Raw genomic sequence first — 115,343 nt, forward strand, 5'->3', positions numbered from 1 at the left:
CGGGGAGCCAAGCCCGAAATCTCAAAAAGCATGCGAGCCGATGAACAGCCAGACCCAGATCCAGAACAGCCGTTTGCCGGGCCAAGGAAAGCCGCTGATCCGTGCATTGACCGGTCAGGCGCAAACCGTACCCCCGCTATGGTTGATGCGACAGGCGGGCCGTTATTTGCCCGAGTACCGCGAACTACGACAGCAAGCGGGTGGGTTTCTGGATCTGGTTTACAATCCAGCCTTCGCGGCAGAGGTCACGATCCAGCCCATTCGCCGGTTCGGCATGGATGCCGCGATTTTGTTTTCCGATATTCTGGTCATTCCCCAAGCGCTGGGTCAGCATCTGGAATTTCGTGAGGGGGACGGGCCGCGCCTGAATCCGATCCGGTCTGCGGCGGAAATGGCTCCGCTGTCCTTTGCCAATTTTGAAAAAACCCTGTCCCCGATTTACGAAACCATTCGCACCGTCCGCGCGCAATTGAACACCGAAGGATTTTCGGACACCGCGCTGATCGGCTTTGCGGGCGCGCCGTGGACGATTGCGTGCTACATGGTCGATGGTGGCGGGTCGCGCGATTTTGCCGAAACGAAAAAATGGGCCTATGGCGATCCGGACGGATTTGGCCGCTTGATTGATTTGATTACCGAAGCCACCGCCGCGTATCTGATCCAGCAGATTGATCATGGCGCGGAAGCGGTGCAATTGTTCGACAGTTGGGCCGGTGCGTGTGATGAGGGTTTGTTCCGTCGGTATTGCATTCAGCCCGCAAAAACCATTGTGAACTTGATCCGGGCATCGCACCCGGACGTTCCAATCATTGGCTTTCCGCGGCAAGCGGGACGATTGGCGCTGGATTACGTTCAGGGCACGGGCGTGAACGCCATTGGCATTGATCAAATGATCCCGACGCGCTGGGCCGCGCAAAGTTTGCAGCCACTGGCGTGCGTGCAGGGCAATCTGGACCCGGTCTGTTTGCTGACTGGCGGGGATGCGATGCGCGACAATGTGCAATCCATTCTGGACAATCTGGCGGGCGGTCCGTTCGTGTTCAATCTGGGTCACGGCATCATCAAGGAAACACCGCCGGATCATGTGGCGCAATTGGTCGCGATGGTGCGTGAATATTCAACAGACAAAACGTAAAGATCATGACACAGGAAAAAATCGCCGTTGTTTTGTTCAATCTGGGCGGGCCGGACAAGGCGGAATCCATTCGCCCGTTCCTGCTGAATTTCTTCATGGATAAAAACATTATCCGTGCGCCATTGCCGATCCGCGCATTGGTCGCCCGCGCCATTGCGAACAAGCGCACAAAGAACGAGGCCGGAACGTCGTATGGCTTTATGGGCGGGCGTTCGCCGCTGCTGGAGAACACGCAAAAACAGGCCGACGCCTTGCAAAAGTACCTGCAAAATACGCAGGGCGCGAAAGCGTGGAAATGCTTTATCGCCATGCGCTATTGGCATCCGATGAGCGATGAGACCGCCCGCGCCGTGGCTGCGTATAATCCGGACCGAATCGTTCTGGTGCCGCTGTACCCGCAATTTTCGACCACCACGACATGGTCGTCTCTGCAACAATGGCGCAAGGCGGCCGATGCGATTGGGCTGGATAAACCGGAAAGCCTGCTGTGTTGTTATCCGACGGAAGACGGGTTTGTGCAGGCGTCGGCCAAACATGTGCGCGCAACCTATGATGCGGCGATTGCCGCCGGGCACACGCCCCGTATTTTGTTTTCCGCGCACGGCCTGCCGGAAAAAGTGGTGAAGGACGGCGATCCGTATCAATGGCAATGCGAACAAACCGCCGCCGCGATTGTGCGGGCCGCCGGGTTGGACAATGCCGATTGGATGTCGTGTTACCAAAGCCGCGTGGGCCCGTTAAAATGGATTGGCCCATCAACGGATGAAGCGTTGGAACAAGCGGGCCGCGATAAAATCGGCGTGATTGTATATCCGCACGCCTTTGTCAGCGAACACGTGGAAACATTGGTTGAAATCGAAATCGAATATCGTCACAAGGCGGATGAATTGGGTCTGCCGTATTTTGGGCGCGTGAATACGGTTATGGACGCACCGGATTTTATCGCCGGACTGGCCAAGCAGATTGATCTGCGCCTAAACGGCGAAAAAATCGCCGCGCACGACAATCAACCATCCATCTGCCCGGCGGAATTTTCGCAATGCTGCCAGCGTCGCGGGCAGGATCTCGTCAACCGTAAACATCAACAGAAAGCCGCATAAATGGCCTCTTTCCTGCTGACCTATTACCTTTGGATCAAAGCGCTGCATATCATCGCGATCATCGCGTGGATGGCGGGAATGTTATATCTGCCGCGCCTGTACGTCTATCACGCCGACGCGCCCAAGGGATCGGACAAGAGCGAAACGTTCAAGGTGATGGAGCGTCGCTTGCTGCGCTTTATCATGAATCCGGCGATGATTGCGTCACTGGTCTTTGGCGTTCTGATGATCTGGGCCAATCCGGATCTGATGAAACAGGGATGGATGCACGCCAAGCTGGGCTTGATTGTTTTGATGTTCGGCCTGCACGGCGTATTTTCAAAATGGCGCAAAGTGTTTGAGCGTGATGAAAACACCCGTTCCGCGAAATTTTATAAAATCTGGAACGAGGCCCCGACCCTTTTGATGATCATCATTGTGATTATGGCGGTGGCAGAACCGTTCTAAAGGGGACGCTCTAAACGATCCGTTTAATGAATGCGCAAAACCGGGGTGAGTTCATCCCGGTTTTTGTTTGTGGCGCAAAGGGCGGCGCGGATTTCATTGACGCCATAATGAACAACGCTGCGATCATCCTTGGGCGCGCTGGCCAGATCCCAGATATGTGCATAAAGATCCGCCGCACCGGCATAGGTTTTGGTGGCCGGCAGTTGCAGCAACAATTGCGGATCGTTGTCCAGCATGAAGCGGGCGGCATCCTGAAACGTTTCGCTTAAAGGGTCGTGATGGCCGGGGTCGGTATTGTCGACCACCAGCCCGCGGTCATTCGCCACCTCCTGCAACAGCACCAGCAGGGCGGGCAGGGTGCGGGCGCGAATGGTCAGGGCGGCGGCCTCGATGATCAGGTCCCGGGGGTTGTTGCGCACGCTGGCGTAATCATTCATGCCGTGCAGGATGCGGAATATGGCGTGGCGCAGCGGACGGCCGGTTTTGTCCATGGCATTGCCCGGCGTCGCCGTCAGGGCATAGCGCCCGGCAGGGTCAATATCATGACGCAGGGACAGGGCATCCGTTCCGGCGAGGACGGCCAGCACGCGCGCGAAATCCAACGCCAGCATGCCAAAGGCCTGGGCGTCCGGGGTCGGCGGAGAAGAGGGCGTGTCCATCGTAACCATGATCAGAATACTCCTTGAAAATATTATGGGAACTATGGCGATGCGGGCCCGGCCTGTCAACAAAAACCACCGGAAAAAGGCCGGAACGCGGGCGTGGGGTGATGGGGGCGGCATAAAAACTTGACGCACCTGCCCCTTTTGGGTATAAAAGCCCTGTCTTTGACGACTATATCCCACACATTACCGGTTTTTTTGGAACGCCCGCCACGACGAACAGCCTTGGGCCGCCCGCGGTAAAACCTGTGACAGAGCACCGCGGCCGCAGACAAGACGGGCCGTTTGGATGGCGGACGGGATCAAGACAAAATTAACAACCCCATGGAATAATTGAGGAACGGCAGCTCGAAAGCGCCATCAGGATCAAAACAGGCCCACATCATTCAGCGCGGCCACCCATCCCCCAGACTTTCCTTTCAGAGATTTTTTCAGCTTAACCAAGCCAACAAGGTGAATATTGCATGAACCTGCAAGAACTGAAAACACGGTCCCCGGCCGAATTGCTCGCGTTTGCGGAGGAGTTGGGTCTCGATAACTGCAACACCATGCGCAAACAGGACATGATGTTTGCCATTTTGAAACAGCTGGCCGAGGAAGGGGTGCCCATCGCCGGGGCGGGGGTTTTGGAAGTGCTGCAGGACGGGTTCGGGTTCCTGCGTTCCCCGGAAGAAAACTATTTGCCGGGCCCGGACGATATTTACGTTTCCCCCTCGCAAGTGCGCCGTTTTGGCCTGCGGACCGGGGATATTGTTGAGGGCGAAATTCGCGCCCCGAAAGATTCCGAACGCTACTTCGCCCTTCTCAAGGTCGGCTCGATCAACGGAGAAGCCCCGGAAAAGATCCGCCACCGCATCAACTTCGACAACCTGACCCCGCTGTATCCGGAACGCAAAATCAAGCTGGAGCTGGCGGACCCGACGAAAAAGGGCATGTCCCAGCGTGTGATCGAACTGGTCAGCCCGCTGGGCTTCGGCCAGCGGGCGTTGATCGTCGCTCCGCCGCGGACCGGTAAAACCGTTTTGATGCAGGACATCGCCCATTCCATTGCCACCAACCACCCGGATGCGTATTTGATCGTTCTGTTGATCGACGAACGCCCGGAAGAAGTGACGGACATGGCCCGGAGCGTACGCGGCGAGGTTATTTCCTCCACCTTCGACGAACCGGCGGCCCGCCACGTTCAGGTGGCCGAAATGGTCATGGAAAAGGCCAAGCGCCTGGTTGAACATAAACGTGACGTGATCATTCTGCTGGACTCCATCACCCGCCTGGCCCGGGCGTACAACACCGTTGTGCCATCATCCGGTAAAGTTTTGACCGGTGGTGTGGACGCCAACGCCCTGCAGCGTCCGAAACGCTTCTTCGGTGCGGCCCGTAACATTGAACAGGGCGGTTCGTTGACCATTATCGCCACGGCCCTGATCGAAACCGGGTCCCGTATGGACGAGGTTATTTTCGAAGAATTCAAAGGCACCGGTAACAGCGAAATCGTTCTGGACCGCAAGATTTCCGACAAGCGCGTCTTCCCGGCCATCGACATTCAGAAATCCGGTACACGGAAAGAAGAATTGCTGGTCGACAAGGCGACATTGTCCAAAATGTGGGTTCTGCGCCGTATCCTCAACCCGATGGGCACCACCGATGCGGTGGAGTTCCTGATCGACAAGATGCGCGACACGAAATCAAACGACGATTTCTTCCAGGCGATGAACCAGTAGAAATTTTTTCATGCAGACCAATTGTGAAAACGCCCCGGCATATTCGGGGCGTTTTTTTGTCCGCGTGTTTTGTGCTGTACGGTAAGTGCGGGCGCCGGGCCGCACATTAGGATGACACACTCTTGCCACAGGGCGGGTTAGATAAAATTATCCATTGTTTTTAATAAGTTACCAATCAATTTCGAAACGAAAGACATGGACGGGAAAGCGTTATAAGCCTTAGGATTAAAGAAGGTAGCGTATCTTTTCTTTCATCGCACAGGGTCGTTTTTTGCGCGGACTGGTTTCAGTCCGATGCGATCGGCTGTGCCTTTTTCAATGGTGGGTATCATGTCTGTCATTCTTTCCCGTGGGCGTATCATGCCCAAAAAAAACACATCCAAAAGAACAGCCCTGGCCGCGTTGGCGGCTGTCATGATCTTGGCCCCGGTTACGCCGGCGCGGGCCTTTGAAACCAGTTCCCCGACCAACACGGAAGCGGCGGCGATTGTGCCTTTTTCCCTGAAGTTGCCGTTGCCGGAGGCGGATGGGTGCCTGCCCTTATTGCACAAATCGACGGGCGAAAACCCGGCCTATGCCATGGATCAAACGCGTCGGATTCAGGGCGAATCCGCATCGGTTTCGATTGTTCTGGGCGTGCGTTTTGCGCTGGGCCCGGATATCAAGCGCCATCCGTCGCGCCGCGATGATGCGGATGATGATGTGGCCTTTGGCGCGTGGGCGGTGCGCGATGATGGCGTCGGCAATTCCCAGGCGCTGGCCATGTCGGAATATCGCCGTTGCCGCGCACAGCTGCAGGATGATCGGTATTGAGGGCCGGATCTGTTAAACGGGCCCACCCAGTGTGGCGGTGATTTTGGCTTTTAATGTTGCGTGTTCATCCCGCAGGGTGACAAGCGCCTGTTTGTGGTCTTTGTGGCGGCGATATGCGCCGGGCAGGCCACAGAACGCGGCCAGCATCAAAAACCCCACAAACCACGTCGTCGGATCGCGTACGATGCGATCTTTTGCCCGCACCTGGTCCCGCACAGGATCATAATCGTTCAGGCATCTCAGGGCCGCGTCACCGTCCAACAGCGTTGTTTTTTCGGCGGATGTGGTGTTGCGCTCCACGCAAGCCTTGTCCCTGGCGGTCAAAATGATGTGTTTTTGCAGGGTGTTATACGCGGCATAATCGCGGGCGCTGGCGGTAAAAGCGGCGGCAAACGTGCCGTTGGCATTCTGGGTGTTTTCGTGCGCGGCTTTTTCGATGGTTCCCTTTATGCTCATGGCAAGGGCGAAGGGCAGGATCGCCGTGATGAAGGCAAACCGTTGAAAATCGTCGCGCAGGGCGCTGCGACGATTCAGTTCAGTGCGCAATTCCCGCATCCGTGCATAATCAGCGCGCAGGCCGTCAATGCTCGTGTGTTCTGCGGATGGTGTCTCGATCGGCGTATCGGGCATTGTGCGGCTTTCTATCGGCGGGGAACAATTGGCTTTGGCTTAAAAATCTCGACGGGCAGGTCGAGCATATCGGCTTTTTCCTTCATATTGCTCTGATAGGCGGCCTCGCCATTCTTTACCAGCGCGCGCGTTTTTTGTTGTTTCACAAACAGCGCCACAGCCGCGAAGGCCAGCACCAGCGTCATGCCGCCAAAGGCGGGAACGGCGGGTGTTTCGGTCTCCGCGTCCTTCGCCGCATTATACACAAACAGCGTGTTGGCACATGCGGCACCCGTAACAACCCCCGCGATGGGGGTCATGCGGCTATAAAGGGCGAGTGCGCGCACCCGCGTTTCATGCTGGCGGATTTGCGCATTCAGCGTATCCAGCCGATCCATCGCGGCGGAGAAATCAATGTTTGTGTCTGGGCCGGTGTCGCGGTCGTTTTGCATGGTCTATTCCGGTTTGGGGTACAGTTTGCGGACCAGCATTTCGCGTTCCGCAATCACATCCACCAGCGCGGCGGATTGTTTTTGAATGGCCCTGTTTTGCAGGAATGCGCGCTTGGCCAGAACCCCCGTCGCCAGCGCAAAAACCAGCGCCAGGCCCGCCAGATCGCCCGGGGCGTCGTGCCGATCGGACAGGCTGGTCGCGCCATATAATCCACCGCAGGCCAGTGTGCTGAGGCCCGTGGCCCCGGCGGTCACGCTGGTCAGGTGATGGCGCTGCAGAAGGCTTCTGTGGTTTTCCAGCTGCGCGTTTAGCGTGGACAGGCGGTCGTGATCGGTGCTGGTCATTTAAAAATCCTGATGCGTGTGGGCCTTGATGCGGGCGTGCAGAATGCGGTGACGATCCACGTTGGCGTGATGCGTGGGCATGGCGGTGTCGACTTCTTGTCGCAGGGTTTTGGCCTTGCGCAGTAAAACGGTTGCGCACAGCGCGAAGACGAGGCTGATCGACCCCGTGACAGCCACAAACCCATCTTTGGTGTCGTTGGCGGTCAGGTTGGTGTGAACCGTTTCGCTGTAAAAAGGGGCGGCCCCGGCTGCGGCGGTGAGGGCGCAGACTGCGCCCGCAACAATTCCGTTGGTTTTGCATTCAAAACGGCGGCGTTCCAGTTGCGCAAGCGTTGTAAACCCTTTGCGCAGGGATTTGATTTCGGCCAGATCGCGCTGCAAATCCTGCATCGCGGCGGCGTGTGCCGGGTTGGTATAGGCGGGTGGTCCCTGTTCCATGGTCTCTGTTCTCTTGCTTTTGATGATGTGCGAGACGGCCCGTACCCTAGGGCTGGAGGGTGCGGGCCGTCAAGGGAAAGGGTTATATTAGAAAACCCTATAATTCCGGCTTGGGCAACGCCTTCTGGCGGAGCAGGCCGGGCAGGGGTTCGCCATCATACAGCGGATTGTTGCGGATGGCCTTGCAAGCCGCGTGATGGGGGCGAATGCGGTTCCAGAAAATACCAACGCCTTTGTAGAGCGCCAGGCTCGACCCGAAAATGCACAGCAGCCAGGCGGTGCTCAGATCCTTGCCGTCTAGTGTGTCCAGCGACGGATTGCGCGGCGGTTGTTCTGTGCGCGGTTTGGCATAGTGGTGATAAGGTTTTTTCGCCATGGCTTAATCCAGTTTCGGGGCGTTGTTGTTTTGAGCATCGCGTTGTGCGATGAGGGCGGCCAGGTCTTTTTTGCTGTCCTTCCGCATCATTCCAATGAGGGCTGTTGCGAGAGCGGCAGCAACAAACAAAAGCCCGGATTCCGCGTAATGCGGCCCCGGTTCCGCACCCTGTTTCTGAACATTCGCAGGGGGTGTGGTCAGCGTTTCATAGGCGCTGTATAACGCCGCGCCCAGCAAGCTGGTCGGTAGGGTGATTGATACAATGTTCGCGGTAACCATGGCCTTTTTCTCACCGGCGATCCGTGACTCCAGTGTGCGCAAATCCTCTTCATCCGTGGGCGGAAGCGTGACGATGATGTTGTCATCGTTCCATGTTGGGATGGTTTTTTCATCGGTTTGAACCTGCGCCACATGATCCGCAAAAGCGGTGCGCGGGCGCGGCGGCGGTGTACGTGAATCAGCAACCATGGCGTTTAATCCTTGTCGAGTTTCAGGGCGAGCTGTTTGATTTTGAACGGGCCGGGCAATGGCTGGGCGTCATATTCCAGGTTGTTGACGATCAGATCGCGTTGTGGCGTTGCGTGGTATCGACGCGGCGCTTCCGGGTTGCTCATGTCTTTGCCCTATAAATTCTTATGAAAATAAGAGGGCACTCTAGGGCTGGTGGCCCCCATGAGTCAATAATTTTTCATAATATTACATTTGTATGGATTTTTCTTTTTAAATCAACGGTTAATCACGTTGACCCAATCCGGGGTTCCAGTGCCCAGGGCCACGGTTAAGCCCAGAATAACGGCCAGAGCGGCAAAGGTGCAGCCCCAGGCGGCGAGCCCGGTCTTGCCGGCGCGGGGCATGAATTTTTTGCGTTTGTCCGGTGGGATCATGGGGCGGACCAGATCGAGGATGCGGGCGCGGGTGACAAAGCGGGCCGCATGGGTCAGGCCATAGCCGAACAATCCCGCCCACGCGCAATCGACCACGGCCGAGACGAACAAGGGGGCGGGGACCGGAGGCATCGCGGCCCAGAAGGTTCCGCGCCAGCCCCCCATAAACCACAGCGCGTAAAACCCGCCCGTGAGGGCCGTGCCCGCCGTCAGCGTCATGATGCGTGACAAACGCGTCAGGCGGGCCAGCCCCTGTCCGGACAGAGTGATCAGCCGTTCAATCGCATCATGGTCAATTCCGGCGGTGTAGCGTTTGCGCACCATCGCGAAGGCCTTTTTCGGCGGCAACGTGGCGGCCGCGAGCAGGGATGTGGCGATGATTTTTGTGCGGGCGGATTCGTGCAGGTTGTTTTTGACGCTGAACCCGTTTGCGGCCTGCAACAGACGCTCGACGCCCGGTGTGATCAGCCGTTCAAGGAAGGGCGGGAAATGCAGCAATTCGCCGTTAAATCCCAGCATCTGCCCCGACAAAATTTCATCGCCCAGCTTGAAGCGGATCAGGCCCCACGGCAGGCGGGCGTGATAGGGGATGATGACCTCGCCCCGGATATGCTCGGCGGTGCGCAGTTCTTTCTGCCAGGCTTGTTGTTCGTTCCCCTGCAGCACAAACAATTCGGCGTGCCCGTCAGAGACCAACGTGGGGCCGTATTCATCAATCATCGGCGGCAGAGCGACGGGCAGGTCATACAGGTCATAGGCAAATTTGGTCAGGGCATCAAAGCTGACAAAGGCAATATCGCTGATGCGGCCAGACGCGTTGCATTGGGCGCATCCGACGCGGCCTGTGCCGGTGCAGGGGCGGCATTTCATCTGCCCTGTCTGGTGGCAGGCCTCGCACCCGATGACGCGCTTGCCGTGGCAGCGGTTGCAGGGCATCGGCTGGTTTGTGTTTTGATTGCGAATGGTGCCGTTGCCGTGACAGGCCGGGCAATTCAGCGTGCGTTGCCCGCGACAGCGATGGCACGGCAAACGCCCGTCCCCGTTGCACGGACCGCACGCCAGCTTGCCGGTTCCGCTGCAGGGATTGCAGCTGTTATGATGCACAAAACTTTTGTTCAGGCGGTCGAGTTTGATGACCAGATTATTGACGGCAAACCCCTTGTCCGCGCGTTTTTCCAACACGTCGGTGGCGTAATTCACGATGACACTGTTCTTTGTGGTTTTTTCCACCTCGGTTTGAATCCGCATATGAAGATCAGCGGTGGAGCCCACCACTTCGGCATTGCCCTGTTTTCCGGGCACGGATTTGTGCGCGATCTGGTGACGGATTTCGAACAAAGTGCGGGCGTCAAAATTGATGATCGCCCCGTCAAACCCTTCGAGCATGACGTCATCAGCCTTGGCCCCGTTGCCGTGGACCAGCGCCTTCATCCGCTTGGTGGCCAGGGCCAGCAAATGCGCATCCACCGGGTCGATCTGCAACGGCTCGCCTTCTGGTCCGATCATCAGGTCCAGCGTCGCTTGGGTAAAAAGCGGGCGTCCCGTTTGTGGATCAACAGGGCCGGTGTAGGCAGAGGGGTCGTCGGGCGGTAATCCGGTCATGCGGATGGCTTACGCCGCTGCCGATTTCTTCAATGCTTTTTGCAGGAAATCGCGCGTGCGACCATTGGCCAGATCGGCGGACGGGCCGTCGAAATGTTCGCCATTGATGCGGGCAAAGGCATGGTTCACCCCCGGATAGGAATGAATGGTAATCGCCGGGTTGGATGACAAGGTGGATTTGATTTTCGCTTGTGCATCCTTGCTGACGAATTTGTCCTCTTCGGCAATGTGCATCAAAAGCGGGGTTTTAATGGCTTTGCCTTCGGCCAGCATGTCATCCAGCCCAACGCCGTAATAGGATACGGACACATCCACTTTGCTGCGCGCGGCCATCAGGTAGGCCAGCTTGCCGCCGAGGCAATACCCGACGCATCCAACGGACCCCGTGGAATGGGCGTGACCGCGCATGGTGTGCAGCGTGGCGCGCAAATCCTCAACACCCATATCGACATCGAAACGGTTATACAGGTCAAACGCCTTTTTCCATTCCGCTTCGGTTTTATCGGTGATATCGACGCCCGGTTCCAGCCGCCAGAACAGGTCCGGGCACACGGCCAGATAACCCATTTCCGCCATCGCGTCGCAATGGGCGCGCATATCGGCATTCACGCCGAAAATCTCTTGAATCATAATGACGACCGGGGCCGGGGTCACGGCCGGGGTGGCGATATAGGCGGTAAAGGACTGACCGTCTTTGGTCGGAATGGTGATGGTGGACATGGTGGGGCCTCTATTGAAAATGTTTGATTGAAAAACAACACACCCCAAGACGATACAGTGAGATTCATTGGGGGAAAAGGCGGGAATCGGGAAAAGTTTGCGCCCTCTGGGGTGGGGTGTTATGACATCCCCCATTCATAATTGAAAAATATAGAACAGGAGCGTTTTATGAAGGATTCCGCCCCCAAAACAGAGATTGAGCAGTTAAAAGACGCCGTCGCACAGGGCAAAAAGCGGTGCGGACGCCTGCTGGGGTTGAGCTTTGCTTTGGCGGTCGCCGGGACGGCCGGGGTTGTGTATTACGAGCAGGCCCTCGATACGATGCAGGATGCCAATCACACCCTGAAAAAAGATCTGAGCAAAGCCAACCAGACATCGCTTGATGCTTTGGACAAAGCCATCGAGGCCATGACGGAGAATATCCATCTGCACCGCGATCTGGCCAAGAGGGATGAGGCAAGCCACGTCGGACAATTGGTTGTGCACGCTGACGCAATGGCCAAAGCGTCGATGGCCCTGTGCGAAAAAGAAGGGGCCAAGCGCCGCGTCTTGGAGGACGTATACCACGATACAGCCCGCTTTGTTGAAGGTCTGGGCGGCTATACTCATCGGCAGATCGTGCCCGTGGCAGAGACATTGTCGCTGGTGCAGACGCTGCAGGAGCATAATATCCGTGTTGTGGAACGCAACCTGCGCTCGACTGTGAACCCGGTGATGGCGCAATGGTTCAACAGTTCGTCTTATGGCCAGGTTCTGGTGGTGGATGACTTGTTGTTCAGTGATGGGCAGCGTGCCGTGCGGGCCCTGGTCAATGATGTGCTGACCGGGCGCACCACGGTGCCGTCGGGGCACGTTCTGGCGCTGGTCGCAGAAGACCAAGAGGATTATAAAGCCTATCCGGACGGGTACAAACTGCATCGCGTGAGCGCTTCTATTGGGGCGGATAAAGCCATCGTGACCAGTGATGATCTGCCGCCTTATCGCATCAAGATTGCCGCACACCCATGCCCGCAATAACCGTTGCAAAAATAACCAGCCACCTGCGCGAGATGCGGGATTGTCTGTTCTGGGTGATGGGCCGTGACGCGCAGGGCGGGTTGCGCGCGCGTGCAGTTTGTGCGGAGAGTTTGGCCCTGTACCGCAAACCGGCCTTCATTCGCGCAACGCTGATCGGGGCGGCTGGTGGGGCGATTATGGGGATGTTTGTGGGTTTTAAGCACACTTATTGGGACCATTGGGGGGCTGGTTTCAGGGCTGATCTGCATGCCGTTGCGGCCAGAACGATGGCGCGGCAACAGGCCCCGCACACACCGGCAGAACAACAGCCCGTGGCGCGGCCAGCGTTGACGGATGGTGTGGATCAGACAATCAAAACCGTTCGCGACAATATGCAGACCGCCTGGGCCCAGACGCATTTTGCGCGGGCGGCGGGATATGGGGCGATGTCGGCGGCGTTTATGGCGGTTTTAATGGTCCCGGTCGCGGTGACATACCGTGGACACCGTGCGGATCGCGGGCCACAGCCATAAGCAAAAACGGCCTTCCCTTTGCCGGTTTAATGACTATCCTGTCAAAGCGGTTCCATCGGGGCCGCTTTGATTGTTTTTGAAAGGATACGGCCATGAAAGTCGAGTTGGAGATTGAGTGCACGCCGGAAGAAGCCCGCGCGTTTTTTGGGTTGCCCAACATTGCGCCGATGCAGGACCGCATGATGAAGGAAATGGAAGACCGTATCCTTGAAAACATCCGCAATCTGGACCCGGAAACATTGGTCAATACATGGATGCCGATGACGATCAACAGCTGGAACGAGATGCAGAAAATGTTCTGGTCCCAGATGGGGCAATCCATGCCGAACATGCCCGGCATGCCGGGGTTCGGGACACAATCTGGCAGTGCCGCCGCCGATGAGGCCAAGGCGAAAAAGCCCGCCAAAGACAAATAAGAACCTGCCATGACTGCGTCGCATACCGATACGATTTACGCATTGGCCACACCCCCGGGGCGGGGTGGGGTGGCGGTTGTGCGTGTATCGGGTGCGGGCGCGCACAAATCCGCTGCCGTCATTGCGGGTGCAAAACCATTGATCCCACGCATGACGACCCTGCGCCTTCTGCGTGATCCGCAGCAGGGTGCAGTGATTGATCATGCGATGGTGATTGGGTTTTCAGGCCCCGTCAGTTTCACCGGTGAAGATGTGGTGGAATACCATCTGCATGGTGGGCCCGCCGTTGTGCGGGCGATGTTGGGCGCACTAAAAAACCAACCCGGGCACCGCATGGCGGAGCCGGGTGAATTTACCCGTCGCGCCTTTGAAAACGGCAAGATGGATTTAACCGCGGCCGAAGCTGTGGCCGATTTGATCCATGCCGAAACGCAGTTACAGGCGCAGCAAGCGTTGCGCCAGATGGATGGGGCGCTCTCCAGCCTGTATGAGGGCTGGCGCGATCAATTAAAACGGGCCTTGGCGCATCTGGAGGCCGATCTGGATTTCCCGGATGAAGATTTGCCCGATGGTGTGGCGGAACAAGTAACGCCCGTCATTCTTGATTTGATTGAGGATGTGCAGGCGCATTTGAATGATAACCGCCGCGGCGAACGCCTGCGCGATGGCATTCATATCGCCGTGATTGGTGCGCCCAATGCGGGCAAATCATCGCTGGTCAATGCGCTGGCCAAACGCGATGTGGCCATTGTATCGGATCAGGCCGGCACCACCCGTGATGTGATTGAGGTGCATCTGGATCTCAACGGCTATCCGGTTATTCTGGCCGACACGGCGGGCCTGCGCCCCGATCAGATCGGCACAAGTGGCGCCGATGCGATTGAGGGCGAGGGCATTCGCCGCGCCCTGCAACGGGCCGAAAGTGCGGATATTCGTATGCTGGTGTTCGATGCCACGGATGACACGCTGGATCACCACACGCTGGGCCTGGTCGATGAAAATTGCATCATCGTGGCGAACAAGGCAGACACGGAAGGTTCGCGCCCCGTTGATATCACGGGCTATACGGCGATCGACGTATCCGCCCGCACAGGCCAGGGCATGGATGGATTGATCAACGCCATGATTGAGCGGCTGGAGCAGGTGGTGGGTCGCCGTGAGGCCCCGTCACTAACCCGCGCCCGTCACCGCGATGCGCTGGAACAATGCCGCGGCCATTTGACACGGGCGCTGGCTGCACCTCTGCCAGAATTGATGGCAGAGGATGTGCGGCTGGCCTTACGCGCGCTGGGCCGCATCACGGGACGCGTTGATGTCGAGGATTTGCTCGACGTCATTTTCCGCGATTTTTGTATCGGGAAATAAAAAGGCATCAAAGGTTGAGCCGCGCGGCAGGATGTTTTACCCTTGGGCCTTCCCCATCGTAACGCCTGAATGAAATCAACCCATGTTTGAAAAACTTTTCGCGCTGATTCAGCATTATCAATCTTTATTGGACCCCGCTTCACCATGGTCGTGGGTGATTGGACTGTCTGTTTTGGTGCTGGTCGCCACCATAGCCAATTTTGTCGTGAAAAGAGTTCTGGTGGGTGCTGTCACGCATTTGTTGCGTTACACGCCGATTGGACAGGATGAAAAATCCTTACATGACGGTGTTGTGCCGCGACTGGCGAATGTTGTCCCCGCGCTTGTGATTATTGGGGGTATTCATCTTGTTCCCGGTCTGCCTGATCTGCTGGTCAGGGTGGTTTACAACGTGTCGTCCGCGTTCATCATTCTGACGGTTGCGCGGGCCATCAGTGCCGCGTTGAACACCGTCAATGCACTGTACCAGCGTAGATCGATATCCGCCGTCCACCCGATTAAGGGGTATATTCAGGTTATAAAGATTGCCCTGTTTGCCGTTGCGGCGATCCTGATGATCGCGGCGTTGATTGATAAATCGCCTGTCATTCTGTTGTCGGGACTTGGGGCGATGGCCGCAGTTTTGATGCTGGTCTTTCAGGATACGTTGTTGTCGCTGGTGGCAAGCGTTCAGATTTCATCAAGCGATATGGTGCGCGTGGGCGACTGGATCGAAATGCCGCAACTGAATGCCGATGGCGATGTGATTGACATCGCCTTGCATACGGTAAAGGTGCAGAATTGGGACAAGACCATTACCACATTGCCCACACGGCGATTGATTAGCGATCCGTTCAAAAATTGGCGCGGAATGCAAGAATCTGGCGGACGGCGAATTAAACGGGCCATCTATCTGGATCAGTCCAGTATTCATTTTCTGGATTCGGATGCTGTGGACCGACTGGGTAAATTCAGGAGCCTGAAGGATTACCTATCCCGCAAGGACCGTGAACTGGAGGAGTGGAACGGTGCGATCGGCGAACGCGGCGAAGATCCGGTGAATGCGCGCCGCTTGACGAATATTGGAACCTTCCGCGCGTATGTTGAACATTATTTGCGCGCCCACCCACGTGTTCATCAGGGCATGACCATTCTGGTGCGTCAGCTGGCACCCGGGGCCGAGGGTTTACCGCTTGAGATGTATTGCTTCACCAACACCGTTGCATGGGCGGAGTATGAATCAATCCAGTCGGATATTTTCGACCATCTTTACGCAATCTTGCCGCTGTTTGGTCTGCGTGCTTTTCAAAACCCGGCTGGATACGACATGCAATTGCTGGCGTCGCGTTAGTGTATTTACGGCTTCGGACTGGTCTGAAAGCAATAGGCGGGCACGTTCTGTTCCCGCATAAAGCGCAAGAAATCCTGCGCCACGTCGCCTGCGCAATTCTTTGATGTCATTTCATAGACCAGCGTGTCTTTGTCCAGCGTGGTGGTGGGTGTGGATTCATCGGGGCCGCTGACCACCGCATTGAAAATGGTGTCCAGGCTGGGGGTGGCTGTGAGCACGGCGGCATAAAGCGCCATGGCCGCTGCATGGCCCGCCATATGGGACGGACCGTGATTTTTGACGAAGAGTTTATTGTTCTCGCGAAACTCATGATGGGCGCGGCCCGCGCGATAAGTCACATAACCACATGTGGCGGCCAGGCTGGCGGTTACGCCGGCGGCGGCGAAGGCCAGCACGGGTGTTATACCACCCAACATGCCCAGCATCAGGGAAAGGGCCCCGCCATTGATCACGATGGGCGTAATGGCAAAGGCCGACGCTACACCAACGACCATCAGGGCACCGCTGGTCACGCCCATCGAGAATGAGGCTAGCGCGTTGCTGTTTAAAAAATCGCGGGTTTTTTTGATCAGGGTCATTGGTTTTTTCTCTCTTGAAAAACTACGGAACAAATTTCGGCAGGCAGATGAAAGCGGTTTTTTGATCCGCCATAAAACGCTCAAGCTCTTTCGCGCTTTCGCTGTCACAATCTTTCGACTCCAGCACATAGACCAAATGATCCGACGGGCCAGAAACATCGGTTTTATCGGTGTTTGTGTGATCGTCTTGCGGCGCGGCCTGTTGCGTATTGCGGGGCGCGTCAATCTGCGTAGCGATGTTTTTTTGCACGACCGTGTTGAACGCGGCTGTGATCGGTGCCGGGATCATGTGGGGTGCGGCGTGCGTTAATCCGAGCGCGAGGGCGGTCGGGGCCAGAACAGCGCCCACCATTTTGGTCACGCCATAACCTGGTACAGCGTTATATGCGGCGGCGGCGCGTTTGCAGGTATATTGCCCCAACGCGAGCGACCCGCATGTTGTGGCCGCCACGGCGGCAAAGGTGCCGAAGAATGCGAGGGAGGATTGTGTGGCCAGATGCACACCAATCGACGCCCAGATCCCGATTGCGCCGCCGACAAAGGCAAAGATCACCAGCGGAACGCCAGCGGCCATCAGCAAACCGGCCTTGGCCCCTTTGATCAGGGCTTGGCCATCGCGTGTCGTGGGCTGAGTGTGCTGAGGTGCGTTCTGGGGCATATTCTGGGGCATGGGGCCTGTCCAAAAATTAAAAATGACAGCCGGGGTTATAGGCGCAGGGTGCGACCCTGTCCAGAAAAATATTCCCATAATTCTTGACGCTGGGATTGCGCGGGGGGTATAAGCGGGGGACTTGGAACGCGACCGAAAGGGGTCTTCGATGATTTTTGTTTTACACCGCTTGTTCATCCGCAAGGGATTCGAAGGCTATAGCGCGGCCCATCATTACAGCGACGTGGCAATTGGCGCCGCCGCGGCCACCACGCTGGCGATCAAGGCGCTGGGCGAGGGGGATGTGGTTTCGGCCCAAACCGCTTTTGAAACGGCGGCCTATCTGGGGGCGGCGGTTGGCGCGGCGACCGCGTGGCGCACGGCCCTGATCAGTGAACAGGGCAAGGTGCGGGCTGGTCGTTTTGGGGTTAAGTTTCTGGCCGGCTCTGTGCTGGCCGTGGCCATGGCGTCGGGGATGAGTGCGTTGGCCGAAGGGGTGGGCGCAGGGCACAAGCAACAGGCGCGCCTGTTGGCGCAATGGGACATGGTGCAGACCAAGCAGCCGAACCCGTTGCATGTCTGCGCCCCTCGGGTCAGTGGGCCGGAGCGTGTCTTTTCGGTCTTGAAATGCGACACAACCCCGTTTCCCCGGACATGGGCGCTTTAAGCGGTTTCGCATCAGCAAAAACTGGAATTTTATCCACAGGCGGGATATAAGCGCGCGATGGACACCAAGATCATGAAAACCTCATTCGATGTCATTGTTGTGGGTGGCGGGCATGCGGGCTGTGAAGCCGCGGCGGCCGCTGCGCGTATGGGGGCCGATACGGCCCTGGTCACACACCGCGCCGATACGATCGGGGTGATGTCGTGCAACCCGGCCATCGGGGGGCTGGGCAAGGGACATCTGGTCCGCGAGATTGACGCGCTGGACGGTGTCATGGGTCGCGTGATCGACCAATCGGGAATCCAGTTCCGGGTTTTGAACGCGTCCAAGGGCCCCGCCGTGCGCGGCCCCCGAGCACAGGCCGACCGTAAACTCTACCGCGAAGCGATGCAGGCCTTGCTGGCCGACTATCCCAATCTGACGATTATTGAAGGCGGGGCGGATGATTTGATCCTCGACCCCGTATCTGGCGCGGTTGCGGGCCTGAAAACCCTTTCTGGTCAAGAGCTTAAGGCGAAATCCGTGGTGTTGACCACGGGTACGTTCCTGCGCGGGTTGATCCACCGGGGCGAGGAACGCATTCCAGCGGGCCGTGTGGGTGAAGCCCCGGCCGTTGGGTTGGCCCAGACATTGGAGAAGCTCGGCTTCCCGTTGGGCCGTTTGAAAACCGGAACCCCGGCGCGGCTGGATGGGTCCACCATCAACTGGTCCATTCTGGAGCCCCAGCACGGCGACACCCCGCCGGTGCCGTTCTCATTTATGACGGATGAAATCCGGGTGCCACAGGTGCCGTGTTATATCACCCATACCACGCAGGCGACGCACGATATCATTCGCGCGAACCTGCACCGCGCCCCGATGTATTCCGGCGCGATCAAGGGCACAGGTCCGCGCTATTGCCCGTCGATTGAAGACAAGGTCGTCCGCTTCGCCGACAAGGAACGCCACCAGATCTTCCTCGAGCCGGAAGGGTTGGACGACAACACCATCTATCCGAACGGCATCTCCAACGCCCTGCCGATTGAAGTGCAGGACCAGCTCCTCCGTACCATCCCGGGGCTGGAGAATGTCGTGGTCAAGGAATGGGCCTACGCCATTGAGTATGATTATTGCGACCCGCGCGATCTGGGCCCGACGCTGGAATCCAAGCGTCTGAGTGGCCTGTTCCTGGCCGGGCAGATCAATGGCACCACCGGGTATGAAGAGGCCGGGGCCCAAGGGTTGATGGCCGGGGTCAATGCCGCACTGAAAGCCGAAGGGCAGGGCCGGACCTTTATTCTCGACCGGGCTGAGGCCTATATCGGGGTTCTGATTGACGACCTGATTAGCCGTGGTGCGCCGGAGCCATATCGTATGTTTACCAGCCGGGCGGAATACCGCCTGACCCTGCGCGCCGACAACGCGGACCAGCGCCTGACCGACCGCGGTCTGGAGATTGGCTGTGTGTCTGTTTCACGTGAAACACACTGGGCGGCGAAGAAGGCGGCTTTGGAATCTGGCCGGGCTTTGGCGCAGGAGCTGCGGGCATCCCCAAATGTTCTGGCTGAAAAGGGTTTGCGTGTGAACATGGATGGGCAGGTGCGTTCGGCCTATGACCTGCTGCGCTATCCGGATATTGACTGGGCCACGCTGTGCCGTGTTTGGCCGGAACTCTGCGCCATCAGCCCGGCTGTGGCCGAGCAGATTGGAATTGATGCCCTCTATGCCGGATATATGGACCGGCAGGAAACCGACATCGCCGCCTTCCGCAAGGATGAGGCGTTGGTTTTGCCTGTGGATCTGGATTACACGGCCATCGGCTCTCTCTCCACAGAAATCCGGCTGAAGCTGCAACAGGCCCGCCCCGTCACGCTGGGCGCTGCGGCTCGCATTCCGGGCGTAACCCCGGCGGCGGTTGTGGCTCTGCTCCGCTTTGTGAAGCGTGGCGGGAAACGCCCGGATGACGCACCGGATGACCGCGATGTCGCTTAATCTCCTGACCATCCCTGCTGTTTCACGTGAAACAGAGGAGAAGCTTTCCCATTACCGCGCCCTGCTGGAAAAATGGCAGGCGGCGATCAATCTGGTCAGTCCGTCCACGCTGCGCGAGGCGGATACCCGGCATTTCAAGGATTCCTTGCAAGTTCTGCCGCTGGTTCCGGCTGCGGCTCAGACGCTCTATGATCTGGGCAGCGGGGCAGGGTTCCCGGGCTTGGTTTTGGCCATTGCCCGTCCGGACCTGAGTGTAACGCTGGTGGAATCGGACCAGAAGAAATGTTCCTTCCTCTCGACCGTTTCACGTGAAACAAAAGCCGGGGCGATCATCGCCAATGAGCGGATTGAGCTGGCCACGGCCAACCGCCCAGCCCCGGATGTGATTACGGCCCGCGCTCTGGCGGCTTTGCCTGCTTTGTTGGCTTTGGTGGCTCCGTGGGTGGTGGCTAATCCGGCCATTACCTTGATCTTCCCCAAGGGTGCCCGCGCCGAGGAAGAAGTGGCCGAAGCCCGCAAAAACTGGGACTTTGATCTGGTGGAGCACCAAAGCGCCACCGATCCGGCGGCGCGTATTCTGGTGCTGACCGCGATCCGGGCAAGGGTTTGATTTGTCATCCCGACAGAGCCTTGCGATAGCGAGGCGGCGAGGGATCTCCTCTTGGTGAAGGTGGGATCCCTCACATACGTTCGGGATGACAGGATTTCGCGTTCTTTGATAAAAATTTCTTGCCAAAAAGTTTGACGATCATCGACTCGTTCGTGCATGATCGGCGCGCTAAAGAACGCCAATTGAACCCCCTTTGAGGAACGTATCAATGACTGAACAGGCTGTTTCGACCCCGAAAATTCCCCGCATCATGGCGGTTGCCAACCAAAAGGGCGGCGTGGGCAAGACCACGACGGCGGTCAATCTGGCCACGGCGATGTGCGCGGTGGGCAAGACGGTGCTGCTGGTTGATCTGGATTCGCAGGGCAATGCCTCTACGGGTCTGGGGATCAAGCGGGTTGATATCCGCCATTCCAGCTATGACGTTCTGTTCGGCGAAGTCGCGGTCGAAGATGCGATCATGCAGACCAAGGTTCCGAACCTGTCCATCGTTCCGTCCTCCATCCATTTGTCCGGGGCGGAGATTGAACTGGTGGATGTTGAGCGCCGCGAATATTGCCTGCGCGATGCGCTGCGCCAGCCACTGCCGTTTGACTATATTATTATTGACTGCGCCCCGTCGCTCAGCCTGCTGACCCTGAATGCGCTGGTCGCGACCGATACGGTTGTGGTTCCGCTGCAATGTGAATTTTATGCGCTGGAAGGTTTGAGCCATCTGGTCAAAACCATCGAACGTGTGCGCAAGGCCTTTAACCCGACGCTGGATATTCATGGCGTTGTGCTGACCATGTATGACCGCCGCAACAACCTGTCCAGCATGGTTGAAAATGATGTGCGTGAATTCTTCGGTGACAAGGTTTACCGCACCGTGATCCCGCGCAACGTTCGTGTGTCCGAGGCCCCGTCCTTTGGCCTGCCGGCGATTGTCTATGATATGAAAAGTCCGGGTGCGACGGCCTATATCCATCTGGCCAGCGAAGTGCTGAAGCGTGAACGTACATTGATGCGCGAAGCGGCCGCCAACGAACAGCAACTTATTGAAAATAAATCGCAAAACACAGAAGTGAAAGGGGCTGCATGATGAGTACAGCACGTCGTGGTCTGGGCCGGGGTCTCTCCGCTCTGTTTGATGATGAAGAATTGGTTGGCCCGTCTGGTGCGTCTGCATCGGCTGCGCCGTCTGCCGCTCCGGCGGCCCCGGCATCGGGCGTGTCCACTGGGCGCGTGACGTTATCCGTGACGCAATTGATCCCGGGTCCGACACAGCCGCGGAATGTTTTTGATGACGCGACGCTGAAGGAACTGGCTGAATCCATTTCCGCGCATGGCGTGTTGCAACCGTTGTTGGTGCGCCCGTCGAAGGTGAAAGCCGGGTCCTATGAAATCATCTGTGGTGAACGCCGCTGGCGCGCATCGCAGAAGGCGGGCCTGCATGACGTGCCGGTGATTATCCGCGATCTGGATGATACGCAGGCGATGGAAATTGCCCTGATCGAAAACATCCAGCGTGAATCGCTGAGTGTTCTGGATGAGGCCGAAGCCTATATCCGCCTGATGAACGAATTTGGTCACACGCAGGAAAAGCTGGCCGGTGTTGTCGGCAAAAGCCGCAGCCACATCGCCAACACGATCCGCCTGATGGGTCTGCCGGAAAATGTTCGCAAGCTGATCGCCAAGGACATGTTGACCGCCGGCCATGCCCGCGCCCTGATCACCGCCGCCGATCCGGAAGGCTTGGCCCGCGTGGTGGTGGAGAAGGGTCTGTCGGTTCGTGAAACCGAACGTCTGGCCGCATCCGCCGAAGGCAAAACCGGAAGTGCAAAAGCCAAAGCGGCGAAGCCGGTGAAGGACGTCGACACGCGTGCTTTGGAACAAGACATCACCGAACGCCTCGGCATGAAAATGTCGATCGATCTGAAAAGCGCGACCAAGGGCACGGTGAAGATCAAGTTTGATGACCTGGATCAGCTGGATATCATTGTGCAAAAACTGGTCGCTGCCGGTGGACGCATTTAAAAAACACCAATAACCACGGGGGTTTTTGCGCGCCCGTGGAATTCAAAAATTTGTGCAAGAAGGGTGCAGCATAAAATCTGCGCCCTTCTTTTTTGGCCCGTTATTATTGGGTTTTTGAGTGTTTCGCCGCGCAAAAGACCCGTAAATCATCGTTTTTGAGGGGTTTTCCACAACCATTATTCTAAATAATACAAATAATATCAGTGCGTTACACTTTTTCCTGTGCATCGCACAAGAATGGGAGTAGAGGATTGCCCAGTTCTGAAAAAAACAGGATCCCTCTCAAATGGTACTGAATATTACATCTGCGTTAGCCTTGTTTGTCCTGATTGCGATTTCGACCGTGATCTTCTTCGCCTCCAAGCGGATCAAAATTCCTTATACGGTGTTGCTGGTCGCGGTGGGCGTGTTGCTGGTTCCCATTGTGAACCTGCCTTATCTCAACTCTGTGTTCGGCTTTTTGGGCGATATGGTCCTCACGCCCGAACTGCTCTTCTTCATCTTCCTGCCGGTTCTGATTTTTGAATCCGGCTTCAACATGAATATGCGCCGCATGCTGGACAGCGCGTGGGCGATTTCATTGCTGGCCGTGGTCGGGATGGTGATTTCCACGATTACGGTTGCGACCTTGTTGTACTTTGCCCTGCCGCTGGTGGGGATTGAAATTCCATTCATGCTGGCGCTGGTGTTTGGCGCGGTGATTTCGCCGACCGATCCGGTGGCTGTGCTGGCCATCTTCAAGGAATGTCACGTGCCGCGTCGTCTGGGGCTGGTGTTCGAAGGCGAAAGCCTGCTGAATGATGGGACGGCGGTGGCGCTGTTTATGGTGTTGCTGGGTGTGGCCACAACGGGCTTCCACGGCAGCGAAACAATCATACACGGCACGTTCGAATTCATCAGCATGATGGTTCTGGGTGTGGGGCTGGGGCTGGTGATGGCCGCCATCTTTACCCGGGCTTTGCGCTATACAAAGAAAAATGAATTTGTGACTGTGACGCTGATCCTGATTTCCGCGCATCTGGTGTTTATCACCTGTGAACTGATCAACCACAGCGGCGTGGTCCATATCTCGTCGATTATCGCGACGACGGTGGCTGCGTTGTTTATGGGGAACTATTCCCGCAACACGCTGCACCCCGAAGTGGATGAGTATCTGGGTAAGCTGATCGAACACATGGCCTTCGTTGTGAATTCGCTGGTGTTCCTGATGGCGGGCCTGTTGTTCGCCAGTTCGGGTGTGGCGCTGGCGGAATTGTGGTTGCCGATTATTGTCACCGTGCTGGTGGTGGCGTTCTCGCGGATTGTGGCGGTTTATGCCATCACAACCCCGCTGAACCTGAGCAAGGTCGAGGCCCCGATTCCGGCCGCCTGGGAAAAATTGCTGGCCTGGGGCAGTTTGCGCGGGGCGTTGTCGATCATTATCGTCACGCTGATCCCGGCGGATTTCACGGTCCCGGGCTGGGCCTTGCCCTATACGCCGCAGGAATTCCTGTTGGCCCTGACCATCGGATGCATTCTGGCGACCTTGTTTATCAAGGCCCCGCTGATCGTGCCGATCATGAAAAAGCTGAAGGTCACGGATGAAAACCCGCTGAAAAAAGCGCACGAAGCCGATCTGGGGATCTATTACCTTCAGACCGAACGCGCGCGCCTGGTGAAACACTATGAAAAGGGCTTCGTCCGTCCCGAGCACTTCGATGCGATGATGCAGCGGCTGGAGCAAAAACTGGCCGAAGCCGAAGCCCTGCGGGCGGATCTGGTGAAGGCCCATGGCCGCATCATTTTCGACCAGTCCCTGCATCTGGCGATGGTTCACGTTGAAAAAACGGCGTTGAAAAACCTGTTCATCAACGAAGAGGTGAGCGAGCAGACCTATCGCCGCCTGTACAGCAAATTGTGCCTGCAACAGGAAAAGATCGAACAGGCCCGCCACGATGAAATCGATCCGCGCGCCTATACCGACCGCAAGGACGTGTTCGACAAGCTGGTGGCGCTGGTGAATATGCCGTTTGACCGCAATCGCGGCCTGATCACCCCGGCCCAGCGTCTGGAATATTACCGCGCCCAGATGATCATGGCCCGCAAGGCGGTTCAGACCATCGAATGCATGCAGACCGAACATGGCAACCCGGTGTTCCTGCCGGAATCCTATGATCAGGTTCTGGCCCTGTACCGCCAATACAAAAAACGCTCCGGCGAAAAGGCGGATAACATGGTCGCGGAATACAAGGATGAATTGCTGCCCTATTTGCACAAGCTGGCGGAGCGGTCCTTGTTCGCCTCGGGCGGCCGGGCGCTGGACTACCTGCATGACAAGGGTTTGGTGGACGAACATGTCATGCATGATCTGCGCGCGCATTTCTCTGTCTAAGGCATTGATTGCAAATCAAAGAAAAGGGCGCGGGGTTTTCCGCGCCCTTTTTGTTTGCACGGACATTCGGCGGTTGCGCGGGCCGTGTTGGAAAAGCCCTTGACTCTTTTTGTACCGACTGGTATATCTATATATAGATAGAATAAAACGAGGCCAACAAATGTCCGATATGCGCGAACAAGTATTAAGAGTAGCCGGGGAGCTGACGCAGGCGCGTGGTTTCAACGGGTTCAGCTATATCGATTTATCGGACGCCGTTGGCATAAAAACCTCCAGCATCCATTATTATTTCAAGAAGAAGGATGATCTGGCTGTGGCCCTGATCGAGCGCCAGCGCAAGATCGTTGGTGAAAAACTGGCGGCGATTGATGTGGTACAAATGTCGCCACAAGCGTCATTGCAGGCTTTGGGTGACTTATTCAAAAGCTTCATCACCGGACGGCAGGATAATTTCTGCCTGTGCGGCATGCTGGCCGCAGAATTTGCGGCCATGAATGATGCGGCCCGTGCGGCCCTAAAGGCCTATTTCGATGATATGCGCGGCTGGCTGGCCGGGCAATTTGTGCGGCTGGATCCATCCATTCCATCCGATCAGGCGCAGGCCAAAGCGCTGTGCTTTATCGGTGCGCTGGAAGGGGTGTTGCTGATCGCGCGGCTGGAGAATAACCCGGCCCTGATTGATCAGGCGATTGCCCCTTTTCTACACCCCTAGACGTCATCCCGGCGAAGGCCGGGATCCATAGGATAGATTGTATGGACACCGGCCTGCGCCGGTGTGACGAAAAAGAAGAGATTACAAAGTTTCGGGCAGATAGAAAGTGATGATGACCACGCATTTTTTCTCCCTCCCTGAATATCTATCTTTATATAGATAGAATTTGAAGATGACTGTGCATTGAAACCCAAAACCCAAAGGAGACGATCATGACCATTCAACTCATCAATCCCGATACCGCCACGGGCAATGTTGCAACATTACTGGCGGGGGCCAAGGCCAAGCTGGGCATGGTGCCCAACATGTTCCGCGTCATCGCCAATGCCCCGAAAGTGCTGGAGGGGTATTTCGCCTTCTCTGGCATCGTTGGCAACACGCTGAACGGCAAGGCCCGCGAACAATTGGCCATCGCCTTGGCCAGCAGCAATGATTGCGGCTATTGCCTGAGCGCCCACACGGCCCTGGGCCGCATGGCCGGTGTTGGCGCGGATGACCTGCGCTCGGCCCAAAGCGGCACGGTGTCCGACCCGAAAACCCAGGCGATGATTGACTTCGCGCTGGAGGTCAACCGCACCCATGGCGAAAATATGCAGTCCGGCGTCGCCGCCGCCCGTGACGCGGGCTTAAGCGATGAAGAATTGCTGGAAATCATCGCCAATGTTGCGCTGAACATCTTCACCAACGCGGTGAACGGCGTGGCGGAAACAGAGATCGATTTCCCGAAGGTGGAAATCATCAAAAAAGCCGCATAAAATCGGCATTTTAACGTCGTACAGAGCGCGTGAAAAGACCACATTCACGCGCTCTGTCGCATCCACCTGAAACTCCCTCTCCCTGCGGGAGAGGGGAGGGGTGGGATTATTTGTGGTTTGAATTTGGGGCGGGGTTTTGCTGCACTTTATTGTGCGGGCTTGTGCCCGGTTCCGCCAACCGCCCCAGACGGTCGAGATAGGCGCGCATACTGGGTCGTGTGCCCGCGGCCATTTCCAGCAGGATTAGCGGGCGGAAGCGTCCGGCCTGGGCGAAGACACGATCTTCGATGAAATTGGCGTAGGGGCGCAAATAATCGGCCAATGTTGCAACATTTTGATCCAGATCCGGCGTGTCCCGCGCCAGCGCATCATGCAGAGCCGACGCCGCAATCGCACCCGTCTGATAGGCCCAGAAATAACCCATCTGGCGGTCAAACCAATGGCTTTCCGCCACCATGAAATCATCGGGATCATGCGACTGGCCGGTGAATTGCTGCATCGTTTCGGCCCAGAAGGTGGGCAGGTCGGCGACCTTCATCTCCCCATCAAGGATTTTGCGTTCGGCCAGCACGCGCCAAACCATGTTCGGCGGCAAGGCTAGCTCGCTGGTGCCCCAATTCATGTCGTGCGGATCGGGGCGCGTGGCCAGAGCGTGCAAATTTTCGGGTGTCCATTCCGGCCCGTCCATCTGCAAAATGCTGCGGATCAAAGGCGCAGCAATATCGAAGAACCGCTTCTTATACCCCGCTTGCTCAAAGAACATCGCGGCGGCTTCGTGGGTGTTGTACCCGTTCACACGCCCCACGGGTTGCGATTTCACGGCATCGGGCAGGCGGTTCAGCGCCAGCAGATACAGCAAATGCCCGCATTCATGCATGGCGTTGCTCAGGCCCCGGATGACATCATCCTCATAACATTCAATCGCCAGTTTGATGCGGTTGGGCGTGCCCCAGCAAAACCCGTTGGGCAGGGTGGTAAAATCAATCTCGATATCATGGTGGTCCAGCTGATTTTGGTCCCATCCCCCCGCATCCAGAAACGCGTTCAGGACATGACGGAATAATTTTTGCTGCAGCTCTTCCGCAACATCGGGCAGGGGCAAAGGTGGCGGGGCATCGCGCAATTTCTGCGCCAAACCCTGTAAATTATGGGGGTAACGCGTTTTGGCCGATTCAATGGCGCGGTCAATATCGCTGTTGCGGGTGTGCGGATTCCATTCATCCAGCAACACCTCCGACACCGCCACGCCCAGCCGCCGGGCGGGCTCCGTCGCCAATTGGCGGCGTAAGGAGAAAATGTTTTCAAGGATCGGTTGCTGTGCCTGCCACGCGGCGCGGGCACCGTCGCGTTCGGACACTTCAAACGTCTCCAACCACTGGGATTCCGAGTGTTTTAACGCATCTTCCAGCGCATCAATCAATTCCGGATGGGTCAGGCCGGATGATAAATCATGCAGCCGCCGCATTTCCTGTAAATTCGCCTGATCCCAGTCGGGCAAAGCCTGTGCGATGGTATCCGCGTGATCCAGCAATGTGTCGACATGGTACCGGTCACTGTTCAACAGGCGGAACTGGTTATGCCGCCGCCCCTTAATGTCGGCGACGATGGAATCCAGCGCCTCGTTTGATGCCAGCCACTTCTCGGCCTGTAGAATATCAATCTGGTCGGACTCGCTCTGCCACGCCCCGAAAATACGGCGCAGGCGGTCATAGGCCTGCAAGGCTTCTTCTGTCGTTGGGGGCGTGTTGGTCAACGCCAGTGTCGTCCGTTCCGGCTCTACCCCGAACAGGCGCAAAACATTCTCCGCCACGCGCCGCCACACAGCCCGCAGGAAAAAGATCGTTCGTGGTGTTTCACCCTCAGGACGCATGGGTTTTGATCACTCCATCAGCGCCTGATTGTCTTTGAAAACATTGAAAAAATGGATAATAGTGGTCCGGCGTATGGCGCAGCGGCTTGTATGGCGCGCGCCTGTTATGATTTACCCTGCATTATCAACGAGATAGCGATGAGCAAATACAATATCCGCGACACCGAAGCCAAATGGCGCAAAACCTGGGAAGACCGTGCGTCCTTCGCCAGCGCGGAGGATAAGGGCCAAAAGAAATACTACGTCCTGGAAATGTTCCCGTATCCGTCGGGGCGGATTCACATGGGGCACGTGCGGAATTACACGTTGGGCGACGTTGTGGCGCGCTATCGCAAGGCACAGGGTTTTAACGTCATTCACCCGATGGGGTGGGATGCGTTCGGTCTGCCGGCGGAAAACGCGGCAATGGAACGTGGCGAACATCCGGGTACATGGACCTACGCGAATATTGCGGTGATGCGCGACCAGCTGAAATCCATGGGCCTGTCGATTGATTGGAGCCGGGAGGTCGCGACCTGCCACCCGGGGTATTACAAACACGAACAGAAGATGTTCCTGGAGTTCTATCGCAAGGGCTTGGCCTATCGCAAAGAAAGCTGGGTCAACTGGGACCCGGTCGACAACACCGTTCTGGCCAACGAACAGGTGGTGGATGGCAAGGGCTGGCGCACCGGGGCCCCGGTGGAACGCCGTAAATTGTCGCAATGGTTCCTGAAAATCACTGATTACGCGGAAGATTTGCTGCAGGGGATCCAGACACTGGATCGCTGGCCGGAGAAGGTTCGGATTATGCAGGAAAACTGGATCGGCAAGTCCCAAGGCCTGCAATTCAAATTCGATCTGGTCGGGTCCGATCAACAGATCGAGGTATACACAACCCGTCCGGACACGCTGTTCGGTGCGTCGTTCGTGGGTTTGTCCCCGAACCACCCGATGGCGGCGCAACTGGCCGGATCGCACCCGGACTATGAATCCTTCATGGCCAAGGTGCAGCAAGGCGGCACGTCCGAAGCGGCGATTGAACAGGGTGATAAATTCGGTCTGGACACTGGCGCGAAGGTCAAACACCCGTTGATTCCGGGCGTGGAATTGCCGGTCTATCTGGCTAACTTCATCCTGATGGATTACGGCACGGGGGCCATTTTCGGCTGCCCGGCGCATGACCAACGTGACTTTGACTTCGCAACAAAATACGGCTTGTCGATTACGCGTGTCATCAGCGGAGAGGGCGATTTGCCCTATACGGGCGATGGCGTTTTGGTCAATTCCGACTTCCTGAATGGCATGAGCGTGGATGCAGCAAAATCCGAAGTGATCAAGCGCATGGAGGCCGATAAACGCGGCTTTGGCACCACGCAATATCGTTTGCGCGACTGGGGTATTTCACGCCAGCGTTATTGGGGCTGCCCGATCCCGATGATCCATTGCGGGGATTGCGGCATCGTTCCGGTACCGGATGCCCAGCTGCCTGTCACCCTGCCGGATGATGTGACGTTTGATAAGCCGGGCAACCCGCTGGCGCACCATCCGACATGGAAAAATTGTGCATGCCCGTCCTGTGGCAAACCCGCCCAGCGCGAAACCGACACGTTCGACACGTTCTTTGAATCCAGCTGGTATTTCGCGCGTTATTGCGACCCGCGCAATGAAAACGAAGCGTTTTCGCGTGAAAAAGCGGGCTACTGGCTGCCTGTCGATCAATATATCGGCGGGGTGGAACATGCCGTGCTGCACCTTCTTTATTCCCGTTTCTTCACCCGTGCGTTGAAGGATTGTGGGTATCTGGATGTGGCTGAACCCTTCGCGGGCCTGTTTACGCAAGGCATGGTGACCCATGCCACGTACAAGGATGCGGACGGCAAATGGATGTTGCCCGATGATGCGGTCGAAGACGGCAAAGGCGGGTTTAAACACGCCAAAACCGGCGCGCCCGTGACACAAGGCCGCATTGAAAAAATGTCGAAATCCAAGAAAAACGTGGTCGATCCGGAAGTGATTTTGGGCACCTATGGTGCCGATGCGGCCCGTTTGTTCATCCTGTCGGATTCCCCGCCTGAGCGCGATCTGGAATGGACCGATGCCGGGGTGGAAGGGTCATGGCGCTTCGTCAACCGTGTTCACCGTATGGTGGATGAATTGCTGGCCACACTGCCGGCTGCAAAAACGGCCGCGCCATCGGCGTTCAGTGATGCGGCGACGGAATTGCGCCGCGCATCCCACGGCGTTATGGCCGGGGTGGCGACGGATATTGAGGCCTTCCACCTGAACAAGGCGGTGGCGCGTATTCGTGAATTGTCCAACACGATTGGGTCGTTCAAGGCCAATGATGCCGCCGACCACTGGGCTCTGCGCGAAGCGGTGGAAACATTGATTCAATGTATGAACCCGATGATGCCGCATCTGGCCGAAGAATTGTGGGCGGCGCTGGGGCATACCACCTTGCTGGTGGACACGCCGTGGCCAAAGGCCGATCCGGTTTTGCTGCAATCCGACACCGTGACCATCGCGGTGCAGGTGAATGGCAAAATGCGGGCGACCATTACGTTGCCGAAAGACGCGGACAAGGCCCATGCCGAACAAACCGCGCTGAACGACGCCAACGTGCAAAAAGCGCTGGAGGGTAAAGATGTCCGCAAAATCATCATCGTCCCGAACCGGATCGTCAATGTGGTGGTCGGTTAAGACGGGTGCTCTGATCGGGCTTCTGGCCCTGTTCTGTCCTCCGGCGATGGCTGGCGGGCTGGAACAGGGGCGGTGGTCCACGCCTGTGGGTGGTGATCTGGTGCAGGTGTATCAGGTCCCCCCGCGGCAAAGCACATCCTTTGCCCTGAACCGCACGCATTACGATGTGGCGGAACAAATGTTCATTCTGGATATGGCGGAACTTCCTGCCCATGTGAACGAAGCCGCCCCGCCCAAGCCCGAAGATTTGCGCCACATGGCGTTTTTGCTGCGCCTTGTGACGCAGCAAAGCCAATGGCTGACGACCGAGCAGGGGCGCGATTTGTTCAACGCCGATGTCTTGCCGTTGCCCCCTTTTGGGGCGGCGTTTGCCCTGTCGCTGGAGGATCTGCGCGCGGGCACGGCGTCCCCCGTGGAACAACCCTATGGTGCCCTGGGTCTGGTGCCCGTGTTGCAGGAAACGCAGGGCAAACAAATGCGCCTGTGGCCACCGGGAATGGCGGATCAAACGGGTGGCACCATCGGGTTTGATGTGCGTGATGATGCGGGAACTGTGCTGGCCTCATTCCGCGCGGAATTTATCAATCAACCGCTGACCTATCGCGGGGTGTGGTCGCCGGATGGGCGCTGGGTGTTCCTGCCTTTGCCGCAGCGGGCCAAAACGGAATGGGTGGCGGCCATGGGGGCCTTTGCCACGCGGGATATTCTGGTGCTGGGGCCGTTTGAAACCACGCGGTCGCGCGAGGCCATTCGCATCGAACTGCGCGATCGTGCGGCGAAGGATGGGCGCGCCTCCCGCGCGGCGGATTTTGCGGCGGGCAAGATGACGGCGGATGAGTTTTTTGGCCCCGCGCTGAATGATGCGCGGGCGCGGGTGCAACGTTGCGCCGATCTGCGTGATGCGGTCGGCCCGATTTATGCGCTGAGCATCAAAAAGGCAAAAGATGCCCGCCCGCTTTACCCGCCTGGGGATGGGGATCGCCTGCCCGTGGGGCAATTATTCACCATGACGCTGGATGCGGAAAAAGTGCGGGGCAAGGTGGTTGTGGCGGGTCTGGACCCGGCGGCGGCCCCGGCCATTGCGGCCTTTGCCGCGGATCAGGGCTGGACGAACGATGTCCAAACCGTCATGGTTCACATCACGGACGGGGTTTTGACATTGAAATGCCCGTAAGGGGTTTGTGGTCGGAATGACAGGAATAGGGGAATAAAACGTGCGCTTGTTTGGATTGATGCTGGTTTCTGTTTTGGTCGCATTGAGCGTGTCTGCCTGCGGGTTCCGGCCCATGTATGGCACGGCGGCGATCCCGTCAGGCGCGCGCGTGGCCCTGAATGATGTGGCGATCAGCAATATCCCCGACCGTTCCGGCCAGCAATTGCGCAACGCGTTGATCGACCGGTTTTATGCCGAAGGCCGCCCGGCCGATGCACGCTATCGCCTTGATATTGCACCGATTCAGGAAATAAAAACCGAACTGGATGTGACCAAAAGCGCCGATACGACGCGGGCCCAACTTCGCCTGCGCACCACGATGGTGCTGGTCGACGGGCTCACGGGCCAGCCTGTGTTGGAGCGCGCGTTGTCAACGATCACCAGCTACAACGTTCTGGGCAGCCAGTTCTCGACCCGCGTGACCGAACAAAACGCCCGTGATAACGGCCTCAAAGATCTGTCCCGTCAGATTGAACAGGCCGTGGTCTTGTACATGAACCGCACCCCGCAGCAAAAAACGCCGTATGAAGCACAGGCGGTTGAAGGTGTGCGGTATAAGATTTTGCCTTAGACCCTTTTCGCTTTAACTGGGGTGCGTTCCCCCTCCCAGAGGGAGGGGGTTAGGGGGAGGGGTTCGGAATGTGAGCTTCTTTAATCAGTATCTTACCCCCTCACCCCAACCCTCTCCCCATGGGAGAGGGGGTGTTTAGAGCGCATTTGGAACGACGGGAAAACCTTGACCCAACCCGCTGCTTCCGACAGGATCGGCCCATGAAACTCACCTTTCGCCAGATTGAACCCTTTGTGAAATCCCCGGACCCTGCGGCCCGGGTGGTGTTGGTGTTTGGCCCGGACGAAGGGTTGATGAAGGAGCGTGCCGCCCTGATCGGTAAAACGGTCGTGGCGGATTTGAATGATCCGTTCAATGTTGCGGTGTTGAATGCGGATTCTCTGGGGTCTGACCCCGCGCGCCTGAATGACGAGGCGCGCGCCATTTCCATGATGGGCGGCAACCGCCTGATCCGGATTGAAAGCGGGGCGGACAGCCTGACCCCGTTGATTAAAGAATACCTGGCCGATCCATCACCCACGGCTTTGGTGGTGATTGAGGGGGGTGATCTTTCGACCCGCTCATCCCTGCGCAAGCTGGTGGAATCTGCAAAAAATGCGGCGGCGTTGCCGTGCTATGTGGCCGAGGCGCGCGATGTGTCCGGCTTGATCCGCGAAATGCTGCAGGATGCGGGCTTGCGCATTGATAACGATGCCAGTGCATGGCTGGCGCAGCAATTGACGGGTGACCGCTTGCTGGCGCGGGCCGAAATTGAAAAATTGATCACCTACATGATCTCCGCCCCCGATAAATCCGTGCATCTGGACGATGTAATCGCCTGTTGCGGACAGGGCGGGGCAAAATCGCTGGATGATTTGATTTTTGCGACCTTGGGCGGGGATACCGAAGCCGCCTTGCGCACCTTTCGTCAATTGCTGGATGAGGGCACGGCGATCATTGCCATGCTGCGGTCCCTGCAAAACCATGTCCGCCGCCTGCATCTGGCCCGTGTGGCCATGGATCAGGGTGCCAATGCGAAGGAGGCGATGGACAGCCTCAATCCCAAAATCTTCTTCAAGTGGGAAGATTCCTTCCGCGGCCAGTTGATGCGGTTTAGCACGGCGCGGCTAGATACGATTATGCAGCGTTTGATGCGGCTGGAAGCGGACTGCAAGCAAACCGGAACCCCGGATGAATTGGTCACCGCGCAAGCCCTTCTGTCCATCAGCGCGGCGGCCAGACGGTAATCCCCGCTATTTTCTTTAGGCAGCATCCCCGCGAAAGCGGGGATCCATGGCATTTATCCGTTCGCTTCCATGGATCCCCGTTTTCACGGGGATGCCAGTGGAGGGGGCGGGGCCAACAACAAAAAAGCCCCACCATCACGGCGGGGCTTTTCCTTTATTCTCCGATCATCCCTTCATCGGATCATCCGTTCATCCCCTTAATCCTTTGCCAAGTGCTCAACGCGCATTTGACGGGCGCGGGTCAGGATGGCGTCTTCAACCTGGCGGCCGGTTTCAATGCTGGCCGGGGCATCGCGCCACTCATTGCCCTTGCGCACCTGCCGGAACACTTTCACCTGAATGCCGTCGGAACGCAGCTGGCGGTCCAGAATAAAGACGTTCAGCTTGATACGCTCGCCCGGTGTTTCCGCCGGGGTGTACCAGTCGGTCAGGATCACGCCGCCAAACGGATCGGCGCTGGCCAGCGGCATAAAGGACACGGTGTCCAACGCGGCGCGCCACAGATAGCTGTTGACGGTCACGCCATCGGCCCCGGTCGTGTCGGCTTTCTTCTTGCCCAGCAGGCTGATGCCGCCATCGCCAAAGATGCTTTGGCTGTCGCTATAGATATCGTTCTGGTCCACTTTGGTGTTGCGGTCCATCCCCGTCGGGTATTTGGCCTCACCCTTCGGTACGGAAGAGCAGGCGGATACGGCCGCAACGGCCATCAAGGACAGGGTTAAAACCAGAAAACGCGATGTCATGCGGGGAAACCTCTTTATATATAAGAACGTGCCTGATGATTTAGCATGCGGGGCAGCAACCCTCAAGCGTGGGGTTGGTTGATGGTGTTTCTTCTCCCGTTGTCACCTTTTGTCATTCCCGCGAAAGCGGGAATCCATTGTGAGCATCCCCAAAATCCCATGGATTCCCGCTTTCGCGGGAATGACGATGATGGGTGCTTTGTTTTATCACATTGAAAAACAATAATAATTTTTCAATGTGGCAAAAACGCCACACTCAAACCCCGAAATGTGGCTTCTGTGCACTTCTGTCGTTGAAAACCTGACCCTCTGGTGACATCCTTATGCCCATACGTGCCGTCCGGCATGGGGATCAGTGCGAATTGATAACCTTGAATCCGAACGGATGCGATTTTTTGTGAAACTGGAGGAACTATCCAAATGAAAAATATCCTGATGATGACCGTTGCTGTTGGTGCACTGGCTTTCGCTGCTGCTCCTGCAATGGCACAAGACGGCGGCGTTGATCTGAGCATCGCTGGCCACATGAAAGGCTACGTAACCTGGAACGACCAAGATGAAGCTGCTGGCCAACCGGACGCTCGCTCGGTTGACATCCTGCGTGAAACCGAAATTCACTTCACCGGCGAAACCACGCTGGACAACGGCCTGACCGTTGGTTTCCACACGGAACTGGAAGATGACCTGGGTGATGGCTTTGCTACGGAAGAAAGCTATGCTTACTTCGCTGGCAACTGGGGCCGCGTAAACTTCGGTGCTGAAGATGGCGCTGGCTACTTGCTGCAAGTTGCTGCTCCGTCCGCTGACTCGAACGTTGACGGTATCCGTCAGTACATCAGCGCGTTCAACACGACCGTTGCTGGCGTTGCTGCTGGTGCAACCGGCGCCCTGGATTATGACATGGCTCCGACCGCAGCTGCTGACAAAATCACCTACATTTCCCCGAACTTCAATGGCTTCCAAGCTGGTGTGTCTTACACGCCGGACGTAGAAGATGTTGCTGGTACGGCTCTGGGTTCCCGCTCCTTGGGCGTGTCCACGGATGACGTGAACGATGCTCTGGGCCAAGCCTATGAAGCCGCTGTTCGTTACGAAGGTAACTTCGACGCGTTCCGTCTGGCCGTTGGCGCTGGCTATGCTCAAGTTGAAGTTGAGCAAGAAACCGCCGCTTCTGACGACGTTCAAACCTGGAACGTTGGTGCAAACGTTGGCTTCGGCGCGTTTAACGTTGGTGCAGTATACTTCGACGGCGAAAACACCGCCGGCACGAAAGATGCTGACACAGACGGTTTCGTTGTTGGTGTTGACTACACGACCGGCCCGTTCGTTATCGGCGCTTCCTACTACAACGCTGACGACATCGACGGTGTTGCTAACGTAGACGCTGAGCGTTATTCCGGTGGCGTAACCTATAACTACGGCCCGGGCATGTCCTTCCGTGGTTCCGTACACCACGTACAATATGACCAAGTTGGTGGCGACGTAGACGGTACGTCCCTGCTGCTGGGTACGCAAATCAACTTCTAATCTTCGGATTGGATGATGAATTGGGAAGGGGGGCCTCACGGCCTCCCTTCTTTTTTGTTGTGATCACGGGGTTGTCCTTGATGATCGGCATTTAAAGATCCTCACCCCAACCCTCTCCCAAAGGGAGAGGGCCCGCCCCTTCCTTTTGTCATCCCGAACGCATGTGAGGGATCTCCCCTTCGAGGAAGAGGAGATCCCTCGTCGCGCGCTTTTGCTTCGCTACAGCGCGGCTCTGTCGGGATGACAAGGGGTGGGAATGGTGTCAATAAACCCTTCAGCCAATACGAAAAACACACCTGTATATCAAAGGGATAGGAGGCTTTCATGGACTGGACAGAGGGGGGCACGGATGGCATCCTTATGCCTTAAACGAATCAGTCTTTCTTTACTTCGGGGACCACTTAACATCATGAAAAAAATTCTTCTCTCCGCTTTGGTTGCGGGTTCAACATTCGCCGCGGTACCGTCCGCGATGGCGCAGGACAATGCCATTGATCTGGGCATTGGCGGTTTTATGCGCGGCTATGTGGCTGTCCATGATCAGGATGATATGCCGGGCAACGAATCCCGCACCTTCGACATCCTGCGCGATACCGAAGTGCATTTTAAAGGCAAAACCACACTGGATAATGGCCTGACCGTCGGGTTCCACACGGAAATCCGTAACGATCTGGGTGATGGTTCTGCGGTTGATGAATCCTACGTCTATTTCTCCGGCGATTGGGGTCGCATCAATTTTGGTGCTGAAGATGGTGGCGCTTATTTGCTGCAAGTTGCGGCTCCGGCAGCGGATTCCAACATTGACGGTGTTCGCCAATATCTCAACCCGATCAACTATGACACGTTGACGAACGGTGCGTTGGGAACCGGGTTCCAGATTGATTACGCCACCAACTCCTCGGGTAAATCGGACAAGATCACCTATACCACGCCGAAATTCTCTGGTTTGCAGGTCGCAGCGTCCTACACACCGGATGTTAGCGGAACGTCCCGTTCCCTCGGCGTTGCTGAAGATGACGAGCTGGATGATCGTGGCTCTGCCTATGAAATCGGTGCGCGTTATGAACGCGAAATCGGTGATTTCAACATCCTGCTGGGTGCTGGTTATGTGACCGTCGATGTCGAACAGAAATCGGCAGCCAGTGATGATCTGAAATCCTGGAACGCGGCGGCTGTTCTGGGCTGGAAAAACTTCCAATTCGGTGCTGTCTATTTCGATGAAGAAAACGTCGACACCGACGCCAACGAAAACCATGACGGGTTCGTCATCGGTGCCGATTACACCATGGGCCTGTGGGTTCTGGGTGCATCCTACCTGAACGGCACGTATGAAGAACTGGCTGCGAATGAGGGTGATACCGAACGTTACAGCCTCGGTCTGACCTATAACTACGGCCCGGGCATGTCCTTCCGCGGTTCTGTTCACCATGTTGAACACGAATTTGGCGGCGCCATCGGCGATCGCGACGCCACCAGCTTGTTGCTGGGGACGCAAATCAACTTCTGATCTTCGGGTTGGATAAGGAATTGAAAAGGGGGCTACAAAGCCCCCTTTTTTTGTTCAATATCAAATTGTTAGACTATTCCATAGTCAAAAACTTGATAAATCATGATACATCAAGATATAATGGGGGGAGCCAAGGAAAAGGAAAATTGTACCATGACCCAAACCCGTGAAAAATTTGCAACGCAGGTGGATGCCGTCTTGCTGGCGGATGTGCGTGATCTGGCCCGGGCCGAGGGGCGGCAGTTGCAGGCGCTGGTGGATGAGGCTTTGGCTGATTTGATTGAAAAACATCGGAATGCCAAAGCGCGTCCCCATGTCATGGCGGCCTATATGGGCTCGCATGCTCCCTATGCCGGGCTTTATAAAAAGCTGGCTGAATAATCATGGCTGATTATTTGACGGTTGCCGACGTGATGGCGATTCACGCGGATCAAATTCTGCGTTATGGCGGTGGCGAAGGTATTCGCGATCCGGGATTGCTTGAAGCGGCGCTGTTTCGTCCACAAACCGGATATTATGCCGACATCGTCGCCGAAGCGGCGGCGTTGTGGGAGAGTCTGTCTCAAAACCACCCGTTTATTGACGGCAACAAGCGAACGGCGTTCGCTTGTACATACACGTTTCTGGTGATCAATGGTTATCGGATGACGGCCAACGGTGATGACATTTATGCCTTTATGATTGACCTTTACCAACGGGCGGATTTTTCACTCAACCATCTGGATTCATGGTTACGCAAGAACACAGCGGCCATAGATTAGTGCAATTAGTGCATGGAAACAATTAGAGTCGTCCAAACCCGCATTGAAACCGCCGCCCGTGCCAGTGGGCGCGATGGGGTGTCTGTGCAGTTGGTTGCGGTCAGTAAAAACCAGCCGGATGATAAGATTGATGCGGCTTTGCGCGCGGGCCTGCGCGTGTTCGGTGAAAACCGGGTACAGGAGGCGCAGAAGCGGTGGGGCCGCCACCATGCGGAGGGGCGACGCGCGCTTTATCCGGATATGTCCCTGCATCTGATCGGTCCCCTGCAAACGAACAAGGTGCGTGATGCGGTGGCGTTGTTTGATGTCATCGAAACGGTGGACCGCCCTAAACTGGCCCAAGCGCTGGCAACGGAAATGCAGGCGCAAAAACGGTCATTACCCTGTTTTATTCAGGTGAATACAGGCGATGAAGCGCAAAAATCCGGGTGTTCTGTAGCGGATGTGCCGGATTTGTTGCAATTCTGTCGTGATCTGGGCCTGAATGTCACCGGATTGATGTGTATTCCCCCCGTTGACGTCGATCCGGCACCGCATTTTCAGCTTTTGCGCGATCTGTCCGGGCGCTGTGGCCTGTCCAATCTCAGCATGGGGATGTCAGCTGATTTTGAAACCGCCATCGCCTATGGGGCCACGCATGTGCGTGTGGGATCGGCGTTGTTCGGGGCGCGGTGAGTTTTCTAACCACGGATCAACACAAAGTGGGCTTACTCGTTAAATTTCCACACTTGTCGCTTCACGGCATGGCCTGCCGCAGGGGCGATATCGCCCAGCGATGCGGCGCTCTCATACTGTTGGGTCGCATGAAAGGCGAGCAGGGTTTCCGGTGTTGGCGGTGTCAGCGGGGCGGTTGCGGCCTGATCCAGCTGGGCCAGCGATGTCTGGCTGGCGGATTGTGTTGGCGTTGATGGTGGTGGGTTTGCAATCGGTTCATCTTTCAATGCGGCCATGGCGTGTTCGTCAATCGTGGCCCCGGTTTCTTCGGCGACGATCACATTCACCAGACCGGCGGCGGCCCCCACGGCCCCGCCAAACAAGGCCCCGCCGAAAATGCGGCCAGAGGGGCGGATTGTGTCGCCGGTGATTTCGCGATAGGCCGTGCCGACCAGCGGAATATGCTGCAGCGGGTTGATGATGTCGATCAGGTCGCCAAAGCCAAACGGTTCCTCGCCCTGCAGCGCGGGGTTGATGCTGTGATCAGATTGATAGGCCAGCGCACCATCGACGCGGGGGTCCATCGGTCCGGCTCCGGTCAGGGTGGCCAGTGTTTCTTCCTGCGCCGTTTGGGGCATGCCCCAGACCGGAATGGACCCGGCCATGCGATCATTGCCCTGATCCATGCGAAAGACGGGGCGAGGCTTTGCCGCGGCGTAGGAACCTGAAGAAACGGCCACGCCCGCTTGTCCCCGCGGGGAGGAGGCCGCAGGTGCAAGGGGCGTGGCAATCGTGTCAGGCACCATCATGGGGAGAAACTTTTTCCAGTTCGTTCAGTCATCACCCCATGATTTTGCAAGTCCTGTGCCGCAGGTGTGAAGTGGTAACATATTGTTATAAAAAGATAATCTTTTGGACAGGGTGGGTCAAACAGGGGGTGGCTGTCCAATTTTGCCCGGCGTTTTGTTCCGCCCCGGTTTCTGGCATGATACGGGCATGACCCAGAATATTTCATCACCCATGCCGCCATCTTCGACTCCGCTCTCCGTCCGTGTGCCACCATCCCTGCCGGCGCGTGTGGGGGATGTTCTGGTGCGTGCGGCGGCCCGTTATGGTGTGAGCGTAACGGTGACGACCATGCCCGCTGATATCGACCTGAGCGATATGCTGGACGGGTCGCGGCGTGTGCGGTTGGGGTTGGTGCTGGATATGATCCGGCGGCACAGCGTTACGGGGCCCGCCCCGGCCATTCTGGGCATGTTTGAATTTTTGTCCGCCGATCTGGCGCTGCGGGGTGCGGATGGGATTGTGACGCGCCTGACCGAGAAGGAGCGTGATCTTCTGTCGGTCTTACTGGCCGCGCGCGGTGCGGCGGTGGCGCGGGATGTCTTGCTGGACCGGGTCTGGGGCTTTGCGCCGGGTGTGGAAACCCACACGCTGGAAACGCATATTTATCGCCTGCGGCAAAAACTGGAAACCGACCCGGCTGCCCCGGTGATCCTGACGACCGATGGGGATGGGTATCGGTTGATTGTGGGGTAAGTCCTTTTGGTGTTCGCTTGCGCGGGAATGCTAAAAAAGCTGTTTTTACGGTGTTAAAATCAAATCCACCGCCGCGCGCAGGCTTTGCAGGAAGGTGTCCGCTTTCTTGATGGTCAGGGTGCCGACGCCACGTCCGGCCAGTGTTTCCAGATCGCTCATCAACCGTTGAATTGTTCGGATTTCATCCGGGCTCAGCTCCACCTTTGGACCGGTTGGGGTTGGTGGCGGCGGCGGGGCCGTATCGCTGATGGAGATGGAAGGGCTGCCCTGTCGCGCTGTGTTTTGATAGGCGTGTGCCGCCATCGATGCCTGTTGCGCCACTTGTGTGGGTGGGGGCGCATCCGGCGCCGGGGTGGCCGGCATGGCGGCGGGGGTCGTCTGTGGCGGTGTTGGAACCGCCGTGCCCGCCTGAATCAATAAATCGCGCAGAAAAACATACAGTGCCGATACGGACACATGCGCATCATCACCAAATGAAAACTCATCGCTTTCATCTTTGTGCTCGTCTTTCTTTTTCCCGTGCCCGCGATCGTCGTCATGGCGGATGCCCAGCCATGAATCGGCATGCTCGGTCGTGCGGAATGTGGTGCGGAAAACACCGTCCAGTTTTGAATCCATCGCGCCAAAAAGCCTTAAAAAATCATCGTTATAACAGATTTATTATAACGTGTTTTGGGCGCGCGCGTCATTATTCCTTGCTGAACAGCAACATCAGCTCGCGTTCACGGCTGCTGACATAGCCGGGGGAGACATCTTCCCACAGGAGGATGTCCTCCTCGTCTTCTTTCCACAGGGCCAGAACCACGGGGCTGGCCACCATCGGAAACAGGGGAACGCCGGACACTTCCATTGGGGCCTTGCCGTCGGCTTCCTTGGCGAAGGCGACAATCTCCGCGCGGATCAGGCGTTTATCGTTACTGGTGCGGATGCGCATCAGACTTTTGATCCGGTCATATTTCGCATCATCCAGCGGGAATGTCATGGTCGGCTTGACCCCCGTCACAATCACAGCCAGCCATAAATCACCGACATTGAACGGAAAATAAAGCGGGTCGGCCATCGCGGGCAGGGTGAGAACCATGCGGCGGGGCTTGGCGGGCGTTTTGCCATCGGCTTCGCTGGCTTCGAAAAGTTGCAATGTGGCGGGGCTTTTGATCGTCAGCGGTGTGCGTTCGACATAGAAATTCAAAAACCCCTGCTGCAGGCGCAGCGTTCCCTGCTGAACAATTTCATTGCGCTGGCTGGGCTTTGCGTTTTTATAGGCTTCGGTCGGTGTGATCCAGGTGCGGAAATCCGGCAGTGTGTCGGTCAGGCGATAAAACGCAAACGCGGCCTTTTCGCTTTCGCTGTAGGCGCGCATCAAATCGTCCTGCGCATGGGCGGTGCGATGGGGCGTGGCCAACGCCAGCAACACCATGACAAAAGAAAGAAAGCGCAAGGCAGATACGAACATCAACGGGATTTCCAAAACCGGATCCGGAACCGGACCGGGGCAGGGTGTGGTGGGACAGTGTCTATCCCATGATGCTATAATCTCTTTTATAATCTCTGAATACAACTGGGATATGTATGATTATGGCGAAAAAACCGCCCCCGCCCCCCGCGTCCGAAACCCCGGGGCAAACTGGGGAAAAACATAAGAAAAACCCCAAAGAAAACAGGGGTTTGAGTGATGAGGATCAAGGGCTGTGGGCCTATGTCCTGCGCGATGTTTTACCTCTGCCCGGAAAGCGCGCAAAACCGGCCGCACCGGCGGCTGATCATACGCCTGCACACGGGGTGTCTTCTCCCCAGACCACCGTCGGTCCGAGTCCGGCCCCTGCGTTATCTCCGCCCGCGGTCAGGACGGATTTGTCCCCCGGGTCGGGGTTGGATCGCCGGAATGCCAATCGTTTGCGCAAAGGGCAGATGGTGATTGAAGGGCGGCTGGATTTGCATGGCTTGCGGCAGGCCGAGGCGCAGGCGCGCCTGACGCAGTTTTTACTGTCGGCGCATGCGGCGGGGAAACGCTGCGTGCTGGTGATTACCGGCAAGGGCAATTCGAAAATGCAGGCGGATACGGACGATGGCCGGCCCGGCTGGATGCGCAATGAACCGGGTGTCCTGCGCCAGAATTTGCCCGCATGGCTGCGGCAGGACCCGTTGCGCGCCATTGTGCTGGAGATGAGTGCGGCGACGCCGCGCGATGGCGGCTCGGGGGCGTTTTATATCCTGTTGCGCCGGGACAGGGGGTAGAGCGTTCAAGGCTCCACTGAAGTCACGGTGACCATGCGTTCCAGCGCGCGTGAAATGGTGTCGGTGGTGACACCATCCCCGGCACGTTCCAGCGTCAGCGTGCCCGTGTACGGCCCGGGCATCAAGGTGCCGCGCACTTTACGGCCGACATAGTAAAATTGCCGGGCGCGGGTTTTATCCTGTGTGATGGCGCGGCTGGCGAAAACGCGGCCCAGCGGATCGGTGATGGTCATGTGGATCACATCCCCCTCACGCACCCCGTAAATCCCGACCCAGAAGGACAAGGCAGGGGCATCGGCCCGCACGGTGGCGGCCCCGGTCGCATCAATGCGTAAACCGTCCAGAACCGGTTCCCCCGGCGTAAATCCACCCGCATACAGGGCGACAGGTTCATAGGGCAGGGTTAATCCCATCAACCACAAAGGCTGGGGCGTGCCGCCGCATCCTCCGTCGATGGCTTCACCGCTGAACGGGTCGATGATTGTGCCGCCTTTAAACAGGCTGAAATGCAAATGCGGAAATTCCGCTGCGCCGGATTGCCCAATCTCGCCAATCCGTTCACCCGCGCGCACGGGCTGGTTCGGCTTGACCGTAATGCTGCCCTTTTTCATGTGGCAGGAAATGCTCTGCCAGCCATTGCCGTGATCGATCAATACGCCATTGCCGCATCCAAGATTAGAGGACAGCATGGTTTGAATTTGTTCGCCCGTGGGTTGCTGGTCTTCTTGCCCATCGCGCACGCGCACGACGCGGCCATTGGCGGCGGCGACGACGCCGACACCAATATCCATGGCGACGCGGTCACGAATGGCGAAATCGGTGCCGTCATGCCCGTCATAGGTGCGCGGGCCGCAGGTGTAATCACGGGCGCTGTCCTTTTCGGTGTCGGTGTCGATGTAATTGACAACCCAGCAATCGGTCCCCAGCGCGCAGGCCGCCGGCATCATCAATTGCGGCGGGCCGGACGGTGTGGGGGTTGGGGTTTGCGCCTTGGATGGGGTTTGCACCATTGTGGGACCCGGAATCTTTTCTTCGATGGCCGGTTCCTGTTCGGCGGGCAGGGATGTCTGCGCCCAGACAGGCGCGCCAAAACAGCACGAAAGGGTGAGAACAGCGATAAGAAGCTTAAAAGCCATGATCCATCAGGTTCGGATTGAGTTTGCGAATAATCGCCACATGCTGGGCCAGCGGCGCAGGCATGGTATCAGCCTTCAGGGCGTCAAGGCCACGCAAAATCTGCGGGCGGTGACGATTGATCCGGTCCTGCGCCGGACCCATCCCTTCAGAAAGATAGGTTGGATTCATAAGCTGGTAATGGCGCGCGATCAGCGCACTGGCCATGGCTTCTTTTGTGCGGGAATTGAGCGCGCGCGCCAGCAGGGGGCCCACGCCACTGTGCAACAACGCCATTTTTTGCGCATCGTAAAAAGCGCGTGTCAATGCGGACCAGCCATATGTGCTTGTGTAGGGCCACGTGGCGTTCACGAACAAGGCAGTGGCACTGGGCATCCGGTCCACGCCATCATTGATTGACAAGAGCAACCGCGCCGCCATCGCCTGCTCGTGCAAATGCAGTTCCAGATGCTCAAGACGTTTCATCAGATCGCCAGGATTGCTGCGCGTGTAATAGGTCACGCCCGCATCATGTGCGGCGACAAAGGCATCGCGCAAAGATGGATGATCGGGCAGACCTGATTTTTTAAACACGGCCAGCGCTTTGGACATGCGTGAATATCAATCAATAAAAGGGTTTAGGGTTGCCGGGCACAGTAGGGGGTGCGGGTCGGGCTGTCAAATTTGGGGGGTCCTTACCATTCGTCACCCCGGCGAAGGCCGGGGTCCATACAGACCATCCTATGGATACCGGCCTTCGCCGGTATGACGAGATGATGAGAGGTGGCGTGTTCAGGCGTGTTTGCGGCGCATCATTCCGCTTCGATGAGCGTAATAAAATGCTGCATGATCTTGCGGTACAGGGCGTCGCCCAGATAGCCGTCTTCGACCCCGGAATCGATGCTGGGGTTGTCGTTGACCTCGATCACGTATACGCCGTCCTTGGTTTCCTTTAAATCAACGCCATACAGGCCTTTGCCGATCAAATTGGCGGCCTTGGTGGCGATTTTGACGACTTTTTCCGGGGCTTCTTCAATTGGGATGGTGATATGGTCGCCATCCTGGAAATTATGCTCGTCCAGATGCTGATAAATCTGCCAGTGGCCTTTGGCCATGAAATATTTACAGGCGAAAATCGCCTCGCCATTCAGCACGCCGATGCGCCAGTCGAAATCCGACTGGATAAATTCCTGCGCCAGAATGACTTCCGATTTTTTCAAAAGGTCGCGGGCCATGCGGTCGAAATCGTCCGGCGTTTCCGCCTTGACCACGCCCTGGCTGAATGCGCCGTCAGGGATTTTTAGCACTGCGGGATAGGTCAGCGTATCGCGGATTTTGCGCTCTGTGCGCTTGTCGATAATCGTGGTTTTGGGGATCGGTACTTTGTTCGCGCTCAACAATTCAAACAAAAACACCTTGTTACAGCAGCGGATAATGGATTGCGGATCGTCAATGACCGGGATGCCTTCGCTCTCGGCCTTGTTGGCCAGACGATAGGTGTGGTGATTGATGGCCGTTGTTTCGCGGATAAACAGCGCGTCATATTCCAAAATCGATGCGGAATCGTGTTTGGTGATAAATTCCACCGACAGGTTCAGATCCTTGCCCGCCTTGACGAATTTTTGCAGGGCCTTTTTATCCGATGGCGGATGTTGTTCGTCGGGATCATGCAAAATACCGATCCAGTATTTTTCCTTCTTCCCGTTATTCGTGCTGCTCCACGCCGAACCGGTGAATTTCTCCAGCGCGTCGGCCATGAAGGACATCTTCTCATCCGGGATGTCGGACAAGGCCAGCGGTTCGATATTCTTCACTTCCCATTTCTTGCCGTAGTGCAATTCAATGGCCAGCAAAGGAAAGCGGAACAGGTCAAAGGCGCGGCGTGCAACCGCGTCCAGTTTCGGGTGCGATGTGCGGCCAAAATACACGTAATATGTGCGTTCCAGCGGTTCATCCGCCGGTTCCTTGAACACGCGGTCCAGAACGCCATTCAATTCCGGCAAGGCGGATTGGTAGTTACGTTTCCAGTTGAGCTGGATCATATGCGACACGGACGGGATGCAGCGCATATTGCGCGCCTCCGCCAGCAGGGAGCAGTAATAGCCCTTGCTCATATATTCGTAATCGCTGCAGAGATTGATCACCTTGACGCGCTGGCAATGGTGTAAATCGATGCCATGCAGGCGATTGGCGATGAAATCATCCGGCGTCACGATCACGCGATCCGGGTGGTCCGGGATCGTTTCGCGGGCTTCGTCGGTGATTAAAATATATTTCAGCACGTGGTCTGTAAAATCCGTGTGTCTATCACAGATTCAATAGCATTTTCAGCGCGTCCGCACCATCGGAATAGTAGGCGGGCACGCGTCTGTACGGAACAAACCCCAGTTTTTCGTAAAGGGCGATGGCGGCTTTGTTGCGGGTGCGCACCTCCAGCCACAGGCGGGGGGTCTTGCGGGCGTTGGTCACGGTGATGGCCTTGGTCATCAGGGCGCGGCCGATGCCCTTGCCCCGATGGGCTTTGTCCGCCACGACGGAATAAATTCGCGCCCCGCGCACGGCATGGAAGAACACCAGCACATAGCCACAGATCATCCCTGTTTGCCGATCTGTGGCAACCCAGAATTCAGCGTTGGGGTTGGTCATGTGGCTGGCCATTTGCCGGGCGCTGAGGCGGTCGTGGACGAAGTTGCGCATTTCAATGCCGCACAGCGCATCACAGTCAGAAGGGCGGGCCCGGCGGAGGGTGATCGGGGCGGCAGAACGGGATGGGGGCATGCGGGCACTCTGCAAAAATGTTGAGTCTATGAAAAATACAGCGTTGCGTGCGGGCTGGCAAGATTGATGTAAATGCCATAAACTGGCCCACATTCCGCAGCAGTATGGCGACGGGATAACCTGCATTCTTAACAAAGCCGGGGGCTATGGCGGTTCCGCGGTTGGGGCTTCGTGTTGATGGACACTCTTCTGGATTTCTTTACGCAAACGGCGCTCGGCCATCCGGTCTGGATGTGGGCTGCGTTTCTGGGCATCGTGCTGACCCTGCTGGTTTTCGACCTGGGGTTTCTGAACCGCAAGGATCATGAAATTGGTGTACGCGAAAGCCTGCGCCTGACCGGTGTCTATGTCACCATCGCGTTGTTGTTTGGTGTATGGGTGTGGAACTCGCTCGGGTCCGATCCGGGCATGGATTATTTCACCGCCTATCTGATCGAACTCAGCCTGTCGATCGACAATTTGTTCGTGATTTCGATGATTTTCGCCTATTACGGCGTCCCGCGGCAGTACCAGCACCGCGTGCTGTTCTGGGGCATTATCGGCGTGATTGTTATGCGTGGTATCCTGATCGGTGTCGGCAGTGCTGTTGTACACCGTTTTGAATGGGTGCTGCTGATCTTCGCGGCGTTCCTGATCTTTACCGGTTTGAAAATGCTGCTGGCCAAGGATGATGATGAGAACCGTATTGAAGACAGCGCGTTCCTGAAATTCCTGCAAAAACATTTGCGCGTGACCCCGTTCCTGCACGGCCATAAATTCTTTGTCCGGGAAAAGGGGATGGATTCCCTGACCGGCTGGGTGGCAACGCCGCTGTTCCTGGCACTGGTCACGGTTGAGGTTGCGGATCTGATCTTCGCGGTCGACAGCGTGCCCGCCGTGCTGGCCATCACCAACAATACCTTCGTGGTGTACACCAGTAACATTTTCGCCGTGGTCGGTTTGCGGGCGATGTATTTTGCCGTGGCGGCGATCATTCACCGGTTCCATTACATGAAATACGCGCTGGCCGTTATTTTGATGTTTATCGGAACCAAGGCGTTTATCGCGGAATTTGCCGGATTCAAACTGCCGCCGGTGCTGTCGCTCGGGATTACGCTGACGCTGTTGGCCTCGGGCATCATCTTCTCGATGATCAAAACCCGGAAAGAGGCCGAGGCCGTGGTGCAGGCCGCGCTCAAAGGCGAAAGCGTCGTCCATATCGGCCCCAAGCCGGAGGATGGCCCGAAAAGCCCGCCTGTCGTTCAGGACACCTAAAACCGTAACGTCCTTATACATTGTTTGTCACCCCGGACAGCCCGCAAGGGATGATCCGGGGTTTTTGCCGTGATGGTGGGCTTCACGGCTTCAATCCCGGATAAAGGCTGACGCCTTTTCCGGGATGACGGGTGGGGGGATGGTTAACAACAAACACGATGCCGGGGTAAAAGACACACCCCGGCATCGTGTTTTTACCCTTGCTTCAGCCTCTAACGGCTTGAGATTCCACAAGGATGAAATATTTATGGAAATAATGCTCCGTATTTAAGGTTTGGCTTATATTTCATGGTATTCTGAAGAGAATATGAAAACACCACCGTGCTATAATGATGGTGGATGCCTGTTTCCGGTCTGATCCGGTCAGGCAGTCGAAGCGGCAGTTTAATCGGCCTTCTGGCGCTTCGGGTTCCCCACCGGGGAGCGATAAGAGTGATCCGGGTTTGGTCGGGCAGTTCCGGGAAGGGGGCCGCCCACCGCGTTAAGGCGTTATTGGTAGAGAGTTTTTAGACGGTCGATTCATGAAACAATCTGTTCGATGCCAACGGGCCCGCATGCGGGTGCCGGTGCGGTTTTTTGTACTTTTTTCTGGGTTTATCCTGGCCGTTGCGGGCGGATTTTCCACCGCCTATGCGGCCAGCGCCTCGCTGCCTGTATCGGTGCGGGTGGTCAATTGTTCCACCCCCGATCTGGCGCGGGCGATGTGCCGGGATGAAAGCCTGTGCTGTGGCCTGATTCCCATGCTGGAGGCCCGCGATGCAGAGCCGGATCAGCAGGCGCAGGTCTCGGAACCGGTGGCCCCTGTGTCTTATGCGGCCGGGACGGTGTTGTTTGACCCGGAGGACAGCACCCCGGTGGTGTATGAATAGGCGGCTCACGGAACGATTTTTTGCGGTTTAGTTTCTCCTGTAAACCTTATTGCCGCGCACAACATTGTGCGTGGCTCTTTTTTTCGGAAAGTTTAACAATTTCTGTTTGAATCAAAGGGACGGTCCCCGTATGGTCGGCGCAACAAAACCGTGGCCAAGCGGTCCCCCTTCTGAGACAGGGTCTGTCAATCGAGTATCTTTGTGTGGATGAGGCTATGACAGAAACACCCCAACCGAAAACAAGCGAACCAGTGCCGACAGTGGAACTGGTCACCGAACTGGCGCCCGGCGATCTGGATGATTTGATCGACGCGACCGATTCCGCCATTTCCGATGGTGGTGGATTCGGCTGGGTCCGGCTGCCCGCGCGCGAGGTTCTGGAACGGTATTGGCGCGGTGTGATGACGATGCCATCGCGGATCTTGTTCGTGGGCCGCATGGATGGGGTGATTTGCGGAACCGCGCAACTGATCACGCCGCAGAAAAATAATGAAGCGCAGAATTTTGCCGTCACCATGACCACCGTCTTTGTTGCGCCATGGGCGCGGGGCCATGGCCTGGCCCGCATGATGGTCGAAAAGATGGAAGAGGTTGCCCGTGACGAAGGTTACAGCGCCATCAATCTCGATGTCCGTGAAAGTCAGGATGTCGCCATCAAATTGTATGAAAGCATGGGCTATGTGCATTTTGGCACGCACCCGTTTTATGCGCGGGTTGATGGCAAGGTGATTCCGGGGCGGTATTATTACAAGGTTCTTGATCCCTCAGGCCTGAAAGAGCGCCCGGAGATTGATCTGGTTTGATCGTTAAGTCCAGCTTCTTCCCTATTTTCCCCCTCCCAGAGGGAGGGGGTTAGGGGGAGGGCGTAGAACTCAAAACGCGGTCGTCTTTTCATTCTGATGTCTGCGCGTTATGCTGGCCTGACCTGTTCGGTTTCCAGCAAAGGGGCGCATTCATGACCTATGACACCAACAATATTTTTGCCCGCATCCTGCGTGGGGAAATCCCGTGCAAAAAGGTGTATGAGGATGACCTGGTTCTGGCCTTCCACGACATTGCTCCGCATGCGCCGGTGCATATTCTGGTCATCCCCAAGGGGGCGTATATCAATCAGGCTGATTTCGGCACACGCGCCAGCGCCGATGAAATCGCGGCCTTGTATCGCGCTGTGGCGAACATTGCCACCGATCTGGGCCTGCATGAAACGGGGTTCCGCACCATCGCCAATACCGGCCTGAATGGTGGACAGGAAGTGCCGCATTTCCACGTCCATATTCTGGGTGGTGGCGCGTTGGGGCCCATGCTGTCGAAAAAGCTGGTGTAGCCCGCCCCAATCAGGCCCGCAGGCGGCTGACGGCATCATTCAGTTGGTTCAGGGCGTCGTTATAGGCGGCGTTCAGAGCGTCGACGGCCCCGGCATATTCATCCGTGGGCATTTCCTCAATCCGGTCCATTAAATCGCGCGACATGTGCGACAGGCGATCCAGCCCGACACTGCCCGCCGTGGCCGCCAAAGCGTGCAGGCTTTGATAGGCGGATTTGCGATCTTTCTCCAGCCCGGACAGGGCGCTCAGCCGTTCATCCGCGTCACTGCGGAAGGCTTCAACCATCTTGCCGGTTTGTTCATCCCCCAAGAAGCCCCGCAGATTGGCCAGTTTGGCCGGGTCAAACAGGACGTCATTGTCATTGGCGTCTTTCATGCCCCCCGGGTGCGCAATCGTGCGATCAGAAAGGCCGCAGACGGTGTCGATCTTTTTGTACAACATGTCAGCATCAAACGGCTTGATCAGATAATCATCCATCCCGGCGTCATAAAAGGACTGCGCGATTTTGGGCAGGGCGTGCGCGGTCAGGGCGATGATGGGAATATCCAGCTCCAGCTCTTCACGAATGATGCGTGTGGCTTCCATGCCGTCCATCACCGGCATCTGAATATCCATCAGGATCAGGTCGTAATTGCGCCGATGCCGCAGCATATCAATCGCTTCCTGGCCGTTTTCGGCGTGGGTGACGGTGTGCCCGGCGCGGCGCAACAGCGCATCCAGTAAATCACGATTCAACGGCGTATCTTCAACCGCCAGAATGTTTTTTGGTTTGATAGATGTGACCAGGCGCGCGGTGCTGAAATTATTTTCACGCTGTTGGCCGACGGCCATTGGAATATTGACAAAGAAGCGTGACCCGCGGCCTTTTTCGCTTTCGACGCGGATGCTGCCACCCATGACCATCACCAGCTGGCGCGTAATGCTCAGCCCCAGGCCAGATCCGCCATAACGGCGCATCATGCCGGTTTCTTCCTGAACGAAATTTTCAAAAACGTCGTCCAGCTTGTCTTTGGCAATCCCGATCCCGGTATCTTCAAATTCCATCAGCAAATTGCCGTTGGCGTAATCAACGCGCAGGATGATGCTGCCCTGTTCGGTGAATTTCACCGCGTTGGCCAACAGGTTGATGGCAATTTGTTTGATGCGGTATTTGTCCCCGACCAGAACCGGTGGGCACCGGGCTGAAACGACGCAATCCAGCGTCAGGTTTTTCTCCTGCGCGCGGGCCTGGACCAGATCGACGCACAGGCTCAAAGCGGTGCGGATATTAAAGGGGGCGCTGTCGATGTCGATTTTGCCGGATTCAATCCGCGACAGATCCAGAATGTCACCAATGACGCGCAACAACGTATTGCCCGCAACTTTTGCCTTTTCCAGATAGGCGCGTTGTTCGGGATCAAGTGGCGTGTCCTGCAGGATGTCGATAAAGCCCAGAACGCCGTTCATGGGGGTGCGGATTTCGTGGCTCATCTTCGCCAGAAAATCGGCCTTGGCGGATGCGGCCTTGATGGCCTCTTCCTTCTGGCGTTCGGCTTCCTGTGTTTTTTCGCGCACCAGTGATTCAATGATCTTCGTGCGGTTCAGCATATTGAACAGGAACGCGGCATACAGCCCCGAAAAAATCATTCCGCCAATCATGATCATGGTCGGCGTCGGGCTGTATGTTGCGCGTTCATAGGCTGGCGTACTTTCCCATGCAATGGTCCAGTTCTGTTGCATGACGCTGATGGTGCGCTGGGTGGTGAACATCGGTGCGTGGGGCCCGTTTTGCGGCATGCTGCTGTAGATCAGGTTTTTCGCCTGTGTGTCGGTGCCGTCATAAACGCGAATATTCATCGTGCTCGACTGGCTATAGGTTAGGCCTTCGAAAAAATTGCGGCCGACAAAGGGGGCGTAAATCCATCCGACCAGATTGGCGCGGCGTTCTTCCACAGTGTCGTGAATTTCTTCGCCCTTTTTGTAAATCGCCTGTAACAACAGGAAACCCGGCGTTTTATCTTGATCTTGCACCAGCTCAATGGATCGGGTCATGGTTGGCTTGCCGGTGTCGCGGGCGCGGATGGCGGCATCATACCGCTTTTTCTCAAACGAGATGTTCAGGCCAAACGCTTCGGCGTTTTTTTCCCGCGGTTCGATATAGGTGATGATGAAATTCCCCGCATGCGGGCCGGGCGGATGGATGACGAAATCCTGGTTGCTTTCGCGGACGGTGGCCAGAAAATCAGCCACGCCGCCCTCGGGAACGTATTCGATATATCCGATACCGCCAATGCCGGGAAAATTGTTTTCAATGTCCAGCGTGCCGACAAAGGTTTGCCATTCATCGCGGGATACGTTGTCGGACCCGCCAAAAAATCCGGACCCGCTGACCAGAACAAGGGCGTAGGATTCGATGCGGTGGAGCAGGGCGCGTTCGCTTTCCGCCGTCATGTTGACGAATTGCCATTTGTTGTTTTCGTAGATAAACGTACCGGCTGTTTTCCACGCGTAAAACGTCACGATCAACGGCACGATCACCGTCATGATGATCAATGCGGACAGGGGTTTCAGCCCTTCGCGATATTTTTTAATTTCGTGGTATTCGTTGATGAAAATCAACACCAGTGGCAGGAACACGAACACGCCCAGCAGGTCGCCCAACCACCACGTATACCAGTTTTCAAAAACCAGATTGGTGGGCAATTGCCCAAAACTATACAGCGTCGCAACGGCAATGGTGGAAGCGGTCAGGCACGCCAGCGGCCCGCACAGAAAGAACAACAGCAAGCCCTGGCGCGCAGTGTGAATTTTTGGCGGCGTCATGCCAAAGACACGCCGCACCAGCGTGAATCCAACCAAAGCCTGTAGCGTCGAGCCAAAACCGACGGCGGCGGCAGGCAGGATTGTGCTCCAATCCACCTGGTTGATGGTCACAAACGGCCCGCCTTGTAATGATAAATTGACGAAGAATGATCCGATAAATACGCCGGGCCACATGCGCAGGCCATAGGCCAGAATAAACCCCATGGCAATGCCCGACGGCGGCCAGACGATGGTGGCATATCCCGGTTGCGCCGCCATGAATAATCCCAGCCGCCCCATGACGAAATACAACACAGCCAGCATGGCAATGCGGGGAATAAGGACAGACAGGTCGTTGGAATGAGCCGTGCCGTTATTGTGCATCAAAAAACCAATAAATAAAAAACGCCGCGCAGAAGGTCGCCCCACAAAAGAGACTATTCAAAGATCATACCATTTAATTCTGACGCGATTCTTGCAGGAACCTATATCAAAGAATAGAAATAGGGTGCTGACCTAAAGAGACCAGCACCCGTATTTTGTCTATATTTTACAATATTTTACCGTGGCCGCGGTGCGCCCGGAAAGGCGATCACATTGCTCTGCCCGCTCGGGATTCCGGGGCTGAACTGGGCCGGATGGGCGTCCATATCCTCGTAAATGATCCCCAAATCCTCGCCGTTCACCATCGCATTGGTGTACGCGGCATAGGACCGCGCATGATCGGCCAGCAGGGTGCATAATTGTGCCTGATCGCTGTCGCCCGGCATATCGCTGCCGCACGTATCCAGCAAATCGGCTAGGGCTTCAAAATCTTCCGCCATGGAATCGGTGAATTGGGTTTGCGCGGCATTGACCGCGTCGTCATTCAATTGTCCATCGGCATAGGCCAACCATGTCGGACCATATTCATGCGTGATGCGGCGTGTTTCCACGGCTAGCGCGCCCGCCATCGGGTGCAGCCCGGTTAAATCATGGGCGATATGCGCGGCGGATAATGAAACGCACAACAACGCCGCATCCACCGGCATTTCCGCGATCATCACATCCATGGCGTACGTTGCGGTATCATCCAGCGGGCTCAAGCCTTTCAGAACATCATGCACGGCACACGGCACCGTCAATTCACGGTGCAGCCGAATGATTTCCTGTTCGCTCAAATGATCCTTCACGCTCTTCAATCCCAAAACAGACACTTTTTTAAACCCCTTGTCTTGAACGCATGACCCCAAGCCACGCGGCCCGTCCCCCGACGAACACCCCCACCATGGACCAGCGCGGGTGAAAAAGAGGTTAATGGGTGGGATGGCAAAGAAAATACAAGGGTTTCTCTGGGGTTTTGGCTTTAAGAAGGGTGGGTTTTGTGAGATGGTTTTTGTGTATTTTAGGTTGTTTTCGCGGTTCTGGGGACAGTAGATGGAACAATATGGTTGGTTTGAATATGAAGATGCTCCTTGGAAAATTCGTAATTTTAAAAGCGGTCAAGAGCTAATTCTAAAAGACGTAACTTTTCAAAAGCTGCCAGAAGAGTTTTTGAAAAAATGGGCAAGTGATAATCGCGCAAAACTAATACGCGATTTGTTCCCGCAGCCCGAATATTTCGAGTATTCGAGCGAACTGGAGTTTTTGTATAAAGATACAGAAATAGAGCAGATCCTGTGTTTCAGTATTAAGTACGAAAAGGACAAACATCGCCGTTTTGGTATTACGATTGACTATAATAAAATCTTTGAGACCTCTCCGTCATATGGCTTGTGGCGCCGCATAGATGATTTTTTTGTAGATGTGGCGCTTTGTTGGCCTGAGGGTGTTTTTGATGAAAGGCCTTTTGGTTTAATCGTGATTGGTGCGTGGTATCAGGGAAAGTGGCGATCAGACGTAAAAAGGATTTTTTCAGGGCGGAAGGCTGGTAAGCGGGAGGTTGTTGCCAGCTATCCGATTGTGGAACCGCATTTGGAGCCATTGCATTCACCTGCACCACAGCAGTGGACTTACATTGATGTTGCGGAGCCCAAGGCGCAAGCGTCGTTAAAGTTTTGCATTGATGAAACGTATAATATTCCATTTTTTTCGCAAGATGAACAGCTAGTGGGGTTTCAAGAACGCGTTCCTTATCTTTTGCGTAATGATCAAAAGGCCGCCATTTTTCCCGCGCTGTTGGAGCCAAATTCACACCGCGGCGAGGATCCCGATGCCCATTTATATTACACTTACGTAGATGAGGATGTGTTCTTTACTTTCCGCAGTTGCTTGGTATATGGGCTCGAATTGTCTGATTGCAAAAACTATGGCTTTAGGAAGTTGCCCCCTGATCCCCGGTTTTTTGCGTCGGATGCCCTTGGAGCAATAGGGGATTCCACGTATGTGTCTCGCTTTGGTTCTTCATGTTTATCTTATTTTGTGTGGAGGCGGGCTTTAAACGCCATTATGGATGCTTGGCCGAATTGGAAGAATAGTATCAATTTTACCGTAGACGGGATGGCAAGAAAAATAGAGATTGATCCATCTATAAATCTTCCTCCCAACTATGGCAGGCAGGCATATGTCGGAAATTTTGGTCCGACAATCACCCGCGGGTTTTGTGGGGGAATGGTAAATAACTGGTATTGTTTAAAATTTGAGACGCCAGAAATGTATGAAAATATTAAATTAGTTCGTTTGATAGGATAAATATGGTAGCCCGCGTTCAAACCGTTGCCTTTCATGGCGTTGATGTCTGTCCTGTGGATGTGCAGGTGCAGATTTCGTCGGGGTTGCCGTCGTTCACCATCGTTGGTTTGCCGGATAAGGCCGTGGGGGAAAGTCGCGAGCGGGTGCGGGCGGCGTTGCATGCGTTGGGCTTGTCACTGCCGCCGAAAAAATTGACGGTCAATCTGGCGCCCGCCGATCTGGCGAAGGAAGGGTCGCATTACGATTTGCCGATTGCCCTCGGTGTGTTGGCCGCGATGGATGTGTTGCCGCGCGATGAATTGGCCAATGCGCTGGTGTTGGGGGAATTGTCGCTGGATGGGGGTATTCGGTCGGTGGCGGGTGTGTTGCCTGCGGCGTTGCATGCCGGGTCGAATGACAATCGGCTGATTTGCCCGGCGGCGTGCGGGGGTGAAGCCGCATGGGCGGGGGAGCATCTGGATATTCTGGCCCCCGATGATTTGCTGCAACTGATCAACCATATGAAGGGCACGCAGGTGCTGACCCGACCGGCCGCGCGCATTGCGGCGGCGAATGATGGTGGGCGGTTTATGGGCCCCGATTTATCACAGGTGCGCGGGCAGGAAACGGCGCGCCGGGCGTTGGAAATCACGGCGGCGGGTGGGCATAATTTACTGATGTCCGGGCCGCCGGGGTCTGGAAAATCATTGCTGGCTGCGTGTCTGGCGGGGATTTTGCCGCCCCTGACCCCGCGTGAAGCGCTGGAAATTTCCATGATCCATTCATTGGCGGGCACGTTGCCCGAAGGTGGGTTGGTGCAGATGCGCCCGTTCCGTGATCCGCATCATTCGGCGTCACTGCCGGCGCTGGTCGGTGGCGGGGCAAAGGCAAAACCGGGGGAAATTTCACTGGCGCATAATGGCGTGTTGTTTCTTGATGAACTGCCCGAATTTGCGCGCCAGACATTGGAGTCTTTGCGTCAGCCCCTGGAAACAGGGCAGGCCGTGGTCGCGCGCGCCAATCACCATGTGACATACCCCGCGCGGGTGCAGGTGGTGGCGGCGTTGAACCCGTGCCGTTGTGGGTTTTTGGGCGACCCCAGCCGCGAATGCACAAAGGCCCCGCGCTGTGGTGCGGATTATCAGGCGAAGATGTCGGGCCCGTTGCTGGACCGTTTTGATTTGCGCATCGACATGCCCGCCGTGGCGCTGTCAGATTTGCAGGGCAACCAACCGGGCGGTGAGGATACGAAAACCGTGGCCGCGCGCGTGCTGCGCGCCCGGCAGGTGCAAACGGCCCGGTATGAGGGCCGTGCGGAGATTAGCCCGACAGGATTAAACGCACATATCTCTGGCGCGAAGCTGGAAGAGGTTGTGGCGCTGGATGATGCGGCGCGCGCCATGGCGTTGAATGCGGCCGAGGCGATGAAACTCTCCGCCCGTGGCTGGCACCGTTTGTTGCGCGTGGCGCGGACGATTGCCGATCTGGACGGTGCGGGGGATCGGGGTGTGGGTACGGGCCACGTGGCCGAGGCGCTGTCGTATCGCCATATGGGGCATATGACCGGGGCGTGAAGGTGTGAAATTTGACGGGGGACTTGTTTTTCCTCTACCGTCAAGGAATGGGACACCGCACCGACAACCATCGAAAACTGACCCGCCTGTTCGGGCTTGTGGCTGCCGCGCCGGATGGTGTTGTGGTGTTAAGTCGCTCTGGTGTTGCGTTGGCCCCGGTGTTGCGCGATCTGGCGGCGGGTGTTGATGGGGATGTGCTGTTTGCGCGTCATCCTGGTATCAAACCCGAGGAAATCAAAACGGCATTGGCCTATCACGCGCGCTTTGGCGATGATCCGGCGCACCCGCGGGCTTTACCAGCGGGCCCGAAGGCGGTGTTGCTGGATGAAAATATACCCTACACATTGTTGCCACAGGTGATCCGCGATTTCGGTGTGTGTTCGCATGTCGAGGCCGAGGGGTTGTCGCGCCAAAATCTGGCGCCACATAATCGCGTTCATGCCAAGGCGCTGGATGCGTTGATCTGCACCCGCGCGGTGCAGGGCCAGTTCGCGGCAATCGTGACACAGGACAGTGACTTTCTGGCCATGATCAAAAATCCGGATCACCCGGTGCATGGGTTGCATGTGGTGATGATCCGCGATGCCCGCGATCCTGTGGCCGATATCCTGACCCGCAATGCCGAGACGATCCGGGCGGTGGTGGCGAAACGTATGCCCGGCCTGACGTATCTGGCCTGATTCGTTTACTCCCGTTTTTTCGGTTTAATTCATTGAAAGTGTTTAAGTTTTAAGCCCTTGACCCAGACCGGGGTTGGGATAGAATGGTTGTCATATTAAGAGTATTTTAGGGCCTCGAAGCCTATGATCTTATGAAATATAAATAAAAGGGTGTTGTGGTGGGTGTTTTAGCCGGGCAATTCAATCAGATAGACGGTCTTCACGGTGCAGAGGCGGGCGTGGTTCATATGCGTGCGGCCGATTTGCATTCCGACCTCCATGCCGATTTGAACGGGCTTGAGGATTTCAACGCATCCGAGGATTTCAACGCATCCATGGATGCGCAGGTGAATGCGACACCGTCCCCGATGGCATCCTTTGCCAGCGTGTTCGCCCCGGCCGCCATGGGCACAGGCCAGACACAAAACGCGCAAACGCAAGACAACATGCGCGATCTGAAACAACAATTCACCGCGTTGACGACGACCAGTGCAATCTGGAACCCGACCCAGAAACTGAACAACGACCAAGTGGCGAAGGGTGTTGAAACCAACCGTGCCGAAGGTCACGCCAAAACCAATGCCGCAACACAGGCCCAGGATAACATCCGTGAACAGGCCGCCGATCTGACCAAGCGTATGAATGCGCTGGATGCCGGCAATGACGGCCCGGGCGGCATGAACCAACCGGGTGGTCTGGGTGCATTTGTCGCGGGCGAAGCCAAGGGTGCCGCCGCTGTGGCCGCCGTATCAACGGTCAGCCCGACCGCCGGAGCCGCACTGGCCACCATTCAACTGGTGTCCATGATGGGCCGTGGCACGTTCGGCATGATGAACCAGGGTGATTTGATCACCACGAAAGTGGACCGCAAGGGCCATGTGGTTGATGCTGGTTATGGCCGTGGTGATTCCGCGCCGTCGTCCCCGGCTGGCCCGCAACAACAAAACGCCGCCAACCCGCAATCGCAAAGCATGTTCAATCAGATGAGCAAGGGCCCGGGATTTGGCAATCCGAAGGCGATGATGGATATGGACGAAGGCCGTGTGGGCCTGTCCGGTGCGGGTCTGCGCGATGTTGCCCGTATCAATATTGAACAAACACCGGCCATGAAGGCGTATGAAAGCATGCGTCTGGATGGGGTGAATGTCGCCAAACTGCACGAAGCCCGCCAGCAAAACGGCATTGCCGCCGATGCTGACAATGTGGCCAAAGCCAATGCATTGAGCCTCGAAGATCCGGCGATGCGTGGGCAAGCCATGCGCATGTCCGGTGCGATGATGTAATCACGCGCCGCGTTACACAACTCTCCCAATAAAACGGATCTTTCTATGCCTGTACAAGCAGGGCTTGGAACTGTAATGTTGCGCGACGTAAAACGAAAGATTGATTGAAAGACCGATGACCACTGATACAATTCAAAATAAAACCGCCGTTCAAAAAGTTCGCCACCCCATTCGTAATGTCTGCGTGTATTGCGGCGCCTCTTCCAATGTGGCGCAGGTGCATAAAGACACCGCGTGGGCTCTGGGTCGTGCTCTGGGTGAGGCCGGGATGCAGCTGGTTTACGGCGGCGGGCGCGTTGGCCTGATGGGGCTGGTTGCGAAATCGACGATGGAACATGGTGGTACTGCCGTTGGTATTATTCCGCACCACATCGAAACACGCGAAGAAAAATACACCGAATTGACCGAACTGTACGTCGTGGATTCCATGCATGAGCGCAAACAGATGATGGTTGATCGTGCTGACGCCTTCGTGGTGTTGAGCGGTGGTTTGGGAACGCTGGATGAATTTTTTGAAATCATGACGTGGCGGCAACTGGGCTTGCATGACAAGCCTGTCGTGTTGCTGAACGTCAATAATTTCTGGACGCCGCTTCTGTCCCTGATTGATCACATGATCAATAATGGCTTTGCGCGCGAATCCGATCGTGCGGGTCTGATGGTGGCCGACCGGGTCGAGGCGGTGATGGCCGCCCTGCAATATGCACCGCCGGAAACGATGGATGCCCAAACCGGTTTGATCTAGGGCGGGTTTGATCTAGCAAACCACTGAAAAAGCCCCCTCACTTTGGGAGGGGGAATAAAAAAGCGGATTGGTGCGCTATCTACACTGCGTGCAAAAACTGGGTGCTTCGAAAACGCCCGATAAATCATACGGGATCCCGCGCGTTTTGCGGAGTGCCCTGAATTTATGAAAAATGTTATGAATCAGGTTGTTAAGCCCCTGTTAAGGCCCTGTCTGCCATGATGGGGAGGGTCCGTTTCGCAGATTGCATCCTTTGACGCGGCGGACTCGACTGGTACCTTATTCTTCTTCGTTTTCTCTTTTTAATTCAGGATTGAATGGCGTGAACTATCCGCACGAAGCACATCAGGCCCGGGAATTTGCCGAAAAAGCCATGACGCGCATCCTTGATGAAGGATTGCCGCCGTCGCCGGATATTTACGAGCTGTGGTACGTCTACTATGCCGGGATCAGCCCGGAGGTGACGCGCGCGCTGGACATCCTGGTGTCCAACCGCCAGAAAATTACCGAAGACCGCTGCCGCGATCCGCACACGCGTTTCCTGAGCGATGCGCGGAACGAGGAAATGATCCGCCGCGCCGGTGATCAGGTGAAGGCGACCATTAAAAATGTGACCGGGGCTGTGCGCGACGTGAAAAACGCCACCACGTCCTATAGCGGTACGCTGGAAGATGTATCCAAAAAAATGGGCGGCGCCAAAACCGTGGACGAGATGCGCAATCTGGTGTCCGGCGTGATGAACGATACACAGAAAATGCTGGAACATAACCACAAGCTGGAACAGGAACTGGAACAATCCTCCACCTTGATGGAAGAGCTGCAACGCGACCTGGAACAGGTGCGGAAAGAGGCGATGACCGATGGCCTGACCGGCCTGGCCAACCGCAAGGCTTTTGATGCGGCGCTGGATCGGGTCAGCAGCGATACGCAAAGCGAACAGGGGTCGTTCACCCTGTTGATGGTTGATATTGATCACTTCAAATCCTTCAACGACAATTATGGTCACCAGGTGGGGGACCAGGTTTTGCGCCTTGTCGCCCGCACCTTGATCGAAGGGGTGAAGGGTAAGGACATTGCCGCGCGCTACGGCGGTGAGGAATTTGCGATCATCCTGCCCGACACGAATTTGACCGCGGGTGTGGCCGTTGGGAACAATTTGCGCAAGGCGGTTGCGACCAAGGATGTGATTAACCGGACCACGGGTGAAAAACTGGGCCGTATTACCATGTCTGTCGGCGTGGCCGAATATATCAACGGCGAAAACATGACCGATTTGATTGAACGGGCCGACGCGGCGCTCTACACCGCCAAACACAACGGCCGGAACCAGGTCGCCGCCGCCCCGACCCCGATGGGCAAGCGCAGCAACGGCGCGTAAATCGTGCCGTGAGGGTCATAAATTGAATATTTCACAGGCCCGGACGCCATCCGGGCCTTGATTTTTATATCCCAAAGAATAGATCGCATTCAGCACTGTGAAACATAACTTATTTTAATCACATAACTTATTTTAATCAGTGCCTTGTAAAATAAAAAGCGGGGGACTGAGCGCGAGAACTTTGATACCCCGGCGCGTATCCTGTCAGATGAGTACAAAATGATGATGGCTGTAAGCCGCGTCAAGAATCAGACGCTCTATCGCTGTGTCGGACTGGCCATCGCCCTGATGGTTGCGATGCCGTCGCACGCCCGGGCAGATTGCGCGGTTCCACCGGGTGTTGCGGGCGAACTTGTCTGGTCGTCGGCGGCCAGTGCCCCGTCTTATTGCAATGGTACGGATTGGGTCACCTTTCCCAAAGAACAAAATCCGCTGTCATGGGCCAGCGCATCCCTTTCAACAACATTGAACAATCCGGCACCGGCGACGGGTGACATTTTCGGTGTGGCCGTGTCGGCATCGGATGAATTTATCGTGATCGGTGCGCACCAGGATGATCCCGGCGGTGTGACCAATGCCGGGTCCGCGTATGTCCTGAATGCATCCACGGGGGCTTTGGTTTCAACCCTGAACAGCCCGACGCCAGCGGCGGAAGACTGGTTTGGGAATGCCGTTTCAATTTCGGGCGGCAAGGTTGCTGTTGCGGCGTACAAGGCGGACCCTGGCGGGATTTCTGTTGCGGGGTCGGCCTTTGTCTATGATGCGCAGACGGGCGCGCTTTTACAAACATTCCACAACCCCGAGCCCGCCGTCGATGATGGGTATGGCAATTCCCTATCGCTGTTTTCCGGGTTGCTGGCGGTGGGGACGCCGTATGACCATGCCGGGGCCTATTTTGGTGACGGCACAGTCTATGTCTTCGATGTCGAAAGCGGCGCGCAAATCACAAAAATCAGCAACCCCACACCCGATAACGCCGATTATTTCGGTGTTTTTGTCTCCGGCTCGGGGGATCGGCTTGCGATTGGTGCGCACCAGGATGATCCGGGCGGTGTGACCAATGCCGGGTCAGTCTATATCTACAATCCGCGCACGGGGGCCTTGCTGCAAACCATTTCCAATCCTGATCCTGTGGCCAATGATTTGTTTGGCATTAGCGTTTCTCTGCATAAGAATATTCTGGCCGTGGGTGCGCCTTATAAAAGTGCCGGCGGTATCAGCGGGGCCGGTGTGGCCTATGTGTTTAATGCACAGACGGGGGCCTTGCTGGCGCAATTGAATAACCCCAATCCCGCGACCAACGACAATTTTGGATATTCTGTTTCCGTTCATGGCGCGCACGTTCTTGTGGGGGCGTATCAGGATACGTCCGGGGCGGTTCCCGGTGCCGGCGCGGCCTATATATTCGACGCTTATACCGGGAACCTGCTTGCAACGCTGGAAAACCCGGCTCCAACCAACGGTGATGGTTTCGGGATTTCCGTGTCGATGACGCGGACCAAAGCCGTAATTGGCGCGTATCAGGACAGCCCCGGTGGCCTGACTGGTGCGGGGATTGCGTATGTTTTCCAATCTGGTGCGCCAGTAGGGCCCTGTGCGTCCCCGGCCGGGCAGGCGGGGGATCTGCTTTACAGTTCGTCCCTCAACGTCCTGCAATATTGCGATGGTACGGCGTGGTATGCCGCCGGACCCTATGGGGACGGGGGTGCGGGATGTGCCGATCCTGTCGGTGGTGCGGGATCCTTGGTTTACAACAGTACGTATAACGTCCTGCAATATTGTGAAGGGGATCGCTGGGTCGCCATCGGGCCGTAAGCGCCTTCCCTCTTGCCCCTGTGGTATTGCGCCATTAAGGTGGGCGCATGCAAGCACACAGCCCTGAAAATCCGATGTCGCCCCCGTATCTCAACGGCCTGAATCCCCCGCAGCGCGAGGCGGTGGAAACGCTGGATGGTCCGGTTCTGGTTTTGGCCGGGGCGGGTACGGGCAAGACGCGGGCGCTGACCGCGCGGCTGGCGCATATTTTGATGACCGGGCGGGCTTATCCCAATCAAATTCTGGCTGTGACCTTCACCAACAAAGCCGCTGGTGAAATGCGTGAACGTGTCTCCGCTCTGCTGGGCGGGCAACCGGTTGAAGGGTGGTGGTTGGGCACGTTCCACGCCCTGGCCGCACGTATGCTGCGCCGTCATGCGGAACTGGTGGGTCTGACCAGCGCCTTTACCATCATTGATGACGATGACCAGGTGCGTTTGCTGAAGCAGTTGATGGAACAGGAAAACATCGACACCAAAAAATGGGCGCCACGCGCCATGATGGGCATCATCAGCCGGTGGAAAGATCGCGCGCGTCTGCCCTCCGACCTGCCCCCGCACGAAGGGGGAGAGGCCGCGGGCGGAAAACTGGTGCAGCTTTACGCGCAATATCAGGCCCGCTTGAAAGCCGTCAATGCCTGTGACTTCGGGGATTTGTTGTTGCACATGGTGTGCATTCTGCGTGACCCGAAACATGCCGATGTGCTGGCTGACTGGCAACGCCGTTTCCGTTACATCATGGTGGATGAATATCAGGACACGAACATCGCGCAATATATGTGGCTGCGCCTGTTGGCGCAACGCGACGGCGCGGCGGCGAATATTTGCTGCGTCGGGGATGATGACCAATCCATTTATGGATGGCGCGGGGCCGAGGTGGGCAACATTCTGCGCTTTGAACAGGATTTTCCGGGCGCGAAAATCATTCGTCTTGAACAAAATTACCGCTCCACCGGACACATTCTGGCGGCCGCCAGCGGTGTGATCGCACATAACGAAGATCGCTTGGGCAAGACATTATGGGCCGATGCGGACGATGGGGAAAAGGTCGCCGTGCGCGGCCTGTGGGACGGCCCCGCCGAAGCACGCTTTGTGGCGGAGGAGATTGAAGCCCTGCAAACAAAGGGCTGGAGCTTGGACCAGATCGCCGTTCTGGTGCGGGCGGGGTTCCAGACCCGCGAATTTGAAGAACGTTTTAATGCGCTGGGCATCCCGCATAAAATTGTCGGCGGACAACGTTTTTATGAACGTGCCGAAATCCGCGATGCGCTGGCCTATCTGCGCGTGATTGCGCAACCGCGCGATGATCTGGCGTTGGAACGTATTATCAACGTGCCCAAACGCGGCCTTGGTGATGTGGCGATGAAAACTGTGGTGACGCATGCGCGCGCGCGGAATTTATCCCTGTATGACGCGATTGCCGATATCGTTGAAACGGATGAATTGAAACCCAAGCCGCGCGACACATTCCGCCGTCTGATTGCGGATTTTGAACGCTGGCGCGGGTTGTTGGCCACCATGGCGCATACGGAACTGACAGCCCAGATGCTGGATGAATCCGGCTATATGGCGATGTGGCAGGCGGACCAGTCACCCGATGCGCCGGGGCGGATTGAAAACCTGCGTGAACTGGTGACGGGCATGGCGGAATTTGAATCCCTGCCCGATTTCCTTGAGCATGTTTCATTGGTGATGGAAAACCAGAGCCGCAACGACACGGCGCAGGTGACGATCATGACCCTGCACGGGGCCAAGGGGTTGGAGTTTGATTGCGTGTTCCTGCCCGGCTGGGAAGACGGGCTGTTCCCGTCCCAGCGCAGTATGGATGAAAACGGCCTGAAGGGGCTGGAGGAAGAACGCCGCCTCGCCTATGTCGGCATTACGCGGGCGCGCAAGCGGGCGATTATTTCCTATGTGTCCAATCGTCTGACCTATGGCAACTGGGTCAATGCTCTGCCGTCACGGTTTGTCGATGAACTGCCCGAAGACCATATCGAAGTGGCGGCGGAATCCGGTGTCTATGGGGCCGGACGATCCAGTCATTGGGATTCATCCGGCTTCGGTGGATCCTCCCGCGCGGCCACGATGGCCCAGACGCCGGTTGTTGCGACCCAAACGCTGGCCATGCGGCAAAGCCTGTCCGACCATCCCTATGTCCGCGGTGACCGGGTGCGGCACGACACGTTCGGGGCCGGCACGGTGGTGAATGTCGATGGGGCGAAGCTGGATATCGCGTTCGACAAAGGTGGGCACAAACGTGTGATGGATTCATTCGTCGTACCGCTGGAAGAATAGTGATTCTGTAAAATTCCACACCCCTTTCGCATGGCTGGACAGGACGGGCTGGTGTTGCCATAGTGGGCACAGTTTTTTCGCACGCTTTTCAATGGGTTTAGCCAAGGGTTCTGGGTATGTCGATCGGACCAAAAATCGCAACAGTTTTCGGTGGTTCAGGCTTTGTCGGACGGTATGTGGTTCAGGCGTTGGCCCGGGCCGGATATACGGTCAAGGTGGCCAGCCGTGCGGCGGAATCGGCCTATTTCCTGCGCCCCTATGGCACCGTGGGACAGATCGTTCCGATGACGTGCAATGTGCGCGATCGCGCCAGTGTTGAACGCGTGATTGCCGGATCATCCGTGGTCGTAAATTGCATCGGCATTTTGTACGAACGCAAGCGCGGCGATTTCAAACGCCTGCACACGGACCTGCCGCAAATGATTGCAGAACTCTGCACGGCGCAGAATGTGTCGCGCTTTGTGCATATTTCGGCTTTGGGGGCGGATCGCAACCCATCGCGCTACAGTCGCACGAAACTGGCCGGTGAACAGGCGGTGCTGGCCGCGTTCCCGAATGCGACAATCCTGCGCCCATCCGTGATTTTTGGCCCGGAAGATGATTTCTTCAACCGCTTTGCCACGATGGCTGGTTTTATGCCGGCCCTGCCGCTGATCGGCGGTGGTATGACGCGGTTCCAGCCGGTGTATGTGCGTGATGTGGCCGATGCCGTGGTCGCCGCCGCCACCCATTCCGCCTTTGGCCACAGCGGCGCGCTGGGCCAGGTGTTTGAATTGGGCGGGCCGGAAATTTTGAACTTCCGTGATATTTACAGCCGCCTGTTTTCCTATATCGGTAAACGGTGTGGCATGGTGAACCTGCCGTTTGGTGTCGCCGCGTTGCAGGCCGGTGTGCTGCAGTTTATTCCGCCCAAGCCCATCCTGACCCCGGATCAGGTGAAATCCCTGAAGACCGACAACGTGGTGCAGGATGATGCGATGACGCTGGATGATCTGGGTGTCACCGCCACGGGGATGAGCCTGATTGTTCCGGCTTATCTGGAGCGGTTCCGCCCCGGTGGCCGTTTCGGCGATAAAAAACGGGCGTGATTGATCCCACTGATTGATTGATGGAAAAGCGAATGATGAAAACACGCATTCTGGCCGCTGTGGCTGTTCTGGCCGTGCTGGGCGGTGGTTTGATGAGCGCGGCGGCCCCCGTGGCCTATGCCGCGTCGGCGCAAGAGGGTATTGCCGCCGTGGTGAACCAGGGTGTTATCACCCATTCCGATGTGAATGAACGCATGCGCCTGGTGATGGCGTCATCCGGCTTGCCGAACAATGACGATGTGCGCACCAAAATCCGCCCGCAGATTTTGAATATGCTGATTGATGAAGCCCTGCAATTGCAGGAAGCCAAGCGTCTGGATATTGAAGTCACACCGGAAGAGGTTGAATCGGGCATCGACATGGTGGCCCAGAACAACAAGATTGATCCGGCAACCTTCCGCAAAATGCTGGCGGGCAGTGGGATTAAAATGTCCACCATGGCGGATCAGGTGCGGTCCCAGATGGCGTGGGGTAAGGTCATTCAGAAGAAATTGCGCCCGAAAGTGAATGTCAGCGAAACCGACATTGATGCGCGTTTGAATTTTATCCAATCCAGCGCCGGGAAAATGCAATATCTGGTCGGGGAAATTTTCCTGCCTGTTGATAATCCGGCGGAAGATGGCAGTGTCCGTCAATTGGCGCAAAAACTGACGGCTGAAATTGCGGCGGGCAAGGCCCCGTTCCCGCAAGTGGCGGCACAGTTTTCCCAAGGCCCCTCGGCTGCGCGTGGCGGTGATATTGGCTGGGTGCAGGAAGGGCAATTGCCCGAGGCCCTGGACCAGGCCCTGGCCACGATGAAAGAGGGCGATATGTCGCAACCGCTGCGCTCGCTCACGGGCTATCATATCCTGCTGGTGCGATCCAAGCGCACATTGTCCGCCGATGATCTGCCCAGCCGCGATGACATCGCACAAAAAATTGGCACGGAAACGCTGGATCGTTTGCAACGCCGCTATTTGCTGGATTTGAAATCCGAGGCGTTTATCGAACGTCGTGTCTGATCTTTCAGCCTATAAAAAAACACCCGACATTGTGGCCGCGGTGGATGCGCTGCCGCCATTGCGCGATGTGATTGCCGCGCATGAATTGCGCGCCGAAAAAAAACTGGGTCAGAATTTTATCCTTGATCTCAACATCACCGATAAAATTGCTCGCGCGGCGGGGGATTTAAACGGCATTGTTGCGATTGAAATTGGCCCCGGTCCGGGCGGGTTGACGCGCGCGCTGGTGCGGTCCGATGCGGATCGTGTTCTGGCTGTGGAATATGACACGCGCGCCATTGCTGCGCTCCAAGGGTTGAAGGATGCGGCGGGGCCGCGTCTGGATCTGGTCCATGCGGATGCGTTGAAACTCAATCTGCTGGATCTGGTGCCGGGATCGCGCCGCGCGATTATCGCGAACCTGCCTTACAATATTGCCACACCGCTTTTGATCGGGTGGTTGAAGCAATGGCACGCCGACCCCCAGGCCTATGACAGCATCACGATCATGGTCCAACGCGAAGTGGCCGAGCGCATGTCTGCCGCACCGGGCACGGATCATTATGGCCGTCTGTCGGTGCTGGTGGGCTGGCTGTGCAAGGCGACAATGATGTTTGACTTGCCGCCCTCTGCCTTTGTTCCGCCGCCCAAGGTGACATCGACCGTTGTACATTTAACCCGCCACCCGGTCACGGATGGTGCTTCCGCACAAATCCCCAGTTTTAAAACGGTGGAGCGGGTGACGGCGGCGGCCTTTGGCCAGCGCCGGAAAATGCTGCGCCAATCCTTGAAAATCTTCCCCAGTTTGCTGGAATCCTGCGGGATTGATGGGACGAAACGGGCCGAACAATTGCCCGTGTCCGACTTTCTGGCCATGGCCGCGCATCTGGACCAAACGGGACAGTAGGCGGGGATGATGCTGTACGGGATGGGGCTTGGGGCTTGACCAACGGGCTTTGGCCCCTTAGGAAAAAGCATGACCACAGAGAACCTTTTACGCATCACCATCACCGGCGATCCGGGCAGCGGCAAAACCACATTTGCCCGCACCGTGTCGGAAAAAACCGGATTCCCGCTGATCACCACTGGGAATATTTTCCGCCAACTGGCCGCGGAAAAGGGTGTATCGGTTACTGAACTCAATGAAATGGCTGAAAAACAGGCGGAATTGGACCATCTGGTCGACCATTATCTGGTCGGCCTGAATGACCAGCCGGGCGATCTGGTTCTGGATTCCCGTATGGCCTGGCACTTCGTGAAAAACACGTTGAAGGTCCGGTTGACCGTCGATCTGGACGTGGCGGTTCAACGTATTTTCAAGGACACGGCGGAACTGCGCGAAACATTCCGCGATCTCGATCACGCGATGGAAGAGGTGGACCGCCGCCGCAAAAGTGAAATCCTGCGTTATAAAACGTTGTACGGCGTCGATATTGGTGATGAACGGAATTTCGATCTGGTCATCAACACCTCGCACAAAGCGAAGGAAGATATCACGGTGGAATTCGATAAAACCTTCGCCGCCTATTGTGCGAAAATGGGCCGGACCATCACCGGGTTTTAATCCATGCAGAATCCAAAAATCATTATCATCACCGGCGCGTCCAGCGGCATTGGCGCGGCGTTGGCCCTGTATTATGCGGGCGCTGGCATTGCGCTGGGCCTGACCGGGCGTGATGCCGCACGGTTGGGAGCGGTCGCCAATGCGTGCCAACGCAAAGGCGCCAGCGTCGAGGCCCGTGTGATCAGCGTCACCGACCGGGCGCGCATGGCGGAGTGGATTGCCGCGTTTCATGCCCGGCACGGGCAATTGGATCTGGTGATCGCGAACGCGGGTATATCCGGTGGAACTGGTGGTGCCCCCACGGTGGGCGAAGACCCGGATCAGGTCCGCAATCTGTTCGCCACCAATGTTGATGGTGTGCTGAACACCGTTGAACCCGTCCTGCCCATCATGGCTGCACAGAAGGTGGGCCAGATCGCGATTATGAGCTCGCTGGCGAGCTTTGGCCCCTGGCCCGGCGCACCAGCCTATGGCGCGACCAAGGCTGCTGTACGCCTGTATGGCGAGGCGCTGGCCGGATCGGTGCGGAACAAAGGGATTGAGGTCAGTGTGATCTGCCCTGGTTTCGTCCGCAGCAACATGACCGCCGTGAATGATTATCCGATGCCGTTTTTGATGGATGCCGACCGGGCGGCGGCGCGGATTGCCGCGGGTTTGGCGGCGGGCCGGGTCCGTGTGGCGTTTCCGTGGCCGGCCTATTTGATTGCCGGGGCTTTGGGGCTGTTGCCCCCGGGCTTGAGCACGCGCTTTTTGGCAAAATTGCCGAAAAAACCCCAATCGCAACAAAGCTGAAGCGTTTGTTAAAATCGTATATTCAAATTCACTAAACCAGACAGTTTATAAATTTTTTCACTCAATTAGCATCTTTTCATGCGATAATGAAAGCACTACTCTGGGGGTTCAATTTAAAAGGGTGGTGGGTTTTTCCTGCATCTGTCCGTATGTGAAGCCTTAAACTGCGACGCATACGCAAAAACAATAATAAACATGACGGACGCATTTCCCATCATACGCTTGCTGCGTAACGGTGCTGCTGCACCGTCTGTGAGTAGAGTTATGCTGGGGCGTTACAATGCGATGCTGCACCATTTCGTGCCATCAGGATTGTAACAGGGCGGATAGAAAATCGGCGGCCATTATGGACGTTAAAGAAGTCGAACGGAATATTGAGGTTGCGGTAAACCTTCTGAAGGCGTTGTCCAACGAACGGCGTTTGATGGTCATTTGCGCCTTGTACCAGGGCGAAAAAAGCGTTGGTGAACTGGAAAAAATCGTTGGCCTGTCGCAATCGGCTTTGTCCCAGCATCTGGCGCGCCTGCGCCGTGACGGTTTGGTCAACACGCGCCGCGATGCGCAAACCATTTATTATTCCATGAATGATCGTGCGACGAAGGCCATTTTGGGCACGTTGTACGATATCTACAGCCCGCATATGGGCGACGGGTCCGTGACCTGATTTTTCTCAGGTGCGGAAATCACGCGCCTTTAAAACATTCATCACATCATTGACGCTGAGATCATCCAGCTTGGATCGCTGAATTGTGCGCACCCATGGATATTGCGGGGCGTGGCGTTTCGGGTCGCTGGATGCGGAAAACAACACCCATGTTGGGCATCCGGTGGGCGCAATCATGTGGACGGGCCCGGTGTCATTGCCGATCGCTCCGGCGGCAAACCGGCCCAGCATGGGCAGATCAGATAACGCTGTCTGCCCCGTCAGATCAATCGCCTGCGCACAATGGGTGATGATGGTTTGCGCCAGCGGCTGCTCGTCATGCGTACCGATCACCACCGGCGTCAGGCCCCACCCATACAGGCGCCGGGCCAGATCGCCATAATGATCAGCGGGCCAGCGTTTTTCCGGGCGGCTGGGCGCACAACCCGGCACGATCAGGACATAGGGCTCGGGAATTTTAAACAGGTCCCTCAAGACATCATGATCGCCACCCAGCCAGTGCAAATCATCATCGCGCACGTTTTCAATCCCGGCCAGCGCCAGCAGGCGGGCGTGGCGCAAGGGTGCGGGTTCTGTGGCCTTGGATGAAATCACATCACGCCATGTCGCCCCGGCCATGGTACCGGCCCAGTGCGGCTTCGGTTTCGTCATGTTAGACAGGCGAAAATACAACGCTGTGCGTTGATTGTTCTGCAGGTCATAAACCCGGTCAAAACGTCCGGCTTTAAAAATGTTGCGCACCCGCATCCATCCGGCGGGATCAAATTTTTTCGGACGTTGGTCGATGATGATGTCGTTGAACAATCCGCTTTGAATTGCCAGTGATTCAAACGCCTTGGTGGTCAGCAATGTGATATGGGCACCCGCGTGATGCGTGCGAATGGCCCGCATGGCCCCAAGCGCAATAATAAAATCACCCAGAGCGCTGAGCTTAATAACAAGAATACGCTCTGGATGATTCATCCGTCTTGGGACCTTTATGCTTTACTCTGCCGCACGGCGCAGGGCCGCACTGTCGGTGGGGCGGGATTGCTTTTTGGCTTTGCTTTGCGCGGGTTGCTTTTTCTTGCCGCTGATCGGGGTCGATTTGGTTTTCTTGGCCGGGGCGAATTTTTCACCCAGCAATTCGGAATACACATTCAGCGTATCAAACGCCATGCGTTCCTTGGTGAAATTGGCCGCAATATGCGCCATGGCGCGTGTGGCCAGAACGGCGCGTTGCGTGGCGTTCAGGGCTAGGGCCTCGGAAATGGCGCGGGCCAAAGCGGTGGAATCGCCCGGCGGGATCAACCATCCGGTTTCGCCGCGTTGAATGGTTTCGCGCACGCCGCCATGGTCGGTGGCAACCACCGGGCGACCCATCGCCTGGGCCTCCACCGGAACGCGGCCAAAGCCTTCTGGCTCGGTCGATGCGGATACAACAACGTTGGTCAGCATGTAAGCGGCAGGCATGTCAGAGCAATGATCGACAATCCGGACATAGCCTTCCAGCTTACGGGCGCGGATTTCGTCTTCCAGTTCCTTGCGATATTCAACGCGGCCCTGATCCGAACCGATCAGAACGCAGAACACGTCCGTGCGTTTCAATTGCGCGATGGCGTCGATCAGAACATGGTGGCCCTTCAAGCGCGTAATGCGCCCTGGCATCATCACCACATTGGCCCCGTCGGGCAGACGCCATTCGCGGCTGATTTTAATCATGCGTTCGGCGCTGACGGCGGTGGGGTGGAATTTATCCAGCGCAATGCCGCGATGGACGACGCGAATGACGTCATCATCAATCCCGAATGTGGCCTTCAAATAATTGGCCACATAACGCGATACGGCAATCACGCGTTCACCGCGCGCGATTGAACTGTTGTAAAACCGTTTCAATCCCGTCTGGGTTTTGTACGGGGCGTGACAGGTCGTCATGAATTTGGCTTGGGTGCCTTGGCAGGCGCGCCATGCGCTCCACGCTGGCGCGCGGCTGCGGACATGAACGATATCAACGTCGTAATCACGGATCAGGCGGCGAATGCGCTTGATGTTCTTCCACATCACCAACGGGTGTTTGCTGTGCACCGGTAAATCAATGTGCAATGTTCCGGCGCGGGCCAATTCCGGCACGCGCGAACCGCCATGGGACACGACAATCGATTTTGCGCCAACATTGTTTAATTCGGCGGCGATGTCGATGCATCCCTGTTCTGCACCGCCCGGTCCTAAAACCGGAATGATTTGCATGACGACGGGGGTTTTCTGGGCCGTGAAGCCACCCGCCATGCTGGATGTGGGCATAAGGCTGGTGCCTTTGCGCTCAGGGCTTGTCGATGAATCGGTTGGTGTCATATTCTTCAACTATGATCTTGTGAACGAACGCCCCGCCACGATCGGCGGGCGCTTAAGAAACGCCGAATCAATTTAAACTATATTTTTCCTGCCGTCCAAGCCCCCATAAGGGCCATGGCGGCCTATCCCGGAGTGTGTCATGCCCGACTTTCTGATCCGCAGCCAAGGTCCGCGTCTGGCCTATGTCCGCACGGCGGCCCAGGGGCCGGGAACCGCCCTGCCGACAGTGATGTTTCTGGGCGGATTCCGGTCTGACATGACGGGCACCAAAGCCACGGATCTGGAGGTGCGGTCCTCCATCCGCGGGCAGGGGTTTTTACGCTTTGATTACAGTGGCCACGGGGCCTCCGCCGGGCGGTTCGAAGAAGGCACGATTGAAAGCTGGCGGGATGATGCGCTGGCCGTGCTGGACCGCTTGACCGATGGGCCGGTGGTTTTGGTCGGGTCATCCATGGGCGGGTGGATCGCCCTGCTTCTTGCACTGGCGCGGCCTGATCGTGTGTGCGGTTTGATCGGGCTGGCCGCAGCCCCCGATTTTACCCGCAATATGGTCGAAGAATCCTTTGATGACGCCATGCGTTTAAGCCTGCAAACACGGGGCTTTGCCGATGTTCCAACGGACTACAGCCCCGAGCCCTATCGCATCACCCAGACCCTGATCGATTCCGGTAACCGTGTGTGCTTGCTGGACCGGGATCATGATCTGTCGATCCCCGTGCGTTTGATTCAGGGGCAGCGCGATGCCGACGTGCCATGGGAAACGGCGGAACGCATTGCGGCCCGGCTGCCACACGCCGATGTGCGTGTGACCTTGGTGCCTGACGGCGATCATCGCCTGTCGCGGCCGCAAGATCTGGATTTGATTGATGGATGTGTGCGCGAACTCTCGGCCGCCGTGGCGCGCCGCGCTGCCGTGTAACGCCTTATTTCCGCTTGTATTTAAAGGCTGTTTTGGATTCGCCCGCTTTGCCAACGAATTGCCGCTTCGTGGTCTTTGCCGGGATGCTGCGCGTCATCAATCCCTTGGCCCCGACAATCTCCAACCCCTTCAGGATCAGGATCAGCGCCAGCGTGCCTAAAAACGGCACGCCCGTCAAAATCACCGTGCGCATTTTCAGCACGGGCGTGATGGTGCTCTCCCACGTTGTGGGCTCAACGCTGTCCTTGGTGATGCCCAGCGAATCCGGAGCATAGGTCTGCAACAGCCAGCCCACCTGCGAGAACTTCATCGGCTGGTCATAGTTCTGGTCCTGATAGGTGATATAGGCATCATGGCCCAGAGCCGCCAAAAACGGGATCGCCAGAATAAAGCACAGGATCTGCAACGCGCGCATGGGAAAAATCCGTTGAATATCAAATGGATGGTCGAAATGACTCGGATATTGTACCACGCCCCCGACACCACGCAAAGCGTCCCCGTTTTGGCGAAAAGACCCTTGCATTGCACGGGTTTGCTGGGGTAGGGTGCGGCCCTGTCGGATCAACCCCGACACGTCCCGTTTTTGCGGGACCCTTTGATGGAATGGACAGGTGGCCGAGTGGTTGAAGGCGCACGCCTGGAAAGTGTGTATAGGTTAATAGCCTATCGCGGGTTCGAATCCCGCCCTGTCCGCCATTAAAAAAGCCCCCGCTTGGGGGCTTTTTTAATGGCGGGTGGGGCGCGGTGAACGAACACGTGGTTCGACAATGTGCTGAATGAGCGAAAGCGAATTTAGAACATTGCAACTTTGGCAAGGGCATCGCCCGCCGCCAAAGGTATCCCGCCTTGGCCTGGAGAAAAAAATGACCGAAACAATCATCTGGCGTGAATCACCGTTTGGCCCGTGTGTCACTGATTGCGGCGGGGTTTTGATGTACGGCATTCTGGTTGAATCCGGGCATGCGTCCTATGACTTTGATTTTGTCATTCAGGATGCGGATTTACAGGTGTTGAAAACCGATCCCGCGCGTGCCGATGCGTTGTATTGGAGTTTGACGACCTGCCTGCAAAAACAAAAAAACGATTTCACGCAGGATCAGATGAATATATTGCTGCATGACACGCTGCATTCTTCTGCGGCGGACTTTGAATTGTTTCTCGACCGCTTCAGTGCCGCGCACCACATCGCCTTGCGGGTTTATATAGAACGATCAACCCGTTGATAAATATCTGTTTTTTGTTCTGCTTTGCGCCCTCTTGTGCTGCGCTGCGAGGATCGGCTATCAATGCCGTCCTGATTTTTTAAATCTATAACAAGAAGAATATTCGGGGCCGGGGAGGCTGCAGGGGACGCGCATGACGACAGGAACAAATTTTTCCGAAGATATTCAGATCGACGCAAAATCCATTACGGGCATTCGCGTCTTTGAACATGAAGACCGCGTGTCCATCTATACCGCCAAGGGGGAAATCTTCCGCGGTAAAAAAGATGTGTTTGGCCCCGATATCGATGCGGCGTTACAGGTGTTTCAGGATGCGGGGGCGGAATTATTTCCGTTCCCGGTCTATGGCCCGGAGGGGCGCGATCCTCTTTATACCAGCTATATTCGACATCATGCGATTACCTTTGCGCGCGTGGGTGAATCGCAGATCAAGGGGTATAAAAACGTCCAGATCGGTGTTGATGGCATGCCGGGCGAACACTCTCATGCGATTGGCAAGCGTGAATTAAAACCCTTCTATGCTGCGCTTCAATTGCATCATGGCAGTATGCGTCATTACGAAGCGCCGTCCGTTGTGATTGCGGGTACGGACACCACCTACGTTCACGCATGGCTGGTCACGCACATGCAGGCCAGAGCGGATAACACCCTGCACATTCAATTCGGGGCCGGAAACGACACCGTTGATCTGCCTGTCTGTGATAGCCATGCACAGCGCGTGGCCAAGACGTTGTATCAGGAAGAATTGATCGAAAACGGCAGTCTGCGCGCGTATGTGGAGGCTGAATCCGCGACCGAAATGCATGCCATCATGGAGGTTCTGGCGGGGGATATTGCGTGCTATACGCCGCATATATTCCAGGTGCCAAACGCCCTGAACACCACATATCTGCCCAAGGCGCGGGAGGCCTGGCTGTGCTGTGCCGGCGGTGGTGATACGGAGCAAAAAATCCTGACGCTACAAACGGCTGAAACGAAACCGTTGGCGTTGTCACTGCGCTTCAACACAGAGGCTGACCGCAAGGTGGCGATCCAAAAAATTTCTGAGGAGATGAACGTGCGGTTTGTCTGCTCTACCCCGTCATGCCACCCTTAAGCAGGGCAGTTATGACGGATGAAAAGAGAGCCAGCATCAATGATGATGCTGGCTTTTTTCTGGTGCGGCCTGCGCCGCTGACCCGTGCATCATATGGTCCATACCATGCACCATCGACGGGTCAATTTTGATGTCGTTTGGGTTGCCCTTGTATTTGCCGATGATGGATTTCATTAAATCGATTTCCATTTCCTGATCGCGCAGAATGTCCAGCGACATCAATTTCAGATAACCGTTATTGGCATTGGGGTCGGCCAGATAGGCGTTGGCCATGTCCAGCGCGCCTTCATGGTGAATGATCATCGCCTTGGCAAAACGGACATCTTCGGCGGATACGGCGCGCGATCCCGCCCACATATCCAGCGGGCCGGGCATGGGGGCACGCTTGAATTGCTGCTGCTGGGCCAGGCCGCGCGTGGCGATTTGGCCGCGCACCGGGCGGTCGCCGGTAAAGCTGAAATCATCAATATGGCTTTCGACTTTATCCAGCATGGAGATTTCAAACGTCTGGTTATGAATGATACCGCGCGCCAGTTGTTTCAGGGTCGCATTGGCGGCGTCGGGATGGGCCAGATACTCTGTTGACATCGTCAGCGCACCGGCATGGTGCGGGCGCATCCCGGTGATGAAGGTCATGTCCGCCTTCTGATTGGCGGCGGTCATCATGCCGTACCACGGTGTGGTCACGCGCGGCTTGGACGGATCGTAATCGGGTTCAACGCTGGCCAGCGCAGGGGCAGAAACGCCTGCCAGCAGGGCCAGTACGGCAAAAAGACGAATGGTGCGAATCATGATGGATATGGTCCTTTCTATAATACCCTCTAGGGGTATTATATACCCACAGGGGGTATATGAGTCAAGACCCTTTGCTTCAGTCGCTCAGGAATCGGATTGCACGGCGGCGGTCTTCTTCCTGCGCCTGGATCAGCTTGTAGCTGACATAGTATTTGTAGATGTTGCGCACATAATTCACCGGCTCCATGCCGACGCGCTTGGCGGCGATATGTTCGACATTCCCCAGCCATTTATTCGGATCCAATCCGGCCTCTTTGGCCTCGTCGCGCAGTTTTTGGATGCGATTGGGCCCGGCGTTATAGGCGGCGAAGGCGAACAGCGCCCGATTTTGTTCGTCCAGATTTGAATCATCCAGATACACATCCATGACGTAATCCAGATATTTGGTCCCGGCGTGAATGTTATTTTCGGTCACTTTGATGTCGCCGACATTCATCTGTTTCCCCGTTGCGGGCATCACTTGCATGATGCCGATGGCGCCGACGGGGCTGATTGTTTTCTGATCAAGGCGTGATTCCTGATACCCCTGTGCCATCAGCATCAGGTAATCAAAATTGTAATCATGACCATAGGTGCGGAACAGGGCGACCGTATCCTGAAAGCGCTGGCGCGCTTCGGCCTTGTTGGGATTGTCCAGCGTGGCGATGCGGTGGGCGATCTGTTTGGCGATAATGTTTGTGATGCCCTGACCGATCAGCACGTCATCAATAAAGCCATTGAGAAATTCACCCAGTTGCGGGTTATTTTTCCGGTACGCCCAGCCAATTTCATCTTTGGCGGATAGGACCATGGCCGGATCTTCGTAGGCCACAACATCAGGCAATTGTTTCCGCCACATATCAAACAGCCATCCATCAATGACGCTGTAGGGCAGGATGCCGGCATTGACCATGTCCAGCATGTCCTCATCCTCCAGATTGTCGGGCAGATCCTCGATTTTGACTTTCTTGAGGTGGTTTTTGCGGAAGCGCTTGTTCAAATCTTCGAGCGCGGCACGATAGGATGTGGCGTCATGCGCATACACGGTCTTTCCCGCCAGATCGTCCAACGTGGTCAATGGCGGCGCATCCTTGTGTGCGACAAGGATCATGTTGAACGGCTTGGCCACCGGATGGGTGAAATTGACGATCTTCTGGCGTTTCGCGGTGATGGTGATGTTGCCAAGGGCAATGTCCCCCTTGCCAGCATTCAGCTCACTTAAAAGCCGCTCGCGTGGCGTCGCGATCAGCGCGACGGTGACGGGCGGGGCGCCCTCCTTATTGAGCTTCTGGGAGACGTATTTGGAAAATTCCTGCACCATCCGCACGGACAGACCGTCTTCCTTGCCCATATCGACGGTGTACAGCGTGCGGCTATAGGGCACAAGCACGCGGATCACTGTGCGCTCTACCATTGTGTCCAAATCACCCTTGCTGGGTTTTAATTCCACGGGCAATTGCCGGACGGTCGTGTCCGCATCATCCTGCGCGCGGGCCGGATGTGCCATGGCCATGGCGCACAGGCCCATTACGCACAGGCCGATCAGAACACACAAAAGGCGGCGGTACATAGACAGATTCCTTCTTTCGAACGTATCGAAAGAAGTATTGCACAGGCGGTTAAGGAAGCCGTAAATGCGTGGTTTTTTGCATGTTTTTCAACATGTTGATCTGTTGTGTCGGGCGTCGTTCAGGCGACGGGCTGGAAGGTGCCGTCCGCTTGCAGTGTTTCCAGCACGCCGGATTCAATCGCGTACCACGCGCCGTGCAGGCTGAGTGTACCCTGGGTCACGCGTTCGGCAATCCAGGGGAAGGTCATCAGGTTTTCGAGTGAAACTTTGATCACTTCATGTTCACAGCAGGTCTGGCGTTCTGTGGCATCGGGAATGTCTGTTGTTTTGATGCGCGCGGATTCGGCAATCTGCATCCATGGTGCAACGAAATCCTGCGCATGCGCCGGCGCGCCGTTCAGCAGGGCGCTAACGCCACCGCACATGCCATGGCCCAGCACGATCAAATGCGGAATTTCCAGCACGCGAATACCAAATTCCAGCGCGGCACTGGTGCCGTGATAAGCGGTGTCCGGTGCATAAGGCGGCACCAGGTTGGCGACATTGCGTACGATCAAAATTTCACCGGGACCGCAATCAAAAATCATGGTCGGGTCGACACGGCTGTCGACACACGACACGATCAGGGCGCGCGGCTTTTGCCCGCGTTCGGCCAGCTGCCGGAAAATACGTTTGCGTTCCGGCCATCCGGTTTCACGAAAACGGCGATATCCTGCGATCAATTGGTCCATGATGTTCCCTTTCCTGTGTGCGGGGCAGTTTAAAACGCGGGGCCGTTCGCATCAAGTCACAGTTTCAGGCCCCTGCGTTGCGGCTGGACAGGTATTCACGGGTTCCTGTATGGATTAGCGGATGGTACAGAAATATAAAAATATCGCCATTATCGGCGGCGGCCCGGCGGGGTTGTTTGCGGCGGAGTATCTGGCGGGGGCCGGGTATGCCGTGCATGTTTATGACCATAAACCAACCCTGGCGCGGAAGTTTTTGATGGCTGGACGCGGGGGCCTGAATCTGACCCATTCCGAGGATTTGGAATCATTCATTGCGCGTTACGGCACGGCGGCGGATTGGGTGGGGCCGATGGTGCGGGCTTTTACGCCGTCCGACCTGCGGGCCTGGTGCGAGGGGTTGGGTCAGGAGACGTTTGTCGGGTCCAGCGGGCGCGTGTTCCCGCGCAGTTTCAAGGCGTCGCCGTTGTTGCGCGCGTGGCAGGCGCGGCTGGATGATTTGGGTGTGACCGTGCATTTCAATCATCACTGGGCGGGGTGGAACGACGCGGGCGCATTGATCTTCACAGATAAAAATGGTGCGTCGGTTATTGCGCATGCCGACGCGGCCCTGCTGGCACTGGGCGGGGCATCGTGGCCAAAGCTGGGGTCGGATGCTGGCTGGGTTGATATCCTGCGCAATCGGGGTGTTGGCATCACACCGTTCCGTTCGGCCAATTCCGGTTTCACGCATCTGTGGTCGGATCATTTTGCGGACCGCTTTGCGGGCCAGCCATTGAAATCCATCACGCTGACCCATAATGCGCGCCGCGTCCCGGGTGAAATGATGATCGCAGCCAAAAGCCATGAGCGTGGTGTGGAGGGTGGTGTGATTTATGCGCTCTCCGCCTCGATCCGTGACGCGGTCGAACGGGATGGGCAAACAACTGTGCATATTGATCTGCGCCCCGGTATTGCGCTGGAGGATCTGGCACGGCGTCTTTCCGCGCAACGGGGGCGGGCGTCTTTTTCGACGCATATGAAGAAAGCGGGTGGGTTGTCGCCACTTGCGGCGGCGTTGCTGCGCGAACTGGGCGGGGATGAAGTCAGCACCCTGTCCCCCATCATGCTGGCCACGTTGATCAAGGCTTTGCCATTAACGCTGTCGGCACCCTTTGGTCTTGCGCGCGCGATTTCATCGGCCGGGGGCGTTGCCCGTAACGCGGTTAATGATGATCTGATGCTGAACGTTGTTCCCGGTGTCTTTGTCGCCGGTGAAATGCTGGATTGGGAAGCCCCAACGGGCGGGTATTTGCTGCAGGCGACATTCGCCACCGCGCGGCATGCCGCGCGTGGGATTGAAAAGATCCTGAAGGGGTCAGATTAAGCGGGACTGTGCGCCAGCTCGGCGGTCGTCATGTGCTGTTTGTTGCGCCAGTGGTAATACAGTCCCGTGCCAATATTGGCGATGGCGATAGAGGCAAAGACCCCGATCACGCCAAAGAAATGATTGCCAATAAACGCCAGCGGAATTTGCACGATGATCATTTTTACGCCAATCATCGCCGCCGATCGCTGCGGCAGGCCAATGGCATTAAACGCGCTGGACCAGCCGGGCACCAGATTTCCGGCGGCATAGCTGAACGGCACAATCAGGAAATACAGCGCGGTCATCCGCACCGTTTCCGCATCGGTGGAAAATAATCCGGCCAGCGGATACGCACCAATCATCAGAATGGCGGCAACCGCCACCGACCACAAGACGCAGAAGCGAATGGCCAGGCGCAATGTTTCATGCACGCGGTCGAACCGGCGTGCGCCCCAATTCTGGCCCAGGATCGGCGACATTCCAGTGGCCAGCGCCATAATGACAATGAAGGCAAAGGCCTCAACCCGCGTGGCCACGCCAAACGCCGCCACGGCATGGGTGCCGCTTTGCGCCAGAATGGCGGTTAAAACGCCGCTGGTCATGGGCTGAATCGTGCTGGTAATGCCGGCGGGCAGGGCGATGAACAACAGCCGGCGGGCCGAGTCGCCGAATTGATCGAGGTGCAGGCCATCCTGAAAAATAATGCGTTTTTTGTATTTCAGGATCCACAGCGCCACAAGCATGGAGACCCCATAGGATATGATGGTGGCCAGTGCGGCCCCGTGCATTTCCATACGCGGCAGGCCAAATAGCCCGAAGATGAGCAAGGGGTCCAGAATAACCAGAAAGGCCGTGGTGCCCATCATGATCAGGGCCGGGGTCAGTGTGTCGCCCGTGGCACGAATGGCGGAATTGCCAACCATCGGCACCGTGATGAACACAATGCCCGCAAACCACAGGCCCATGTAATCCAGCACCATTGGCATCATGTCATCGGTGGCCCCCATGGCGCGGAACAACGGTTCCATGATGGCATGACCGACCAGCGCCATGATCACGCCCGCAATGACGGCCAGAATCAAACCGTGGCTGGACAGGCGGACGACGGTGTCATGGTTGCCTTCACCAATCGCGCGCGACACCACGGATGACATACCAATGCCCAGCCCGATAATCAGGCTGAGAACCGTCATGGTCACGGGGAAGGTGAAGCTGATCGCGGCCAGATGGGCGGGGCTGATCATCGAAATGTAAAACGTGTTGACCAGCTGTGATGCCACGATGGCCAGAATGCCCCAGATCATCGGCACCGATAACCGCACCAGATGCGCCTGGACCGGTCCGCTGGTCAGATCGCCATGCCGGCCCCGCCCGTGCAGGGGGTTGGCGGTGGCGGATGACGCGGTGTTGTCGGTGGTATCGGTTTCTGAACGCATGATGGACCTTATATCTGCCTGTTACCGCGGCGCGTCAAGCTTTTGGGCGTTTTTAGGTGGTGGGGCGCGGACAGGGAAAACCCCATTGGATCAATACGAAGGGATAGTTTAGTAAGTCTTTACATAAAAATTTAACCGATTCTGCGCTATTCTTAACCATCGGTGCGCCCGGTCGGGGGACAAGGGTGCCATCGTATGATCCGTCAGGCCGTGGGTCCGGCCGCAAAACAAACGGACATCAGTGTGTGCGGGGGCGAAAGCGTCGGGTATGGCGGATACAGTCTTTACGGGTACAGCCAGTGGGGATTTCATGGTGATGCAGGGGGACCTGCAACACATGACCATGACTCTGACCAACCCCTATACCGGTGAAACCGTCAACATCAACGATGTGTACAAGGTGAACAACGCGGCCTATGACGGGCTGGGCGGCACCGATGCCCTGTTGATGAGCGAGCATGGCGACATGCTGTTGATCAAAGACGCCGACGGCGATCAGACCCTGAAAAATATTGAACAGATTATCGCCGGTGATGGTGGCGATGTGATTGTTCTGGCCGATGCGGAAATCCAATACGGCAACGTGGCGATTGATGGCGGTGGGTCGGGTGACATCATCTGGTCCAACAACGGCAACGACACGATTTTTGCGCTGGACGGCAATGATATTGTCGATGGCGGCGGTGGCCTTGATAAAATTTATGGCGGCTGGGGCAGCGATTACCTGCGTGGTGGTAATGGCGATGATATCATCTATGGCGGCAGCCGCAGCGATACCGAGGCCGAGTACCATACCGTGTCCACCTACGAAAAATTCTTCACGGTTACGCACAGTTTCCCGACCTTGAATGAAGGGGTACAGATCACGCCGCAACAACAGGCTTATCTGGGGTATCCGTCCGGTGAAACCATTGTGACCTTCACAACAACCGCCACGTTGAAATTCGTGTCCACCGATGCGGGATATAAAAATACGGTTGGTGTTTACACGGTGGACCCGGATGGTACCATCCGCAATGCCGATTTCGCCTTTATGAACGCCCGGGCCACGGCATCAGGCACCAGCCACGAATTTGAAGTATCTGGGGCGGTGGGTGTGCAAATCGGCCTGTTTATGATTGCCAACGGATACAATGCCAATGGTGGTTATGGCGGCATTGATATGAACACCGGCACGCTGAACTTCTATTACAATTACGGGCAGGCAGACCAGCGTCTGGCCAAGGTTACCGACGACGGTGACAATGTATCCCTGATCTGGAGTGATGGGACGACAGACAAATTGATCGCGGGCACCATCTATCACTCCTCGGCCAGCGATGGATCCAGCTCCCTGAACCGTGATGACAATATCCACGTGATTACGGGACTGGCCAATGCGGGGGATAACACCACTTTGCGCTTGGGGTTCGAGGATCAGGACCATCTGGGCGACGCCGACTTCAATGACGTGATCGTTGATCTGCAGGTGGAAACACAGGTGGTTGAAACCATTCTGCGCCCCGATGATGATATTCTGTACGGTGATGCCGGAAATGACACGCTGTATGGCGGGTTTGGCAATGACGTGCTGAATGGCGGAACGGGATCGGACCATCTGTATGGCGGCCAGGGCGCAGACACATTCGTGTTCGACAACATGGATGGCTTCGTTGACACCGTGCATGATTTCAAGGCCAGCGAAGGCGATGTGCTGGATATCTCCGATATCCTGTCCGGCTATGATGCGGGGGTCGACGATATAACGGATTTCCTGAAGTTTGTGCAAAACGGATCCAACGTGGATCTGTATGTCAACGCCGATGGGGACAGTGGTGGCGCGTTTGACCGCGTGGCCGTCATTGTCGGCGGTGTTGGCGGCGCCAGCGTTCAGGATTTGCTGGATGGTGGGGCCATCGTGGCCGCCCAGACAGCAGTGTAATCAACGTGGGATGACCGGTTTTATATCCGGAGGGCGCAAAGGGGAAGCATCCGGTCATTGTGTGCAACGACAAATCAGCGAACCGCGATGGGGGGTAAGGGGCCCCGTCGCGGTTTTTTCTGGGTGCGCCTTTGGTATGCGACAGCACAAGTCTAAAGGTTAGGGTGGAGCGATATAGATCGTATTCTCATAAAGTTTTAACCATCACCGATTTATCATTAAATTCTAATGTAACGAGTATTCTGTGTTGGTGGTCCGGGTATGCGTATCGATCCTCACGCTGTTTCCAAAGACAATAATCCTTCTGTTGATAGTGCGGAGACGCAGATCGCGGCAGCCTCGAATGAGGCAGCTCCGGCTGACGATACGAACGCCGCCGCCGCGGATGATGTCGAAGTCTTTCCTGTTACCATTCCAGATGATCGCGCCTCGCCCGCAGAGGATGCGGCGGTGGAGGATGGGCCGGCGATTATTGATACATTGAAATCATCATCCACAGTCGTGCCGACACCAAAACCGGCGGCACCGGTGAATGAAGGGTTTGGGTTTCAGAGCACGGCTCCCACCATTTCTGCATTGTATGACGATGATCTTTTTGCGCTGGGTGTCATCATTGATGATGATTTTAACTCTGGTTCGTTCATATCAGTATCGTCATTTGATTTGACCGCAGGACAGGGATTTCGCCCAGCGGATCTGTTCCGGCCCGCGCCGGATGCTGGATCTGGTGATGGCGGGTCGCCACCACCGCCATCCTATGACTTTACGATCAATGGAACCGCTGGGCATGATTTTATTTCAAATCTGCATATAGGCACGGTGACGAATCTGAATCCTGTGGGTAGTCCTTTTTACGGCCCGGCGCGGTTTTATTTCGATCATCTGCCGGGGCAGGAATATTCGTGGGATGGTGCTGTTTTTACCAGCACCATCGATGCCAGCACCTTTGATCCGTATGCGGCTGTGCCGCCTGCCGGAACCTATGCGATTTACGGGGATGACGGGACGGATTTTATTATCGCGCTGACCAGCGACGGGCTTGTCGATGCTGGAAATGGCAATAACAGCATCGAAGTTTATGGCGATAACAATATCGTTCAATCCGGCGATGGGAACGATCTTTATTACGTTTCTGGTAATAACAATACGATTGATGGTGGTGAATCCAGCGACCGCATCGTTGTGCGTGGCGACAACAACACAATTGAAACCGGCGGCAGCGATCCGGGCCATAATATGGGCAGTTATTACGTCAGCGTGTCCGGCAATAACAACACCATCAATGCCGATGATGTCGAAGGCTGGCATGCCGTTTATGGCGACGATAACGTCATGAACACCTATGGCGGCGAAGACGATATTACCATTTCCGGCAATCGCAACACGCTGGATGCAGGCGCGGACGACGATCACATCACAATCGATGGTGACGAAAATGATCTGTATGGCGGCGCTGGCGCGGACTGGTTTGATTTTCAAACCGGGGCAACGGACAACGTCATCCATGATTTTAACCGTGGCGAAGGGGATTTTATTGATATTCGCGACATTTTGTCCGGATATGATCACGGCGTTGATGACGCCGACGATTTTATCCAATTGGTCGCGAATGGCACGGATACGGATGTGTATGTCAGCGCCAGCGGTGATGGTAATTTTGATCGTTTGGCCACCATTGTCGGTGGGTTTGGCGGGGCCAGTGTTGATGATTTGATCACCAACGGGTCCCTGGCCGTGGCCGATATGTAGATTTTTTTCTCCTTCCGTGCGGGTATTTACGCTAAATTGCCCGTATGAAACATGAAAATCCTATCCTTGTTGCCCTGTCGCATGGTTTGAAGTCTGACCTGTTCCCGCCCGTTGGGACGGGGGCTGCGGTGCTGGCCATCGGTTTCGACGGCGATGTCGATGATTCACTGTTCCCGGCGGCGATCACGACCATGGTGCAATATTGGGCGGGTCCGGCGGCGCGGTTGCGCGCGCTGGGTTATGCCGTGCGCGGGGATGTTCCGGCCGACGCCACGTTTGATCGCGTGATTGTTCACACACCAAAACAGATGGATGAAATGCAGTATCTTCTGGCGGCGGGGTGGCGTGTGTTAAGCACCGGTGGCGACTTGATTGCCGTTGCGGCCAATGATGCCGGCGGGGCGAGATTGGGTCCGGTGTTGCGCGATGCCGGCTTAGATATATCGGAATCATCCAAGGCCAAATGTCGTATTGTGCGCGTCATAAAAAATGACGTCGATGTTCCGCGCGATTGGCTGGCGCATGGTGATTTTCGCGTTCATCCCGATACGGGCATGACCACCTGTCCCGGCTTGTTCAGTTGGGATCGTGTCGATGCTGGTTCCGCCCTGTTGTGCGATCATTTGCCCGCCGATTTGTCCGGTGTGGGTGCGGATTTTGGATGTGGATATGGGTTTTTATCCCGCGCGGTGTTGGATCGCTGTGCGCGCGTAACATGCCTGCACGGGCTGGATGCGGATTCGCGCGCGGTCGCGGCCGCCGGGGCCAATATGCAATCCGATGGCCCACGTTTTTGTGGCCATCATGTTGATATTCCATCCGGATCTGGCCTGACGGGGCTGGATTTTATTGTCATGAACCCGCCGTTTCATACGGGCGCGCGGGAAAGCCACGATCTGGGCCGGGCCTTTATCGCCCGCGCGCACGACGCCTTGCGCAAAAATGGTACACTGGTCATGGTCGCCAATGCCCATCTGGGATACGAGGCAGACTTAATGCGCCTTTTTTCCGCCGTGAATAAATTATATGAAGGTGGCGTCTTCAAAATCTATCAATGCGTAAAGTAAGGCCATGCTGATAAAACCGAAAGCCCCCATCATTGAACGCGATATTTCCGGCGTCCTCTGGGACCTGGATAATACGTTGTATCGTCTGGATACGATGATTGAACATGCGTTCAATCATGCGGTTGCGCGCGCGGCGTTGTCGCTGGGCGTGGCGTTGCCGCTGGACGAAGCGGTGACGATGGCGCATCAATCCTATGTTGATCACGGGTTCAGCGGGTATCGGTTTTTGCAGGATTACGGCCTGAACCGGCTCGACTTGCACCATCGTTTCCATGAATATATTGATGAAACGGTGATTGCGAAAAACCATGAAACGCGCGATTTGTTCGCGTCGGTGCAGACAGACCATGCACTGATTACGCACGGGTCGCGCGTGTGGGCGTTGAAGGTTCTGGGACATCTGGAATTACAACCCTGGTTCCCGGATCCGCGCGTTTTCGCGTATGAAAATTACGATTTTGAAAGCAAGGCCAAAAGCCGTAAGCCCTTTGAAATGGCGTTGTCATCCATCAACAAAAATCCGGAAGCGGTGGTGATGGTGGAAGACACGCTGGACAATCTGCGCATCCCGCATGAAATGGGTATGACCACAATTTTCCTGCATCATGGCCGCGAACCAGTGGAATTGCCCGATTTCGTCGATCACACCATGCAAACGGCGCAGGATGTTTTGGTCAATGTTTTAAAGCCCAAGGCTTAAAGCGCCCCGGCGTGCAGCCCTGATTCTTTCGACACGATATAGGTGATGGATTTGTCGTCCAGAACACCGCCGCGCCCGTGATGCAAAACGTGCAATGCCATGGCCGCATCCATCACGATAATGGATTTATCCGGCTGGTATCGTTTGCGCATATGTTCATCGGTCAACTTGATAATTCGGCGCAATGATTCCGGTTCCACCGTAATGTGATGGTGGCGTTCATATCCGCCTTTCAGATTCATCAGAATATTGAATGTCTCCTCCGCATTCGGGATGCGCAGCGGGATTTTCTGGAATCGGCGATCCATGGCGGGGTCGATGGCCACGAAAATCCGGAATTCGTCCAATGTTGTCGCGCCAATGACGTGCAGGTCGCCAGCCGTCAGGTAAGGCTTCAAAACTTCCGATAAGCCCTTATACGCCGATCCGTCACAGGTCGGCATGATGGTGTGCATTTCGTCAATAAACAGAATGGTTTTCGGATATTCTTCGAACCGATAACGCTCGGCAATGCCGCGGCAAATTGGAATAAAGCGGCCTTGGAATTCCGCTGGACCGGATGTGCCAGCGGCCATGGCGGCCAGATCGAGTTCCAGAACGCGGGCGTCTTTCAGATAATCGGGCACGGTGCCCGCAATAATTTGCTGTGCGAGGCCGGCCACCAACGCGGTTTTACCAACACCTGCGGGCGCTTGCAGCGCGGCGTTCTTCCGTCCCTTTTGCAGCAGGATCAGAACCATCTGCTGAATTTCATCATCACGTCCGGTGATCGGGTCGAATTTCCCTTCGCGCGCCAATTGCGTGAAGTCACGGCAATACCGATGGATCAGCGCGTCCAATTCATCGTCGGAAAACACCAACGGGTAATCAACTCTGTTTTTTCCGGGCGTCTTTTTTTCGGCAGTCATGATGAATTATTCCGAATCGTGGATGGATAGGCGGGAGGCGCGGATTGCGCCCCATCATGGTAAACCATGCCTGTAAAAGCTTAAAGCTTTGTAAATTCAATATATTATGTCTTTGGGATCAGGCCCTGGGGATCAAACCCTGCGCGTACAAAGCCGCGCTCAGGTCGCCGTGCAGGATCAGATTGTCCACGGCTTCCGCCACGGCTTGCTTGGGATGATAGCCAATACCCAACCCTGCGGCCTGCAACATGGGAATATCATTCGATCCATCACCAATGGCCAAAACATCATCGGCCGTGATGCCCAATTGCTCGACATAGTGATTCAGGAAATGCAGCTTGGCGGCCTTGTCCAAAACCGGGTCCAGAATGCGTCCCGTCAGCGCACCGTCCTGCATGTCCAATACATTCCCATGATGCTGGGTAAAACCGACACGTTGGGAAATGCCGCCGGTGAAGAATGTAAAACCGCTGGAGACCAAAACGGTAATCGCCCCAATCTGCCGCATTCCGGCGACCAGATATTCGGCCCCAGGTGATAATTGCATGGCGTTTAATGTCTGATGCAGTTGAAATTCACTGACGCCCGCCAGCAACGCCATGCGCTGCTCTAACGCCTCACGAAATCCGATGGTGCCATTCATGGCGGCGGCTGTGATGGCGGCGACCTCGTCATGTTTTCCGACCAGCGCGGCCAGATCATCCAGCGTTTCCCCCGTGATGATCGTGGAATCCATATCGGCCAGCATGATTTTCTTGCGGCGCGTTTCCGCATTCACGACCAGCACATCAATCCGGTCCGTCATTAACGCTTCGCGCAAGGTGCGCATGTGATCCGGGTTCGGGCGTTGCTGTAGCAGGATATCCGCCGCCTTGTGTTGATCCAGCCAGCGCGGCCCCGCCGTCACGGGTAAACCCTGTGAGTCGCAATAGCGCATCACCCCCGCCAGATGGGCCGGGGTGAGGGGGTGGTCAGATGCAATGAGGGTCAGAACAAAACGCATGGCCTATAAAATAACCGCGCCCCTCTCCTTGGGGAAGGGGCGCGTATCCGAAAAATGCACAATCACGGGATTTTGTGAAACTGGAGGTATCTATAAATCCTGATGGCCTCTTCGAATTCTATTCTTGTCCATGTTTATCGGCCCGGCTTGAACGGGGTCAGTGACGGCGCAGCCGACGGGCCGCTTGCGTTTTGCGCGGTCATCTCGGCGGCGGCTTCGTGTGCTGTGGCCTGTTTGACCTTGTGTTCGAAATTGCGGGCATCCAGACCGCTCTGGCTCAGGATATCGCGCATGGCGGTTAAACCCTCATTGCTCATGCTGCGCGTATGCGGCGTGGCTTCGGTTTTCAGGCCGTCCAGCGTCGGTTTAAAGGTGCGCGCATTTTTGAATTCAACATTCACCATGACAATGATCTTTCGTTATTAAAAGTCCGCCCAAAAATTCTCTGCTTGCCCTAACCTTAAGCGAAATTGGTTAACGAATATTAAAGGGTGAAAAGAAACATCGAATCGGGTGCTTCGCAGTTGCAAAAAACGGCGGAAGGCTCATACTTATCCGGTTTTTTAAACCGTTTTCAGGAGGGCCCCACCATGACCGCACAACCATCTAACCGTCCTGCAAACCCGTGTTTTTCATCCGGTCCTTGCGCCAAGCGCCCTGGCTGGTCGCTGGACCATCTGTCGGGCGCGTTTCTGGGCCGGTCCCACCGCGCGGCCGAGGGGAAAAACCGCCTGAACGCGGTCATTGAACAGCACCGCAAAATTCTGAACATTCCGGCGGATTACCGCGTGGCGATTGTGGCCGCATCCGATACGGGTGCGGTGGAAATGGCGCTGTGGTCTCTGCTGGGTCAACGCGGTGTCGATGTGCTGGGGTGGGAAGTATTTGGTCTGGACTGGATCAAGGACATCACAACCCAATTGAAAATTGCCGACACCCGCGTGATGAAGGCGCCGTTCGGGTCGCTGCCTGACCTGTCCGCCGTTGATGGGGCGCGCGATATCGTCTTTACATGGAACGGCACCACGGGTGGTGTGCGTGTGCCGAACGGCGACTGGATTCCTGCGGACCGCGAAGGTTTAACCATCTGTGATGCAACATCCGCCGTGTTTGCCTATGATCTGCCGTGGGACAAACTGGATGTTGTCACATGGTCATGGCAGAAGGTGTTGGGCGGTGAAGCCGCGCACGGCATGATCGTTCTGTCCCCGCGTGCGGTCGAACGGTTGCTGACCTACACGCCGGATCGTCCGTTGCCGAAAATTTTCCGTCTGGTGAATAACGGCAAATTGATTGATGGCGTGTTCGTGGGCGAAACCATCAACACCCCGTCGATGCTGGCCGTGGAAGATTGTTTGGATGCCCTGAAATGGGCGGAATCTATTGGCGGTCTGCCCGCGATGATCAAGCGGGTCGAAGCCAATTACCAGACGATCAAGGACTGGGTCGCCAAAACCGACTGGATTGATTTTCTGGCGGTGGATGAATCGTACCGTTCCAAAACATCTGTGTGTCTGGCCATTACCGATCCGGCCTTTACTGCATTGGATGACGAAGCGCGTCAGGCGTTTGTCAAATCCATGACGAAATTGCTGGAAAAAGACGGCATCGCCTATGACACGGCGGGGCACCGCGATGCGCCCGCGGGCCTGCGCATCTGGTGCGGGGCGACGGTGGAACAATCCGATGTGGCGGCGTTGTTGCCATGGCTGGATTGGGCGTATACGCAAACAAAAAATAAAAACTAAGACATAGAGGAGTGTGAAAATGCCAAAGGTTTTGATTGCCGACAAAATGGACGCGGTTGCCGCGCAGATTTTTAAAGACAATAAAATTGATGTTGATGTGAAACCGGGTCTGTCGCCCGAAGAGCTGAGCGCTATCATTGGCGAATATGATGGTCTGGCCGTGCGGTCCGCGACCAAGGTCAAGGCCGATGCGATTGGCGTGGCGGGTCCGCGTTTGAAAATCATTGGTCGGGCCGGGATTGGCGTTGATACCATTGATGTCCCGGCGGCAACCAATGCCGGGATCGTGGTGATGAATACGCCGTTCGGTAACTCCATTACCACCGCCGAACATGCCATTGCCATGATGTTTGCGCTGGCCCGCCAGATTCCGCAGGCCAATGAATCCACCCATGCCGGAAAATGGGAAAAATCAAAATTCATGGGCGTTGAATTGTACGGCAAAACACTGGGTGTGATCGGGTGCGGCAATATCGGGTCCATTGTGGCGTCGCGTGCTCTGGGCCTGCAAATGCGGGTTATCGCCTTTGATCCCTTCCTGACCGATGATCGCGCCCGCGATCTGGGGGTGGAGAAGGTGGATCTGGATGCGCTGCTGACCCGGGCCGATTTCATCACGTTGCACACACCACTGACCGATCAGACGCGCAACATTTTGGATGCGGTGGCCTTGGCCAAAACCAAGAAGGGCGTGCGCATTATCAACTGCGCCCGTGGCGGATTGATTGTTGAGGCTGATTTGAAGGCCGCGTTGGATTCCGGCCATGTCGCCGGCGCCGCCTTGGATGTGTTCGAGGAAGAGCCCGCAACCGCCAACCCGCTCTTCGGCCATGCCAATGTCATTTGCACTCCGCATCTGGGCGCATCGACGACGGAAGCCCAAGTGAACGTGGCCATTCAGGTGGCGGAACAAATGTCCGACTTCCTGCTGAATGGCGCGGTGTCCAACGCCGTAAACATGCCATCCATCAGTGCGGAAGATGCACCACGCCTGAAACCCTATATGAAGCTGGCCGAACAAATGGGCGCGCTGGTGGGGCAGATTGCCGATGGGGCCATCACGAAAATCGCCATTGAATTTATGGGTGATGCGGCGTCCCTGAACACAAAACCGCTCAGCGCCCTTATTCTGGCCGCGGTTTTGCGCGCGACATTGGATGGGGTCAACATGGTCAATGCGCCGCAAGTAGCAAAATCACGCGGCATCGCCGTATCCGATACGCACAGCACCGATTGCCCGGATTTCCACACGGCATTGCGTTTGATCGTGACGACGGAGAAGGGTGATCATGCCGTTACCGGAACGTTGTTCGCCGGGAAAGAGCCGCGCATCATGGACATTGAAAATGTCCCAGTGGAAGCGGCTTTATCGGGTCGTGTGCTGTTCATCCGTAACGATGACACGCCGGGCCTAATTGGCGCGGTGGGTACGATGCTGGGCAATGCCAAGGTCAACATTGCCGATTTCCGTCTGGGCCGCGTCCCGGGCGGGAACAGCGCTGTGGCGTTGGTATCAATTGATAACGATGTATCGGATGAACTGTTCGCGGCGTTGTCGGCCTTGCCGCAAATTCAATCTGTGAAAAGATTGCGCTTTTAACGTTGGTGTACCGTTGGGGGTGAAAATGAAAAAGTTCTTTTTTATTTTTGCTGCCCTGTTTGTGTTGGTGGGGGCGGCGGTATGGCTGTCCCCAACACGCCCCGCAGATATAGTGGGGCAGCGACAGGCAATATTGCTTTCCCTTTATGAGAAAAAATATCCGCTGGGTGATGGAAAATCGGCACCCACAGCTAGCGATTTACGCTCCGCTGCCATTTCTGAATATATAAAATCATGTTGCGCAGATACGGATCAGGCCTTGGAGCTTCTGCGGAATAATAAATTCCACATCGTGAACGTTATTGATGATCCAAAAGAAATGGCAATCAAGAGCGAGCAATGGGATGTTGAGGACAAAGGGTTCGATAAATTTATTTATGCGATACGGGGTCCCAGCATTCGTCGGTTTTGGCGTATTAATGCCACTTACGAGCTTGTTCTTTTTATCAGGGATGGGCGTGTTGAATATGCCTGGGGCAGAATTGATGCGACGATGCCTTGATGTTGCATTTTCGTTGTGGCTTTTTTCTTATCCGACGAAATATCCATCCGCCGTTGGGATTGCCCCGACTTTTTTGGTGAAATAGCGTTTGCACGCATCGCGCAATTCGGATTCCAATTGCACGCCATACGCACCACCATCACCCGACATCTTGTTCTTGATCAGGATGTTCAGCGTTTTGTGATGTGCATCGACGATATCCAGAACGATGCTGTCTATTTTTTCGATGTTCTCCAGAAAATTTAAAACGACGTTCGCCAGGTTGCTGACCATTTTATAATTGAACATGGCGGCGTTGCCCTTAATCTGCATCACCGGCTCGGTCATGTTCTTGATCAGGATATTCACGTCGCCTTCGCCGATGCGGGCGGCGGATATAGCGACTTCCAGTTGGGTCAGAAATTGCGCCGCCATAGGGGCGAAATCGATCTTGTTATTCTCCAGCGCCGTTTGCATGGTCTGGACTTTTTCTTCGCTAATCGTGCCGGTGCCGACCTTGGCCTGAAGATTCAGGTTTGCCTTGATCACGCGGGCTTTTGATTGTTCGCTGTTCATCATGTTCTCTTTACAACCCGTTTAAAAAATCAGATACGCAGTAAAGAAACGCGAGAAGAAATTATGCCGATTTGCTGGCGTTTTGCTGGCTTTCGCCAAAACGGCGATACGGGCCCTTGAAATCCGGCATCACGCGGCGGCGGCGATCGGGTCCGAAATATCCGGTGCAATCGATGAAATCGCGCGGTTTGTTAATCACGTGCGCGATGCGCTTGGCGATATCGTTGGCGGAAAACGGTTTGACCAGAAATTCGGTCACGCCCGCATCCCGGGCCTCGGCCACGCGGGCCAATGCGCTATATCCGGTGACCAGAATGATCGGGGCCATGCGGTTGGGTGATAATGTGCTGGTGCGGATTTCGCGCGTCAGGTCGATTCCCGATGCCGGGGTCATGTGCCAATCGGCGATGACAATGTCGGTGTTGAAACGCTGAAATTGTTCGAAGGCGCGGTTGCCATCGGATGCGGTGTAGATATATCCAACGCCCAGCGATTCCAGAACCGATGCCATCAATTTCTGCATCGGCACTGTATCTTCCGCGATCAGGACGCTTAATTTATCGAATCTGAATGCCATAACGATGCCTGATAAAAATACCCGATAAAAATACGCTATAAAATTCGGGGCGAATCAAAAAACTATACCTGACAGTTTACACATTTACGGCATGCGGCAAAAGACGCAATCCAAGCCTGCGTCGCAAAAAGCAATGAAATTCCGTGTATTAACAAACGCTTAAGTAAGGTGCCATGCGATGAAGGTGCTGAGATACAAGGCAAAACTCATCCACGCCAAAAGCGGTACCAACGCCAGCGCCGCCCAGCGATCCAGTTTGTATGTCTGTTTGATCAACACGCCTACAGCCGCAATCAGCCCGACAATCCAGACCACGGCCAGCCATAAAGCCTGCATCTGGAAGAAAATAAAACTCCACGCCAGATTGGCGATCAATTGCGCGATGAACAGGCGCAGCAGGAAGCGGCGCGAATCATCAGGTGCACGCCGTGCGATTCGCCACAGATAAAACCCCATCAACAGGTACAGCACAGACCACACAATGCCGAACACATAATCCGGCGGTGTCAGGGCGGATCTGACCGCGCTTTGATACCATCCATCCACACCAGGTCGCGTGGCAAAACCAACCAGCGCCCCCAAAAGCGGCAGGCTCAGAATACAGGCAGGCAGCAGGAGAAGGTCGCGGCGGGTTATCATAAACGGGGTCCTGTTGGTGTGTGGTTGATCTTGTGTGGACAGGGTTAAAACCACCCCCTATCCTTGGCGAATGTGACCAGAGGGAGATTGAAAACCATGTCCGCATCCTACGCCGATTTTATCAGGGACCGCGCCTTTATCAATGGCCAGTGGTCGCCCGCGCATTCGGACCGTATTTTTGCCGTGACCAACCCGGCGACGGGGGCGGTCATTGGTACTGTGCCCGACATGGGCGCGGATGAAACGGTTGCGGCAATCGCGGCGGCGAAGGATGCCATGCCCGCCTGGCGCAAACGCACGGCCAAGGATCGCGCGAATATCATGCGTGCCTGGTTCAATCTGATTGTGGAACACGCCGATGCGCTGGCCGCGCTCTTGACGGCGGAGCAGGGCAAGCCGCTGGCTGAGGCGCGCGGCGAAATCATCTACGGCGCGTCCTTCGTCGAATGGTTTGCGGAGGAAGGCAAGCGCATTTACGGCGACACCATCCCCTCGCATAAAACTGATGCCCGCATCATGGTGACGAAGGAACCGATTGGTGTGGTCGGTGCCATCACGCCGTGGAATTTTCCCTGTGCTATGATCACGCGCAAAATTGCCCCGGCACTGGCCGCCGGATGCACGGTGGTTTTGAAACCGGCGGAAGATACGCCGCTCTCTGCCCTCGCGCTGGCTGTGCTGGCCGAAGCCGCGGGGTTCCCGCCCGGGGTCATCAATATTGTCACGGGCTCCTACGCCTCTGCTCCGGCGATTGGCGAAGTCCTGACCACGCACCCGGACGTGCGGAAAATTTCCTTCACCGGGTCGACCGAGGTGGGAAAAATCTTGATGCGCCAATCATCCAGCACCGTGAAACGTGTGTCGCTGGAACTGGGGGGCAATGCGCCGTTTATTGTTTTTGATTCCGCCAATATCGATCGCGCGGTCGATGGCGCGATGGCGTGCAAATTCCGCAATGCCGGACAAACTTGTGTCTGCGCCAACCGCATTTATGTGCAGGACGGTGTGTACGATGAATTTGCCAAAAAACTGACGGCCAAGGTTGCGGCCCTGTCGGTGGGATCGGGGGACAAGGATGGTGTACAAATCGGCCCGCTGATCAACGAAGACGGTATTGAAAAGGTCAAAACCCATGTCGCCGACGCTGTGGCGCGTGGGGCCAAACTGGTTTGCGGTGGCAATACGCATGATGCGGGCCCGTTGTTCTTTGAACCCACGGTGCTGACCAACATGACACCGGATATGCTGCTGAACAACGAAGAAACATTTGGCCCCGTCGCGGGCCTGTTCCGATTTACGGACGAGGCCGATGCCATTGCGCTGGCCAATGACACGCGGTTTGGTCTGGCCTCTTATTTCTACACCAACGACCTGGCTCAGGCCTTCCGCGTGGCCGAATCACTGGAATATGGCATGGTCGCGATCAACGAACCCATCCTCTCCACCGAAGTCGCCCCCTTCGGCGGCGTCAAAGAATCCGGCATGGGCCGTGAAGGGTCCCATTACGGTGTCGAAGATTTCGTGACGGTGAAATATACGTTGGTGGGTGGGTTGTAATCGTGTCCCGCGCGAAGACGGGGCAGCGATTACGCCTCCGCCTTCGCAAACACTTCTGCGCCCGTTAAATTGTCTGTGGCGTTGGCGAAACTGTAATTCGTGGGTTTTTCGTCGATAAAGACCTGGTGGTCGAAAACGAAATTTTTCATGTCGTCCAACAATCCGGCGGGCAGGGCGTAGAAGGGGCGATCTTTCAAGCGGTAAAATAAATGCGTGCCGCATGTCTTGCAGAAACCGCGTTGGGCCCAATCGGATGAATCATAGACGCCGATTTTGTCTTCGCCTGTCCATGTAACGCGATCGTGGCATTCCACAGCCATCAGCGGCCCGCCCGTCCATTTGCGGCACATGCCGCAATGGCACGCTCCCATCGTGGGTTTGTCCAGCACGGCGGCCACGGACACAGCGCCGCACAGGCAGGCCCCGGTATAGGTTTTCTTTTCTGTCATGGTTGGGCTCCCCATTATTATATGTGATGGATTGTGGCGGGGGCGGCGGAGGCTGTCCAGCGGGCACGGTCCGCATCCTGAGATTTTGTTAACCATTCTCCGCTACGGTGGGTCCGTTGGGGTGGGGTGTCTGTCCGGCAACCCATTTTTCATATATGTTCTGCGTTTGTTTTCTGCGTATCTTCCCGCCTTTTTTGTGCATCGTGTCATAACCCTGAGCGGTAGAGGGGCAATAATAAACCGCTCAGATCTGGATGTTATGTTGGTATCAGGTGGACCCAGGCCCACACCCCGTTCCAGGGGACAAGCCCGGATCGAAAAAAACACTCCGTATTAACATAATAAAGTTTGACTCTCCTGCACAAAAGGGGTAGAACTCTGCCATTCCTAAAAGGGATTGGTGTGCCTATGGTGTGCCCAATTTTCGGGCAATAAAAACGCGGTGAAACGCGCAATAGAGGAGAAGTTATAATGGCCGAACAAAAATCATCCACCGCACAGGTGTTTTCCGCGGATCAATCCAACGGCTTGCCGTTCGGTTCGGCGGATATTCAGGGCATGAGCCTGTCGCCCGTTGGCGCACTGGTCATCAAGCTGACGGATGGGTCATCTCTCCAGATTGAAAATTTCAAAGAGCTGAGCGCGCAGGGTGCGCAGATCGCTCTCGCCGATGGCGAAGTCATCGACACGGCAAAATTACTGGCGACCTTGTCGGGCGCCACCAGCACTCCTGCGAATGATCGCGCCGACGGCCCGGCTGTGATCGTTGCTGCACCGGGTGCTGGCAAGACCGTCGAAATCACCATGGCAGACGGCACGGTTTACGAACTCTCCTTCGACCTTGATGCGCAAACCACCCGCGTTGAAAGCAACGGCGATCTGGTCATTACGTTTGCTGATGGCGGCGTTCTGGTCCTGCAAGGCTACAGCGATGCGGTGAAGGGTGATAACCCGCCGTCTTTGACGTTGGCGGATGGTACCGTGATTAACGGTGTTGATGTGCTGACCATGGTCGCCAAAGACGCCGAAGCGGAAAAAGCCGCGAAGGTTGAACCGGCTTCCGGTCAAACCGATGATGTTGATCTGGCACAGCTGGCTGAACAATTGGCCGCCGTAGAGCCGGCCGCCGGTGAAGCGGGCGGCGCGGGTGGATCCCGTGGCGGTTTCGGCTTCCAAAGTGCGGTTGATTCCGCCCCGCTGGACAGCCCGGACGCCATCGGCCCGATTGGCCCGACAGCGTTGCAATATAATATCCCTGAATTCAAAGAAGATATCTTCTTCGAAGAAGGCCCGGCCCCGACCCCGGTAGCACCGCCGCCGCCGTCGCTGGAAGTCGGCAATTCCGTCGTCAAGGAAGATGGTTCGGTTCAGCTGGTCATTCTGGCTGATTCGGGCACGGCAACGGGCGTGAACCTGGTCATCACCGTTTCCGGTATTCCCGCGGACTGGACCGTGACCCCGGGCCTGGGCACCTATAACAGCACGACGGGCACATGGACGTTTACGTTGCTGGGCGGTGGTTCCACCTCTCAGGCCCCGACCTTGTCTCCGCCGGCGCAATCCGACGTGGACCTGCCGAACCTGCAAGTCACCGCAACGAACATCAGCACCACAACGGGCTTGAGCTCCAGCAGCAACGGCACGATTGACGTGACGGTTGATGCGGTGGCCGACGTTCCGACCGTGAACGGCAGCGATGCCACCGGGAACGAAGGTGTTGTTCTGCCGGTGTCCATCAATGGCGCACTGGGCGTTGATAATTTCGACTCCTCTGAATCCATTTCCCACTACATCATCTCTGGCGTTCCGACGGGCTTTACCCTGTCCGCTGGCGTGGATCAGGGTGGTGGCGTCTGGCGTCTGGACCCGTCCGATCTGGCGGGCCTGACCATCAATCCGAACAATGCCAATTATTTCGGGACGTTTGATCTGAACGTGACGATCCATACGGTGGATACGCCGACCGATGGTGAATTTGATTCAACCGACAACACCAATTCTGCAACGGACAAACTGACCCTGACATGGAAGCCGGAAGCCAACCCGCCGACCATCGAAGTCAATAACGGTGTCGACGATGTGATCGTGAAGGAAGACGGCACTGTCTTCGTGAAGATCGTTGCGGCCCTGGACCCGGCGGGTTCGGGCAATGAAATCCTGACCGTGACCGTGACGGGTATTGATCCGACATGGACACTGACCACGGGTGCGGCGAACGGTACGTATAATCCGGCAACAGGCACGTGGACGATCACGATGCCGGCTGGTCAAAACTACAATGGTGGCTTGACCTTTACACCGCCGGCGCAGTCCGATCTGGATCTGACCGGCCTGAACGCAACAGCCACGGCTTTTGAACCGGCAACGGGCACGTCTGCGAATGCCAATGATGCGTTCCAGATCATCACCGACGCTGTCGCGGATGCGCCGGATGTAACGGCCAATGGCGGCACTGCTGTTGAAGGCACGCCGATTGCGATTAGCGTGAACGGAATGCTGGGCGTTGATACGGATGGTTCCGAATCAATTTCTCATTACACCATTTCCGGTGTTGACCCGGGCTTCACTTTGTCCGCTGGGACGAATTTGGGTGGTGGTGTCTGGCAACTGACCCCGGCGCAGCTGGCTGGCCTGACGATTACGCCGCCGAATTCCAACTTCAACGGTACGTTGAACCTGACGGCCACCGTTCACACAGTGGATACGCCGAATGATGTTGAAAATGACACGGGCGATAACACCAATTCCGACTCCGCGCCGCTGAGCGTGACGTGGACTCCGGTGATCAACCCGCCGTCCATTCTGGCCAATGGTGGCGTTGATAACGCGCAAGTGAAAGAAGACGGCACGGTTGACGTTCCGCTGACCGCCGCGCTGGGCACCAACCCGGCTGTGGGCGAATACATGGTTGTAACCGTCACGGGCATTCCGTCCAGCTGGGGCTTCTCTGCGCCGGTTGGCACATACAATGCCGGCACGGGCACCTGGACCTATACGGTTCCGGCCAACTCCAACCTGTCCACCACGCTGACCTTCACGCCGCCGGCCGAATCCGATGTGGATTTGTCGGGCCTGAATGCATCCGTTGTGGCTTATGATCCGGCTGCAGGTATTCAAACTGCACCGGTGAATGATGGTTTTGGTATCGTTGTTGATGCTGTGGCCGACAAACCGGACATCACCGCTAATGGCGGCACAGCCGCCGAAGGTACGCCGATTGCCCTGACCCTGAACGGGATGTTGGGTTCGGATAATTTCGACGGTTCCGAATCGATCTCTCACTACACCATTTCTGGCGTTGACCCGGGCTTCACCCTGTCCGCTGGGACGAATTTGGGTGGTGGTATCTGGCAATTGACCCCGGCGCAGCTGGCTGGCCTGACGATCACGCCGCCGAACTCCAACTTCAACGGCACGTTGAACCTGACCGCAACCGTTCACACGGTGGACACACCGACCGATGGCGAATTCGCCACGGGTGACAACACCAACTCTGACTCGGCGCCGCTGACCGTAACCTGGACGCCGGGCATCAACCCGCCGACCATTCTGGTTAATGGTGGCATTGACGATGCATGGGTGAAGGAAGATGGTTCCGTGAACGTGGCGCTGGTTGCCAATTTGGGTGCCAATGCCGATACGGATGAATATCTGGTCGTGACGGTGACCGGTATTGATGCAAGCTGGGGCTTCTCCGCTCCGGTGGGTACGTACAATGCTGCAACCGGCACCTGGACCTACACGGTTCCGGCGGGCCAAAACCTGTCCACCGTCATGACCTTCACGCCGCCGGCGAACAAGGACATCGACATGACGGGTCTGGTGGCGACGGCTGTATCGAAAGATGCATCCTCGGGCCAAACCAGCACCCCGGCCAATGACGGTTTCAATGTCCGCACCGATGCGGTCATTGATGAACCGAACTTGAGCGCAAGCAACGCATCCGGTTCCGACAACACCCCGATCGCGCTGAACATCGCGACCAGCGTGGGTGATACGGACGGTTCCGAAGTGATCACGCACCTGACCATCACGGGCGTGCCGTCTGGCGCAACCTTGTCGGCGGGCACATACAACGCTGCGACCGATACATGGACACTGACCCCGGCTCAACTGGCGGGTCTGACCATGACGCCGGTGCGCGGGACCGAAGGATCTTACACGCTGACGGTTAAAACCTTTGCCAAGGAACAGAACCTCAGCGGTCTGGAAAACGACCTGAGCGACAACGATGCGACGAAACAGGTCACGTTGAATGTCACCGTGACCGACGATGAACCGCAAAACTTCAACGCACCGGGCAAAACGGTCGATGAAACGTCCTTGCACACATCCCCGACGGTAACGGTTTCGAACACGCTGACCGCGAATTTCGGCTCTGATGCCCCGGGCAGCTTCGGCTTCACCGGCACGGGCCCGAGTGGCCTGACCTCCAACGGGGTTCCGGTTGTTGTGACGCTGTCTGGTAACACGTATACGGCGGTTGCGGGTGGCGATCCGATCTTTACCCTCAGCCTCAACCCGGCCACGGGCACCTACACCTTCAACCTGACCGGTGTTCTGGACCACCCGATTGCGGGTAACCCGAACGAACCGATCAACCTGAACTTCGGTGTGAAAGCCACCGATGCCGATGGCGATGTGGCCAACGGCACCGTGACGATCACGGTTCTGGACGATGCCCCGACCGCAAACCACGATATCAATAATTTCGACATTCTGGATGGCGGTACAACGGGTAACGTGATTACGGGTCTGAACGCCGACAATGTTGGCGCGGCGGATCTGGGATCTCAGGACGTTCCGAACAAGGTGACGGCTGTGTCCTTTGGTGGCACGACAGTAACCGTTCCGGCCACGGGTGAAGCCACGATCGAGGGTGATCATGGTACGTTGAAAATCAAGGCGGATGGGTCTTACACCTACACCGTTAAAACGGCGCCGGCTCCGGATCAGGATTATAACGTCGTTATGATGCTGGACGTGTCCGGTTCCATGGGCAATGCGTCCGATCCGTCGTCGAAAATGGCGAAATTGATCGATGCTGTTCAAAACCTGATGAACGACTTCAATGCCTATCCGAACGGTGACATTAAAGTTCACATCGTTCCGTTCGGTACAAACTCCCAGGCGGGCCACACATTTACCGTGACCGACCCCTCGGGGTTGACGGATGTTCTGGCCTATCTGGAAGGGCTCAATTCTCTGACCGGAAGCAACCAGTACACCAACTACGAAGCCCCGCTGGCGGATGCTGCTGCATGGTTGGCTGCACAACCGGCTGGCGCGACGAACATCAGCTACTTCGTATCCGATGGCGAACCGAACCGTTACATCGACAGCAACGGCAACGTTGCATCGGGTAACCTGCTCACCATTTTGAACCAATTGAATGGCGGTGATGGTTCTCCGGAAATCTCCAACCTGCAAAATCTGGGTGAGGTGATTGCGGTGGGTATCGGCGTGAATTCTTCCACGCTCGACAACCTGGACTACATCGATACGGGCGCAAACGCGATCGACGTACAAGATCCGGATGACCTCAGCTCCGCTCTGGCCAACGCCAGCCCGATTGGCGGCGCGACACCGGGTACGGATGTGTTTGAATACACACTGACCGACGCCGATGGCGATCCGTCCAAGGCAACGCTGACCCTGAACGGTGAAGCACCGGACGTTCTGCCGCCGACCATTACGGTCAATAACGGCGTGGACGACGTGATCGTGAAGGAAGACGGTTCCGTTTTCGTATCCATCGTGGCGGCTTTGGACCCGGCGGGTCCGGCTGGTCAGGTTCTGACCGTGAAAGTCACGGGCATCAATGCCGACTGGACGATCACCAATGCCAACGGCACGTACAATGCCGGAACGGGTACATGGACGATCACCATGCCGGCGGGCCAAAACTACAATGGCGGCCTGACCTTCAAACCGAAAGCCAACAGTGATGTTGACCTGTCGGGTCTGGTTGCCACCGCAACCGCGACGGAACCGGTAACGGGCCTGAGCGCATCCAACAATGACGCCTTCCGCGTTGTAACGGACGCGGTTGCCGATGCTCCGAACCTGGTCGTCAGCAATGCTGCCGGTTCGGATAACGGCCCGATTGCCCTGAATATCCTGACCTCGGTCAATGATCTGGATACGTCGGAAACGATTTCCAGTGTTGTGATCTCGGGCGTTCCGGCTGGTGCGACATTGTCCGCTGGCGTGAAACAGGCCAATGGTGACTGGGTCCTGACCCAATCGCAATTGTCTGGCCTGAAACTGAACCCGGTTCGCGGAACCGAGGGCACATTCACACTGAGCGTCAAATCGACAGCAACCGAAACCAACCTGTCTGGCGTTGAAGTGGACCTGAGCGATAACAACGCTTCGGTGACGAAAACCCTGACGGTAACGGTAACGGATGATGAGCCGGATGATTTTGTAACCCCTGCTAAAACCGTAGATGAAACCAATCTGGTCTCTGGCCCGGTTTCGGTGGGCGGCAAGATGACGGCTGATTTCGGCGGCGATGGCCCGGGCACTTTCGGTGCAACCGGTGCATTTGCCAGCGCGATGACATTGAAGTCGAATGGTGTGAATGTGAATGTAACCTTGTCTGGAAATACCTATACGGGTAAGGCGGGTGCGGAAACGATCTTTACGTTGACGGTTCATTCCGATGGTACATACAGCTTTAACTTGCTGGGTACATTGGATCATCCGAATGCATCCAATCATAACGATGCGATTATCCTGAATTTCGGGGTGAAGGCGACGGATGCAGATAGCGACTTTACCACAGGTACATTGCAAATCACCGTTTTGGATGATGGTGTAACGGCCCATGATGATGTCGCGTTTGTGGATGCCGTTATCGGTGTTGTAAATGGAACGGTCGTTGCCAACGATGATTTCAGCCAGGATGAATCGAACACGGTCACATCCGTATCATTTGGCGGAACCACCGTTGCGGTTCCAGCCGTGGGTGAAGCGACCATCAACGGCGCGAACGGCGTTTTGAAAATCAAGGCTGATGGCACCTATACCTACACCTTGAACGCTGGTTCCGGGACAACAACGGGCACAACCTCGACTTTGAACCTGGGATCGTCTGATGTGTCGGGAACGCAACTCAGCATCACCAAAAATGGCGTGACAATCAGCATTGGGACGCCGGAATATAGCGGTGTTGCCTTTGGTACCGATTTGACCTGGGTTAACCATTCAACGGGTGCTGGTATCGGTATTAAGGGGAATGGCAGTGACAAGGTCTGGTCCGCAGGCGAAAAACTTGTTGTAAACCCTGCGGATTTGGCCAGTGGTCTGTCGATTGTTTTGTCGGATATGGCAAACAATGCGGGTGACTCCATGGTCTTCCGCGTGTTCCTCGAGGATGGATCGAGCACCCTGAAGACTGTAACGATTACATCGGGATCTGCATTGGATCGCACTTTTGAAATCGAAAGCACCGAATTCGGCGGCAAGATGATCGATAAAGTTGAGATCTTTACGGTGCAGAATAGCAGCAAGGCATCGTCCTTCCTGTTGAAAGACGTAACCGTCGAATACCCGGGGACGTCGGCTGGGCCGGACCAATTCACCTATACCTTAAAGGATGGTGATGGCGATACGGATACCGCTGTGTTGAGCATTGATGTGCTGAATCCGGTTCTGTTGGTTGGCAGCAATGCTGATGATGTTAGCGGATCAACCACGACATATGTTGTTGGTAATGACGACGGTGTGATTACCGGCGGCGCGTCCAGCGACATCCTGATCGGTGATGCTGGCGGTTCGTCCATGCAGAACGTCGACAAGGATTACAACATCGTCATGATGCTGGACGTATCCGGTTCGATGGGCAGCAATGATCGTGCGGGCGACCGTATGTACAAGCTGATCCAGGCGGTGAACAACTTGGTGGGCGATCTGGACCAATATACGGGCGGTGACGTGATTATTCACTTCGTGCCCTTTGCAACTAATGTTGGGAACGAGCGTACGTTCAACCTGGCCACGGATTCGTTGAGCAGCATCTATGCCTACATCGAATCGCTGGACGGCAACGGCTTCACCAACTACGAAGCTCCGATGCAGGCCGCAATTGAGTGGATGGAAGATGCCGCTGCCGCGAACCCGGATGCGGAACGCATCAGCTACTTCATCTCGGACGGCGCACCGAACCATTATGTTGATAATAATGGGACCGTGCGTGAAGCGTCCTGGGGTGCGGGCGAAGCCATGGATCAAATCCGCGGTGATGCGGATTATGGTCAGCCTGGTTTCGGTGACAATGTCCGCGATGACAACACCAACGAAATCGCTATGTTGCAAGCGCTGAGCGAAGTGATCGGTGTTGGTATCAATCTGGGTGCGACCAGCACCAATTTTGGTTACATCAAGGAAATCGACTCCGATGGCGTGGCCATTAACGTGAACGACTCCGATGATCTGTCCGCTGCTCTGCAAGGCGCAAGCCCGCTGAACCAGCTGGCTGATCTGGGTGATGACGTTCTGGTTGGCGGGAATGGCAATGACATTCTGTTCGGCGACTCGGTCTTCACCGACGATCTGGCATTGGCCCAAGGTCTGAACACGCTGAAAGGCGCAGGCTGGGACGTTTTCGCGAAACTGGAAGCGGGTCAAGGCACCAACGCTGGATGGACCCGTGCGGATACGATTGATTATATCCGCACCCATGCCGAAGCATTGGCCGCCGAATCCACCACCAGCACGGGTGACACCCGTGACGGCGGTAACGATACGCTGAACGGTGGAGCCGGGAACGACCTGATCTTCGGCCAGGAAGGCAACGACATCATCAATGGTGGTGCTGGCGACGACACGCTGTATGGCGGTTCGGGTGCCGATACCTTCCTGTATCAATCGATGAGCGATGGCAAAGACACGATCAAGGACTTTGACGCGGCCGAAGGTGACCGTGTTGACCTGTCCGATCTGCTCTCTGGTCTGGGTTACAACCCGGCCCAGGATGCGATCAACGATTTCGTGTTCGCCCGGACCGAAAGCGGCAAAACCATTCTGTCGATCGATGCGACGGGTATGGGGAATGCCTCCGGTGCACAGGACATCGTGGTGCTGGAGGGCGTCAACGCCACCCTGAACCAGCTGTTGACCGCCGGTGTTGTCACCGACGTCTAATTGGCAGCTTTTACAGAATAACAAAACCGGCCCGGGATATTCTCGGGCCGGTTTTGTATTGGCGGTCCCTGGGCGTTCCCTGTGTGGCTTGTGTGATACAGTCGCAATCATTCTATGTAGATTACGGAAAGTCCCTCTGGACCCGAGGCTTGTTTCACGATATAAAGGACGGGCAAATTTATATTGGAACACAATGGGTTTCGGTATAAAACGGGTGTGCCGGGCGATCCCGTCATTCCAAAGGTTATCCACCTTTGGGTGTACGTTTCTTGGGCCGCGCCGGATCATATTGTTCGTCATGATTTAAATGGGGAAAGCAGTGACCTCTGTTCGTCTTTTCAAATATTTGACCGTTGGTGTTTCGGCGCTGGCCCTGTCTTCCGCTCTGTCGTTCGGTGCTTTGGCACAGGATACGGGGATGCGCGCTTCCGCCTCTGGCGAAATGGTCGCCAAGGATCCGATGCAGATTTCGCTGAGCGAAGCGGTTGGTATCGGTGTGCGCACCAACCCGGAATATAACATCGTGGCCAACAACCGCCGCGCAACGGACGAAGAATTGAACCAGGCGAAAGCTTTGTATCTGCCGTCCATCGACGTTGCCGCTGATACCGGTTTTGAACACAGCGATGATCCGTCCACCCGCGGTGGTCTGGATGATGACGATGAAGAAAACATGTGGCGCTACGAAGCGGGCATCACATTGACGCAGATGCTGTTTGATGGTTTCGAAACCAAACACGAAGTTGGTCGTCAAAAAGCCCGCGTTGAATCCGCATCGCACCGCGTTCGCGAGGCATCCGAACTGACCGGTCTGGCAATTGTCGAGGCCTATCTGGATGTGATGCGCCAACGTGAATTGCTGCGCATCGCCCGTCAGAACGTTGCTGATCACATCACTATTCTGGAGCAGATCGAAGACAGCTCCGATGTGGGCCGCACCACCACCGCTGATCTGGAACAAACGCGTGCGCGTCTGGCGTCTGCCCGTGCGAACGAATCCAGTGTCCGTGAATCCCTGCGCATTTCCGAAGCCGCGTATATGCGCGCCGTTGGTGAAGCGCCGAAAAATCTGGTGATGCCGCTGGTGCCAGTTGACGCGCTGGCCGCCGATGTTGAGGCAGAGGTGAAAACCGCCCTGCACCAATCCCCGACGCTGGATATTTTCGAAGCCGACATGCGTGTTGCGAACGAAGAATACCAAGGCGCATACTCCACCTTCTATCCGCAGGTTGATTTCCAGGCCAACGCCCGGAACGGTGAAGACCTGAACGGTGTTGAGGGTCGCGACACCAGCGCCTCCGCCTTGCTGGTGCTGAACTGGAACCTGTATCGCGGCGGTGCCGATAACGCCCGCGTCCGCGAGTTCATGAGCCGTGAAGCCCAGACCAAAGAAGAACGCGCCAAGGCCGCACGCGGCGTTGAAAACGAAGTGCGCCAAACCTGGGCCCGTATGGTGTCCGCTGGTGAGCGCGCTCGCGAATTCGCAGCCCAAGCCGCCGCCAACCAGGAAGTCGTAAAAGCATACAAGGATCAGTTCGATCTGTCCCGTCGTACGTTGCTGGACGTTCTGGACGCGCAAAACGAATTGTTCGTATCCCAAAGCAACACGGTGAACTCCGAATTCCTGGAAATGTTCGCGGTCTACCGCCTGCTGGGCCTGAAGGGCGAATTGCTCCCGGTTCTGGGCGTGGCCTATTCCCGCGAAGCTGATCCGGCAAAAATGTAATCGCTGATCTGTTTGACGAAATTTCAAACCCCCGGCCTCTGTGCCGGGGGTTTGCTATGGGGAGGGGGTTGTTTTGTGCCTCTTGCCATTGCGTCGCACCCTGTGCCAGTCTGAGGTCATATTTAAAGAAGGTACAAAAACGAGGGGGCATTATGACCGGAACATCTTTTGAAGAACGCAAAAAGGCTTTTAACGAGGCCGCTGAAACATCATTGCAAAACATGGAATACCGGCTCTATCGCGACCCGTTGATTACCATGGGTGTGATGGCGTTTGCGAAGAAGGTTCTGGACCTCACCGACCATGGTGCGCGTGTGCGCGCGGCCCAATTGCTGGCCCCCTATGTGATGCAGGGCGGTACGATGGGCTATGCTGTATTCCAGACATGGGAACCGCTGGTTCGTAAGATTGGTGATGCCGACCCGATCCGGGCGGAAAAACTGGCCGGGGCTTATTTCAATATGATGGATGACAGCGCCGACCCCCGTTTTGCCAAGGCCTATAAATTGTACTCTGATATGTCCAATCTGGTTCAGCAAAACCAAAGCAGGGCCTATCGTCCATTCCAGGATTAATGCCGATTTGGGGTGGGCGGGCTAGGCTCCGCGCACAAGGTCTGATAGAATAAAACCCTCTTCCTGCACGTCCCGGTATGCGCCGGGGTGCCCTTCCTTTTATTTCTATCCGGGATTTTATCGCCGTGACCGTATCGCCGTCTGATGCCGCTCCAGAAGCGCAATCTGAACAATCCGTTCCTTCCGATCAGACTCCTGATCAAGACAGCACATGGTCGCTACAGGCGGACCGCATGGCATCGCATTCGCCGCTGGTGGATTGCCTGCGTCTGCTGGCCGGGCATTACGGGCGGCGCACCTCTGCGGCCAGCCTGACCGCCGGTCTGCCCATTCCGCCAACGGGCATCACGCCGGCCTTGTTTGCACGCGCCGCCGAACGCGCCGACATGAATGCACAACTGGTTGATCGCGGTATTGATGCGCTGGCGATTGCGCCGAACTTGCCGTGCATTCTGGTGCTGGAAAAGGGGCAGGCCTGTATCCTGTGGGATGTGAAATATCCGGCCAAACACCCGCCGAAAAAAGAACCGGGCCATGCGGTGGAACTGCACCCCGAAACATCTTTTGTTGTTCAGTTCGCCGAAACTGAAGATGTGCGTGAAAATATTCCGCTGGCGCGTATGCGCGACCTGTATGCGGGGTATGCGTTCTTTGTCCGCCCGGTGGCGCGTACGGATGACCGTGCGGGTCCGGCGGAAATCAATACGGCGCGCGATTGGTTCTGGGGTGCGCTCAAGGAACATAAGCGCCTGTATAAAGAAGTGGCGGTGGCCGCGGTCCTCATCAATATTTTCGCGCTGGTCAGTTCGCTGTTCACCATGAACGTGTATGACCGCGTGGTGCCCAATGCCGCGTTTGATACGTTGTGGGTGCTGGCCGCCGGTGTGGCAACCGTCTACACCTTTGATTTTATTCTTAAAAACCTGCGGGCGCAGTTTTTGGATTTTGCCGGGCGCAAGGCCGACATTAAAATCTCCGCCAGCCTGTTTGAACAAATTCTCGGCATGACCATGGCCGCCCGTCCGGCCAGCGCCGGTGTACTGGCCAGCAACATGCGTGAATTTGAAGGGCTGCGCGATTTCTTCACCTCGGCCACGTTGGTTGCGCTGATCGATCTGCCCTTCATCGTCATGTTCATTCTGCTGATCCTCGTCATCGCGGGGCCGTGGGTGGCGCTGGTGCCGACTGTATGCGTACCGCTGGTAATTTTGTTCGGCTATCTGATGCAGCGTCCGCTGGCCAAGATCATGAAGGAATCGATGATGGAAAGTGCGTTGAAAAACGCACTGCTGTTCGAAGCGATTTCCGGGCTTGAAACCGTGAAGGTGCAAGCCGCCGAAGGTCACACCCAACGCAAATGGGAAGAGCTGAACGAAAAATCATCACGCACCGGGATGAAATCGCGCAAGCTGTCATCCTTCGCGATGAACTTCACCATGTATATCCAACAACTGGCCAGCGCGGCGGTGGTGATCGTCGGCGTGTACCAGATTGTTGAGGGCAATATCACCATGGGGGCGTTGATCGCCTCGGTGATTTTGTCGGGCCGGGCCATGGCACCGTTGGCGCAGGTGGCGGGGTTGTTGACCCGTTTAAGTCAGTCAAAACAGGCGCTTATCCAGCTTGATGATCTGATGAAGCGTCCGGTTGAGCGTCCGGCGGGGAAACATTTTATCTCCATGCCATCGATCAAGGGGGATGTTGAATTCCGCGATGTCGTTTTCAAATATCCGGGCCAGACCATTCCGGCCCTGAACCATGTCAGTTTCACCATCAATCCGGGCGACCGTATTGGCGTCATCGGCGCGGTGGGTTCGGGCAAGACAACGCTGGAACGGTTGCTTCTGAACTTGTACCAGCCCGACAGCGGATCGGTGCAGATTGATGGCACCGATGTGCGTCAGATTGATCCGGGCGATTTGCGTCGCTCCGTCGGTGCGGTTCAACAAAGCCCGCAATTGTTCTACGGTACCGTGCGTGAAAACATCACCATGGGGCATGAAACGGCGCCGGATCGCTCCGTCCTGCGCGCTGCCGATCTGGCTGGTGTGATGGAATTTTTGCGTGAAACGCAAGCGGGTCTGGATACGCAGGTCGGTGAACGCGGTGAAGCCCTGTCCGGTGGTCAGCGCCAGGCCGTCGCGATCGCGCGGGCGCTGCTGTACGATCCCCCGGTTCTGATTCTGGACGAACCAACCGCATCGCTCGACCCTGCGTCGGAACAGCGTTTGATGAAACGGTTAAACGTTTTGTGCGAGAATAAGACGACGATCCTGATCACGCACAAGGGTACGATGCTGGGCCTGGTGAATAAAATCATCCTGCTCGACCGTGGCCGCGTGGTTGATTTTGGGCCGAAGGATGATGTTATCCGTAAATTACAGGCCCGCCAGTACGGCACCCAGGCCGAACAAACAGACGTTTAAACGGACGCAGTTTCATGAATACACCTGTCAAAAAACCAAACGCTGACAATAAACCTGCGAGCACACAACCCGCTGAGGATACGATCAATTCCAGCGCGGGTTGGGCCAAGGCGCAACAGGATTGGGCCAAGCAGAATTTTGAAAAGATGCAGGCCCATGCCGACCGGTATTTCACCACGGATGAAGAATTGCCGTTGTCGCGCCATTTGATTCTGGTGTTCTCGGTGTTGTTCTTTGTGGTCTTTGTCCTGTGGGCCAGCTTTGCCCCGATTGACGAAGTGACGCGCGGGCAGGGCAAGGTTATTCCGTCTGGCGAAGTGCAAATCATCCAAAGCCTGGATGGCGGGATTGTCGATGAATTCATGATTCGTGAAGGCGACGAAGTCACCGCCAATCAGATTATTATGCGCCTGCGTAATCTGGATGCGTCCTCCGATCTGGGTGTGAATCAGGCGAAATATCTGGGTCTGCTGGCCACCATCGCGCGCTTGCGTGCCGAGGCCGAGGGCAAGGCCACGCCGGAATTTCCCGAAAATGTAATGAAGGGCGCGCCGCAAAGCGTGACAGAACAACTGGAAGCCTTCCGCGCCAATACCCAAAGTTTGAACGCGCAACTGGCCGTGTATCAGCAACAATTGGCCCAACGGGAACAGGAAGTGCGTGAGTTGAACACCCGTGCCGCCGATTTGCGCGAGGTGATTCGCCTGTCCCGGTCCGAGCGCGATATGATTGCGCCGCTGGTTGAACGTGGATCGGCGCCGAAGATTGAATTGATCCAGTTGGAGCGCGGATTAAAAGAAAAACAATCCGAATTGAACTCTGCTTTGTCCGCTTTGCCGCGTGCGCAATCCGCCGTGGCTGAAGCCAAAGCGAAGATTGATGAGGTGACGGATACCGTGCGGGCACAGGCGCAAACCGAATTATCCGCCAAGCAGATCGAGATGAACGCGATCAGCCAGACCCTGGGGTCGTTGGAAGATCGCAAAACCCGGACCGAAATCCGTTCCCCTGTAAACGGGACGATCAAGGATCTGAAAATCAATACGGTCGGCGGCGTGGTGAAGCCGGGCGACCCGATTGTAGAAATTGTGCCCAAGGATGACCAGCTGCTGGTCGAGGCGCAAATTCGCCCGTCCGATATTGCATTCCTCTATCCGGGGCAGGCCGCTGTTGTCAAAATCACCGCCTATGATTTTTCGATCTATGGTGGACTGAAGGGTGAACTGGTCGATATTTCCGCCGACTCCATCACCAATGAAAAGGGTGAAAGTTTTTATCGTGTGAAAGTGCGCACGAATGAAAACAGCCTGAAGCGCAAAGGCGAGGTGCTGCCGATTATTCCGGGCATGGTGGCCTCGGTCGACATTATGACGGGTAAGAAAACGGTGATGGAATATATCCTGAAACCACTGATCAAAACCGTCGATGGCGCGATGCGCGAGCGGTAAAATTTTAATACGTACAATCTTTATCATGGGCATTCCCGCGAAAGCGGGAATCCACGCAAACATGTCTGTCCTCTGTATGGATTCCCGCTTTCGCGGGAATGCTAAATGGGGCATGAAATGGAATTTGATTTTACGGGTGCTTATAGATTACGCGGGTTCGTTGCTTTTAATCCAGCGCACGGCTTCTTCCAATTCCCCGGCCGCGTAAACCCGCATGACGCCCAATATTTTGGGCGGCAGGATCAGTCGTGATTTCATCACCGCCCGTTCGGTCGGATTAATGTACGCCAATCGCGTCGCGAACGGGGCCTGGTAAAAGATGGTTTTCAGGTTCAGTTCCGCCGCGTCATCTTCCCATCCCAGAAAATCGACATATTCGATCAGCATGCGCAGCTGGCCATGTTTTTCAATGATGGCGTTTCCGATATCAACGCACACATCCTTGTAATCCTGGGCATTGATAATACCGGTATAGCGGACGCAAAATGTGTCCAGCGCGGTATGGGGCAGGTTGATAACGGTTTTCCCGCTTACAGGGGGCGTCTGATCGTTTGGCATCTATGGCTTAAAAAATAAAAAAGCAACTGAATAGACGCTATATAAGAAGGGCTGGGTGCCCTTGTCTACATATCTAAGGTGGTGTTATGCGGCGGGATTTTTGTGATCGTCGGTCCGCTCCGGGCGGTTCATCCATTCCACGGCTTCGGCGATCTGCCCGGCCTCGAACATGCGCATATTGTTTTTCAAATCCGCCGGTAACAGCATGTGGGCTTTGGCCAGCGTGCGCTTGCTGGGGTTGATGTAGACCAGTTTGCGGACATGTGGGCATTGCCGCAAAACCGTTTTAAAGTTCAATTCGGCGGCCTCGTCATCCCACCCGGCGAAATTGGGGCCAAATTCAATCAACAGGCGGATGGTGCCGTATTTCGCAATTGCGGCATCCGATTGTTTGATGAAAATTTCGGTATATTCGGGCACGTTCATAACACCGTCATACCGGGCGCAAAATAAATCGCCCTCGGTTTGCGGCAGGATGATTACGCATTTTTCTTTTGTGTTGGTCATCGCGTTTCTGGCCTGTACGCCTGCATCCATGCAATGGCGTCATCCAGATCCTCCAGATTGAAATACCGTGTTTCAGCCTTGATAATCGGACGCATCATTTTCATCAACAGGATGCGCTGATCCGGCGGACTGACATAGGCCAGCCGGCGGGCCGTGCTGCCAATATCAGTGATGCATTTAAAACTCAACGCCGCCGCCTGTTCCGACCAGCCTTTGAAATCGCGGTCATAATAAACCAGAAGATTGTACCACCCGTTTTTTTGCTGGATTGCGCGCACGGGCGTATCAAAAAACTGTATATAATCGTCCACGCTGATGGTGTCGTGCAAATGCACGAACAATGTTGTGGCATTGGTTTCCGGCATGATCGTAATGGTGTTGGTCATGCGATCCCCCGTGAAAATGGTGTTATATCCGGGCCCAGGCCAGGGCGTCCTGGAACTGGTCTGTGTTGAAGATACGCAGATCGGTTTTCAACGCGGCCTGACGCATGCCCACATACTGAACCATTTTTTCGGGCAGATTGACAATCGCCAGTTTTTTTAAGTGCCGGGCCAGAAACAGCGTCGATGCCAGGTCGGCCATCGCGGCTTCTTCCTCCCAGCCCAGAAATTTTTCAAACAACAGGACCATGCGGATTTCCCCATGGTCGGCGGCCATCTTCTGCACCAGCGGCAAAAACTGGGTCTTGTATCCCTCACCACTGATGGGTTTGTCGACACGGATGCAGATCACGCGCTCATCCGTTTCGGGCATGATCTCGTTAAATTGCGTCGTATCCATCCGGCGTACACCCGTTTCCATGTTAAAAAGTATAGGCGCGCAACCTTACGCCAAACTTATTTTACATAGACAATTAGCACGCAAAAATGAATAAAGGATATATTCGAACACGCTGATAAATAAACGAAATTGGGCCGTGTTTGCCGGATCGTCCGGTGGGGGTGGCCGGGTCCGAGGGGGGCACCGCCAACTGCGTGGGTGATCGTGTTGAAAAGCCATGATTTATAACGCTCAACTGGCTGTGGCGGCTTGCTTTTTGCGTGGACATTGTGTTTCTTAACATATCGTGCGGCGCAACGGGTTTTGCGCCCGCCGTATATTAGCAAATCACAAGGTTTATCATGTCCAACACCGCCGCCGCTCTGGATCACATCACCCTCACGCTGCCCGATGGGGCCACGCGCACCGTCCCGGCGGGGACGACGGGTCTGCAATTTGCCGAGTCGATTGCAAAGTCGTTGGCCAAGGCCGCGATTGCCATTTCCGTCAATGGCGACATTCGCGACCTGTCCCGCCCGTTGGAAGACGGCGCAACGGTCAGCATCATTAAACGCGAGGACAATGCCGCGCTGGAGATGATCCGCCATGACTGCGCCCACGTTCTGGCCGAAGCGGTGCAGGAATTATTCCCGGGCACGCAGGTGACGATCGGCCCATCCATTGAAAACGGTTTCTATTACGACTTCGCCCGCAACGAACCCTTCACGCTGGAAGATTTGCCAAAGATCGAAGCGAAGATGAAGGAAATCATTGGCCGCGGCGCCGCGTTCGAACGCGAAGTGTGGGATCGCAATGATGCCATCAAGTTCTTCACCGACAAGGGGGAGATGTACAAGGCCGAGCTGATCCGCGATTTGCCGGGCACGGAAACGATTACGATTTACAAACAAGGCACATGGCTTGACCTGTGCCGTGGCCCGCACATGCCGACCACCAAACATATCGGCACGGCATTCAAATTGACCAAGGTTGCCGGTGCATACTGGCGCGGTGATTCATCCAAGGCGATGCTGACCCGTATTTACGGCACCGCATGGCGCACCGAAGACGAATTGCAGGCCTACCTGACCCAGATTGAGGAAGCAGAAAAACGCGACCACCGCAAACTGGGCCGTGAAATGGATCTGTTCCATTTGCAGGAAGAAGCGCAAGGGTCGGTGTTCTGGCATGACAAAGGCTACACCATCTGGCTCGCGCTGGAAGGATATGTGCGCCGCCGCCTGAAATCCGCGGGCTATATCGAAGTCAAAACGCCGCAGCTGATGGATTCCCGTTTCTGGGAACAATCGGGTCACTGGGGTAAATACCGCGAAAACATGTTCGTGGTGCCGGACGTCGTGCCGAACACGGACGAAGGCGGC

107 protein-coding genes and 1 tRNA gene (1 of these 108 running past the window's edge) are annotated in these 115,343 nt (G+C 56.2%); 67 read left to right on the forward strand and 41 right to left on the reverse strand.

Annotated elements, in window-relative coordinates; all coding sequences use genetic code 11:
* The first annotated feature begins 40 nt into the window (after positions 1 to 40).
* From hemE to hemJ, 3 genes are read left to right on the forward strand one after another with little or no spacing between them, the layout of a single operon-like run.
* Positions 41 to 1,135, forward strand: a complete 1,095-nt coding sequence (hemE, locus tag MICA_RS00005) for a uroporphyrinogen decarboxylase (RefSeq protein ID WP_014101572.1) — start codon at positions 41 to 43, stop codon at positions 1,133 to 1,135.
* A 5-nt stretch (positions 1,136 to 1,140) separates the two neighbouring features.
* Complete coding sequence (gene hemH, locus MICA_RS00010) at positions 1,141 to 2,235, forward strand: ferrochelatase (RefSeq protein ID WP_014101573.1); 1,095 nt, start codon at positions 1,141 to 1,143, stop codon at positions 2,233 to 2,235.
* Positions 2,236 to 2,682, forward strand: a complete 447-nt coding sequence (hemJ, locus tag MICA_RS00015; protein ID WP_014101574.1) for a protoporphyrinogen oxidase HemJ — start codon at positions 2,236 to 2,238, stop codon at positions 2,680 to 2,682.
* 23 nt (positions 2,683 to 2,705) lie between these two features.
* Here hemJ and MICA_RS00020 read toward each other — a convergent pair whose 3' ends face one another.
* Positions 2,706 to 3,350: a hypothetical protein gene (locus MICA_RS00020; RefSeq protein ID WP_014101575.1), complete on the reverse strand. Its 645-nt coding sequence runs from the start codon at positions 3,348 to 3,350 to the stop codon at positions 2,706 to 2,708.
* Between the two features lie 458 nt (positions 3,351 to 3,808).
* On the opposite strand from MICA_RS00020, the gene rho reads away from it, so the two are divergent.
* Together rho and MICA_RS00030 are read left to right on the forward strand one after the other, a co-directional pair.
* Positions 3,809 to 5,065, forward strand: a complete 1,257-nt coding sequence (gene rho, locus MICA_RS00025; protein WP_014101577.1) for a transcription termination factor Rho — start codon at positions 3,809 to 3,811, stop codon at positions 5,063 to 5,065.
* Positions 5,066 to 5,395: 330 nt separating this feature from the next.
* A complete protein-coding gene (locus tag MICA_RS00030; RefSeq protein WP_014101580.1) occupies positions 5,396 to 5,878 on the forward strand; it encodes a hypothetical protein in 483 nt (160 codons plus the stop codon).
* Positions 5,879 to 5,890: 12 nt separating this feature from the next.
* Here the strand turns inward: MICA_RS00030 and MICA_RS00035 are convergent, their stop codons facing one another.
* The 9 genes from MICA_RS00035 to MICA_RS00070 form a co-directional block, all read right to left on the reverse strand.
* Complete coding sequence (locus MICA_RS00035; RefSeq protein WP_014101581.1) at positions 5,891 to 6,508, reverse strand: hypothetical protein; 618 nt, start codon at positions 6,506 to 6,508, stop codon at positions 5,891 to 5,893.
* An 11-nt stretch (positions 6,509 to 6,519) separates the two neighbouring features.
* A complete protein-coding gene (locus tag MICA_RS00040; protein ID WP_014101582.1) occupies positions 6,520 to 6,939 on the reverse strand; it encodes a hypothetical protein in 420 nt (139 codons plus the stop codon).
* A gap of 3 nt (positions 6,940 to 6,942) precedes the next feature.
* Entirely contained in the window at positions 6,943 to 7,284 is a 342-nt protein-coding gene (locus MICA_RS00045; RefSeq protein ID WP_014101583.1) for a hypothetical protein, read from the reverse strand.
* Positions 7,285 to 7,722 carry a hypothetical protein gene (locus MICA_RS00050; RefSeq protein ID WP_014101584.1) on the reverse strand — a complete coding sequence of 146 codons (438 nt, stop codon included), beginning with the start codon at positions 7,720 to 7,722 and terminating at the stop codon, positions 7,285 to 7,287.
* Positions 7,723 to 7,819: 97 nt separating this feature from the next.
* The gene (locus MICA_RS00055; RefSeq protein WP_014101585.1) at positions 7,820 to 8,098 is read right to left on the reverse strand and encodes a hypothetical protein; all 279 of its coding nucleotides are present in this window, start codon (positions 8,096 to 8,098) and stop codon (positions 7,820 to 7,822) included.
* A 3-nt stretch (positions 8,099 to 8,101) separates the two neighbouring features.
* Positions 8,102 to 8,566, reverse strand: coding sequence for a hypothetical protein (locus tag MICA_RS00060; protein ID WP_014101586.1), 465 nt, complete (start codon positions 8,564 to 8,566; stop codon positions 8,102 to 8,104).
* Positions 8,567 to 8,571: 5 nt separating this feature from the next.
* Complete coding sequence (locus tag MICA_RS12205; RefSeq protein WP_014101587.1) at positions 8,572 to 8,712, reverse strand: hypothetical protein; 141 nt, start codon at positions 8,710 to 8,712, stop codon at positions 8,572 to 8,574.
* Positions 8,713 to 8,823: 111 nt separating this feature from the next.
* Positions 8,824 to 10,584 carry a hypothetical protein gene (locus MICA_RS00065; protein ID WP_014101588.1) on the reverse strand — a complete coding sequence of 587 codons (1,761 nt, stop codon included), beginning with the start codon at positions 10,582 to 10,584 and terminating at the stop codon, positions 8,824 to 8,826.
* A 9-nt stretch (positions 10,585 to 10,593) separates the two neighbouring features.
* Positions 10,594 to 11,304, reverse strand: coding sequence for a dienelactone hydrolase family protein (locus MICA_RS00070; protein WP_014101589.1), 711 nt, complete (start codon positions 11,302 to 11,304; stop codon positions 10,594 to 10,596).
* A 168-nt stretch (positions 11,305 to 11,472) separates the two neighbouring features.
* Between MICA_RS00070 and MICA_RS00075 the strand changes: the two genes are divergently transcribed.
* The 5 genes from MICA_RS00075 to MICA_RS00095 all read left to right on the forward strand — a co-directional run bounded on the left by MICA_RS00075 (position 11,473) and on the right by MICA_RS00095 (position 15,944).
* Entirely contained in the window at positions 11,473 to 12,321 is an 849-nt protein-coding gene (locus MICA_RS00075) for a hypothetical protein (RefSeq protein WP_014101590.1), read from the forward strand.
* Positions 12,309 to 12,833, forward strand: a complete 525-nt coding sequence (locus MICA_RS00080) for a hypothetical protein (RefSeq protein ID WP_014101591.1) — start codon at positions 12,309 to 12,311, stop codon at positions 12,831 to 12,833. The genes MICA_RS00075 and MICA_RS00080 overlap by 13 nt, the downstream gene beginning before the upstream one ends.
* 92 nt (positions 12,834 to 12,925) lie before the next feature.
* Positions 12,926 to 13,249, forward strand: coding sequence for a DUF6489 family protein (locus MICA_RS00085; RefSeq protein WP_014101592.1), 324 nt, complete (start codon positions 12,926 to 12,928; stop codon positions 13,247 to 13,249).
* 9 nt (positions 13,250 to 13,258) lie between these two features.
* Positions 13,259 to 14,614, forward strand: coding sequence for a tRNA uridine-5-carboxymethylaminomethyl(34) synthesis GTPase MnmE (gene mnmE / locus MICA_RS00090; RefSeq protein WP_014101593.1), 1,356 nt, complete (start codon positions 13,259 to 13,261; stop codon positions 14,612 to 14,614).
* A gap of 82 nt (positions 14,615 to 14,696) precedes the next feature.
* Positions 14,697 to 15,944: a mechanosensitive ion channel family protein gene (locus MICA_RS00095; RefSeq protein ID WP_014101594.1), complete on the forward strand. Its 1,248-nt coding sequence runs from the start codon at positions 14,697 to 14,699 to the stop codon at positions 15,942 to 15,944.
* A 5-nt stretch (positions 15,945 to 15,949) separates the two neighbouring features.
* Here the strand turns inward: MICA_RS00095 and MICA_RS00100 are convergent, their stop codons facing one another.
* Both MICA_RS00100 and MICA_RS00105 read right to left on the reverse strand, forming a co-directional pair.
* Entirely contained in the window at positions 15,950 to 16,522 is a 573-nt protein-coding gene (locus MICA_RS00100; protein ID WP_014101595.1) for a hypothetical protein, read from the reverse strand.
* Positions 16,523 to 16,544: 22 nt separating this feature from the next.
* The gene (locus MICA_RS00105; RefSeq protein WP_014101596.1) at positions 16,545 to 17,192 is read right to left on the reverse strand and encodes a hypothetical protein; all 648 of its coding nucleotides are present in this window, start codon (positions 17,190 to 17,192) and stop codon (positions 16,545 to 16,547) included.
* A gap of 148 nt (positions 17,193 to 17,340) precedes the next feature.
* Between MICA_RS00105 and MICA_RS00110 the strand changes: the two genes are divergently transcribed.
* The 8 genes from MICA_RS00110 (at position 17,341) to MICA_RS00145 (ending at position 26,273) form a co-directional block, all read left to right on the forward strand.
* A complete protein-coding gene (locus MICA_RS00110) occupies positions 17,341 to 17,838 on the forward strand; it encodes a hypothetical protein (protein ID WP_014101597.1) in 498 nt (165 codons plus the stop codon).
* 72 nt (positions 17,839 to 17,910) lie between these two features.
* Positions 17,911 to 19,809 carry a tRNA uridine-5-carboxymethylaminomethyl(34) synthesis enzyme MnmG gene (gene mnmG, locus MICA_RS00115; protein ID WP_014101598.1) on the forward strand — a complete coding sequence of 633 codons (1,899 nt, stop codon included), beginning with the start codon at positions 17,911 to 17,913 and terminating at the stop codon, positions 19,807 to 19,809.
* On the forward strand, positions 19,799 to 20,419 hold the full coding sequence (gene rsmG, locus MICA_RS00120; RefSeq protein ID WP_014101599.1) for a 16S rRNA (guanine(527)-N(7))-methyltransferase RsmG: 621 nt from the start codon (positions 19,799 to 19,801) through the stop codon (positions 20,417 to 20,419). Before mnmG ends, rsmG begins: the two co-directional genes overlap by 11 nt.
* 208 nt (positions 20,420 to 20,627) lie before the next feature.
* The gene (locus MICA_RS00125) at positions 20,628 to 21,500 is read left to right on the forward strand and encodes a ParA family protein (protein WP_041793690.1); all 873 of its coding nucleotides are present in this window, start codon (positions 20,628 to 20,630) and stop codon (positions 21,498 to 21,500) included.
* Positions 21,497 to 22,435, forward strand: a complete 939-nt coding sequence (locus MICA_RS00130; RefSeq protein WP_014101601.1) for a ParB/RepB/Spo0J family partition protein — start codon at positions 21,497 to 21,499, stop codon at positions 22,433 to 22,435. Before MICA_RS00125 ends, MICA_RS00130 begins: the two co-directional genes overlap by 4 nt.
* 286 nt (positions 22,436 to 22,721) lie before the next feature.
* Positions 22,722 to 24,806: a cation:proton antiporter gene (locus MICA_RS00135; protein ID WP_014101603.1), complete on the forward strand. Its 2,085-nt coding sequence runs from the start codon at positions 22,722 to 22,724 to the stop codon at positions 24,804 to 24,806.
* Between the two features lie 160 nt (positions 24,807 to 24,966).
* Positions 24,967 to 25,518, forward strand: coding sequence for a TetR/AcrR family transcriptional regulator (locus MICA_RS00140; RefSeq protein WP_014101605.1), 552 nt, complete (start codon positions 24,967 to 24,969; stop codon positions 25,516 to 25,518).
* Positions 25,519 to 25,730: 212 nt separating this feature from the next.
* The gene (locus MICA_RS00145) at positions 25,731 to 26,273 is read left to right on the forward strand and encodes a carboxymuconolactone decarboxylase family protein (RefSeq protein ID WP_014101606.1); all 543 of its coding nucleotides are present in this window, start codon (positions 25,731 to 25,733) and stop codon (positions 26,271 to 26,273) included.
* A 106-nt stretch (positions 26,274 to 26,379) separates the two neighbouring features.
* On the opposite strand, the gene MICA_RS00150 is transcribed toward MICA_RS00145, so the two are convergent.
* Positions 26,380 to 28,083, reverse strand: a complete 1,704-nt coding sequence (locus MICA_RS00150) for a gluzincin family metallopeptidase (RefSeq protein WP_236619915.1) — start codon at positions 28,081 to 28,083, stop codon at positions 26,380 to 26,382.
* Between the two features lie 198 nt (positions 28,084 to 28,281).
* Between MICA_RS00150 and leuS the strand changes: the two genes are divergently transcribed.
* The 4 genes from leuS to holA all read left to right on the forward strand — a co-directional run bounded on the left by leuS (position 28,282) and on the right by holA (position 33,835).
* The gene (gene leuS, locus MICA_RS00155) at positions 28,282 to 30,825 is read left to right on the forward strand and encodes a leucine--tRNA ligase (protein WP_014101608.1); all 2,544 of its coding nucleotides are present in this window, start codon (positions 28,282 to 28,284) and stop codon (positions 30,823 to 30,825) included.
* Positions 30,770 to 31,999 (forward strand): hypothetical protein, encoded by a 1,230-nt coding sequence (locus MICA_RS00160; protein WP_236619916.1) that lies wholly within the window; start codon positions 30,770 to 30,772, stop codon positions 31,997 to 31,999. The genes leuS and MICA_RS00160 overlap by 56 nt, the downstream gene beginning before the upstream one ends.
* Positions 32,000 to 32,039: 40 nt before the next feature.
* Positions 32,040 to 32,609 carry an LPS assembly lipoprotein LptE gene (lptE, locus tag MICA_RS00165; protein WP_014101610.1) on the forward strand — a complete coding sequence of 190 codons (570 nt, stop codon included), beginning with the start codon at positions 32,040 to 32,042 and terminating at the stop codon, positions 32,607 to 32,609.
* A 200-nt stretch (positions 32,610 to 32,809) separates the two neighbouring features.
* Positions 32,810 to 33,835, forward strand: coding sequence for a DNA polymerase III subunit delta (holA, locus tag MICA_RS00170; RefSeq protein ID WP_014101611.1), 1,026 nt, complete (start codon positions 32,810 to 32,812; stop codon positions 33,833 to 33,835).
* Positions 33,836 to 34,032: 197 nt separating this feature from the next.
* Here holA and MICA_RS00175 read toward each other — a convergent pair whose 3' ends face one another.
* The gene (locus tag MICA_RS00175; RefSeq protein WP_014101612.1) at positions 34,033 to 34,578 is read right to left on the reverse strand and encodes a DUF3576 domain-containing protein; all 546 of its coding nucleotides are present in this window, start codon (positions 34,576 to 34,578) and stop codon (positions 34,033 to 34,035) included.
* Positions 34,579 to 34,998: 420 nt separating this feature from the next.
* Here MICA_RS00175 and MICA_RS00180 point away from each other — a divergent pair, with 420 nt between their 5' ends.
* The 5 genes from MICA_RS00180 (at position 34,999) to MICA_RS00200 (ending at position 39,048) form a co-directional block, all read left to right on the forward strand.
* A complete protein-coding gene (locus tag MICA_RS00180) occupies positions 34,999 to 36,105 on the forward strand; it encodes a porin (protein ID WP_014101614.1) in 1,107 nt (368 codons plus the stop codon).
* A gap of 409 nt (positions 36,106 to 36,514) precedes the next feature.
* Entirely contained in the window at positions 36,515 to 37,612 is a 1,098-nt protein-coding gene (locus tag MICA_RS00185) for a porin (protein WP_014101615.1), read from the forward strand.
* Between the two features lie 153 nt (positions 37,613 to 37,765).
* Positions 37,766 to 37,993, forward strand: a complete 228-nt coding sequence (locus tag MICA_RS00190; RefSeq protein WP_014101616.1) for a hypothetical protein — start codon at positions 37,766 to 37,768, stop codon at positions 37,991 to 37,993.
* A 2-nt stretch (positions 37,994 to 37,995) separates the two neighbouring features.
* Positions 37,996 to 38,373: a type II toxin-antitoxin system death-on-curing family toxin gene (locus MICA_RS00195; RefSeq protein WP_014101617.1), complete on the forward strand. Its 378-nt coding sequence runs from the start codon at positions 37,996 to 37,998 to the stop codon at positions 38,371 to 38,373.
* Positions 38,374 to 38,385: 12 nt separating this feature from the next.
* Positions 38,386 to 39,048 carry a YggS family pyridoxal phosphate-dependent enzyme gene (locus MICA_RS00200; protein WP_014101618.1) on the forward strand — a complete coding sequence of 221 codons (663 nt, stop codon included), beginning with the start codon at positions 38,386 to 38,388 and terminating at the stop codon, positions 39,046 to 39,048.
* 32 nt (positions 39,049 to 39,080) lie between these two features.
* Here MICA_RS00200 and MICA_RS00205 read toward each other — a convergent pair whose 3' ends face one another.
* Complete coding sequence (locus MICA_RS00205; protein WP_236619917.1) at positions 39,081 to 39,767, reverse strand: hypothetical protein; 687 nt, start codon at positions 39,765 to 39,767, stop codon at positions 39,081 to 39,083.
* Between the two features lie 256 nt (positions 39,768 to 40,023).
* Between MICA_RS00205 and MICA_RS00210 the strand changes: the two genes are divergently transcribed.
* A complete protein-coding gene (locus MICA_RS00210; RefSeq protein ID WP_236619918.1) occupies positions 40,024 to 40,569 on the forward strand; it encodes a winged helix-turn-helix domain-containing protein in 546 nt (181 codons plus the stop codon).
* 45 nt (positions 40,570 to 40,614) lie between these two features.
* Here MICA_RS00210 and MICA_RS00215 read toward each other — a convergent pair whose 3' ends face one another.
* Positions 40,615 to 41,187, reverse strand: a complete 573-nt coding sequence (locus MICA_RS00215; protein WP_014101621.1) for a hypothetical protein — start codon at positions 41,185 to 41,187, stop codon at positions 40,615 to 40,617.
* 70 nt (positions 41,188 to 41,257) lie between these two features.
* Complete coding sequence (locus MICA_RS00220; RefSeq protein ID WP_236619919.1) at positions 41,258 to 42,022, reverse strand: hypothetical protein; 765 nt, start codon at positions 42,020 to 42,022, stop codon at positions 41,258 to 41,260.
* Between the two features lie 212 nt (positions 42,023 to 42,234).
* Here MICA_RS00220 and MICA_RS00225 point away from each other — a divergent pair, with 212 nt between their 5' ends.
* On the forward strand, positions 42,235 to 42,804 hold the full coding sequence (locus MICA_RS00225) for a Smr/MutS family protein (protein ID WP_236619920.1): 570 nt from the start codon (positions 42,235 to 42,237) through the stop codon (positions 42,802 to 42,804).
* Between the two features lie 5 nt (positions 42,805 to 42,809).
* On the opposite strand, the gene MICA_RS00230 is transcribed toward MICA_RS00225, so the two are convergent.
* From MICA_RS00230 to MICA_RS00245, 4 genes are all read right to left on the reverse strand, one after another.
* Positions 42,810 to 43,940: a M23 family metallopeptidase gene (locus MICA_RS00230; RefSeq protein WP_014101624.1), complete on the reverse strand. Its 1,131-nt coding sequence runs from the start codon at positions 43,938 to 43,940 to the stop codon at positions 42,810 to 42,812.
* Positions 43,930 to 44,529, reverse strand: coding sequence for a hypothetical protein (locus MICA_RS00235; protein ID WP_014101625.1), 600 nt, complete (start codon positions 44,527 to 44,529; stop codon positions 43,930 to 43,932). Before MICA_RS00235 ends, MICA_RS00230 begins: the two co-directional genes overlap by 11 nt.
* Positions 44,530 to 44,729: 200 nt before the next feature.
* Positions 44,730 to 46,199 carry a RimK family protein gene (locus tag MICA_RS00240; RefSeq protein ID WP_014101626.1) on the reverse strand — a complete coding sequence of 490 codons (1,470 nt, stop codon included), beginning with the start codon at positions 46,197 to 46,199 and terminating at the stop codon, positions 44,730 to 44,732.
* 25 nt (positions 46,200 to 46,224) lie between these two features.
* A complete protein-coding gene (locus tag MICA_RS00245) occupies positions 46,225 to 46,695 on the reverse strand; it encodes a GNAT family N-acetyltransferase (RefSeq protein WP_014101627.1) in 471 nt (156 codons plus the stop codon).
* Positions 46,696 to 46,872: 177 nt separating this feature from the next.
* Here MICA_RS00245 and MICA_RS00250 point away from each other — a divergent pair, with 177 nt between their 5' ends.
* From MICA_RS00250 to MICA_RS00265, 4 genes are all read left to right on the forward strand, one after another.
* Positions 46,873 to 47,949 carry a TerC family protein gene (locus tag MICA_RS00250; RefSeq protein WP_014101628.1) on the forward strand — a complete coding sequence of 359 codons (1,077 nt, stop codon included), beginning with the start codon at positions 46,873 to 46,875 and terminating at the stop codon, positions 47,947 to 47,949.
* A 521-nt stretch (positions 47,950 to 48,470) separates the two neighbouring features.
* Positions 48,471 to 48,818: a hypothetical protein gene (locus tag MICA_RS00255; protein ID WP_236619921.1), complete on the forward strand. Its 348-nt coding sequence runs from the start codon at positions 48,471 to 48,473 to the stop codon at positions 48,816 to 48,818.
* Positions 48,819 to 49,033: 215 nt separating this feature from the next.
* On the forward strand, positions 49,034 to 49,621 hold the full coding sequence (locus MICA_RS00260) for a GNAT family N-acetyltransferase (RefSeq protein WP_014101630.1): 588 nt from the start codon (positions 49,034 to 49,036) through the stop codon (positions 49,619 to 49,621).
* Between the two features lie 152 nt (positions 49,622 to 49,773).
* On the forward strand, positions 49,774 to 50,142 hold the full coding sequence (locus tag MICA_RS00265; protein WP_014101631.1) for a histidine triad nucleotide-binding protein: 369 nt from the start codon (positions 49,774 to 49,776) through the stop codon (positions 50,140 to 50,142).
* A gap of 10 nt (positions 50,143 to 50,152) precedes the next feature.
* Here the strand turns inward: MICA_RS00265 and MICA_RS00270 are convergent, their stop codons facing one another.
* Positions 50,153 to 53,308 (reverse strand): CHASE domain-containing protein, encoded by a 3,156-nt coding sequence (locus MICA_RS00270; protein ID WP_014101632.1) that lies wholly within the window; start codon positions 53,306 to 53,308, stop codon positions 50,153 to 50,155.
* 176 nt (positions 53,309 to 53,484) lie between these two features.
* Positions 53,485 to 54,120: a hypothetical protein gene (locus tag MICA_RS00275; RefSeq protein WP_014101633.1), complete on the reverse strand. Its 636-nt coding sequence runs from the start codon at positions 54,118 to 54,120 to the stop codon at positions 53,485 to 53,487.
* A gap of 220 nt (positions 54,121 to 54,340) precedes the next feature.
* Here MICA_RS00275 and MICA_RS00280 point away from each other — a divergent pair, with 220 nt between their 5' ends.
* The 15 genes from MICA_RS00280 (at position 54,341) to MICA_RS00345 (ending at position 70,409) form a co-directional block, all read left to right on the forward strand.
* Positions 54,341 to 55,594 carry a hypothetical protein gene (locus MICA_RS00280; protein WP_014101635.1) on the forward strand — a complete coding sequence of 418 codons (1,254 nt, stop codon included), beginning with the start codon at positions 54,341 to 54,343 and terminating at the stop codon, positions 55,592 to 55,594.
* A gap of 2 nt (positions 55,595 to 55,596) precedes the next feature.
* Positions 55,597 to 57,147 carry a YifB family Mg chelatase-like AAA ATPase gene (locus tag MICA_RS00285; RefSeq protein ID WP_014101636.1) on the forward strand — a complete coding sequence of 517 codons (1,551 nt, stop codon included), beginning with the start codon at positions 55,597 to 55,599 and terminating at the stop codon, positions 57,145 to 57,147.
* Positions 57,148 to 57,194: 47 nt separating this feature from the next.
* Positions 57,195 to 57,827, forward strand: coding sequence for a DUF5615 family PIN-like protein (locus MICA_RS00290; RefSeq protein WP_014101637.1), 633 nt, complete (start codon positions 57,195 to 57,197; stop codon positions 57,825 to 57,827).
* Between the two features lie 158 nt (positions 57,828 to 57,985).
* Entirely contained in the window at positions 57,986 to 59,089 is a 1,104-nt protein-coding gene (locus MICA_RS00295) for a hypothetical protein (protein ID WP_014101638.1), read from the forward strand.
* A gap of 115 nt (positions 59,090 to 59,204) precedes the next feature.
* Positions 59,205 to 59,834: an LOG family protein gene (locus tag MICA_RS00300; RefSeq protein WP_014101639.1), complete on the forward strand. Its 630-nt coding sequence runs from the start codon at positions 59,205 to 59,207 to the stop codon at positions 59,832 to 59,834.
* Positions 59,835 to 60,156: 322 nt separating this feature from the next.
* Positions 60,157 to 61,212 (forward strand): GGDEF domain-containing protein, encoded by a 1,056-nt coding sequence (locus tag MICA_RS00305; RefSeq protein ID WP_014101640.1) that lies wholly within the window; start codon positions 60,157 to 60,159, stop codon positions 61,210 to 61,212.
* 219 nt (positions 61,213 to 61,431) lie between these two features.
* Positions 61,432 to 63,027 (forward strand): PQQ enzyme repeat family protein, encoded by a 1,596-nt coding sequence (locus MICA_RS00310; protein ID WP_014101641.1) that lies wholly within the window; start codon positions 61,432 to 61,434, stop codon positions 63,025 to 63,027.
* A gap of 47 nt (positions 63,028 to 63,074) precedes the next feature.
* The gene (locus tag MICA_RS00315; RefSeq protein ID WP_014101642.1) at positions 63,075 to 65,321 is read left to right on the forward strand and encodes an ATP-dependent helicase; all 2,247 of its coding nucleotides are present in this window, start codon (positions 63,075 to 63,077) and stop codon (positions 65,319 to 65,321) included.
* Positions 65,322 to 65,437: 116 nt separating this feature from the next.
* Entirely contained in the window at positions 65,438 to 66,409 is a 972-nt protein-coding gene (locus tag MICA_RS00320) for a complex I NDUFA9 subunit family protein (RefSeq protein ID WP_014101643.1), read from the forward strand.
* Between the two features lie 32 nt (positions 66,410 to 66,441).
* Positions 66,442 to 67,410 (forward strand): peptidylprolyl isomerase, encoded by a 969-nt coding sequence (locus MICA_RS00325; RefSeq protein ID WP_014101644.1) that lies wholly within the window; start codon positions 66,442 to 66,444, stop codon positions 67,408 to 67,410.
* Positions 67,403 to 68,296, forward strand: coding sequence for a 16S rRNA (adenine(1518)-N(6)/adenine(1519)-N(6))-dimethyltransferase RsmA (gene rsmA / locus MICA_RS00330; RefSeq protein ID WP_014101645.1), 894 nt, complete (start codon positions 67,403 to 67,405; stop codon positions 68,294 to 68,296). Before MICA_RS00325 ends, rsmA begins: the two co-directional genes overlap by 8 nt.
* A 69-nt stretch (positions 68,297 to 68,365) precedes the next feature.
* Positions 68,366 to 68,953 (forward strand): (d)CMP kinase, encoded by a 588-nt coding sequence (cmk, locus tag MICA_RS00335; protein WP_014101646.1) that lies wholly within the window; start codon positions 68,366 to 68,368, stop codon positions 68,951 to 68,953.
* Positions 68,954 to 68,956: 3 nt separating this feature from the next.
* A complete protein-coding gene (locus MICA_RS00340; protein ID WP_014101647.1) occupies positions 68,957 to 69,745 on the forward strand; it encodes an SDR family NAD(P)-dependent oxidoreductase in 789 nt (262 codons plus the stop codon).
* A 195-nt stretch (positions 69,746 to 69,940) separates the two neighbouring features.
* Positions 69,941 to 70,063 carry a hypothetical protein gene (locus MICA_RS12385; RefSeq protein WP_269082933.1) on the forward strand — a complete coding sequence of 41 codons (123 nt, stop codon included), beginning with the start codon at positions 69,941 to 69,943 and terminating at the stop codon, positions 70,061 to 70,063.
* A gap of 28 nt (positions 70,064 to 70,091) precedes the next feature.
* Positions 70,092 to 70,409: an ArsR/SmtB family transcription factor gene (locus tag MICA_RS00345; RefSeq protein ID WP_014101648.1), complete on the forward strand. Its 318-nt coding sequence runs from the start codon at positions 70,092 to 70,094 to the stop codon at positions 70,407 to 70,409.
* Between the two features lie 6 nt (positions 70,410 to 70,415).
* Here the strand turns inward: MICA_RS00345 and MICA_RS00350 are convergent, their stop codons facing one another.
* Positions 70,416 to 71,372: a glycosyltransferase family 9 protein gene (locus MICA_RS00350; protein ID WP_014101649.1), complete on the reverse strand. Its 957-nt coding sequence runs from the start codon at positions 71,370 to 71,372 to the stop codon at positions 70,416 to 70,418.
* A gap of 21 nt (positions 71,373 to 71,393) precedes the next feature.
* Positions 71,394 to 72,689, reverse strand: a complete 1,296-nt coding sequence (locus MICA_RS00355; protein WP_014101650.1) for a glycosyltransferase family 4 protein — start codon at positions 72,687 to 72,689, stop codon at positions 71,394 to 71,396.
* Positions 72,690 to 72,879: 190 nt separating this feature from the next.
* Here MICA_RS00355 and MICA_RS00360 point away from each other — a divergent pair, with 190 nt between their 5' ends.
* Positions 72,880 to 73,659, forward strand: coding sequence for an alpha/beta fold hydrolase (locus MICA_RS00360; RefSeq protein ID WP_014101652.1), 780 nt, complete (start codon positions 72,880 to 72,882; stop codon positions 73,657 to 73,659).
* 4 nt (positions 73,660 to 73,663) lie between these two features.
* Here the strand turns inward: MICA_RS00360 and MICA_RS00365 are convergent, their stop codons facing one another.
* Positions 73,664 to 74,074, reverse strand: coding sequence for a hypothetical protein (locus MICA_RS00365; RefSeq protein WP_041794122.1), 411 nt, complete (start codon positions 74,072 to 74,074; stop codon positions 73,664 to 73,666).
* Between the two features lie 190 nt (positions 74,075 to 74,264).
* Here MICA_RS00365 and MICA_RS00370 point away from each other — a divergent pair.
* The 3 genes from MICA_RS00370 (at position 74,265) to MICA_RS00380 (ending at position 75,978) form a co-directional block, all read left to right on the forward strand.
* Positions 74,265 to 74,355, forward strand: a tRNA-Ser gene (locus tag MICA_RS00370).
* Between the two features lie 167 nt (positions 74,356 to 74,522).
* Entirely contained in the window at positions 74,523 to 74,882 is a 360-nt protein-coding gene (locus MICA_RS00375) for a hypothetical protein (protein WP_041794125.1), read from the forward strand.
* Between the two features lie 133 nt (positions 74,883 to 75,015).
* Positions 75,016 to 75,978, forward strand: coding sequence for a hypothetical protein (locus MICA_RS00380; protein WP_014101656.1), 963 nt, complete (start codon positions 75,016 to 75,018; stop codon positions 75,976 to 75,978).
* Between the two features lie 36 nt (positions 75,979 to 76,014).
* Here MICA_RS00380 and MICA_RS00385 read toward each other — a convergent pair whose 3' ends face one another.
* From MICA_RS00385 to MICA_RS00395, 3 genes are all read right to left on the reverse strand, one after another.
* On the reverse strand, positions 76,015 to 76,770 hold the full coding sequence (locus MICA_RS00385; RefSeq protein ID WP_014101657.1) for a DUF305 domain-containing protein: 756 nt from the start codon (positions 76,768 to 76,770) through the stop codon (positions 76,015 to 76,017).
* A gap of 79 nt (positions 76,771 to 76,849) precedes the next feature.
* Positions 76,850 to 78,322: an MltF family protein gene (locus MICA_RS00390; RefSeq protein ID WP_014101658.1), complete on the reverse strand. Its 1,473-nt coding sequence runs from the start codon at positions 78,320 to 78,322 to the stop codon at positions 76,850 to 76,852.
* Between the two features lie 119 nt (positions 78,323 to 78,441).
* Complete coding sequence (locus MICA_RS00395) at positions 78,442 to 79,053, reverse strand: carbonic anhydrase (RefSeq protein WP_014101659.1); 612 nt, start codon at positions 79,051 to 79,053, stop codon at positions 78,442 to 78,444.
* Between the two features lie 121 nt (positions 79,054 to 79,174).
* Here MICA_RS00395 and MICA_RS00400 point away from each other — a divergent pair, with 121 nt between their 5' ends.
* On the forward strand, positions 79,175 to 80,416 hold the full coding sequence (locus tag MICA_RS00400) for a TIGR03862 family flavoprotein (protein ID WP_014101660.1): 1,242 nt from the start codon (positions 79,175 to 79,177) through the stop codon (positions 80,414 to 80,416).
* Here the strand turns inward: MICA_RS00400 and MICA_RS00405 are convergent.
* The gene (locus MICA_RS00405; RefSeq protein WP_014101661.1) at positions 80,413 to 81,834 is read right to left on the reverse strand and encodes an MATE family efflux transporter; all 1,422 of its coding nucleotides are present in this window, start codon (positions 81,832 to 81,834) and stop codon (positions 80,413 to 80,415) included. The two genes, MICA_RS00400 and MICA_RS00405, sit on opposite strands and share 4 nt — an antisense overlap.
* Positions 81,835 to 82,102: 268 nt before the next feature.
* Here MICA_RS00405 and MICA_RS00410 point away from each other — a divergent pair, with 268 nt between their 5' ends.
* From MICA_RS00410 to MICA_RS00425, 4 genes are all read left to right on the forward strand, one after another.
* Complete coding sequence (locus MICA_RS00410; protein ID WP_041793695.1) at positions 82,103 to 83,755, forward strand: calcium-binding protein; 1,653 nt, start codon at positions 82,103 to 82,105, stop codon at positions 83,753 to 83,755.
* A 261-nt stretch (positions 83,756 to 84,016) separates the two neighbouring features.
* Positions 84,017 to 85,504, forward strand: a complete 1,488-nt coding sequence (locus tag MICA_RS00415; protein ID WP_014101663.1) for a type I secretion C-terminal target domain-containing protein — start codon at positions 84,017 to 84,019, stop codon at positions 85,502 to 85,504.
* Between the two features lie 44 nt (positions 85,505 to 85,548).
* A complete protein-coding gene (locus MICA_RS00420) occupies positions 85,549 to 86,571 on the forward strand; it encodes a methyltransferase (protein WP_014101664.1) in 1,023 nt (340 codons plus the stop codon).
* Between the two features lie 4 nt (positions 86,572 to 86,575).
* Positions 86,576 to 87,271 carry an HAD family hydrolase gene (locus MICA_RS00425; RefSeq protein WP_014101665.1) on the forward strand — a complete coding sequence of 232 codons (696 nt, stop codon included), beginning with the start codon at positions 86,576 to 86,578 and terminating at the stop codon, positions 87,269 to 87,271.
* On the opposite strand, the gene MICA_RS00430 is transcribed toward MICA_RS00425, so the two are convergent.
* The 3 genes from MICA_RS00430 to MICA_RS00440 all read right to left on the reverse strand — a co-directional run bounded on the left by MICA_RS00430 (position 87,268) and on the right by MICA_RS00440 (position 89,586).
* The gene (locus tag MICA_RS00430) at positions 87,268 to 88,179 is read right to left on the reverse strand and encodes an AAA family ATPase (RefSeq protein WP_014101666.1); all 912 of its coding nucleotides are present in this window, start codon (positions 88,177 to 88,179) and stop codon (positions 87,268 to 87,270) included. The genes MICA_RS00425 and MICA_RS00430 overlap by 4 nt on opposite strands.
* 118 nt (positions 88,180 to 88,297) lie before the next feature.
* Positions 88,298 to 89,182: a phosphoserine phosphatase SerB gene (serB, locus tag MICA_RS00435; RefSeq protein WP_014101667.1), complete on the reverse strand. Its 885-nt coding sequence runs from the start codon at positions 89,180 to 89,182 to the stop codon at positions 88,298 to 88,300.
* Positions 89,183 to 89,316: 134 nt separating this feature from the next.
* A complete protein-coding gene (locus MICA_RS00440) occupies positions 89,317 to 89,586 on the reverse strand; it encodes a hypothetical protein (RefSeq protein WP_014101668.1) in 270 nt (89 codons plus the stop codon).
* Between the two features lie 186 nt (positions 89,587 to 89,772).
* On the opposite strand from MICA_RS00440, the gene MICA_RS00445 reads away from it, so the two are divergent.
* From MICA_RS00445 to MICA_RS00455, 3 genes are read left to right on the forward strand one after another with little or no spacing between them, the layout of a single operon-like run.
* The gene (locus MICA_RS00445) at positions 89,773 to 90,930 is read left to right on the forward strand and encodes a phosphoserine transaminase (RefSeq protein WP_014101669.1); all 1,158 of its coding nucleotides are present in this window, start codon (positions 89,773 to 89,775) and stop codon (positions 90,928 to 90,930) included.
* Positions 90,931 to 90,949: 19 nt separating this feature from the next.
* Positions 90,950 to 92,530 carry a phosphoglycerate dehydrogenase gene (serA, locus tag MICA_RS00450; protein WP_014101670.1) on the forward strand — a complete coding sequence of 527 codons (1,581 nt, stop codon included), beginning with the start codon at positions 90,950 to 90,952 and terminating at the stop codon, positions 92,528 to 92,530.
* Positions 92,531 to 92,555: 25 nt separating this feature from the next.
* A complete protein-coding gene (locus MICA_RS00455) occupies positions 92,556 to 93,032 on the forward strand; it encodes a hypothetical protein (protein WP_014101671.1) in 477 nt (158 codons plus the stop codon).
* A gap of 27 nt (positions 93,033 to 93,059) precedes the next feature.
* Here MICA_RS00455 and MICA_RS00460 read toward each other — a convergent pair whose 3' ends face one another.
* From MICA_RS00460 to MICA_RS00470, 3 genes are all read right to left on the reverse strand, one after another.
* Positions 93,060 to 93,590 (reverse strand): hypothetical protein, encoded by a 531-nt coding sequence (locus MICA_RS00460; protein ID WP_236619922.1) that lies wholly within the window; start codon positions 93,588 to 93,590, stop codon positions 93,060 to 93,062.
* A gap of 58 nt (positions 93,591 to 93,648) precedes the next feature.
* Positions 93,649 to 94,164 (reverse strand): response regulator, encoded by a 516-nt coding sequence (locus MICA_RS00465; protein ID WP_014101673.1) that lies wholly within the window; start codon positions 94,162 to 94,164, stop codon positions 93,649 to 93,651.
* Between the two features lie 159 nt (positions 94,165 to 94,323).
* Entirely contained in the window at positions 94,324 to 94,803 is a 480-nt protein-coding gene (locus tag MICA_RS00470) for a TspO/MBR family protein (protein WP_049782069.1), read from the reverse strand.
* Positions 94,804 to 94,899: 96 nt separating this feature from the next.
* On the opposite strand from MICA_RS00470, the gene MICA_RS00475 reads away from it, so the two are divergent.
* A complete protein-coding gene (locus MICA_RS00475; RefSeq protein ID WP_014101675.1) occupies positions 94,900 to 96,360 on the forward strand; it encodes an NAD-dependent succinate-semialdehyde dehydrogenase in 1,461 nt (486 codons plus the stop codon).
* A gap of 29 nt (positions 96,361 to 96,389) precedes the next feature.
* On the opposite strand, the gene MICA_RS00480 is transcribed toward MICA_RS00475, so the two are convergent.
* Entirely contained in the window at positions 96,390 to 96,809 is a 420-nt protein-coding gene (locus MICA_RS00480) for a GFA family protein (protein ID WP_014101676.1), read from the reverse strand.
* 471 nt (positions 96,810 to 97,280) lie between these two features.
* Between MICA_RS00480 and MICA_RS00485 the strand changes: the two genes are divergently transcribed.
* From MICA_RS00485 to MICA_RS00505, 5 genes are all read left to right on the forward strand, one after another.
* Positions 97,281 to 105,959, forward strand: coding sequence for a T1SS-143 repeat domain-containing protein (locus tag MICA_RS00485; RefSeq protein ID WP_014101677.1), 8,679 nt, complete (start codon positions 97,281 to 97,283; stop codon positions 105,957 to 105,959).
* Positions 105,960 to 106,278: 319 nt separating this feature from the next.
* Positions 106,279 to 107,685, forward strand: a complete 1,407-nt coding sequence (locus tag MICA_RS00490; RefSeq protein WP_014101678.1) for a TolC family outer membrane protein — start codon at positions 106,279 to 106,281, stop codon at positions 107,683 to 107,685.
* A gap of 152 nt (positions 107,686 to 107,837) precedes the next feature.
* Positions 107,838 to 108,260: a hypothetical protein gene (locus MICA_RS00495; RefSeq protein WP_014101679.1), complete on the forward strand. Its 423-nt coding sequence runs from the start codon at positions 107,838 to 107,840 to the stop codon at positions 108,258 to 108,260.
* Positions 108,261 to 108,385: 125 nt separating this feature from the next.
* Complete coding sequence (locus tag MICA_RS00500; protein ID WP_041794127.1) at positions 108,386 to 110,686, forward strand: type I secretion system permease/ATPase; 2,301 nt, start codon at positions 108,386 to 108,388, stop codon at positions 110,684 to 110,686.
* Between the two features lie 14 nt (positions 110,687 to 110,700).
* Positions 110,701 to 112,134 carry an HlyD family type I secretion periplasmic adaptor subunit gene (locus MICA_RS00505; RefSeq protein ID WP_014101681.1) on the forward strand — a complete coding sequence of 478 codons (1,434 nt, stop codon included), beginning with the start codon at positions 110,701 to 110,703 and terminating at the stop codon, positions 112,132 to 112,134.
* A 147-nt stretch (positions 112,135 to 112,281) separates the two neighbouring features.
* Here MICA_RS00505 and MICA_RS00510 read toward each other — a convergent pair whose 3' ends face one another.
* From MICA_RS00510 to MICA_RS00525, 4 genes are all read right to left on the reverse strand, one after another.
* On the reverse strand, positions 112,282 to 112,692 hold the full coding sequence (locus MICA_RS00510) for a SpoIIAA family protein (protein WP_014101682.1): 411 nt from the start codon (positions 112,690 to 112,692) through the stop codon (positions 112,282 to 112,284).
* Between the two features lie 84 nt (positions 112,693 to 112,776).
* Positions 112,777 to 113,199 (reverse strand): SpoIIAA family protein, encoded by a 423-nt coding sequence (locus tag MICA_RS00515; RefSeq protein WP_041793700.1) that lies wholly within the window; start codon positions 113,197 to 113,199, stop codon positions 112,777 to 112,779.
* On the reverse strand, positions 113,196 to 113,585 hold the full coding sequence (locus tag MICA_RS00520) for a SpoIIAA family protein (protein ID WP_014101684.1): 390 nt from the start codon (positions 113,583 to 113,585) through the stop codon (positions 113,196 to 113,198). The genes MICA_RS00515 and MICA_RS00520 overlap by 4 nt, the downstream gene beginning before the upstream one ends.
* A 22-nt stretch (positions 113,586 to 113,607) precedes the next feature.
* Positions 113,608 to 113,982 carry a SpoIIAA family protein gene (locus MICA_RS00525; protein WP_014101685.1) on the reverse strand — a complete coding sequence of 125 codons (375 nt, stop codon included), beginning with the start codon at positions 113,980 to 113,982 and terminating at the stop codon, positions 113,608 to 113,610.
* A gap of 341 nt (positions 113,983 to 114,323) precedes the next feature.
* Between MICA_RS00525 and thrS the strand changes: the two genes are divergently transcribed.
* Positions 114,324 to 115,343: the 5' portion of a threonine--tRNA ligase gene (gene thrS / locus MICA_RS00530; RefSeq protein WP_014101686.1), read on the forward strand. It continues 963 nt past the right edge of the window; the window shows 1,020 of its 1,983 coding nt (coding positions 1–1,020); the start codon lies at positions 114,324 to 114,326; the stop codon falls past the right edge of the window.

This window comes from Micavibrio aeruginosavorus ARL-13 (assembly GCF_000226315.1).
Lineage (GTDB): Bacteria > Pseudomonadota > Alphaproteobacteria > Micavibrionales > Micavibrionaceae > Micavibrio > Micavibrio aeruginosavorus_B.

Bases quoted from the DNA above. Each gene is read 5' to 3' on its own strand.
- MICA_RS00460 (WP_236619922.1), bottom strand. From the start codon at position 93,590: ATGATGAACAGCGAACAATCAAAAGCCCGCGTGATCAAGGCAAACCTG.
- MICA_RS00190 (WP_014101616.1), top strand. From the start codon at position 37,766: ATGACCCAAACCCGTGAAAAATTTGCAACGCAGGTGGATGCCGTCTTG.
- MICA_RS00040 (WP_014101582.1), bottom strand. From the start codon at position 6,939: ATGCAAAACGACCGCGACACCGGCCCAGACACAAACATTGATTTCTCC.
- MICA_RS00070 (WP_014101589.1), bottom strand. From the start codon at position 11,304: ATGTCCACCATCACCATTCCGACCAAAGACGGTCAGTCCTTTACCGCC.
- MICA_RS00485 (WP_014101677.1), top strand. From the start codon at position 97,281: ATGGCCGAACAAAAATCATCCACCGCACAGGTGTTTTCCGCGGATCAA.
- MICA_RS00360 (WP_014101652.1), top strand. From the start codon at position 72,880: ATGCCCGACTTTCTGATCCGCAGCCAAGGTCCGCGTCTGGCCTATGTC.
- MICA_RS00420 (WP_014101664.1), top strand. From the start codon at position 85,549: ATGAAACATGAAAATCCTATCCTTGTTGCCCTGTCGCATGGTTTGAAG.
- MICA_RS00340 (WP_014101647.1), top strand. From the start codon at position 68,957: ATGCAGAATCCAAAAATCATTATCATCACCGGCGCGTCCAGCGGCATT.
- MICA_RS00080 (WP_014101591.1), top strand. From the start codon at position 12,309: ATGCCCGCAATAACCGTTGCAAAAATAACCAGCCACCTGCGCGAGATG.
- MICA_RS00045 (WP_014101583.1), bottom strand. From the start codon at position 7,284: ATGACCAGCACCGATCACGACCGCCTGTCCACGCTAAACGCGCAGCTG.
- MICA_RS00050 (WP_014101584.1), bottom strand. From the start codon at position 7,722: ATGGAACAGGGACCACCCGCCTATACCAACCCGGCACACGCCGCCGCG.
- MICA_RS00210 (WP_236619918.1), top strand. From the start codon at position 40,024: ATGACCCAGAATATTTCATCACCCATGCCGCCATCTTCGACTCCGCTC.
- MICA_RS12385 (WP_269082933.1), top strand. From the start codon at position 69,941: ATGACGGACGCATTTCCCATCATACGCTTGCTGCGTAACGGTGCTGCT.
- MICA_RS00440 (WP_014101668.1), bottom strand. From the start codon at position 89,586: ATGGTGAATGTTGAATTCAAAAATGCGCGCACCTTTAAACCGACGCTG.
- MICA_RS00310 (WP_014101641.1), top strand. From the start codon at position 61,432: ATGATGATGGCTGTAAGCCGCGTCAAGAATCAGACGCTCTATCGCTGT.
- MICA_RS00345 (WP_014101648.1), top strand. From the start codon at position 70,092: ATGGACGTTAAAGAAGTCGAACGGAATATTGAGGTTGCGGTAAACCTT.
- MICA_RS00465 (WP_014101673.1), bottom strand. From the start codon at position 94,164: ATGGCATTCAGATTCGATAAATTAAGCGTCCTGATCGCGGAAGATACA.
- MICA_RS00290 (WP_014101637.1), top strand. From the start codon at position 57,195: ATGGGACACCGCACCGACAACCATCGAAAACTGACCCGCCTGTTCGGG.
- MICA_RS00325 (WP_014101644.1), top strand. From the start codon at position 66,442: ATGATGAAAACACGCATTCTGGCCGCTGTGGCTGTTCTGGCCGTGCTG.
- mnmE (WP_014101593.1), top strand. From the start codon at position 13,259: ATGACTGCGTCGCATACCGATACGATTTACGCATTGGCCACACCCCCG.
- MICA_RS00060 (WP_014101586.1), bottom strand. From the start codon at position 8,566: ATGGTTGCTGATTCACGTACACCGCCGCCGCGCCCGCGCACCGCTTTT.
- MICA_RS00260 (WP_014101630.1), top strand. From the start codon at position 49,034: ATGACAGAAACACCCCAACCGAAAACAAGCGAACCAGTGCCGACAGTG.
- hemH (WP_014101573.1), top strand. From the start codon at position 1,141: ATGACACAGGAAAAAATCGCCGTTGTTTTGTTCAATCTGGGCGGGCCG.
- MICA_RS00480 (WP_014101676.1), bottom strand. From the start codon at position 96,809: ATGACAGAAAAGAAAACCTATACCGGGGCCTGCCTGTGCGGCGCTGTG.
- MICA_RS00125 (WP_041793690.1), top strand. From the start codon at position 20,628: ATGACTGAACAGGCTGTTTCGACCCCGAAAATTCCCCGCATCATGGCG.
- MICA_RS00410 (WP_041793695.1), top strand. From the start codon at position 82,103: ATGGCGGATACAGTCTTTACGGGTACAGCCAGTGGGGATTTCATGGTG.
- MICA_RS00380 (WP_014101656.1), top strand. From the start codon at position 75,016: ATGACGACAGGAACAAATTTTTCCGAAGATATTCAGATCGACGCAAAA.
- MICA_RS00385 (WP_014101657.1), bottom strand. From the start codon at position 76,770: ATGATTCGCACCATTCGTCTTTTTGCCGTACTGGCCCTGCTGGCAGGC.
- MICA_RS00365 (WP_041794122.1), bottom strand. From the start codon at position 74,074: ATGCGCGCGTTGCAGATCCTGTGCTTTATTCTGGCGATCCCGTTTTTG.
- MICA_RS00405 (WP_014101661.1), bottom strand. From the start codon at position 81,834: ATGCGTTCAGAAACCGATACCACCGACAACACCGCGTCATCCGCCACC.
- MICA_RS00515 (WP_041793700.1), bottom strand. From the start codon at position 113,199: ATGACCAACACAAAAGAAAAATGCGTAATCATCCTGCCGCAAACCGAG.
- MICA_RS00130 (WP_014101601.1), top strand. From the start codon at position 21,497: ATGATGAGTACAGCACGTCGTGGTCTGGGCCGGGGTCTCTCCGCTCTG.
- MICA_RS00175 (WP_014101612.1), bottom strand. From the start codon at position 34,578: ATGACATCGCGTTTTCTGGTTTTAACCCTGTCCTTGATGGCCGTTGCG.
- MICA_RS00455 (WP_014101671.1), top strand. From the start codon at position 92,556: ATGAAAAAGTTCTTTTTTATTTTTGCTGCCCTGTTTGTGTTGGTGGGG.
- MICA_RS00270 (WP_014101632.1), bottom strand. From the start codon at position 53,308: ATGCACAATAACGGCACGGCTCATTCCAACGACCTGTCTGTCCTTATT.
- MICA_RS00065 (WP_014101588.1), bottom strand. From the start codon at position 10,584: ATGACCGGATTACCGCCCGACGACCCCTCTGCCTACACCGGCCCTGTT.
- MICA_RS00315 (WP_014101642.1), top strand. From the start codon at position 63,075: ATGCAAGCACACAGCCCTGAAAATCCGATGTCGCCCCCGTATCTCAAC.
- MICA_RS00355 (WP_014101650.1), bottom strand. From the start codon at position 72,689: ATGCCCACATCCAGCATGGCGGGTGGCTTCACGGCCCAGAAAACCCCC.
- MICA_RS12205 (WP_014101587.1), bottom strand. From the start codon at position 8,712: ATGAGCAACCCGGAAGCGCCGCGTCGATACCACGCAACGCCACAACGC.
- MICA_RS00055 (WP_014101585.1), bottom strand. From the start codon at position 8,098: ATGGCGAAAAAACCTTATCACCACTATGCCAAACCGCGCACAGAACAA.
- cmk (WP_014101646.1), top strand. From the start codon at position 68,366: ATGACCACAGAGAACCTTTTACGCATCACCATCACCGGCGATCCGGGC.
- MICA_RS00525 (WP_014101685.1), bottom strand. From the start codon at position 113,982: ATGGATACGACGCAATTTAACGAGATCATGCCCGAAACGGATGAGCGC.
- holA (WP_014101611.1), top strand. From the start codon at position 32,810: ATGAAACTCACCTTTCGCCAGATTGAACCCTTTGTGAAATCCCCGGAC.
- MICA_RS00350 (WP_014101649.1), bottom strand. From the start codon at position 71,372: ATGAATCATCCAGAGCGTATTCTTGTTATTAAGCTCAGCGCTCTGGGT.
- MICA_RS00250 (WP_014101628.1), top strand. From the start codon at position 46,873: ATGGACACTCTTCTGGATTTCTTTACGCAAACGGCGCTCGGCCATCCG.
- MICA_RS00095 (WP_014101594.1), top strand. From the start codon at position 14,697: ATGTTTGAAAAACTTTTCGCGCTGATTCAGCATTATCAATCTTTATTG.
- MICA_RS00470 (WP_049782069.1), bottom strand. From the start codon at position 94,803: ATGATAACCCGCCGCGACCTTCTCCTGCTGCCTGCCTGTATTCTGAGC.
- MICA_RS00200 (WP_014101618.1), top strand. From the start codon at position 38,386: ATGGAAACAATTAGAGTCGTCCAAACCCGCATTGAAACCGCCGCCCGT.
- MICA_RS00505 (WP_014101681.1), top strand. From the start codon at position 110,701: ATGAATACACCTGTCAAAAAACCAAACGCTGACAATAAACCTGCGAGC.
- hemE (WP_014101572.1), top strand. From the start codon at position 41: ATGAACAGCCAGACCCAGATCCAGAACAGCCGTTTGCCGGGCCAAGGA.
- MICA_RS00300 (WP_014101639.1), top strand. From the start codon at position 59,205: ATGACCACTGATACAATTCAAAATAAAACCGCCGTTCAAAAAGTTCGC.
- MICA_RS00445 (WP_014101669.1), top strand. From the start codon at position 89,773: ATGACCGCACAACCATCTAACCGTCCTGCAAACCCGTGTTTTTCATCC.
- MICA_RS00185 (WP_014101615.1), top strand. From the start codon at position 36,515: ATGAAAAAAATTCTTCTCTCCGCTTTGGTTGCGGGTTCAACATTCGCC.
- MICA_RS00030 (WP_014101580.1), top strand. From the start codon at position 5,396: ATGTCTGTCATTCTTTCCCGTGGGCGTATCATGCCCAAAAAAAACACA.
- mnmG (WP_014101598.1), top strand. From the start codon at position 17,911: ATGAAAACCTCATTCGATGTCATTGTTGTGGGTGGCGGGCATGCGGGC.
- MICA_RS00430 (WP_014101666.1), bottom strand. From the start codon at position 88,179: ATGACTGCCGAAAAAAAGACGCCCGGAAAAAACAGAGTTGATTACCCG.
- MICA_RS00390 (WP_014101658.1), bottom strand. From the start codon at position 78,322: ATGTACCGCCGCCTTTTGTGTGTTCTGATCGGCCTGTGCGTAATGGGC.
- MICA_RS00215 (WP_014101621.1), bottom strand. From the start codon at position 41,187: ATGGATTCAAAACTGGACGGTGTTTTCCGCACCACATTCCGCACGACC.
- MICA_RS00145 (WP_014101606.1), top strand. From the start codon at position 25,731: ATGACCATTCAACTCATCAATCCCGATACCGCCACGGGCAATGTTGCA.
- serB (WP_014101667.1), bottom strand. From the start codon at position 89,182: ATGCGTTTTGTTCTGACCCTCATTGCATCTGACCACCCCCTCACCCCG.
- MICA_RS00110 (WP_014101597.1), top strand. From the start codon at position 17,341: ATGATTTTTGTTTTACACCGCTTGTTCATCCGCAAGGGATTCGAAGGC.
- MICA_RS00035 (WP_014101581.1), bottom strand. From the start codon at position 6,508: ATGCCCGATACGCCGATCGAGACACCATCCGCAGAACACACGAGCATT.
- MICA_RS00230 (WP_014101624.1), bottom strand. From the start codon at position 43,940: ATGGCTTTTAAGCTTCTTATCGCTGTTCTCACCCTTTCGTGCTGTTTT.
- rsmG (WP_014101599.1), top strand. From the start codon at position 19,799: ATGTCGCTTAATCTCCTGACCATCCCTGCTGTTTCACGTGAAACAGAG.
- MICA_RS00100 (WP_014101595.1), bottom strand. From the start codon at position 16,522: ATGACCCTGATCAAAAAAACCCGCGATTTTTTAAACAGCAACGCGCTA.
- MICA_RS00160 (WP_236619916.1), top strand. From the start codon at position 30,770: ATGTCCGCAAAATCATCATCGTCCCGAACCGGATCGTCAATGTGGTGG.
- serA (WP_014101670.1), top strand. From the start codon at position 90,950: ATGCCAAAGGTTTTGATTGCCGACAAAATGGACGCGGTTGCCGCGCAG.
- MICA_RS00255 (WP_236619921.1), top strand. From the start codon at position 48,471: ATGAAACAATCTGTTCGATGCCAACGGGCCCGCATGCGGGTGCCGGTG.
- MICA_RS00020 (WP_014101575.1), bottom strand. From the start codon at position 3,350: ATGGTTACGATGGACACGCCCTCTTCTCCGCCGACCCCGGACGCCCAG.
- MICA_RS00495 (WP_014101679.1), top strand. From the start codon at position 107,838: ATGACCGGAACATCTTTTGAAGAACGCAAAAAGGCTTTTAACGAGGCC.
- MICA_RS00475 (WP_014101675.1), top strand. From the start codon at position 94,900: ATGTCCGCATCCTACGCCGATTTTATCAGGGACCGCGCCTTTATCAAT.
- MICA_RS00135 (WP_014101603.1), top strand. From the start codon at position 22,722: ATGGTACTGAATATTACATCTGCGTTAGCCTTGTTTGTCCTGATTGCG.
- MICA_RS00415 (WP_014101663.1), top strand. From the start codon at position 84,017: ATGCGTATCGATCCTCACGCTGTTTCCAAAGACAATAATCCTTCTGTT.
- MICA_RS00520 (WP_014101684.1), bottom strand. From the start codon at position 113,585: ATGACCAACACCATTACGATCATGCCGGAAACCAATGCCACAACATTG.
- MICA_RS00400 (WP_014101660.1), top strand. From the start codon at position 79,175: ATGGTACAGAAATATAAAAATATCGCCATTATCGGCGGCGGCCCGGCG.
- MICA_RS00105 (WP_014101596.1), bottom strand. From the start codon at position 17,192: ATGCCCCAGAATATGCCCCAGAACGCACCTCAGCACACTCAGCCCACG.
- MICA_RS00320 (WP_014101643.1), top strand. From the start codon at position 65,438: ATGTCGATCGGACCAAAAATCGCAACAGTTTTCGGTGGTTCAGGCTTT.
- MICA_RS00235 (WP_014101625.1), bottom strand. From the start codon at position 44,529: ATGTCCAAAGCGCTGGCCGTGTTTAAAAAATCAGGTCTGCCCGATCAT.
- MICA_RS00280 (WP_014101635.1), top strand. From the start codon at position 54,341: ATGGAACAATATGGTTGGTTTGAATATGAAGATGCTCCTTGGAAAATT.
- MICA_RS00375 (WP_041794125.1), top strand. From the start codon at position 74,523: ATGACCGAAACAATCATCTGGCGTGAATCACCGTTTGGCCCGTGTGTC.
- MICA_RS00220 (WP_236619919.1), bottom strand. From the start codon at position 42,022: ATGTTCGTATCTGCCTTGCGCTTTCTTTCTTTTGTCATGGTGTTGCTG.
- MICA_RS00195 (WP_014101617.1), top strand. From the start codon at position 37,996: ATGGCTGATTATTTGACGGTTGCCGACGTGATGGCGATTCACGCGGAT.
- MICA_RS00510 (WP_014101682.1), bottom strand. From the start codon at position 112,692: ATGCCAAACGATCAGACGCCCCCTGTAAGCGGGAAAACCGTTATCAAC.
- leuS (WP_014101608.1), top strand. From the start codon at position 28,282: ATGAGCAAATACAATATCCGCGACACCGAAGCCAAATGGCGCAAAACC.
- hemJ (WP_014101574.1), top strand. From the start codon at position 2,236: ATGGCCTCTTTCCTGCTGACCTATTACCTTTGGATCAAAGCGCTGCAT.
- MICA_RS00180 (WP_014101614.1), top strand. From the start codon at position 34,999: ATGAAAAATATCCTGATGATGACCGTTGCTGTTGGTGCACTGGCTTTC.
- MICA_RS00140 (WP_014101605.1), top strand. From the start codon at position 24,967: ATGTCCGATATGCGCGAACAAGTATTAAGAGTAGCCGGGGAGCTGACG.
- MICA_RS00075 (WP_014101590.1), top strand. From the start codon at position 11,473: ATGAAGGATTCCGCCCCCAAAACAGAGATTGAGCAGTTAAAAGACGCC.
- MICA_RS00245 (WP_014101627.1), bottom strand. From the start codon at position 46,695: ATGCCCCCATCCCGTTCTGCCGCCCCGATCACCCTCCGCCGGGCCCGC.
- MICA_RS00285 (WP_014101636.1), top strand. From the start codon at position 55,597: ATGGTAGCCCGCGTTCAAACCGTTGCCTTTCATGGCGTTGATGTCTGT.
- MICA_RS00085 (WP_014101592.1), top strand. From the start codon at position 12,926: ATGAAAGTCGAGTTGGAGATTGAGTGCACGCCGGAAGAAGCCCGCGCG.
- MICA_RS00265 (WP_014101631.1), top strand. From the start codon at position 49,774: ATGACCTATGACACCAACAATATTTTTGCCCGCATCCTGCGTGGGGAA.
- MICA_RS00425 (WP_014101665.1), top strand. From the start codon at position 86,576: ATGCTGATAAAACCGAAAGCCCCCATCATTGAACGCGATATTTCCGGC.
- MICA_RS00395 (WP_014101659.1), bottom strand. From the start codon at position 79,053: ATGGACCAATTGATCGCAGGATATCGCCGTTTTCGTGAAACCGGATGG.
- rho (WP_014101577.1), top strand. From the start codon at position 3,809: ATGAACCTGCAAGAACTGAAAACACGGTCCCCGGCCGAATTGCTCGCG.